This is a genomic window from Streptomyces sp. NPDC086519, from assembly GCF_040686075.1.
Classification (GTDB): domain Bacteria; phylum Actinomycetota; class Actinomycetes; order Streptomycetales; family Streptomycetaceae; genus Streptomyces; species Streptomyces shenzhenensis.
This window is the reverse complement of sequence record NZ_JBFBJL010000023.1, coordinates 57672-154707: the sequence shown is the minus strand read 5'-3', so window position 1 is coordinate 154707 and position 97036 is coordinate 57672. Positions and strand designations below refer to the sequence as shown.

At 72.0% G+C, this 97036-nt stretch carries 82 protein-coding genes and 2 pseudogenes (1 of these 84 running past the window's edge); 45 read left to right on the top strand and 39 right to left on the bottom strand.

Translation table 11 applies throughout. The annotated features are described in order from the left end of the window. From AB0P24_RS23005 to AB0P24_RS22990, 4 genes are all read right to left on the bottom strand, one after another. Positions 1-676: Gfo/Idh/MocA family oxidoreductase (locus tag AB0P24_RS23005; RefSeq protein ID WP_365796822.1), on the bottom strand; the 676-nt coding region annotated here is incomplete at its 3' end. A 47-nt stretch (positions 677-723) separates the two neighbouring features. Then, complete coding sequence (gene tgmB, locus AB0P24_RS23000) at positions 724-1707, bottom strand: ATP-grasp ribosomal peptide maturase (protein WP_365796820.1); 984 nt, start codon at positions 1705-1707, stop codon at positions 724-726. Between the two features lie 15 nt (positions 1708-1722). Further along, positions 1723-1914: a putative ATP-grasp-modified RiPP gene (tgmA, locus tag AB0P24_RS22995; RefSeq protein WP_365796818.1), complete on the bottom strand. Its 192-nt coding sequence runs from the start codon at positions 1912-1914 to the stop codon at positions 1723-1725. 166 nt (positions 1915-2080) lie between these two features. Next, on the bottom strand, positions 2081-2974 hold the full coding sequence (locus AB0P24_RS22990) for a fructosamine kinase family protein (protein WP_365796836.1): 894 nt from the start codon (positions 2972-2974) through the stop codon (positions 2081-2083). Between the two features lie 213 nt (positions 2975-3187). Here AB0P24_RS22990 and AB0P24_RS22985 point away from each other — a divergent pair, with 213 nt between their 5' ends. From AB0P24_RS22985 to AB0P24_RS22975, 3 genes are all read left to right on the top strand, one after another. Next, positions 3188-4576 (top strand): glycoside hydrolase family 43 protein, encoded by a 1389-nt coding sequence (locus AB0P24_RS22985; RefSeq protein ID WP_365796816.1) that lies wholly within the window; start codon positions 3188-3190, stop codon positions 4574-4576. Between the two features lie 235 nt (positions 4577-4811). Further along, positions 4812-5228: a hypothetical protein gene (locus AB0P24_RS22980; RefSeq protein ID WP_365796814.1), complete on the top strand. Its 417-nt coding sequence runs from the start codon at positions 4812-4814 to the stop codon at positions 5226-5228. 111 nt (positions 5229-5339) lie between these two features. Next, entirely contained in the window at positions 5340-6014 is a 675-nt protein-coding gene (locus AB0P24_RS22975; RefSeq protein ID WP_365796812.1) for a class F sortase, read from the top strand. A 21-nt stretch (positions 6015-6035) separates the two neighbouring features. Here AB0P24_RS22975 and AB0P24_RS22970 read toward each other — a convergent pair whose 3' ends face one another. The 4 genes from AB0P24_RS22970 to AB0P24_RS22955 form a co-directional block, all read right to left on the bottom strand. Continuing rightward, positions 6036-7043: a LacI family DNA-binding transcriptional regulator gene (locus AB0P24_RS22970; RefSeq protein WP_365796810.1), complete on the bottom strand. Its 1008-nt coding sequence runs from the start codon at positions 7041-7043 to the stop codon at positions 6036-6038. Positions 7044-7045: 2 nt separating this feature from the next. Next, positions 7046-8344, bottom strand: coding sequence for an alpha-galactosidase (locus tag AB0P24_RS22965; protein WP_365796808.1), 1299 nt, complete (start codon positions 8342-8344; stop codon positions 7046-7048). 17 nt (positions 8345-8361) lie between these two features. Further along, the gene (locus AB0P24_RS22960; protein WP_365796806.1) at positions 8362-9885 is read right to left on the bottom strand and encodes an alpha-L-arabinofuranosidase C-terminal domain-containing protein; all 1524 of its coding nucleotides are present in this window, start codon (positions 9883-9885) and stop codon (positions 8362-8364) included. 178 nt (positions 9886-10063) lie between these two features. Further along, positions 10064-11509 carry a glyceraldehyde-3-phosphate dehydrogenase gene (locus AB0P24_RS22955; RefSeq protein ID WP_365796804.1) on the bottom strand — a complete coding sequence of 482 codons (1446 nt, stop codon included), beginning with the start codon at positions 11507-11509 and terminating at the stop codon, positions 10064-10066. Positions 11510-11888: 379 nt separating this feature from the next. On the opposite strand from AB0P24_RS22955, the gene AB0P24_RS22950 reads away from it, so the two are divergent. The 5 genes from AB0P24_RS22950 (at position 11889) to AB0P24_RS22930 (ending at position 17274) form a co-directional block, all read left to right on the top strand. Further along, entirely contained in the window at positions 11889-13085 is a 1197-nt protein-coding gene (locus tag AB0P24_RS22950) for a DUF1343 domain-containing protein (protein ID WP_365796802.1), read from the top strand. Positions 13086-13164: 79 nt separating this feature from the next. Beyond that, entirely contained in the window at positions 13165-14154 is a 990-nt protein-coding gene (locus tag AB0P24_RS22945) for a GNAT family N-acetyltransferase (RefSeq protein ID WP_365796800.1), read from the top strand. Further along, positions 14151-15452: an ABC transporter substrate-binding protein gene (locus AB0P24_RS22940; RefSeq protein WP_365796798.1), complete on the top strand. Its 1302-nt coding sequence runs from the start codon at positions 14151-14153 to the stop codon at positions 15450-15452. The genes AB0P24_RS22945 and AB0P24_RS22940 overlap by 4 nt, the downstream gene beginning before the upstream one ends. Then, positions 15446-16408, top strand: a complete 963-nt coding sequence (locus AB0P24_RS22935; RefSeq protein WP_365796796.1) for a sugar ABC transporter permease — start codon at positions 15446-15448, stop codon at positions 16406-16408. The genes AB0P24_RS22940 and AB0P24_RS22935 overlap by 7 nt, the downstream gene beginning before the upstream one ends. Then, positions 16405-17274: a carbohydrate ABC transporter permease gene (locus AB0P24_RS22930; RefSeq protein ID WP_365796794.1), complete on the top strand. Its 870-nt coding sequence runs from the start codon at positions 16405-16407 to the stop codon at positions 17272-17274. The genes AB0P24_RS22935 and AB0P24_RS22930 overlap by 4 nt, the downstream gene beginning before the upstream one ends. Before the next feature lie 198 nt (positions 17275-17472). Here AB0P24_RS22930 and AB0P24_RS22925 read toward each other — a convergent pair whose 3' ends face one another. Further along, positions 17473-18078, bottom strand: a complete 606-nt coding sequence (locus AB0P24_RS22925; RefSeq protein WP_365796792.1) for a GPP34 family phosphoprotein — start codon at positions 18076-18078, stop codon at positions 17473-17475. Between the two features lie 260 nt (positions 18079-18338). Here AB0P24_RS22925 and AB0P24_RS22920 point away from each other — a divergent pair, with 260 nt between their 5' ends. Then, on the top strand, positions 18339-19211 hold the full coding sequence (locus AB0P24_RS22920) for a PaaX family transcriptional regulator C-terminal domain-containing protein (protein ID WP_365796790.1): 873 nt from the start codon (positions 18339-18341) through the stop codon (positions 19209-19211). On the opposite strand, the gene AB0P24_RS22915 is transcribed toward AB0P24_RS22920, so the two are convergent. Then, positions 19201-19614: a RidA family protein gene (locus tag AB0P24_RS22915; RefSeq protein WP_234538451.1), complete on the bottom strand. Its 414-nt coding sequence runs from the start codon at positions 19612-19614 to the stop codon at positions 19201-19203. The genes AB0P24_RS22920 and AB0P24_RS22915 overlap by 11 nt on opposite strands. Before the next feature lie 139 nt (positions 19615-19753). On the opposite strand from AB0P24_RS22915, the gene AB0P24_RS22910 reads away from it, so the two are divergent. The 5 genes from AB0P24_RS22910 to AB0P24_RS22890 all read left to right on the top strand — a co-directional run bounded on the left by AB0P24_RS22910 (position 19754) and on the right by AB0P24_RS22890 (position 26288). After that, positions 19754-20236 (top strand): cupin domain-containing protein, encoded by a 483-nt coding sequence (locus AB0P24_RS22910; RefSeq protein WP_365796787.1) that lies wholly within the window; start codon positions 19754-19756, stop codon positions 20234-20236. Beyond that, positions 20233-21159, top strand: coding sequence for an acyl-CoA thioesterase domain-containing protein (locus AB0P24_RS22905; RefSeq protein WP_365796785.1), 927 nt, complete (start codon positions 20233-20235; stop codon positions 21157-21159). The genes AB0P24_RS22910 and AB0P24_RS22905 overlap by 4 nt, the downstream gene beginning before the upstream one ends. Positions 21160-21204: 45 nt before the next feature. Beyond that, positions 21205-22857, top strand: a complete 1653-nt coding sequence (locus AB0P24_RS22900; protein ID WP_365796783.1) for an AMP-binding protein — start codon at positions 21205-21207, stop codon at positions 22855-22857. Positions 22858-22868: 11 nt separating this feature from the next. Continuing rightward, the gene (locus AB0P24_RS22895) at positions 22869-25253 is read left to right on the top strand and encodes a bifunctional salicylyl-CoA 5-hydroxylase/oxidoreductase (RefSeq protein ID WP_365796781.1); all 2385 of its coding nucleotides are present in this window, start codon (positions 22869-22871) and stop codon (positions 25251-25253) included. Between the two features lie 510 nt (positions 25254-25763). Beyond that, the gene (locus AB0P24_RS22890) at positions 25764-26288 is read left to right on the top strand and encodes a transglycosylase SLT domain-containing protein (protein WP_365796779.1); all 525 of its coding nucleotides are present in this window, start codon (positions 25764-25766) and stop codon (positions 26286-26288) included. A gap of 34 nt (positions 26289-26322) precedes the next feature. Here the strand turns inward: AB0P24_RS22890 and AB0P24_RS22885 are convergent, their stop codons facing one another. Further along, positions 26323-27774: a cytosine permease gene (locus AB0P24_RS22885; RefSeq protein ID WP_365796777.1), complete on the bottom strand. Its 1452-nt coding sequence runs from the start codon at positions 27772-27774 to the stop codon at positions 26323-26325. Positions 27775-28106: 332 nt separating this feature from the next. Here AB0P24_RS22885 and AB0P24_RS22880 point away from each other — a divergent pair, with 332 nt between their 5' ends. Both AB0P24_RS22880 and AB0P24_RS22875 read left to right on the top strand, forming a co-directional pair. After that, positions 28107-28841 (top strand): serine hydrolase, encoded by a 735-nt coding sequence (locus AB0P24_RS22880; RefSeq protein ID WP_365796834.1) that lies wholly within the window; start codon positions 28107-28109, stop codon positions 28839-28841. 51 nt (positions 28842-28892) lie between these two features. Further along, on the top strand, positions 28893-30107 hold the full coding sequence (locus AB0P24_RS22875; protein WP_365796775.1) for an AI-2E family transporter: 1215 nt from the start codon (positions 28893-28895) through the stop codon (positions 30105-30107). Positions 30108-30121: 14 nt separating this feature from the next. On the opposite strand, the gene AB0P24_RS22870 is transcribed toward AB0P24_RS22875, so the two are convergent. Together AB0P24_RS22870 and AB0P24_RS22865 are read right to left on the bottom strand one after the other, a co-directional pair. Then, positions 30122-32392 (bottom strand): nitrate- and nitrite sensing domain-containing protein, encoded by a 2271-nt coding sequence (locus tag AB0P24_RS22870; protein ID WP_365796832.1) that lies wholly within the window; start codon positions 32390-32392, stop codon positions 30122-30124. Between the two features lie 526 nt (positions 32393-32918). Then, positions 32919-34256: a jacalin-like lectin gene (locus AB0P24_RS22865; RefSeq protein WP_365796773.1), complete on the bottom strand. Its 1338-nt coding sequence runs from the start codon at positions 34254-34256 to the stop codon at positions 32919-32921. Between the two features lie 500 nt (positions 34257-34756). Between AB0P24_RS22865 and AB0P24_RS22860 the strand changes: the two genes are divergently transcribed. Further along, positions 34757-35305 carry a lamin tail domain-containing protein gene (locus AB0P24_RS22860; RefSeq protein ID WP_365796771.1) on the top strand — a complete coding sequence of 183 codons (549 nt, stop codon included), beginning with the start codon at positions 34757-34759 and terminating at the stop codon, positions 35303-35305. 74 nt (positions 35306-35379) lie between these two features. Here AB0P24_RS22860 and AB0P24_RS22855 read toward each other — a convergent pair whose 3' ends face one another. Further along, positions 35380-36336 carry a ScbA/BarX family gamma-butyrolactone biosynthesis protein gene (locus AB0P24_RS22855; protein ID WP_365796769.1) on the bottom strand — a complete coding sequence of 319 codons (957 nt, stop codon included), beginning with the start codon at positions 36334-36336 and terminating at the stop codon, positions 35380-35382. A gap of 396 nt (positions 36337-36732) precedes the next feature. Here AB0P24_RS22855 and AB0P24_RS22850 point away from each other — a divergent pair, with 396 nt between their 5' ends. The 4 genes from AB0P24_RS22850 to AB0P24_RS22835 all read left to right on the top strand — a co-directional run bounded on the left by AB0P24_RS22850 (position 36733) and on the right by AB0P24_RS22835 (position 39942). Further along, the gene (locus AB0P24_RS22850; RefSeq protein ID WP_365796767.1) at positions 36733-37464 is read left to right on the top strand and encodes an HAD family phosphatase; all 732 of its coding nucleotides are present in this window, start codon (positions 36733-36735) and stop codon (positions 37462-37464) included. After that, complete coding sequence (locus tag AB0P24_RS22845) at positions 37461-38234, top strand: glucose 1-dehydrogenase (RefSeq protein ID WP_365796765.1); 774 nt, start codon at positions 37461-37463, stop codon at positions 38232-38234. The genes AB0P24_RS22850 and AB0P24_RS22845 overlap by 4 nt, the downstream gene beginning before the upstream one ends. A gap of 163 nt (positions 38235-38397) precedes the next feature. Then, positions 38398-39063, top strand: a complete 666-nt coding sequence (locus AB0P24_RS22840; protein WP_234538472.1) for a ScbR family autoregulator-binding transcription factor — start codon at positions 38398-38400, stop codon at positions 39061-39063. A 222-nt stretch (positions 39064-39285) separates the two neighbouring features. Further along, positions 39286-39942, top strand: coding sequence for a ScbR family autoregulator-binding transcription factor (locus AB0P24_RS22835; RefSeq protein WP_365796762.1), 657 nt, complete (start codon positions 39286-39288; stop codon positions 39940-39942). Between the two features lie 633 nt (positions 39943-40575). Here the strand turns inward: AB0P24_RS22835 and AB0P24_RS22830 are convergent. Next, positions 40576-40911, bottom strand: coding sequence for a hypothetical protein (locus AB0P24_RS22830; RefSeq protein WP_365796760.1), 336 nt, complete (start codon positions 40909-40911; stop codon positions 40576-40578). 504 nt (positions 40912-41415) lie between these two features. Here AB0P24_RS22830 and AB0P24_RS22825 point away from each other — a divergent pair. After that, complete coding sequence (locus AB0P24_RS22825) at positions 41416-42267, top strand: AfsR/SARP family transcriptional regulator (protein WP_365796758.1); 852 nt, start codon at positions 41416-41418, stop codon at positions 42265-42267. A 13-nt stretch (positions 42268-42280) separates the two neighbouring features. On the opposite strand, the gene AB0P24_RS22820 is transcribed toward AB0P24_RS22825, so the two are convergent. Together AB0P24_RS22820 and AB0P24_RS22815 are read right to left on the bottom strand one after the other, a co-directional pair. Next, positions 42281-44215, bottom strand: coding sequence for a cellulase family glycosylhydrolase (locus AB0P24_RS22820; RefSeq protein ID WP_365796756.1), 1935 nt, complete (start codon positions 44213-44215; stop codon positions 42281-42283). A gap of 56 nt (positions 44216-44271) precedes the next feature. Further along, on the bottom strand, positions 44272-44976 hold the full coding sequence (locus AB0P24_RS22815) for an alpha/beta fold hydrolase (protein WP_365796754.1): 705 nt from the start codon (positions 44974-44976) through the stop codon (positions 44272-44274). A 158-nt stretch (positions 44977-45134) separates the two neighbouring features. On the opposite strand from AB0P24_RS22815, the gene AB0P24_RS22810 reads away from it, so the two are divergent. Then, on the top strand, positions 45135-45824 hold the full coding sequence (locus AB0P24_RS22810) for a DUF6215 domain-containing protein (protein WP_365796752.1): 690 nt from the start codon (positions 45135-45137) through the stop codon (positions 45822-45824). Between the two features lie 91 nt (positions 45825-45915). Here AB0P24_RS22810 and AB0P24_RS22805 read toward each other — a convergent pair whose 3' ends face one another. From AB0P24_RS22805 to AB0P24_RS22790, 4 genes are all read right to left on the bottom strand, one after another. Further along, positions 45916-46518: a hypothetical protein gene (locus tag AB0P24_RS22805; protein WP_365796750.1), complete on the bottom strand. Its 603-nt coding sequence runs from the start codon at positions 46516-46518 to the stop codon at positions 45916-45918. Between the two features lie 501 nt (positions 46519-47019). Beyond that, positions 47020-49050 (bottom strand): NAD(+) synthase, encoded by a 2031-nt coding sequence (locus AB0P24_RS22800; protein ID WP_365796748.1) that lies wholly within the window; start codon positions 49048-49050, stop codon positions 47020-47022. 741 nt (positions 49051-49791) lie between these two features. Then, a complete protein-coding gene (locus tag AB0P24_RS22795) occupies positions 49792-50271 on the bottom strand; it encodes a hypothetical protein (RefSeq protein ID WP_365796746.1) in 480 nt (159 codons plus the stop codon). Positions 50272-50426: 155 nt separating this feature from the next. Beyond that, positions 50427-51419, bottom strand: coding sequence for a phospholipase D-like domain-containing protein (locus tag AB0P24_RS22790; RefSeq protein ID WP_365796744.1), 993 nt, complete (start codon positions 51417-51419; stop codon positions 50427-50429). A gap of 322 nt (positions 51420-51741) precedes the next feature. Here AB0P24_RS22790 and AB0P24_RS22785 point away from each other — a divergent pair, with 322 nt between their 5' ends. From AB0P24_RS22785 to AB0P24_RS22775, 3 genes are all read left to right on the top strand, one after another. Next, positions 51742-54126, top strand: coding sequence for an excinuclease ABC subunit UvrA (locus AB0P24_RS22785; RefSeq protein ID WP_365796742.1), 2385 nt, complete (start codon positions 51742-51744; stop codon positions 54124-54126). 137 nt (positions 54127-54263) lie between these two features. Next, positions 54264-54677, top strand: a complete 414-nt coding sequence (locus AB0P24_RS22780) for a DUF6069 family protein (protein ID WP_365796740.1) — start codon at positions 54264-54266, stop codon at positions 54675-54677. 291 nt (positions 54678-54968) lie between these two features. Further along, the gene (locus tag AB0P24_RS22775) at positions 54969-55475 is read left to right on the top strand and encodes a MarR family winged helix-turn-helix transcriptional regulator (RefSeq protein WP_365796738.1); all 507 of its coding nucleotides are present in this window, start codon (positions 54969-54971) and stop codon (positions 55473-55475) included. A gap of 66 nt (positions 55476-55541) precedes the next feature. Here the strand turns inward: AB0P24_RS22775 and AB0P24_RS22770 are convergent, their stop codons facing one another. The 3 genes from AB0P24_RS22770 to AB0P24_RS22760 form a co-directional block, all read right to left on the bottom strand. Further along, a complete protein-coding gene (locus tag AB0P24_RS22770) occupies positions 55542-55973 on the bottom strand; it encodes a universal stress protein (protein WP_365796830.1) in 432 nt (143 codons plus the stop codon). A gap of 213 nt (positions 55974-56186) precedes the next feature. Beyond that, a complete protein-coding gene (locus tag AB0P24_RS22765; RefSeq protein WP_365796736.1) occupies positions 56187-57044 on the bottom strand; it encodes a DMT family transporter in 858 nt (285 codons plus the stop codon). A gap of 100 nt (positions 57045-57144) precedes the next feature. Further along, entirely contained in the window at positions 57145-58062 is a 918-nt protein-coding gene (locus tag AB0P24_RS22760; protein WP_365796734.1) for an NADP-dependent oxidoreductase, read from the bottom strand. Between the two features lie 959 nt (positions 58063-59021). On the opposite strand from AB0P24_RS22760, the gene AB0P24_RS22755 reads away from it, so the two are divergent. From AB0P24_RS22755 to AB0P24_RS22745, 3 genes are all read left to right on the top strand, one after another. Further along, positions 59022-59735: an alpha/beta hydrolase gene (locus AB0P24_RS22755; protein ID WP_365796732.1), complete on the top strand. Its 714-nt coding sequence runs from the start codon at positions 59022-59024 to the stop codon at positions 59733-59735. 121 nt (positions 59736-59856) lie between these two features. Continuing rightward, a complete protein-coding gene (locus AB0P24_RS22750) occupies positions 59857-60687 on the top strand; it encodes an alpha/beta hydrolase (RefSeq protein ID WP_365796730.1) in 831 nt (276 codons plus the stop codon). 328 nt (positions 60688-61015) lie between these two features. After that, positions 61016-62260, top strand: a complete 1245-nt coding sequence (locus AB0P24_RS22745; RefSeq protein ID WP_365796728.1) for an MFS transporter — start codon at positions 61016-61018, stop codon at positions 62258-62260. Positions 62261-62368: 108 nt separating this feature from the next. On the opposite strand, the gene AB0P24_RS22740 is transcribed toward AB0P24_RS22745, so the two are convergent. Further along, positions 62369-63283 carry an SDR family oxidoreductase gene (locus AB0P24_RS22740; protein ID WP_365796726.1) on the bottom strand — a complete coding sequence of 305 codons (915 nt, stop codon included), beginning with the start codon at positions 63281-63283 and terminating at the stop codon, positions 62369-62371. 83 nt (positions 63284-63366) lie between these two features. Between AB0P24_RS22740 and AB0P24_RS22735 the strand changes: the two genes are divergently transcribed. After that, a complete protein-coding gene (locus AB0P24_RS22735; RefSeq protein ID WP_365796724.1) occupies positions 63367-63930 on the top strand; it encodes a helix-turn-helix domain-containing protein in 564 nt (187 codons plus the stop codon). Between the two features lie 352 nt (positions 63931-64282). Here AB0P24_RS22735 and AB0P24_RS22730 read toward each other — a convergent pair whose 3' ends face one another. After that, positions 64283-65239 (bottom strand): NAD(P)-binding domain-containing protein, encoded by a 957-nt coding sequence (locus AB0P24_RS22730; RefSeq protein WP_365796722.1) that lies wholly within the window; start codon positions 65237-65239, stop codon positions 64283-64285. Next, positions 65236-65997 carry a helix-turn-helix domain-containing protein gene (locus AB0P24_RS22725; RefSeq protein WP_365796720.1) on the bottom strand — a complete coding sequence of 254 codons (762 nt, stop codon included), beginning with the start codon at positions 65995-65997 and terminating at the stop codon, positions 65236-65238. The genes AB0P24_RS22730 and AB0P24_RS22725 overlap by 4 nt, the downstream gene beginning before the upstream one ends. Positions 65998-66172: 175 nt before the next feature. On the opposite strand from AB0P24_RS22725, the gene AB0P24_RS22720 reads away from it, so the two are divergent. After that, complete coding sequence (locus AB0P24_RS22720) at positions 66173-67486, top strand: amidohydrolase family protein (protein WP_365796718.1); 1314 nt, start codon at positions 66173-66175, stop codon at positions 67484-67486. Then, positions 67483-68574: a membrane dipeptidase gene (locus AB0P24_RS22715; RefSeq protein ID WP_365796716.1), complete on the top strand. Its 1092-nt coding sequence runs from the start codon at positions 67483-67485 to the stop codon at positions 68572-68574. Before AB0P24_RS22720 ends, AB0P24_RS22715 begins: the two co-directional genes overlap by 4 nt. Before the next feature lie 375 nt (positions 68575-68949). Here AB0P24_RS22715 and AB0P24_RS22710 read toward each other — a convergent pair. Beyond that, positions 68950-69151, bottom strand: a pseudogene (locus tag AB0P24_RS22710) (transposase); the annotation flags it as partial. Between the two features lie 99 nt (positions 69152-69250). On the opposite strand from AB0P24_RS22710, the gene AB0P24_RS22705 reads away from it, so the two are divergent. Continuing rightward, positions 69251-69919 carry a Type 1 glutamine amidotransferase-like domain-containing protein gene (locus AB0P24_RS22705; protein WP_365796714.1) on the top strand — a complete coding sequence of 223 codons (669 nt, stop codon included), beginning with the start codon at positions 69251-69253 and terminating at the stop codon, positions 69917-69919. Between the two features lie 281 nt (positions 69920-70200). Here the strand turns inward: AB0P24_RS22705 and AB0P24_RS22700 are convergent, their stop codons facing one another. Next, positions 70201-71397, bottom strand: coding sequence for an MFS transporter (locus tag AB0P24_RS22700; RefSeq protein ID WP_365796712.1), 1197 nt, complete (start codon positions 71395-71397; stop codon positions 70201-70203). A 106-nt stretch (positions 71398-71503) separates the two neighbouring features. Here AB0P24_RS22700 and AB0P24_RS22695 point away from each other — a divergent pair, with 106 nt between their 5' ends. The 6 genes and pseudogenes from AB0P24_RS22695 to AB0P24_RS22670 all read left to right on the top strand — a co-directional run bounded on the left by AB0P24_RS22695 (position 71504) and on the right by AB0P24_RS22670 (position 79619). Next, positions 71504-72085: a TetR family transcriptional regulator gene (locus tag AB0P24_RS22695; protein ID WP_365796710.1), complete on the top strand. Its 582-nt coding sequence runs from the start codon at positions 71504-71506 to the stop codon at positions 72083-72085. Between the two features lie 299 nt (positions 72086-72384). Further along, positions 72385-72855, top strand: coding sequence for a LamG-like jellyroll fold domain-containing protein (locus AB0P24_RS22690; protein ID WP_365796708.1), 471 nt, complete (start codon positions 72385-72387; stop codon positions 72853-72855). A gap of 52 nt (positions 72856-72907) precedes the next feature. Continuing rightward, positions 72908-76324, top strand: a complete 3417-nt coding sequence (locus tag AB0P24_RS22685) for a glycosylhydrolase-like jelly roll fold domain-containing protein (RefSeq protein WP_365796706.1) — start codon at positions 72908-72910, stop codon at positions 76322-76324. 558 nt (positions 76325-76882) lie between these two features. Continuing rightward, positions 76883-77152: pseudogene (locus AB0P24_RS22680) on the top strand (hypothetical protein); the annotation flags it as partial. Positions 77153-77232: 80 nt separating this feature from the next. Then, positions 77233-77400: a hypothetical protein gene (locus AB0P24_RS22675; RefSeq protein ID WP_365796838.1), complete on the top strand. Its 168-nt coding sequence runs from the start codon at positions 77233-77235 to the stop codon at positions 77398-77400. A 218-nt stretch (positions 77401-77618) separates the two neighbouring features. Continuing rightward, entirely contained in the window at positions 77619-79619 is a 2001-nt protein-coding gene (locus AB0P24_RS22670; protein WP_365796704.1) for an NAD-binding lipoprotein, read from the top strand. A gap of 363 nt (positions 79620-79982) precedes the next feature. Here AB0P24_RS22670 and AB0P24_RS22665 read toward each other — a convergent pair whose 3' ends face one another. Then, entirely contained in the window at positions 79983-83003 is a 3021-nt protein-coding gene (locus AB0P24_RS22665; RefSeq protein ID WP_365796702.1) for a glycosyl hydrolase, read from the bottom strand. Positions 83004-83376: 373 nt separating this feature from the next. Then, on the bottom strand, positions 83377-85149 hold the full coding sequence (locus tag AB0P24_RS22660; protein WP_365796700.1) for an ABC transporter ATP-binding protein: 1773 nt from the start codon (positions 85147-85149) through the stop codon (positions 83377-83379). Positions 85150-85436: 287 nt separating this feature from the next. Between AB0P24_RS22660 and AB0P24_RS22655 the strand changes: the two genes are divergently transcribed. Further along, entirely contained in the window at positions 85437-85706 is a 270-nt protein-coding gene (locus tag AB0P24_RS22655; protein WP_365796698.1) for a DUF2630 family protein, read from the top strand. Positions 85707-85766: 60 nt separating this feature from the next. Next, positions 85767-86708 carry an amidohydrolase family protein gene (locus tag AB0P24_RS22650; protein WP_365796696.1) on the top strand — a complete coding sequence of 314 codons (942 nt, stop codon included), beginning with the start codon at positions 85767-85769 and terminating at the stop codon, positions 86706-86708. A gap of 18 nt (positions 86709-86726) precedes the next feature. Here the strand turns inward: AB0P24_RS22650 and AB0P24_RS22645 are convergent, their stop codons facing one another. Both AB0P24_RS22645 and AB0P24_RS22640 read right to left on the bottom strand, forming a co-directional pair. Continuing rightward, a complete protein-coding gene (locus tag AB0P24_RS22645) occupies positions 86727-86978 on the bottom strand; it encodes a hypothetical protein (RefSeq protein WP_365796694.1) in 252 nt (83 codons plus the stop codon). Positions 86979-87182: 204 nt separating this feature from the next. Beyond that, entirely contained in the window at positions 87183-87845 is a 663-nt protein-coding gene (locus AB0P24_RS22640; protein ID WP_365796692.1) for a TetR/AcrR family transcriptional regulator, read from the bottom strand. Positions 87846-87927: 82 nt separating this feature from the next. Between AB0P24_RS22640 and AB0P24_RS22635 the strand changes: the two genes are divergently transcribed. Both AB0P24_RS22635 and AB0P24_RS22630 read left to right on the top strand, forming a co-directional pair. After that, positions 87928-88725 carry a sugar phosphate isomerase/epimerase gene (locus AB0P24_RS22635; protein ID WP_365796690.1) on the top strand — a complete coding sequence of 266 codons (798 nt, stop codon included), beginning with the start codon at positions 87928-87930 and terminating at the stop codon, positions 88723-88725. Next, entirely contained in the window at positions 88725-89843 is a 1119-nt protein-coding gene (locus AB0P24_RS22630) for a Gfo/Idh/MocA family oxidoreductase (protein WP_365796688.1), read from the top strand. Before AB0P24_RS22635 ends, AB0P24_RS22630 begins: the two co-directional genes overlap by 1 nt. A gap of 27 nt (positions 89844-89870) precedes the next feature. On the opposite strand, the gene AB0P24_RS22625 is transcribed toward AB0P24_RS22630, so the two are convergent. Continuing rightward, positions 89871-90044 carry a hypothetical protein gene (locus AB0P24_RS22625; RefSeq protein WP_181806154.1) on the bottom strand — a complete coding sequence of 58 codons (174 nt, stop codon included), beginning with the start codon at positions 90042-90044 and terminating at the stop codon, positions 89871-89873. Between the two features lie 200 nt (positions 90045-90244). Between AB0P24_RS22625 and AB0P24_RS22620 the strand changes: the two genes are divergently transcribed. After that, the gene (locus AB0P24_RS22620; RefSeq protein WP_365796828.1) at positions 90245-91123 is read left to right on the top strand and encodes an oxygenase MpaB family protein; all 879 of its coding nucleotides are present in this window, start codon (positions 90245-90247) and stop codon (positions 91121-91123) included. A gap of 118 nt (positions 91124-91241) precedes the next feature. On the opposite strand, the gene AB0P24_RS22615 is transcribed toward AB0P24_RS22620, so the two are convergent. From AB0P24_RS22615 to AB0P24_RS22595, 5 genes are read right to left on the bottom strand one after another with little or no spacing between them, the layout of a single operon-like run. Then, on the bottom strand, positions 91242-91724 hold the full coding sequence (locus AB0P24_RS22615; RefSeq protein ID WP_365796685.1) for an MSMEG_6728 family protein: 483 nt from the start codon (positions 91722-91724) through the stop codon (positions 91242-91244). Further along, positions 91724-92878, bottom strand: a complete 1155-nt coding sequence (locus tag AB0P24_RS22610; RefSeq protein WP_365796683.1) for a DUF5914 domain-containing protein — start codon at positions 92876-92878, stop codon at positions 91724-91726. The genes AB0P24_RS22615 and AB0P24_RS22610 overlap by 1 nt, the downstream gene beginning before the upstream one ends. Next, positions 92875-93879: a phytoene/squalene synthase family protein gene (locus AB0P24_RS22605; protein WP_365796681.1), complete on the bottom strand. Its 1005-nt coding sequence runs from the start codon at positions 93877-93879 to the stop codon at positions 92875-92877. The genes AB0P24_RS22610 and AB0P24_RS22605 overlap by 4 nt, the downstream gene beginning before the upstream one ends. Continuing rightward, complete coding sequence (gene crtI, locus AB0P24_RS22600) at positions 93876-95408, bottom strand: phytoene desaturase family protein (RefSeq protein WP_365796679.1); 1533 nt, start codon at positions 95406-95408, stop codon at positions 93876-93878. Before crtI ends, AB0P24_RS22605 begins: the two co-directional genes overlap by 4 nt. After that, complete coding sequence (locus tag AB0P24_RS22595) at positions 95405-95764, bottom strand: hypothetical protein (RefSeq protein WP_365796677.1); 360 nt, start codon at positions 95762-95764, stop codon at positions 95405-95407. The genes crtI and AB0P24_RS22595 overlap by 4 nt, the downstream gene beginning before the upstream one ends. Before the next feature lie 548 nt (positions 95765-96312). Between AB0P24_RS22595 and AB0P24_RS22590 the strand changes: the two genes are divergently transcribed. Beyond that, positions 96313-97036 carry the 5' portion of a lycopene cyclase family protein gene (locus tag AB0P24_RS22590; protein WP_365796675.1) on the top strand. Its footprint extends 467 nt past the window's final position, so the window shows 724 of its 1191 coding nt (coding positions 1-724); it begins with the start codon at positions 96313-96315; the stop codon falls past the right edge of the window.

Below are 97036 nucleotides of genomic sequence, written 5' to 3'. Positions count from 1 at the left end.
GTACTGCGGCAGGACGAGGACGTGCCGGAAGCGGGAGGGCAGGGTGCCGAGGTCGAGGGTGAGCCCGTCGAAGAGGTTGAGCCGGCCGAGGGGCCACGGCGGCCGACACCCGCCGGACATCGCCCAGGACCGGCAGCAGCACGGACAGGGCGTGCGGACCCACGTCCCACAGCGCGCCCTTCTCCCGCCGCCACGGCGAGTCGGCGAACGGGCTCTCTCCGGTGAACAAGGAACCCAGCCAGTGCGCCCGGGCCGTGAACCACCCCGCCGTCGCCGCCTGTTCACCGATCCACGCCTCCGGTTCCCGCTGGAACCGGGTGGTGAAGAACACCACGGAGGCGACCCCGGCCCGCTCGGCCGCCTCCGTCACCGCCCGCCCCTCGGCGACGCCGAGCGCGAGCGGCTTGTCCAGCAGCAGATGCCGGCCGGCCGCCGCGGCCCGCACCGCCAGTTCCGCCTGGACGACCGGCGGCAGCGCCACGGCCACCGCGTCCACATCGCCGAGCAGCGCGTCCACGTCGGCGTAGGTTCGGACGCCGTACTCCCCGGCCAGTTCCGCGGCGGCCTCGGGGCGGCGGCCCCACACCCCGACGAAGTCCAGCGAACCGTGCCCCGCCAGCGCGGGGGCGTACGCCGCCCGCGCCCAGGGCCCGGTGCCCAGCAGTCCGATGCGCATCTCCCGTTCCTTTCTCCCCGCCCGGCTCCACATCGTCGCCCGGCCCGTCAAGACGTCGCACTCCGCCCGCCGCCGGCATAGGACCGGCACCGGTCGGTGCCGTGCGCCAGCCATCCGGCGATGGCCTCGGCGATCGGCTGACCGGTGTCCATCTCGACGAACCCGAACTGGCCCGACTGGTTGCACTCCAGGAACCACCAGATGCCGTCCGCGTCCTCCGCGAAGTCGAAGGCACCGTAAGCCAGCCCGGCATCCTTCATGTACGTGCGGACGGCCTCGGCCACACGCGGCGGCACCTCCGCCTCCCGCCAGGGAGAGTCGGACGGCGTGAACCGGACGTCCACGTCGTCGGGGTGGGCGTCCGGGCTCACCGGCTTGCGGGCCGCCAGCAGCCGCTCGCCGACCACCGTCAGCCGGATGTCGGCCCGCTTGGCGACCCGCCGCTGCAACAGCGTCGGGCCGAACGCCACCGCCGCGAAGTCGGTGTCCGGCGCCACCCGGCTGGTCGGCACCGCCCGCGGCGGCTCCTGCGGATGCGCGCCCGACACCGGCTTGACCACGAGGTCCGGGAACCGCTCCGCGAACTCCCGGGCCGCCTGCGGAAAGGTGGTGATCAGCGTCGCGGGCACGGCGAGCCCGCTGCGCTGGGCCAGCCGCAGCTGCCACGGCTTGTGGCGGGCCTGGCGGGCCGCGTCCGGATGGTTCATCCAGCGCGCCTCGGTCCCGCGCAGCATGCCGTACAGCGCCTGCGCGGACTCCTCGGTCAGCCAGGCCGACGGCTGCGCGGCCCGGGCGGCCGCCGCCCCCGGCCTGCGCACCCAGATGGAGCGCAGGCCGTTGACGCTCACCAGGCGACCGTTCACGGACAGATGTCCGCGGCTGACGCCCTGCACGAACTCGCCCGACAGGGCCACACCGCTGGTCAGATCGGCAGGATCGAGGCGGACGACGGGCACTCCGGCCTCGTGCAGCCGGAGGACCACCATGTCCGCCGTCACGTCCTCGTCACTGGTCAGGATGAGCACGGTCATCGTGAAGGTCCGCGATCAGTCGTCGAAGTGCGTCTTGGAGCCCGCCGTGGAAGTCGTGGTTCCCAGGGCTCTGAGCGTTGCGTGATCGGTGGCTGCGATCCGGCCATCGTGGAGAACGTTCAACTGCAGTCCGGAGTCATACGCGTACGGAGTGGTGACGTCCAACTGCACTGCGGGGCGTGCGTAGTTGAGCGTGAACGGTTGCATGGTCTCTCCCTGTTTCGTTCTTCCATGCACTTATACGATTCGAACGCGTGGTTGGTTTCCTTACTCTGCGTAATCTCAGCCCGAATTAAGAGCTTGTTAAGGGAGAAACGGCGAATCGCTCTCGCACGTGGCCGATTTCACATTCCCGCCCCGGTGAGTGGTGGCATCACATGTCCGTGTAATTCCGGGATGTCGCCAAAGCCCGTTCGGCATAACTCCGTCCGAAGAGCGCGGCATGCACCAGCAGGGGGAACAACTGATGCAGGCCGATCCGTTCCGCCCAGCCGTCGGCCAGCGGAGCCGCCTCCTGATAACTCTTCACGATCCGGTCCAGATACGGGCAGCCGAAGAGGCGGAGCATCGCGAGGTCGGTCTCCCGGTGCCCGCCGTGCGCGGCCGGGTCGATCAGCCGGACCCTGCCGTCGGCGCCCCACAGGACATTGCCGCTCCACAGGTCGCCGTGCAGCCGGGCGGGCGGTTCGGGCGGCCCCGCGAGTTCCGGCAGCCGCTCGCAGACCCGCTCGACCACGGCGGCCTCGCCGGGACGCAGACACCCCTGGTCGACGGCTTCGCGCAGATAGGGCAGCACCCGGTGCTCGGCGTACCAGTGCGGCCAGTCGGTGCCGGGTTCGTTGCGCATCGGGGCGAGACCGATCCAGGCGTCGCGCGGGCCGTCCGGCGAGGCGGCCCCGAAAGCCGGGGCGCCCGCCGCGTGCAGGGCGGCCAGCGCGCGCCCGAAACGGGTCGCCGCCTCGGGGTCCGGGCGCCCGGTGGGGACCAGTTCGGTCACCATCCACCGCTCGTCGTGCCCGAGCACCTCCGGCACCGGCACCGCCCGGGCGGCGGCCAGCCAGCGCAGCCCGGCCACCTCGGCCCGCACCGCCCCGGGGCCGTCGCCGCGCTTGACCATGACCGCGGGACCGCCCGCGAACGTCACCTCCGTCAGAGCGCCCGACCGCGCACGCTCGCCGGAAACCGGCCGCCCGGTGAGCCGGGCGGCCGCCGCACCCGGACCCTCGCCGCAGCCGACCACGCCCACCAGGATACGGGCGACAGCGATCACGAGCCGCGGCCCCGGGACGGACCGCTCACGCTCACCGTCACGGCTCCCGGGCTGCGTCCGGCGGCCCTCGCTCTCCCGGTGCACACAGTCAATTCTCAGTAACTCCCTTGTTACGCAAGCATTGACGCGCCCCACGCGTCCCCCTAGTTTCTGATCGGTCTTCCGAACCGCGTCCGAAATCCCGGACATCCCCCCTCGTCTGGAGCGCGCATGAACGGTACCCCCCTGTCCCGCCGTCACTTCCTCGGTGCGGCCGCGACCCTCCCCCTCGCCGCCACCGGTGCCCTCGCCCTCGGTGCCCAACCCGCGCACGCGGCCACCAACTCGGCCTACGTGATGTGCTACTTCACCGAGTCCCCCGACATGCTCGCCGCCAACTACGGCCTGCACCTGGCCGTCAGCACCGACGGCCTCCAGTGGACCCCGCTCAACCAGAACGACCCCGTCGCCACCCCCACCGCGGGCTCCCTCGGCCTGCGCGACCCCTTCATCCTGCGCAAGCAGGACGGCACCTTCGTGGTGCTCGCCACCGACCTGTACGGCACCGACTGGAGCTACGTCAGCCAGTACATCCACGTCTGGGACTCCACCGACCTGCGCACCTTCACCGGCTACCGGCGGATGAAGCTGCACGACATGAACACCCACGCCTGGGCGCCCGAGGCCTTCTGGGACGCCGGACGCGGCACGTACGGCGTCATCTACTCCGCCGTCGACAGCAGCGGCCACAACGTCATCATGATCAACTACACCGGCGACTTCGTCACCGCCGGCCAGCCCCAGGTCTTCTTCGACCCCGGCTACGACGTCATCGACGGCGACCTCGCGGTCGGCGTCAACGGCGTCAACTACCTGTACTTCAAGAAGAACTCGACGCTCGTCGGCGCCCGCTCCACCTCACTGGACCCAGGCAGTTTCACCGAGTTCAGCACGGCCGTCTCGCACAACGGCACCGAGGCCCCGGAACTGGTCAGGTCCCTCACCTCCGGCTCCACCTGGTACCTCTGGGGCGACACCTGGGACCCCAACGGCGTCTTCTACGCCTGGCAGACCAGCGACCTGTCCGCCGGCACCTGGACCGCCCTCGACCAGAGGACCTACACCCAGCCGCTCAACTCCAAGCACTGCGGCATCCAGCCCATCACCTCGGCCGAGTACAACAACCTCGTCGCCCAGTGGGGCACCCCCGCCTGGAACCGGCTGAAGTCCTACAACTACCCGGCCAGATACGTCCGGCACAGCAACTTCATCGGCCGGATCGACGCGTACGCCTTCGACCCGTACACCGACGGCATGTGGAAGCTGGTCCCCGGTCTCGCCGACAGCGCCGGCGTGTCCTTCCAGTCGGTGAACTACCCCACCCGCTACCTGCGCCACTACGACTACCAGCTGCGACTCGACGAGAACGACAGCACCACCACGTTCGCCCAGGACGCCACCTTCTACCGGACGGCCGGTCTCGCCGACTCCTCGTGGTCCTCGTTCCGCTCGTACAACTACCCGACGCGCTACATCCGCCACTCCGACTACGTACTGCGCATCGACCCCATCTCGACGAGCGCGGACCAGGCCGACGCCACCTTCCACGTCGGCTACTGACTCCCCGGTGGCCCCGTCCTGCGGCGACACGCCGACGGCGGGCCCACGACCGTCCGAATGGCGGTGCGCCCGCGTTCCGGATTGACCCAGCCGGGCGGTGTTGGGCGTGTCGGCACCACGGATGGGCGGTCTGGATGGTGCGCGCCGCGGGGCTGGCTGACGGTGGTTCATGTCGGGGCCGGGTCGTTACAGCTGATGGAGTATCGGCGCCCGGCCGCGGCGGAAGGACATCGAGATGCGTTCTGCCCGCATGATCCTCGCGGCGACGGCTGCCACCGCGGTCCTCGCGTTCTCCGCCCCCGTGGCCCAGGCCGCGGTCGCGGCGGACGGAGGCCGTGACGGCTCTTCCAACAGCAACAGCAACAGCAACAGCGACAGCAGGTTCGACCCGGAGACCTACAAGGGCCAGGACGACCAGGGAGGCAAGGGAGACCAGGGAGGCAAGCAGGACCAGGGAGGCAAGGGGAAGGACGAGGGCGGCTCGTCGTGGGGAGACGACCAGGAGAGCGACCGGCCGCACGGCGGCATGCACACCGGTGGCGGCGGCCTCGCCACGCCCGGTGTCACCGCCGGCGGGCTGGCCGTCCTCGGCGTGGCGGCCACCGGCGCCTACGCGCTGCGGCGCAGGAGAGTCACCGGGCCCGTGTCCTGATGGGCCTGCGCATTACGGAGGCCGCGGTGCCGTCGGCGCTCCGCACGCCGTCGGCACCGCGACCTCCGTAGCCCGCCCTCCCGCTGCCGTGCTCCAGAAAGGTGACCTCCGATGGCAGCTGGCCCCACCCCGAACCCCGACGGGCCGGACGGCCGAAGCGGCCCCGGCAGCCCCTCGCGCGGCGGACGGCTGCCCGTGTGGGGCATCGCCGTCCTGCTCCTGGCCGTGGCGCTGATCGGCGGACGCCCGGGCGGCTCCGACGCCAACGGCACCGGACGGCCCGTGGGTACGGACGCCGCCCCCTCGGCCGATCCGCGCCGGTCCGGCGCGGCGCTGCCGCGGTCCGCGCCCACCCGCCTGCTCATCCCGAAGATCGCCGTCGACGCCCCCTTCACCGTCCTCACCATGGGCTCCACGGGCCAGCTCGACCCCCCGCCGGCCGACAACACCAACCTCGTCGGCTGGTACTCCAGGGGCGCGGCGCCGGGCGAGGCGGGCACCGCGATCATCGCGGGCCACGTCGACACCACGACGGGGGCGGCGGTCTTCGCCAGGCTGGACGAACTGGAGCGCGGCGACCGCTTCACGGTGAGCCGGGCCGACGGCAGGGACGCGAACTTCGTGGTCGACGACGCCGACACCTTCGCCAAGGACGACTTCCCCAGCGACCGTGTCTACGCGGACACCCGCCGCCCCGAGGTACGCCTGATCACCTGCGCGGGCGACTACGACCACGACGCCAAGGACTACACCGAGAACCTGGTGGTCTTCGCCCACCTGGTCTGACAGCGCACCGGCGCCGCCGGGTCAGCCACCCGTGGACTCCCGCACCACCAGCCGGAACGGACCGGTGAACTCCTCCCGTTCCCGCTCCGGCCCGCCCCCGTCGATGCGGGCCGCCAGCAGGGCGACCGCGCGGTCGGCCATCAGGTCGTGGTCCGGGTCGACGGTGGACAGGGAGGGGACGAGGTACGCGCTCTCGTCGACGTTGTCGAAGCCGATCACCTTGACCTGGTCCGGCACCCGGACCCCGGCGTCGGCGAGCGCGCGCAGCACACCCATGGCCACGGTGTCCGTCACACAGAACACCCCGTCGAAGCCGGGGCCGTCCGCCATCCGCTCCCGGACGGCGCGGGCGGCCTCGCGCATGGTGAGGGACGCGGCGGTCACCACCAGCTCCGGGTCCGCCGGCAGCCCCGCTGCCGCGAGCGCCCGCAGATACCCGGCGTGCCGCAGGCTGGACACGTCGGCCTCGCCGCCCAGCCGCCCGCACACGATGGCGATCCGCCGGCAGCGCCGCTCGACGAGATGGCGTGTCGCGGCCTGTGAGGCGGCCTCGTTCGGCATGGCGACATGGTCGACGGGCCCGCCGAAGATCCGCTCGCCGAGGATCACCACCGGATGGTCGACGTCGAGCGCGCCGACATCGGCCGGCCCCATGCCGACCGTGCTGAGGATGAGGCCGTCGTAGAGCCGGTTGCGGGACAGGGACAGGGCCGCCAGCTCGTTCTCCCGGCGGGCGCCGGTCTGCTCGATGCTCACCCGCAGGCCGTGCCGGGCGGCCGCCGCGATGATCGAGGCGGCCAGCCGGCCGTAGTAGGGGCGGTTGATCTCGGGGACGGCCAGGCCGATGGTCCCGGTCCGGCCCTTGCGCAGGTTGCGGGCGGCCACGTTGACCCGGTAGCCGAGCCGGTCCATCGCCTCCAGGACACGGTCCCGGGTGGCCGGGCGGACGTTGGGGTGCCCGTTGATCACGTTGGAGACGGTCATCGCCGACACCCCGGCGGCCTTCGCCACGTCCTGGATCGTCGCCATACTCACTCCCGCCGGCTGTCGGCAAGACGATAGAGGGCGGCGCCGTGGGCGGGCAGCACGGCGGCCAGTCGCCGGCCGTCGTGCGCGGTGTCGGCGTGGGTCCACAGCTCCCGGACACGGTCGTGGGAGGTGGCTCCGACGGACCCCAGCGGCACCTCGAAGCGCCGCTCCTCGTCGGCCAGCGAGAACACCGCCGCGTACCGGGTGTGCCCGTCGGTGTCCTGGGCGGTCCACAGCACCAGGTCCCGCTCCCGCAGTACCTCCCGGTTGCCGGTGCTGTGCCACAGCACGTCGAGGGCCTCGTCGTTGGTGAGCAGCGCGATGGTCTTTGGCGCGGAGGTGGGCAGGTCGCCGCCCATCATCAGCGGGGAACGGGAGATCAGCCAGAGGGTGAGGAGGCTGACCTGTTCGGGGTGGGTGAGGGCGCACTGGCGGTCCGCGCCGCGCTCGGCGCGGATCCCGATGTGACCGAGCGGCAGCATGTCGGCGTCCGCCCAGCCCTGCTCGCCCTGCCAGGGTGCCCAGCGGGCCATCCGTGCGAACTGCGCCTCGACGTCCTCCCAGCGGTCCCACAGGTCGTCGCAGACCCGCCACATGGCCGCGTGCTCCCGCAGATGATCCAGACGGGCGAGGGACATGTCGGTGCCGGGGGACAGGCTCAGCTCGATGGCCCGCCCGCTGCGTCCGACGGCCCGCGCGTAGGCGGCGATGTCCCGCTCGTGGTACGGGAAGAGCATGTCGTCGGCCTTGACGAAGTCCACGCCCCAGGCGGCGAACTGGGCGACCTGGGCGTCGTAGTAGGCCTGGGCGCCGGGATGGTCGTGGTCCAGGCCGTAGTTGTCGGAGTTCCAGGGGCACACGGAGCCGGTGTCGGCCACGTCGGCGGCCGTGAACTCCGTTCCGAGCACGGGCAGTCGGGCCTCGACCGCGCGTCGCGGGATGCCCCGCATGATGTGCAGCCCGAACCGCAGGCCCATGGCGTGCACCCGGGCGGCCAGCGGTCCGAAGCCCGCCCCGCCCGCGGCGGAGGGGAACCTGTTGGGTGCGGGGAGCTGGCGGCCGTGGCCGTCGAGGACGAGCGGGGCATCGGGGTTGTAGCCGTGGGCGCGGGCGGTCGGCTCGTACCACTGGATGTCGACGACGACGGTGTCCCAGCCGTGCGGCAGCAGGTGCTCGCGCATGAACTCCGCGTTGGCGAGGACCTCCTCCTCGGTGACGGTCGTGCCGTAGCAGTCCCAGCTGTTCCAGCCCATCGGCGGACGCAGGTGGCGGGCGGGCAGCGGACGTGCGGGTCGGGTCATGTGCGTACTCCTGCGGGTCAGCGCCGGTCCAGGGGGGCCTGGACCGTGACGAACGAGTGGGGCGGGAGGGTGAGCCGCAGTCCGCCGCCGGTCACGGACACGCCGTCGAACGCCCTGGGGGAGACGGCCGTCGGCGCCTCGGGGGTGTTGTGGGCCTGGAGCCTGTCGGCCGTGAGGATCCGGGCGGCCGGCTCGCCGAGGGTGCCGCCCCGCAGGTCGAGGGTGACCTCGGCCGGTTCCTCGGCGTGCAGGTTGCTCAGCGAGATCAGGACGGTGCCGTCCTTGACACTGGCCGAGGCGGAGACCGTCTCCAGCTCCGCGTCCCCCACCCGGCGCCGGAGGCCGTCGCCGCGCAGGTGCACGGTGAGTGAGGTGGCGTCCTGGTGGCCCTTGTTCATCTCGAAGACGTGGTAGGTCGGGGTCAGGACCAGGGCGTCGCCGTCGGTGAGGAGCATGGCCTGGAGGACGTTGACGGTCTGGGCGATGTTGGCCATGTGCAGGCGGGCCGCGTGCTTGTGGAAGATGTCGAAGTGGGTGCTCGCCACCAGTGCGTCGCGCAGGGTGTTCTGCTGGAAGAGGAAGCCCGGGTCGGTGCCGGGTTCCACGTCCCACCAGGTGCCCCACTCGTCCAGGACGAGGCCGACGGTGCGTCCCGGGTCGTAGACGTCCATGACCGCGGAGTGGCCGGTGAGGATGCGGTCGATGCGGTGGGCCGACACCATCGTGCGGTAGTAGTCGTCCGTGCCGAAGCCGGTGGCGCTGCCCTTGGCCTCCCAGGGGCCGGAGAGCGTGTAGTAGTGGACGGAGATGCCCTGGAAGAAGTTCTTCGGGGTGGCCTCGCAGCCGAAGCAGCTGATCTGCTGCATCAGGGTCTCGGTCCACTTGTAGTCGGCGTCGGAGGCGCCCGAGGCGATCCGGTAGAGCTTGTTGTCGCCGTGGTCGCGGCAGTAGGTGGCGTACTGGCGGGCCAGGTCGGCGGAGTACTCGGCGCGCATGTTGCCGCCGCAGCCCCAGGTCTCGTTGCCGATGCCCCAGTACGTCACCCGCCACGGCTCCTCGCGGCCGTTCTCCTTGCGCAGCCTGACCATCGGGCTGTCGCCGTCCCGGGTGAGGTACTCCACCCACTCGCTCATCTCGCGGACGGTGCCCGAGCCGACGTTGCCGCTGATGTAGGGCTCGGCGCCGAGGAGTTCGCACAGGGCCATGAACTCGTGGGTGCCGAAGTGGTTGTTCTCCTCGACGTTGCCCCAGTGCGTGTTGACCATCCGGGGGCGCTGGTCGCGGGGGCCGATGCCGTCCCGCCAGTGGTACTCGTCGGCGAAGCAGCCGCCAGGCCAGCGCAGGTTGGGGATGTTCAGCGCGCGTAGGGCTGCCACCACGTCGAGGCGGATGCCGCCCTCGTTCGGGACCGGGGAGTCCTCACCGACCCAGAAACCGCCGTAGACGCAGCGGCCGAGGTGCTCGGCGAAGTGGCCGTAGAGATGACGGCTGATCGTCGGTCCCTCGATGTCGAGGTTGACGATCGCGGTGGCGGTGGGCACGTGGGCACTCCTGTCCGGAAGTGTTGTTCGAAATAGCGAACGTCGTTCGCGAGGTCGGCTGTGGCGGGGCGCCGTTTGTATCGATAAAAAGCTGCCATCGGGCCGTGATCGCGTCAAGAGCGCGGACAGCCCGGCTCCCTGCGGGCACAGGGGGCCGGGCTGCCTGAAGGCGGGGGTGTCAGACCGCCGTGGCCGGGAACGTCGGGTACTCGACGCCGGAGACGTACTGGACGACCCGGACCACCTGGCAGGAGTAGCCGAACTCGTTGTCGTACCAGAGGTAGAGGATCGCGTTGTCGCCCTCCACCTTCAGCGCGCCGGCGTCGACGATCGACGCGTGGCGCGAGCCGATGAAGTCGCTGGAGACCGCGTCCGGGGCGGTGATGAAGTCGATCTGCCGCTTCAGCGGCGAGGTCAGCGACACCTCACGGAGGTAGTCGAGGACCTCCTCGCGGGAGGCCTCGCGGGCCAGCTGGAGGTTGAGGATCGCGATCGACACGTCCGGCACCGGAACCCGGATCGAGCTGCCGGTGATCCGGGCCTTCAGGTCCGGCAGCGCCTTCGCCACGGCGGAGGCGGCGCCCGTCTCGGTGATGACCATGTTGAGCGGCGCGGACCGGCCCCGGCGCTCGGACTTGTGGTAGTTGTCCAGCAGGTTCTGGTCGTTGGTGAACGAGTGCACGGTCTCCACGTGCCCGCGCAGCACCCCGTACTCGTCGGCCATCGCCTTCAGCGGCGGCACGATCGCGTTGGTGGTGCAGGACGCGCAGGACAGGATCTGCTCGTCCGGTTTGACGGTGTCGTGGTTGACGCCGTGCACGATGTTCGGGACGTCGCCCTTGCCCGGCGCGGTCAGGACGACCTTCTCGATACCGGGGCGCAGATGCTTGGACAGGCCCTCGCGGTCCCGCCACTTGCCCGTGTTGTCGATGAGGATGGCGTTCCGGATGCCGTACTCCGTGTAGTCCACGGCACTCGGGTCGTCGGCGTAGATCACCTTGATCTCGTTGCCGTTGGCGAGGATCGTGCTGGTCTCCTCGTCCACGGTGATCGTGCCCTGGAACTGGCCGTGGATGGAGTCGCGGCGCAGCAGCGAGGCGCGCTTGACGATGTCCTCGCCGCCCGCGCCCCGCACCACGATGGCCCGCAGCCGCAGACCGTTGCCCGAGCCGGCCTTCTCGATGAGCAGCCGGGCGACCAGGCGGCCGATGCGGCCGAAGCCGTACAGCACGACGTCCCGCGGCTCCCGGCGGTCGATCTTGTTGGCGCCGGTGGCCCCGGCGACCGCCTCCGCGGTGAACGCCGTCACGCTCAGGCCCCGGTCATCGGCCTTGTAGGTCGCGGCGAGCATGCCGATGTCGATCTGGGAGGGACCGAGGTCGAGCGTGGTGAGCGCCTGCAGGAACGGCATCGTCTCGGTGACCGACAGCTCGGCACCGTCGATCTGGCGGGCGAAGCGGTGCGTCTTGAGGATGCTGACCACCGACTTGTTCACCAGGGAGCGGCTGTGGAGGAGGACCGTCACGTCCCGCTCCCGGTGCAGCTTCCCGATGAGCGGGATCATCGACTCAGCGATCTCCTCACGGTTCTTCCAGTTGATGAACGAGTCCTCGTTGGCAGTCACAGACCTGAATCTCTCGATCGAGCTGAGTGGCGCTCATATGGTAAACCGCCAGGTGAATGATCGATCAAGGGGGTCCGGGTGTGATGCGGGTCGCGAAGTCCTGAAGCGGGGGTGAGGACCGCAAGAACCCTCCGTGCCCGTCGCCGGTACTCCCCGGCGCCGGACCGGGAGCGGGCCGGGGGAGTACTCGCTCCCCGGTGTGCGGCTCAGGTGGCAAGTGAGGGAACAGCGAAGGCAGTTGATCACATGGTGGGCGCTCGTGAGCGGGTGACGCCAGGGGTGCGTGGGCCGTCGGCGATTCATTGCCGGAATTGCGAGACATAAGAGTAAATTCCTGACCGTTGCTTGGGAGAGGTGTCACCGGCGGACGGGGCAAGGGATGAGCACGGACGACCGCGTCACGGTGACGACCGGGATCGCCCGGCTGCACGCGGCGCCCGAACTCGCCGGGCCCGGCCGCTTCGGGCTGGTGACCAACCACACCGGTGTCCTGCCCGGCCTGCGTCCGGCCGCACCCGCGCTGCTCGCGGCCGGCGCGCCCCTGGCCGCCCTCTTCGGTCCCGAACACGGACTGCACGGGACCGGCCAGGCCGGCGAGAGCGAGTCCGCCCGGACCGACCCCGGCACCGGTCTGCCGGTCCACGACACCTACCGTCGCGAGGGCGAGCGACTGGACAAAATGCTGATCGGCAGCGGTGTCGACGCCCTGGTCTACGACCTGCAGGACATCGGGGCCCGCTGCTACACCTACGTGTGGACCATGTTCGACCTGATGGTCTCGGCCGCCCGCATCGGCATCCGCTTCGTGGTCGCCGACCGGCCCAATCCGCTCGGCGGACTCGTCAGCGAGGGCCCGCTGCTCGAACCCGCGTGGGCCGGCTTCGTCGGGCGCGCCCCGATCCCCCTCCGGCACGGCCTCACCTGCGGCGAACTCGCCCGGTGGCTGAACGCCTCGGCCGTGCCCCGGGCGGCGGGCCGCGCGGCTGGCCTGACGGTGATCGAGGCCCTCGGCTGGCGGCGCGCCATGGACGCCGCCGCCACCGGGCTGCCCTGGATCGCGCCCTCGCCGAACATCCCGACCGCCACCACCGCCGCCGTGTACCCGGGCACCTGCCTCTTCGAGGGCACCAACCTCTCGGAGGGCCGCGGCACCACCCAGCCCTTCGAGATCGTCGGCGCCCCGTACCTCGACGCCCGATTCGCCCCCGCGCTCGCCGAACTCGCCCTGCCCGGCGTGCACTTCCGCGACCTGTGGTTCGTACCGGCCTTCCACAAACACGCCGGACGGCGGCTGCGCGGGGTCCAGCTCCACCTCACCGACCGCGCGGCGTTCGCACCCGTGCGCACCGCCGTCGCGATGCTCGCCACGCTACGGCGGCTCTACCCGGACGACTTCGCCTGGCACACCGCGGACGGCGGCGCCGAGGGCACCGGCCACCGGCACTTCGTCGACCTGCTGTGGGGGTCCGACCGGCTGCGGCGCGCCGTCGACGCGGGCGACGACCCGCTGCCCCTGTGCGACCCGCCGTCCCCGCCCGGCCGCTGGGCCGGCGACGACGCGCTGCTCTACCCCTGAGACCCGCCGCGCACTGCCTCTCACACCCGCCGATGCCCCCTCGATTCCCGCCGCACCGCTCGGAAGGACACCCCCGTCGATGACCGATCTCACGACCCGCACGACGACGACCCGGGCCGGGATCCGCGGGTTTCGCGCGGGTGACGGACCGCAGGTCGTGGCGGCGTGGCGGCGCAGCGCCCCGGCCGACCCCATCACCCCCGACCGCTTCCGCTCCCTGGTGCTGTTCGACCCCAATTTCGACCCGGAGGGGCTGCGGGTCGCCGTGGACGGCGACCGGGTCGTCGGCGCCGCCTACGCGGTGCGCCGGCTGACCCCGATGGCCGGCACCGACCTGGAACCGGAGCAGGGCTGGATCCCGTTCTTCTTCGTCCACCCGGACGCCCGCGGGCGCGGCCTGGGCCGCCGGCTGCTGACCGAGGCCCTCGACTGGCTGCACGGCCATGGCCGTACCCGGGTGGACTTCTCCTCGTACACACCGAACTACGTCTTCCCCGGCCTGGACGCCGAGGCCTACCCGCAGGCGGCGGGCCTTCTCGACTCCCTCGGTTTCCGCACCCTGTACGAGGCGGCGGCGATGGACCGCGTCCTGGTCGGCTACCGGCTCCCGGACGACATCGTGCTCCGGGTGGACCGGCTCACCGGGCGGGGCTACCGGTTCGGCACCCCGGCCGACGACGATCTGGTGGACCTGTTCGCCCTCGCCGGGGGCCACTTCGGGCCGGACTGGGCGTGCACGATCCGGGCGTGTCTGACCGCGGGCACACCGCTCGACCGGATCGTCGTGGCCCGCGACCCGGGGGGCCGCATGGTCGGCTGGGCGATGCACGGCGCGTTCGACTCGGTGGACGAGCGGTTCGGCCCGATCGGCGTCCTGGAGGAGATGCGCGGCACCGGCCTCGGCGAAGTCCTGCTGCATCTGGTCCTGGAGCGGATGCGGGCGCTGCGGGCGCACTCCGCGTGGTTCCTGTGGACCGGCGCGCAGTCCCCGGCGGGCCACCTCTACCGCAAGAGCGGCTTCACCACGACCCGGGTGTTCCGGGTGCTGCGCCGGGAGGCCGCCCGGTGACACCGTCACCGAGCCGGCGTCACTTCGCCCTCGGGCTCTCCTCGGCGCTGCTCGCCGCCGGCTGCGCCGCCCCGCACCGGGGCACCGGACGGCCCGGCGACCCGATCGTGCTCACCCTGCTCTCCCACTACGCGAGCGGCGAGCTCAAGAAGGCTCTCCAGGGGCCGGTGGACGAGTGGAACGCCCTGCACGACCGGGTCAAGGTACGGACGAAGGCCGTCGAGTTCACCGACCTGCTGACCACCTTCATGGTCCGGCAGGCCGCGGGCCAGGGCACGGACATCCTGCACCCGTACTGCCTGTGGAACGGCCAGCTGGTGCGGGCCGGAGTGCTGCGGCCGGCGCCGCCCGAGCACGCCGAGGAGATCAGCCGCGGTTACGGCGCCGCCGCCGTCGGCTCCGCCTCGGTCGCGGGCAAGGTCTACGGCTACCCCACCGAGATGCAGACGTACGCCCTCTACTACAACAGGCGGCTGCTGCGCGCGGCAGGCGTCGACGGCCCGCCGCGCACCTGGCCGGAGCTGGAGGAGGCCGCGTACCGCATCGCTCGCCAGGACCGGTACGGCAACACCCTGGTCCAGGGGTTCGGCCTGTCGACCTTCGACGACTCCACGACCGTCGGCCAGACCCTCGCCCTGCTCAACGCCGCCGGCGGCCGGTTCGTCTCGGCGGACGGCAGGCGCACCGCCATCGACTCGCCGGCCGGCCGCGCCGTGTTCGACCTGGAACGCCGCCTCGTCGACAAGGGCGCCAGCGCCCCCGGCGTCAACGTCTACCAGGCCTTCGCCTCCGGGCAGGTGGCCATGGTGATCAGCGCCGGCTGGTGGACCGCGAACCTGAAAGCGCTGATGGGCACGGCCTACCGGGAGGTCGGCGTCGCGCCCGTGCCCCTCCCCGAGGCGGCCGGCAGGCGTGCCACGCTCTCCACCGGCTTCATGCTCGGCGTCAACACCGCCAGCGAACACCCGCGCGAGGCCTGGGAGTTCCTGCGCTGGCTCAACGCCGAGAAGGTGTGCGGCACGAGCCGGATGAGCGCCCTGCAGACGTCGGTCGGCTCCCTCACCGGCCGCGCCGACGACATGCGCACGCTTCTCGGCGCGGGCGGCGACCCCAACCTGCGCCCGTTCCTGGACGCGCTGGCGTACGCCGTACCCGAACCGAACGTGCCGGGCGCCCAGCAGGCCAAGTCGCTGCTGCGCAAGAACATCGAGGCCCTGTGGACCGGACAGCAGACGGTCGACGAAGCCCTGCGCTCCACCCGCCGCCAGGTCGACCAGGAGGTGTCGCGGTCATGGTGAACGCCACCCTGGCGCCGGAGCCGACCGAACGGGCGGCGCGCGACGGCTCCGCCGCTCCCGGAGTCCGCGTCCGCGCCCGCCGCCGACGCCGCCAGGCCCTCGTCGCCTACCTCTTCCTGGCGCCGACGCTGCTGTTCTACGCCGTCTTCCTCGCCCTGCCGCTCGGCTTCGCGGTGCTGCTGTCGACGTCCCGCTGGGCCGGGTTCGACCTCGGCGACATCGACCCTGTCGGCCTGGACAACTTCGCCGGCCTGTTCGCCGACGGCTCGGCGTTCCTGACACCGATCCTCACCAACACGCTGCTCTTCGCCCTGGGCACCGTGGTCCTCGCGCTCGCCGGGTCGGTGCTCGTCGCCACCTGCATCGACAAGCTGCGGTTCCAGGGCCTGTGGCGCACCCTGTACTTCCTGCCGATCGTCACGACCGTCGTCGCCGTCGGCAACGTCTGGAAGTACATGTACCAGCCGGGCGGCCTCGTCAACGGCGTCCTCAACGCCGTCGGGCTCGGTTCGGTGGCGTTCCTCCAGGACCCGGACACCGCGCTGCCCGCGGTGGTGGTCGTCCAGGCCTGGGCCTCCGTCGGCTCGGCGATCCTCGTCCTGACCGCCGGGCTGAAGTCCATCCCCGGGTCCTACTACGAGGCCGCCGCGCTCGACGGCGCCGGGTCCGTGACCGTCTTCTGGCGGATCACGCTGCCGCTGCTGCGGCCGTCCCTGCTGTTCGTGTGCGTCACCCAGTTCCTCACCGGCCTGCAGTCCTTCGCCCTGATCATCGTGATGACCAAGGGCGGACCTGGCGACGCGACCGACGTGGCCGCCCTTGAGATGTACCGGCAGGCCTTCTCCTACGGCGACTGGGGCACCGCGAGCGCCGCCGCCTTCGTGCTGTTCGTGGTGGTCCTCGCGGTCACGCTGGCGCAGTTGTGGCTCTTCCGGCGCAAGGGGGAGGACGCGTGATCCGACGCCGTTTCCCGTGGCTGTCGTATCTGCTGGTCGGCACCGGCGCGGTGCTCACCGTGGTGCCGTTCGCCGACATGCTGATGACGTCCTTCAAGGGGCCGGACGAGGCCGGCACGCTGCCCTACCGGTTCCTGCCCAGGGCCTTCGACCTGTCCAACTACCGGGCGGCGATCCACCAGCTCGATCTGCCGGTGCTCTTCCGCAACAGCGTCCTCGCCACGGGCATGATCACCGGTTCGGTGCTGCTCACGTCGTCGCTCGCGGGCTACGCGCTCGCCAAACTCCGGTTCCCCGGCCGGGACCTCGTCTTCCGGCTCGTGCTGTCCACGATGATGTTCCCGCCGTTCCTCTTCTTCATCCCGCACTTCCTGATCCTGGTGCACTGGCCGCTGGCGGGCGGCAACGACCTGCTGGGGCGCGGCGGCGCGGGACTGACCGTCAGCATCCTGGCGCTCGCCATGCCGTTCCTCGTCAGCAGCTTCGGGATCTTCCTGACCCGCCAGTTCATGGTCTCGATCCCGGACGAGGTCCTGGAGGCCGCGCGCATCGACGGCTGCGGCGAGTTCGCCGTGTGGTGGCGGATCGTCGTCCCGCAGACCAAGCCGGTCCTGGTCACCCTCGGCCTGCTCACCTTCGTCGACGCCTGGAACGAGTACATCTGGGCCCTGCTCGTCTCGACCGCCAACCCGGCCGTGATGACCCTGCCCGTCGGCATCCAGTTCCTCCAGGACTACGTCGACCCGACCCGGACGCTGCCCATCGTCATGGCCGGCCTGGTGCTGAGCGTCCTGCCGGTGCTGGTCCTCTTCCTGCTGCTGCAGAAGCACTACATCAGGGGCGTGCTGCTCAGCGGCCTCAAGTGAGAGACGGCACCCTTCGCCCAGCAGGGTCCGGGCCTTGGTGCGCGCGTCGACCGCGGGCAGGGCCGTGAGGAGGGTGCCGGTCAGCCCCGGCCGGGCGCGCGGCGCCGTCCGGCGGCTGCGCGAGCAGACGGCCGCCGGGGCACCGGCCGCCCACCGGCCGGCGACGGGAGTGGGCGGGTCAGTCGCGGGCGGCGGCCGTCACAGGCCGCGCCACACGTTGTCGAAGGCCGCGTTCTCGATCTCGCGGCGCTGCCGTACCGCGGCGAGCTCCGTAACGGCGTCGTTGACCGCGGTCACCACCGTCACGGTCGCGTCCGGGGCCGCACCCGTGAGGTCCTTCGCCGCCTCCTCCGGGATCCCGACGGCGGCCGCGAGGGCGGCGAGCACGGGCTCGCCGGACGTCCAGCGTTCGTGTGCCCGGACGCGCTCGGGCGAGTCGGCCGGCTCGGTCCGCCCGGTGGGCAGCGGCAGCCAGCGCCGCCGCTGCCGGGCGACCGTCCCGTCCGCCTCCAGGGCGTCGAGATAGGCCGCGCCCAGGCCGCGCCCCCGCCGCCACAGCCAGTCCTCGACCGACTCGTACGGCGTCTGGCGCCGCAGTGCCGCCACCGCCTCGTCGAGGAGCCGGTCACCCGCCCCGCCCGCCGCGGCGGGCACGATGAGGTCGCCGTCGAGCGTGGCCGCCCCGGCGTCGATGAGATCGACCAGCTCGGCTCCCGCGAGCGCCAGCGAGAGGTCGCCCTGTGCGACGGGCCGGGCGGCGGCGTCGTACACGGTGACGAGGAACAGGTCCCGGGGTGTGGTCATGTCGGACTCCCCAACAGAGACGACGGAGGCGCCAGAGGCATCTGGGGCACCGGAGGTAACAGACCTATCAGAGGTACCAGAGAGAACAGCGGCGCAGGTGAATACGATGCCCGGGTCGGGCGCCTCGCAGTCTCCCGCGCTCGGCCGGACCGCTCGTCCGTGCCGCCCGGGGCGGCGGCCGGCACCGCCGGTGCGGCCTTCGCACGCGCGATAGGCTGCTACGCGATCAGAAGGGTGACATCGGCCGGAGGTGGGTGGGCATGACAGCACACGTCGAGCCGCCGTCCGCCGTCGGCGCGGGCGGCCGGGACAGCCGGCTGGGCCCGCTGATCATCACCCTCTTCGCGCTGTACGCGCGCGGCGAGCGCAACTGGCTCTCGGTCGCCTCCGTGATACGCCTGATGGCCGACCTCGGTGTGGAGGGACAGGCCGTGCGCTCGGCCGTCTCCCGGCTGAAGCGGCGCGGGGTGCTGCGCGGCGAGCGCCACGAGGGCGCCGCCGGGTACGCCGTCTGTGACGGCACGCTGGAGGTGCTCGAAGACGGCGACACGCGCATATTCGAGCGGAACCGGGCCACCGCGGGCGACGGCTGGCTCGTCGTCGTGTTCTCCGTGCCCGAGTCCGAACGCGACAAGCGCCACGCCCTGCGCACCGCCCTGACCCGCCTCGGCTTCGGCACCGCGGCCCCCGGCGTGTGGGTGGCGCCCGGCATCCTGGCCGACGAGACCCGCCGCACTCTGCAGCGCCTCGGACTGACGCCGTACGTGGACATCTTCACCGGCGACCACTTCGCTTACGGCGACCTGTCGGCGAAGGTCCGCACGTGGTGGGACCTGGATGAACTCACCGCGCTCTACGCGGGCTTCCTGGAGCGGTACCGGCCGGTGAGCGAGCGCGCGGCGGCGGCCGCGATCCCTGCCCGGGAGGCGTTCGGGATCTACCTGCCGATGCTCACCGAGTGGCGCCGGCTGCCGTACCGCGACCCCGGGCTGCCGCTGTCCCTGCTGCCGCCGGACTGGATGGGCGAAACCGCCGGCGCGCTCTTCGAGGAGCTCGACAAGACACTGCGCGAGCCCGCCCGCGCCCATGCCCTGGCGGTCATACACGCCCCTCAGGGCACCCTCAGGGCCTGATCAGGCGCTCCTGCGGGATCACGGCCACGCCGAGGATCTCGATCATCGCCTCCGGCTGCCAGAGCGCGGTGCAGCCGATGCCCGCCATCGCCGGGTACACCGGCCCCGCCAGTTCCCGCCACACCCTGCCGATCTCCTTGCCGTGGGCCTGGTAGTCGGGAATGTCGGTGAGGTAGATCGTCACGCTCACCAGATCCCGCGGCTCACCCCCGGCCGCCCGCAGCGTGGTCAGCAGATTGCCGAACGCCTGGCGGAACTGCTCGACGATGCCCCCCGGAACGATCTTCATATCGGCGTCGAGCGCGGTCTGGCCGCCCAGGTGGAGCGTGTTCCCGGCGAGGGTGCCGTGCGAGTAGCCGCTCGGGGCGGGCAGGGCGGGCGGGTTCACGGCGACGGGAGTCATGAGGCCTCCGGTTCGGTGGGGTCCGGCGCCGGCCGCACGGCCGGTCGTATTGACAATAAATGACGACCGTGAAAAATACGAGATAGAGCGCGCGGTCCGGCCCGGACCCCGGCGAGCCCACGGAAACGGAGTCGATTCCATGGAGCCTGACCTCGGCAAGTACCGGCTTGAGGGCGACAACGCGATGTACCGGCTGCCCAGCGGCCTCGTCGCCCCGGTCGTGACACGGGCCGGCCAGGAAGACGTCAACACCGCCGACTCCGGCGGCGCCGTCCGCGTGTCGGGCGTCAGCGCCCGGCACACCCCGGCGCGCCGCCTGTGGTACGGCAAGGTCAGCAACGAGCCCGGCTACCGCTCGGTCTCCCACCACCACGGCGAGGCCGAGACGGGCGGCTACGTCCTGTCGGGCCGGGCCCGGATCTACTTCGGCGAGAAGTTCGAGGACTACTTCGACATGGAGGAGGGCGACTGGGTCTTCGTGCCGCCCTTCATGCCGCACGTCGAGTGCAACCTCTCCCGGACCGAACCGCTGGTGTGGATGACCACCCGGACCCCGGAGAACATCGTGGTGAACCTGCCCGACGTGGCCGACACCGAGCTGCGCGACTGGCTGAGCCGATGACCGCCGCCGCGACCGGCTCGGCCGCCCCGGCGGCCCCGACCTCCGCGATCGTCACCGCGGCCCTCACTCTGAAGCCCGCCCCGCCCGACCACTTCGACCTCGCCTTCACCGCCACCACCCAGCCCTGCCCCTGGCCCAAGGCCTACGGCGGCGACCTGGTCGCCCAGGCCGCCGCCGCGGCGATGCGCTCGGTGACCGACGGGAAGACGCTGCACTCCATGCACAGCTACTTCCTGCGCCCGGCCGACATCGGTGCCGAGGTCCGCTACGAGGTGGAGGTGCTGCGCGACGGCCGCGGATACAGCACCCGCCAGGTGCGCGGCTACCAGAACGGCAAGGTGCTCTACGTCTGCCTCGCCAACTTCGCCGCGGGGGAGCCCGGTGCGGCCTTCCACGCCGAGCTCGTCGCCGACGTACCCGACCCCGAGACCCTGCCCGGTGCGGCGCAGTACCTCACCGGCCGCACCGGCGGCACCATGACCGCCGAGTCCAAGGCCTACTGGAGCGGCGGCCGCGGTTTCGACATGCGCCACGTACCCGGCCCCGTCTACCTCACCGTCGACGGCGACCGGGCGCCCCACCAGGCCGTCTGGCTGCGGCCGTTCGACGCGCTGCGCCCCGTCGAGGGGCTCACGGACGCCCAGCGCGACCTCGCCGCCCTCGCCTACGTCTGCGACTACACCATCCTCGAACCCGTCCTGCGGGTCCTCGGCCTCGCCTGGGCCGACCCCGGCCTGGTCACCGCCAGCCTCGACCACGCGATGTGGTTCCACCGTCCCGCGCCGGCCGGCGACTGGCTCCTCTACGCCCAGGAGGCGGTGGCCGCCGACGCGGGCCGGGGACTGGGCAGCGGCCGCTTCTTCACCCGCGACCACCGCCACCTGGCCACCGTGGTCCAGGAGGGCATGATCCGCCCCGCCTGAGCCGTCCGCCGCACGCCACCGGCGGGCTCCCGGAAGGAACGTCAGTTGGATCTTCCGCTCTCACCCACCTCGCACCTGGACACCTTCGCCCGGGACCACCTCCCGCCCGCCGGACTGTGGCCCGCCATCGAGTTCACCACTCCCGAACTGACCTACCCGGACCGCCTCAACGCGGCCGGCGACCTCATCGACACGGCCGTCGAGCGCCACGGCCCCGGCCGCCCCGCCCTGCGCACCCCGGCCGGGGAGCTGTGGACCTACGGCGAACTGCGCACCCGTGCCAACCAGATCGCCCAGGTCCTCACCGCGGACCTGGACCTGGTGCCGGGACAGCGCGTGCTGCTGCGCGCGCCCAACACCCCCTGGACGGTGGCCTGCTGGCTCGGTGTCCTGAAGGCCGGCGGGGTGGTGGTCACCACCATGGCCGCGCTGCGCGCCCGGGAGATCGTCCCGATCGCCGAACGCACCCGGCCCGCGCTCGCCCTCGTGGACCACCGCGTCACCGACGAGCTCCGCAGCGCACTGCCCGGCCTGCGGGTGGTCGAGTACGGCGGGACCGGCGAGGCCGACCTGGTGGCCCGGTGCGCAGCGAAATCAGGCGAGTTCACCAACGTCGAAACCGCCGCCGACGACGTGGCGCTCCTCTGCCCGACCTCCGGCAGCACCGGGGTCCCGAAGATCACCATGCACTTCCACCGGGACATCCTGTCCATCGACAACACCTTCGGGCGGCACGTCCTGCGGCTGCGGCCGGACGACGTGGTCGCCTGCACCGCGCCGTTCGCCTTCACCTTCGGCCTCGGCATGCTCGTCGTCTTCCCGCTGCGGGCCGGCGCCTGCGCCCTGCTCACGGAAACGGCGACACCGCCGCAGCTCGCCGACCTCGTCGAGGAACACGGCGTCACCGTCCTCGCCACCGCGCCCACCGCCTACCGGGCGATCGTGCGCGACGGCAAGGAACGCCGGCTGGGCGGTCTGCGCGTCGGGGTGTCGGCCGGAGAACACATACCGCTCGCCACGTGGGAGGAGCTGCGCGACCGGACAGGGCTGAAGGTGATCGACGGCATCGGCGCGACCGAACTGCTGCACATCTTCATCTCGGCCGCCGGCGACGACATCAGGCCCGGCGCCACCGGCCGGCCGGTGCCCGGCTACCGGGCCGCGATCCTCGGTCCCGACGGCGAGGAACTCGGCCCGGGGGAACCCGGACGGCTCGGCGTCATCGGCCCGGTGGGCTGCCGCTATCTCGACGACAAGCGGCAGCAGGACTACGTCGTGGGCGGCTGGAACGTCACCGGAGACATCTTCCACCGCGACGAGGACGGCTACTTCCACTACCACGCGCGCAGCGACAACATGATCGTCTCCTCCGGGTACAACATCGGGGGTCCCGAGGTGGAGGCCGCCGTCGACACCCACCCGGACGTCGTCGAATCGGCGGTCGTGGCCCGGCCCGACGCGGACCGCGGCTCGGTCGTGTGCGCCTTCGTCGTGCTGCGCGAGGGCGTCACCGGGGACGCGGCGAAGGCCAAGGAGATCCAGGACCACGTCAAACAGGTCCTGGCGCCCTACAAGTACCCGCGCGACGTGCGCTTCCGTGCCGCCCTGCCGCGCAACACGAGCGGCAAGCTCCAGCGCTTCGCCCTCCGCAGGATCATCGAACAGGAGCAGGCCGCCGAGCCGGTCGCCGAGCAGTGAGAGGAACTCCGGTGAAAATCGCGATCATCGGCGGTGGCCCGGGCGGGCTCTACCTCGCGGCGTTGATGAAGCAGCTGGACCCCGCCCACGAGATCACCGTGTGGGAGCGCAACGCCCCCGACGACACGTTCGGCTTCGGCGTGGTCTTCTCCGACGAGACGCTCGGCGGCATCGAGAACGCCGACACCGTCCTCGCCGAGGCCATGGCCCGCCGCTTCGCCCGCTGGACGGACATCGACATCCACTACCGGGGCGAGAGCCACACCGTCGGCGGCCAGGGCTTCGCCGCGATGAGCCGCAAGGAGCTCCTGCGCCTCCTGCAGGAGCGCTGCCGTGAACTGGACGTCACCCTGCACTTCTCCACCTTCGCACCCGAGGCGGCCGCGCTGCGCGCGTCGTACGACCTCGTCGTCGGCGCGGACGGCGTCAACTCCGGTGTGCGCACGGCCTGCGCGGACGTGTTCGGCCCGTCGCTGGAGCGGCGGCACAGCAAGTACATGTGGCTGGGTACGGACCGGGTCTTCGAGGCCTTCCAGTTCTTCGTCAAGGAGACCGAGTGGGGGGTGGTGCAGGTCCACGGCTACCCCTACTCCGACGCCGGCTCGACGTTCATCGTGGAGATGCACGAGGACGTCTGGCGCCGGGCGGGCTTCGACGTCACCGAGGACACGGTGTTCGCGCCGGGCGCCTCCGACGAGCAGGCCGTGGCCCGGATCCGTGAGCTGTTCGCCGCCGAACTCGACGGGCACCAGGTGTTCGCCAACAACTCCAGGTGGCTGAACTTCACCACCGTGCGCAACCAGCGGTGGCATCACGAGAACCTCGTGCTGATCGGCGACGCCGCCCACACCGCCCACTTCTCCATCGGCTCCGGGACCAAACTGGCCATGGAGGACGCCCTCGCCCTGGCCGCCTGCCTGCACGAACACCCGGACAGCGAAAGCGCGTTGAGCGCGTACGAGAGCGAGCGGCGCCCGGTGGTGGAGTCCACCCAGCGGGCGGCGCAGGCCTCACTGGAGTGGTTCGAGAACATCGGCATGTACGCCCGCCAGGAACCCACCCAGTTCTGCTTCAACCTCCTCACCCGCTCCCGCCGCATCACCTACGACAACCTGCGCACCCGCGACGCCCGGTTCGCCGACCGGGTCGACACCGCCTTCGCCACGGCGCAGGGGCTGGGCGGCACGGCCCCCGCCATGTTCCAGCCGTTCCGCATCGGCGCACTGGAACTGAAGAACCGGGTGGTCGTCTCCCCGATGGACATGTACTCCGCAGTCGACGGCGTCCCCGGGGACTTCCACCTCGTCCACCTCGGCTCCAGGGCCCTGGGCGGGGCCGGCCTGGTGATGACGGAGATGGTCTGCGTCTCGCCCGAGGGCCGGATCACCCCCGGCTGCACCGGCCTGTGGAACGACGCACAGCGGGACTCCTGGACCCGGGTCGTGGACTTCGTGCACACGAACAGCACCGCCCGCATCGGCCTCCAGCTCGGCCACTCCGGCCGCAAGGGCTCCACCCGCCTGATGTGGGAGGGCATGGACGATCCGCTCCCGGACGGGAACTGGGAGACCGTCGGCCCCTCCCCGCTGCCGTACGGCCCCGGCTCACCCGCACCGCGCGCACTCACCCGCGCCGGTCTGGACCGGATCACGGCCGAGTTCGTGGCGGCGGCCCGGCGCGGCGCGGACGCCGGCTTCGACCTGCTCGAACTCCACTGCGCCCACGGCTACCTGCTCTCCTCGTTCCTCTCGCCGATCTCCAACCACCGCACGGACGAGTACGGCGGATCGCTGGAGAACCGGCTGCGCTACCCCCTGGAGGTCTTCGACGCCGTCCGCGCCGTCTGGCCGGCCGACCGCCCCGTGATCGTGCGGATCTCCGCCACCGACTGGATGCCGGACGGCAACACCGAGCACGACGCCGTCGCGATCGCCCGCGCCTTCGTCGCCCACGGCGCGGATGGCATCGACGTCTCCACCGGCCAGGTCACCAAGGACGAGCGGCCCGCCTACGGCCGCTCGTACCAGACCCCCTTCGCCGACCGCATCCGGCACGAGGTCGCCGCCGCCACCGGGGCGGCCGTCATCGCCGTCGGCGCCATCGCCTCCTACGACGACGTCAACTCCATCCTCCTCGCCGGCCGCGCCGACCTGTGCGCCCTGGGCCGTACCCACCTGTACGACCCGCACTGGACCCTGCACGCGGCAGCCGAGCAGGAGTACACGGGAGCGGCCGCCGAGTGGCCCGCGCAGTTCCGGGCCGGCCGCCGCAAGCCGCCCACCGCCCGCACCGACGCGGTCCGCCCCCGACTGTCGCTGCTGCGGGCCGAGGAGGCGGAAGTGAGCGTCCATCTGCGGTGGAAGCCGGCGGCGGAGGATCTGCCGGCGGTGCGCTGACGTCCGACCGCGCAGGCGGACCGGTCAGGAGACCCGCGGAAGGGCTTGGTCACGTAGTCGCCGGCGCCGGTGGCGAGATCGTCGAGCCGGTGCTCCGGCGCGTCCCGGGCGATCGGCATCAGCACGCTCTCGCGGCGCGCCCTACGTGAGCCGTGGAGCGCGCCGATCTCGCGGCGCGGGCCCCGCGAAGGGGCCTGGATGCGTGACACCCCCCATAGGAGCCACGTCACATCCTACCCGGCTTCGTAGGAACGGAGCGCCCTGAAGTGGTCGTAAGAGTTATATACCGGGCATTACAACCATTCGCTCCTAAGTCGGGTAGTACGTCACATCGTTGCGATCCGTTCCCGGCGCCGCTAACCATTGCTGTCGTCGCCGGGAGACGGGCGACGGGCCGAGCGGATCCCCGCCGGGCCCGCCCACTCCCGCCGGTAGTACGGGGCTCCGCCCCACGCCGCCGCGCACAGCGGCCGGCGCCGACGCCGTCCCCCACCGGAGAGTTTCCTTCACATGACCATGACCACCCGCACCCGCATCGCCCGCCTGCGCACCCTCGGCCTCGCCGGTCTCGCCACCACCGGTGCCGCGGCCGCCGCCCTCACCCTGATGCCGGCCAACGCGCAGGCCGCCGAAATGACGCAGGCGCACACCTCGGCCGCGGTCACGGCCTCCTCCGGCGACAGCAGCCGCGCCGCCTCCCGGCACACCGGCTCCGCCAACAACCTGGACGGCTGGATCAAGCAGTCCCTCCAGATCATGAAGTCCAAGGGCATCCCGGGCAGCTACGAGGGCCTCAAGCGCAACATCATGCGCGAGTCCGGCGGCAACCCGTCCGCGCAGAACAACTGGGACGTCAACGCCCAGAAGGGCACCCCCTCCAAGGGCCTGCTCCAGGTGATCGACCCCACGTTCAACGCGTACCACGTCGCCGGCACCGCCCACAGCGTCACCGACCCGGTGGCCAACATCACCGCGGCCGCCAACTACGCCGCCCACCGGTACGGTTCCATCGACAACGTCAACTCCGCGTACTGACGCCCATGGCGACTCGTCCGACCGGAGTCAGGTCCTACGGCTCACGGTGTTCGTGGGCCGCCTGCTCCAGGGCGGCGGCCTCCGCCTCGGCGACACGGGTCTCCGCCTCGACGTCGATCGAGCGGGTCAGCCACCAGTACAGCAGCGCCGACACGGGAAGCCCGACGAACAGGGAGATGTCCGCCCCGTCCAGCGCCTTGGCGACGGGGCCGACGAAGAGCGTGCCGACCGAGAAGAACGGGATCATGACCGCGAACCCGACCAGGTACGAGACGATCCCCTGCCAGCCCCAGCGGCCGTAGATGCCGTCCGGCTTGAAGATCTCGGCGATCGCGTAGTGGCCCCGGCGCACCACGTAGTAGTCCATCAGGTTCACGGACGTCCACGGGATGAACAGATACAGCACCAGCAGCAGGAAGTTGTTGAAGTTCGTCAGGAAGTCGGACGTCGCCGCCAGCGCGCCGATCAGGGAGAGCGCCGCGGTCACCACGAGGGTGACCAGGCGCACGCCCAGGGTCGGCCGCACCCGCTTGAACGAGTCGATGGCACTGATCAGCGTCAGGGAACCGCCGTACATGTTCAGCGCGGTGACGGAGATCAGGCCCAGCGCGGAGAAGAGCAGGACGATCGCGCCGAAACCGTCGAAGACCTTGTCGCCGGCGGCGTTGATCGACGGGATCGTGTCGAAGCTGTCGCCTGCCCAGGCCGCCAGCAGCGTCCCGAGCACCATCAGCCAGATGCCGCCGAGCGCCGAGCCGAAGTAGGTCCAGTAGAACGTCTTGCGGACCGTGACGTCCGGCGGCAGATAGCGCGAGTAGTCCGAGACGTAGATGGCCCAGCTGATCTGGTAGCCGGCGACCACGCCGAACTGCGCCAGGAACGGGGTCGCCTTGAAGGCGCCGAGGTCGAAGGAGCCCGCCGGGTAGTGCAGGGTGACCAGCACACCGACGGTGAAGATCCCGAACACGACCAGGAACGTGTAGGTCAGGAACCGCTCGGCCTTGTGGATGATGTCGTACCCCACCAGGGCCACGACCAGCGCGACCACGGTGACCACGACCACCCAGAGTTTCACACCGCCGTGGATCGTGGTGTCCAGGGCCTGACCGGCCAGGACGGTGTTGAACACGTTGAAGCCCGCGTACTGCACATAGGCGAACAGCCACACCAGCAGCGCCCCGACGTAGCCGAACTGCGGGCGGGACTGGATCATCTGCGGCAGTCCCAGCTGCGGCCCCTGCGCCGAGTGGAACGCCATGAAGAACGTGCCGATCAGGGTGCCCGCGACGATCGCCAGCAGCGACCAGATCAGGTTGCCGCCCTCCGTGATGCTGATCAGCCCCACGGCCAGGGTGGCGATCTGCGCGTTGGACATGAACCACAGCGGTCCCAGATGCCACAGCTTGCCGTGCCGCTCGTCCAGCGGCACGTAGTCGATGGACCGGATCTCCAGGCCGCCCACCCGTGGTTCCACCTCTGCGCTCATGGCACCTCCAGGGCCCGGCCCGTCACTTTGACCACATCCTTCCCCCGTGCGGACGCGAATAAGGCATCCGGAATTCCAGTTCCGGCCAGCGGAAAGTTCGCGGCCCGCACGACGCCGCCGCTCCGGCCGCAGATGACCTGTTGCCCTGCTCACAATCGGCCCCGAACCGGTCGCAGCGTGGCGGCGGTCATGTCGCGAGCGGCGCGTTTTGTCTACGTTCGCAGTCCTGTGTCCCTCCCACCCGAACTGAGAAGGCCCCCGCCATGCTCAACCGAACCCTGTCCGTCGTGGCCACGGTGGTGACCCTGTTCGCCGGAGCCGCGCCGGCGGCCATGGCAGCCGGCGCCGGGTCCGGACCCGCCGACTTCCGCACCGCCGTCCAGGCGCAGGGCAACGCCCGGGTGACCGCCGCCGTCCTCGATCTGGACGGCACCGGCAGGGAACCCGCCGTCTACGGCGACGACACGCCGTACGACACGGCGAGCATCGTCAAGGTCGACCTCCTCGCCGCCATGCTGCTGCACGCCCGGGACCACCGGCGCGACCTCACCGCCCGGGAGAGCGAGCAGGCCGAGGTGATGATCCGCGACAGCGACAACACCGCGGCCAATGCCCTGTGGCGGGCCGTCGGCGAGGCCCCCGGCCTGGATTCGGCCAACAGGCGGCTCGGACTGACCTCGACGCAGGGCGGCCCCGGCGGCCTCTGGGGGCTCACCCGGACCACCGCGGCCGATCAGATACGACTGCTGCGCGCGATCTTCGGCACCGGTCCCACGCCCCTCGACGCGGCGTCCCGCGGCCGGATCGCCACCCTGATGACCGAGATCGCCGACGGCCAGTCCTGGGGCGTCTCGGCCGCCGCCGACGCCGGGTGGGCGCTGAAGAACGGCTGGCTCATGCGCACCACGACCGGTCTGTGGGACATCAACAGCATCGGACGCGTCACGGCCGGCGGGCACCACTACCTCGTGGCGGTCCTCTCCGACGGCAACGTGTCCATGCCGGACGGCGTGAACCTGGTGGAGCGAGCCGTCCGCACCGCCGTCTCCCGGTCGGCGGCCCGCTGACCCCCTTGGCCCACTGCCGCCCGCCCGTCGCCCCGAATGCCCCTAACGTGCATGAGAGGGCGACGTCGGCCGGTAACGGGAGGCACGGTGGTGGGTGCGGGCGGGCCTTGGGCCGGGCGGGGCCGCGCGCGGCGGGCCCGGGGCACGGCACCGGACAGCCGGACCGCACGCGCGATCCGGATTCCGAAGCGGGCCCGCGACCCGCGGGCCTCCGCCTCCGTCAGCGCGGTCGTCGTGCCCGGCCTGCGGGTCGCCGCCGCCTACGCCTGGCGGCTCATCGTGGTCGGCATCGCCGTCTACGGCGTCTTCGTCATCCTCGGCCGGTTCCAGCTGATCGCCGCCGCCGTGTTCCTGGCCCTGGTCATCACCTCGGTGCTGCGTCCCCCCGCCGACCTGCTGGCCCGACGGCTTCCCAGGCCGCTGTCCGTGGCGGTGATCCTGCTCGGCAGCATCTGTCTGTTCCTCGGCCTGCTGGCCCTGGTGGGCAACGCCGTCGCGCAGGAGTCGGCGACACTGACCGACGAGTTCCGCGGCGGCATCCACCGCATCGAGATCTGGCTGCAGCGGCCGCCCTTCCGGCTCGGCCCGGGCGCCCTGTCACACCTCCAGCAGCAGATCCTCACCTACATCCAGACCCACCGCTCCAACCTGGCGAGCAGAGCGCTCAGCGGCGTCGGCACCGTCGTCGAACTGGTCACCGGCGGCGTGCTCGCGCTGTTCACCTCGGTCTTCTTCATCCACTCCGGTGAACGGCTGTGGGCCTGGACCAGCCTCGAACTGCTGCCCGCCGGTGCCCGCAGCGCCTGGGACCGGGCCGGGCGCGCGGCCTGGCGGACGTTCGCCGGATACACCCGGGGCATCATCATCGTGGCCGCCACCAACGCCCTCCTCGTGGGCATCGCCCTGCTCGTGCTGCGGGTGCCGCTCGCGCTGCCGCTCACCCTGCTGGAGTTCTTCGCCGCTTTCATCCCGCTGGTGGGCTCACCGGTCGCGCTCGGCGTGGCCACGGTGGTGGCGCTGGCCGGGCGCGGCCCGCTCACGGCCGCCGCCGTCCTCGCGCTCATCGTCGTCGTCGGCCAGCTGGAGGGGCATCTGCTCCATCCGCTGGTGATGAGCTGGGCGGTGCGGCTGCACCCCCTCGTCGTCGCCGTGTCCGTCATCGCGGGCAGCATCGTCGCGGGGGTGATCGGCGCCGTCGTGGCCGTGCCGTTCATCTCCGTCGTCTGGTCGGTGGTGCGGGCCCTGCGCCCGGCGCCGCCGCCCTGACCGCGGGCCGGGGCTCAGCCGTCCTTGGCGGGGCGACGGCCGCGCTTCGACGTGCGACGGGAACGGCCGGACGACGGGGGCGACGCGGCCGCACCGGAGGGGGCGGGGACGTCGGACGCCCCGGGAGCGGGGGAGGCGGCGGGGGCGCCGGACGGTGTCGCAGGGCGGGGTGCCGGGATGCCGTCGTCCCACGCCTCGTGCGCGCCGAACGGGTCGGCGGGCACGTCGGCGTCCGCGAGCAGGAGGGCCGCCGAACGGGACGTGGCACGAGCCCTGAAGGCCGCCAGGGCCAGCGTGTCGGCATCCGACTCGGTGCCACTGCGCCAGGTGATGGTGCCCGGAAGCATGACCAGGGAGGTGGTACCGGACTCCCCGGCGGCGGGCCGCAACTGGACCCGGATGCCGTGCCGGTCGGCGAGCCTGCCCACCACGAACAGGCCCATGTGCTGGTAGACGTCGGCGTCGGCGGTCGGCGGATTCGCCAGTTTGTGGTTGATCAGCGCGAAGTCCTCGGGCCGCAGACCGATGCCCTCGTCATGGATCTCGACCATGGTCCGGGTGTCCGGCAGCCGCGTCGCCGTGACCCGGACCGTCGAGCGCGGCGAGGAGAACGAGGTGGCGTTCTCCAGGAGCTCGGCGAGCAGATGCACCAGGTCGGTGACGGCACGGCCGTGGATCTCGGTCTCCGGGATGCCCGTCAGCTCGATCCGCTCGTACTGCTCCACCTCGGAGGCCGCCGCCCGGATGACGTCGACCAGGGGGAGCGGGTGGTCCCACTGCTGGGTGGGGCGCTCGCCGCCGAGCACCAGCAGGTTCTCGCCGTTGCGGCGCACCCGCGTGGCCAGGTGGTCCAGCCGGAACAGGTTCGACAGCTGCTCGGGGTCGGCCTCGCGCTCCTCCAGCTGGGTGATCAGGGCGAGCTGCCGCTCGATCAACGACTGGTTGCGGCGGGAGAGGTTGGTGAAGATCGTGTTGACGTTGCCGCGCAGCGCGGCCTGTTCCGCGGCGAGCCGGACCGCCTCCCGGTGCACATGGTCGAAGGCGCGGGCGACCTCGCCGATCTCGTCGGTGGTGGTGATCGGGATCGGCGTGACCTTGGTGTCCACCTGACCGGGCACGGCCTGGGAGAGCTGGGTGATCACCGCCGGCAGCCGCTGCTCGGCGATCTGTATGGCCGAGGCGCTGAGCCGGCGCATGCCCCGGCTCATGGAGCGGGCCACCCACGCGGCGAGCAGGAGGGCGACCAGTACGGCGCCGAGCGCGAAGGAGCCGTTGACGATCGCGTCCTGCTTGGCGTCCGCGGCGATGTTGCGGGCGTTGGCGAGGGCCGTGTCGGTGAGATGGACCTCTATGCCGCGGTAGGCGTCGAAGGCGAGCGCGGACGCCGCGAAGAACGACTCGGGCGTGATGCCCTGGGCGGCCAGTTGCCCGGCCGGTGTCCCGGCGGCGATTTCCTTGATCATCTTCGGCAGGGTCGGCGGTGCCACGAAGGCCTGCCCGGCCGCCTTGGCCTCTTCGGCGGCCTTGGCCGTCTGCTGCGCGCCCTTCTTCTCCGCGTCCGCCAGCGCCGTCCGCAGCCGGGTCATGTCCCCGGCGGTACCGGCGCCCGCGTACTCCTGGAGGCCGACCTGCTCCAGGTAGGCGTAGGAGCTGAACGAGCCGAGCTGGGTCTGCAGTTCGCCGTCGGCGAGCGCGTCGCGGTTCTCGACCAGCAGATGCGTGCCGATGGAGCGCACCAGGGACTCGGCCGCCTGGGTCAGGGAGATGGCGTAGAGGGTGCGGCCGAAGCTCGCCTGGTTGTTGCTGCCGAAGCCCAGCTCGTTCGAGATCTCCATCAGCGGGTGCTGGACGGCGTGGTAGCTCTCCTCCGTCTGCACCCCGGACGCCCTGGCCGTGAACGCGTCGGCCCGCACCGCCGGCAGCAGCTTCTCGCCCGCCCGCACCAGTTCGATCCGCCGGGTCAGGCCCGCGGTCTTCGGCGCCCGGGCCACCAACGCGTCGAACGCCTTCGCGTCGGCGTCGGTGACCTTGCGCGCCGCCGCCACGGCGGGCGCGTTCCGTTCGCCCTTCAGGAGGGGGATGACCGACACGTCGCGCTCGTTGATCGCGTCACTGGCGTAGGCGTTCGCCGCCTGCACCAGCTCCGCCACATGGACCGCGTCGTTGGCGTCCCGCAGCGTGTCGATCGAGTTCTTCACCCGCAGGCCGCCGAGGCCGAGGGCGACGAGCACGGGGATGAGCAGAATGGCCTGGAGGCGTCTTGCGACGCGCCAGTTGCCGGTCATAGGTCTGGACTTGGACAAGTGCGTCCCTTTTCACAACAGGGATGGTGTGCAGGGCTGCGCACAGCCCGACGTTCTGTGGCCAATTTCTAACACCCGGCGATCAGGGTCGGCTGCCGTTTGGGTGAAGCGGTTTCCTGGGAATGGTACAAATCTCAATCAAAGCCATCGGTGGTCAATGCACGGATGGTGAGCCAGGTGGCCTGATCCCCTCGGCAGGTCTCCTCAGGGCTTCGAGCCGGTCAGGGACGCGTTCGCGAGCAACTTCGAGTTGCTCGGGGACCGGGGACCGGGGACCGGGGTGCGGCGGTTGCGGCGCCCTACGGCGACATGAGTGTCGCCGTAGGGGGAGAGACCGCCGGCCGCGGGCGCCGGGCAGGAGCCTCCGGGCGGGCCGGTGGCGTCGATGCGGAGGTCCAGGAGACGGCCGTGCGGCCATCGTCGCCGTCGCCGATGCCGATGCGCGGGTAGCCCCCCGTCCGGTCGGCCGGCGGACCGCTCGTGGCGTCCGCCGGGCGGCCGGGCGCGGTCAGCGCTTGGTGTAGATGAAGCCGACCTTGTCGAGCTCGTCACCGGAGCGGCCGTGGAAGCCGGCGATCTGCCAGCCCGACGGGGCGGTGCGGGTCACGCAGTCCGAGGTCGTCGCACCACCGGCGAGGGTGTTGCCCAGGTTGGTGGTGAACTTGGCGTAGAAGATGCGGGTGGTGTTGTTGTACTTGTCCTCGCACACATACGCCGTCGTCACGTACTCGTTGCTGCCCAGCGTCAGCGAGGACGCCGTGCCGCCGGTGCCGCCGTGGGCCAGCGTCGTGCCGTCGGCGAGCGTGATGCCGACCTGGTCGACCCGTGAGCCGGAGCGCAGCGAGATGCTGGTGGCGCGGGCGCCGGCGGCCACCTTGTCGATGTCCTGGTAGTAGTCGCCGTGCGGACCGCCGAACTGGTCGCTCAGCTGGAAGTTCGGGTTCTCGGACCAGGAGAAGCCGACCGTGATCGGGTCGTGGTCGGAGAGCATCAGCCCGGCGTCCGTGAGGAACTTGGCGTGCTCGTTGTTGTACGAGGTCGCGTTGAGGCTGACGAGCTTGCTGCTGCGGTACAGCACCTTGTCGACGACCTCGCAGGTGTTGGGCACGGTCGCCCCGGACTGGTCGCAGACCAGCGCGTCGCTGCCCTTGGCCGGCGCGCTGCCGCCGCGGATCAGCTGCACCCAGGCGTCGGTGAGCCCGTTGTTCGCGGCGAACTCGGCGATGGTGTCGGCGGTGCGGGTGTAGCGGGTGTTGGTGTCACCCATCACCACGACGGCGTTGCCGGCCGAGTGGGTGCTGATGAAGTCGGTCAGCTGGCTGAGGTTGTCGGCCCGGGAGGCCTCGTCGCCGTCGTTCGTGCCCGCGTTGGTGTGCAGGTTGTAGAAGTCGACGTAGACGCCCTCGGCGAGCCGCTCGCGCATGAAGGTGAACCCCTTCGGCGTGAGGCAGTCGCCCGAGTCGACCTGGCAGGAGTTCCAGCCGACGCGCTGGAAGTCGTCCCCGTCCCAGGCGTAGTCGGAGACGGTGTTCAGTCCGCTGCCGATGCCCGCGCCGCCGCTGGTCGCGGTGCGGTAGGGATGGGTGTCCGTGGAGTAGAGGTAGGCGTGATAGTTGAAGTCCTCCTGGACGTTGACGATGTCGTACGGCGCGATGCGCCTGCCGATCTCCGTGGTGCTGGTGTCGCGCGGCGTGGACGCGCTCGACAGGCCTTCCGGAAGCCCGGCGACGTTGTACGTGAGCACGCTGAACGTGCCCGAGGCGGCCGCCGCGGCCGGGGTTGCGGTGGCCGTGAGCCCGCCGAGAGCGGCGACCGCGGCCGCCAGACAGGCAACGAGTCTGCGCATGGAGGTGTCTCCTACGGGAGTTGTGCGCCGAGGGATGTGAGCATGCCAATGAGGCATGGGAAAACGTAGCGGCAAACGCTTTCTTCCGACCCCCCCTTGTTACTAACCAGTTTGGAAATTCCCCGTGACGCCCAGAAGATCGACTTCTGTCCCGGCGGGCCCGGCCGGGCGGTGACTGTTACTCACTTTCGGGTGAGCCGCGCCTTGTCGAGGAAGCGGCCGGCGGGACGGAAGGGACTCCGCAGGCCCGTTACTGCGGGGGCGTGGAGCCTGATATGGCATCAAACGCGCCCATTCACCTAATAAATGGACGTTACAACCGAGAGTCATGGGAAAGCGAAGGATCCGTAATGGGCGCCGTGTGCGTCGCGGAGGCCGCGCGGCCGGGGCGCAGGGTGTGGATGCGCGGCCGCCCGGCCGCCGCCTCGCCCCACTCGTGGCCTGCGGCCTCGTACCGCATGGCTGCTGGGGTGTGCTCGAATCCCGTGAAGGGAGACCACGTGTCCGTTTCCGTATCCGCGTCCGCCCGCCGTCTCGGTTCCGCCGCCGCCGTGGCGGCCGCTCTGCTGGGTGTCACGGCCCTGCCGGCCGCGGCGTCCGCTCCGTACCCCGGGGTGTCGCACCGTGACGCGGTCGTCATCAGTGCCGTGCGGCACGACGTGCAGGGCCGGGCGGCCTTCTCCGGCCGTGCCCTGAACCGGGAGTGGGCGGACGTCACCAACACCTCCCGCCGGGACGTGAACCTCAGCGGCTGGACGCTGTCGGACGCCGACGGCCACAGCTACGTCTTCCGCCACTACCGGCTGGCGGGCGGCGCCACGGTCCGCGTCCACACCGGGGAGGGCCGGGACACCCTGACGGACCTGTACCAGGACCGCCGTTCCTCCGTGTGGAACCACGACGCCGACACCGCCACCCTGCGCAACGACCGCGGCCGCTACGTGGACTCCGCCTCCTGGGGCCTGCACCACCGGCGCGACGTCGACGACCGGCACGCCCTGGGGCATCGTGACGCCGACGGCCGGCACTCCTTCGGCCACCGTCGCTGACACGTCATGCATCCGCCGCCAGGCCCGTTCGCGGGAGCCTGGCGGCGGATGCGCGCCAGGGCCGCACCCCCGTATCAGCCCTGGACGACCGGCCCGCTCACCGTGGACGTGAAGACGACCTCGCCGTCCTGCACGCCGACGACGTCGACGGTCGCCGTGCCGTCGCCCCGGGCCGTCACCCCCGTGACGTCGATCCAGCAGGGACTGTCGAGTTCGACGTAGCGGTTGAACGACGTGGACGTGCTCGCCGGGAGCAGCTGGCGGGGCGCCAGCCGGGCGCAGGCGGCCTGCCGCGCGCCCTCCATCAGGACCATGCCGGGCAGGTGGTCGCCGCCGTGGTCGAACAGGATCGGGTGGTCCAGGTCCGGGGTGAGCAGCCAGCGGTCCGGCGCGTTTGTGGCCGTCAGCACCACGTCGGCGGAAGAGGTGCGGCCCACGGCCGCCGGTGGCATCGGGTCGGCCGCGACGGCGGGGCCTGCCGAAGTCGCCGGCTTCCCGGGCCGGTTGGCGCGCAGCCGGGCGTAGACCGGCGGTGTGACGACGGAGTACCGCCCCTCCCCGTGGGCCACGGTCAGTCCGTCCCGGCGCAGGACGAACCCGATGCTCATCCGGCGTGCGGAGGACCGGCCGCGCGGCGCGAAGTCCGGGCAGGCCACGTCGAGTTCGAAGTCGGTGGGGCGGGAGGCGATCCGCAGCCGGTCCAGATCGCTGTGGCAGCTGAGCGACCACAGCACGAAGTGATGGCCGAGCGGAACTCCGTGTTCCGCGTGCGTCACGAACATGCCGGCCTGCCGAAACGTCTCTGCGGCCTGGAGCGGGTCATGACTCGAACCGTCGGCGCTGTTGAAGAACGTGTGGGCGCGGGGCCACTGCCCGGTGAGGGAGAACCGCAGTCCGTCGGCCTGGGCGGTACAGCCGGTGAGGAACACCTCGGCGAGGGACGCGCGGTGGACGTACTCCTTGGGGACCGTGGTGGTCAGCCGAGGCAGTACGGGCAGACCGACTCCGATCTCGCTGGCGGACAGACTCATCGATGACCCCCCGTCGGAAAGCTCTTCGTTGGCTTGAAGCTCTGTTCGACGCCTATAAGATACGGACCTACCGGTTTTCTCGGGTCGGCCACTAGGTAAAGGATTCACCAAGCGTGGTTCGACTCGATCCATGCATGACTCCGCTCGGTAGTGGTTTGGCCAAATATTTTTGCGCTCAACCACGCCGAAGGCACGGCGAAAAACGGACTAAGTGGCAGATGTCGACGGCGTGTTGTCGACGCGCCCGACGTCTGGATCACCTGCCCGGAAACCTGTCCGACGGTTTCTTTTGGCCAAGTTCCGCGCGCTCCGGCCCGCCTGACGTGGTGCCTGGAACCACCCTGCCTCGACAGCCCCCTGCATGATGGTCGGACGGCCTGCGAGAGGGAGACCCCGATGGAACCACTGCGCACCCTGCGCCTCGCCGCCGTCAACATCGACGGCGTCCTGCTCAACGACAGCTTCAGCCCCGTCCTGTACCGCCTCGTCCTCAAGTACGGCGGCGCGTACACCCGGGAGCTGGAGCAGCGGCTCTTCTCGCAGTCCCGGCTCGCGGCCGCGAAGGTGCTGCTGGAGGAGACCGGCGCCGAGGTGGGCGAGCAGGAGGTCATCGCCGACTACTTCGCCGAGCGCGAGCACCACCTGCGCGACCACCCCGTCCGCACCCTCGACGGCGCCGAGGAACTCCTGCACCGACTGCGCGCCCTGGGCCTGGACGTCATCTGCTATGGCGGCCTCGACGAGGACCACTTCCGCCGCCATCTCGGCGCCTGGGAGCACCTGTTCACCGCCCCGCGCTACATCTGCACCAACGACATCCGGCCCGGCATCCGGGAGATCGTCCGGGACCGCTTCGGCCTCGACTACCACCAGGCCCTCTTCATCGACGACGTCGCCCGCTTCGCCGGCCACGCCAAGGAGCTGGACGTGCCCTTCGTCGGCCACCCCAGCACCTTCGAACACGGCTTCCAGCGCGAGCTGATGCGCGAACTCGGGGTCCGGCACCTGGTCGGCGGCCTCGCCGAGATCGACGAGGAGCGCCTGCGCACCCTCGACCGCGAGGCCGGGCTCGGCACCGTCTGGCAGGACGCCGACGCCCTCACCGGTACGCGGGAGGCGACCAGGTGACCGAGTGGGAGGGGGCCGCACTGGCGGGCCGGGTCGTGCTCGTCACCGGCGCCAGCAGCGGCATCGGTGCTGCCGCGGCCCGGGTGTTCGCCCGGCAGGGCGCCACCGTCGTCCTCGCCGCCCGCCGCGAGGACAAGCTGCGCGAGCTCGCCGGTGAACTGCGGGCCCGGGGCACCGAGGCGAGTCATCGCACCCTGGACGTGCGCGACACCGAAGAGGTGCGGCGGACCGTCGAGTTCACCGTCGAGCGGTACGGTCGCCTCGACGCCGCATTCAACAACGCGGGCGTCGCCCTCGCGAAGACCCCGATGCACCTCATCGACGACACCGACTACGACCGGGTCACCGAGACCAACGTGCGGGGGGTCTGGAACTGCCTGAGGCACGAGATCGCCGCCATGCTGGCGAACGGGGGCGGCTCGATCGTCAACACCAGCAGCGTGGGCGGTCTGGTCGCCTCCTCCACGGCCGCTCCCTACATCGCCTCCAAGCACGCGGTGATCGGACTCACCAAGGCCGCCGCCGTCGAGTACGCCCCGCACCACATCCGCGTGAACGCCATCGCCCCCGGCCTGACCCGCTCCGAGATGATCGACGACTGGTTCGCCAGGTCGCCCGAGAACGAGGCGCGCGCCTACCGCTCCGCCCCGCAGGCCCGCGCCGCCGACCCGGAGGAGGTCGCGGAGGCCGCCGCCTGGCTGTGCAGTGACAAGGCGAGCTTCGTCACGGGTGCCACACTTACCGTGGACGGCGGACGCACCGCCTGGTGAACTGCCCGCAGGTCCCGCACCGGAGCCGGAGCGCCGGCGCGGGACCTGCCGGGCACCGGCGGCGGGAGCGACCGGGAATCGGCGCTGTGCGGCCGAAATACCGACCCCCGATTGGGGTAAGGTACGTCACGTCCGGTTTTGTTTTGACCGAGGAGGGGTCCCCATGGCGCGTCAGGAGCGTGCGATTCGGACCCGACGCGCTGTTGTCGAGGCCGCCGCGGCGGTCTTCGCCGAGCGCGGATACACGGCGGCGACGATCGCCGAGATCCTTGAGCGGGCCGGAGTCACCAAGGGCGCTCTGTACTTCCACTTCGACTCCAAGGAAGCCCTCGCGCGGGGCGTCATCAACGCCCAGATCAGCGACGACTACTGGGTGCCGCGCGAGCTGAAGCTCCAGGAGTGGGTGGACATCGGCATGACGCTGGCCCACCGGATCCCCAAGGAGGTCATTCTCCTCGCCGGCATACGGCTCTCCGCCGACCTCCAGGGACGCTCCCTGTTCGGCAGCGCCTGGCCCGCCTGGACCCAACTGGTGACGGACAAGCTCGTGGAGGCCAAGGAGCGTGGTGAGGTGCTGCCGCACGTCACGCCGCGCGAGACCGCCGAGTGCTTCCTCGGGGCCTGGATCGGGACCCAGTTCATGTCCGAGGTGGTCTCCGACTGGACCGACCTCAACGACCGCATCTCGGTCCTCTACAACCACGTACTGCCGGCCATAGCCACTCCCGCGGCGCTGATCCTTCTGGACACCGCGCCCGACCGGGGTGCCCGGGTCGTGGAGGAAGCCGAGCGCCACCGGCAGGAAGCGCTCGTGGCCGCCGAGGCCTGACCAGCCTCGAACCAAACCACCCGCCTGGTTTGTCACCCGCAGACACCGGAAGCCGTGCTCTCGCGCGGCGCGCGAGGACCGCCCGCGCCATGCAGCCGAGCACAGCCATCGGCAAACCTACCAATCATGCTGTTTGTTAAGGTTCTCGGATCAAAATATTGCAGGCCCAGGGGGAATCGGACCGTCCAATTCCGGATTCGCCCGGATCAACAGGGGGACGCGATGGTCAAGCAGCTCCGGGCGGCCCGAACCCGTCAGGCCCTCGTACTCGCCGCCGCCGAGATCTTCGCCGCCGACGGATACGCGCTGTCCTCGCTGCCCGCGATCAGCAGGCGGGCGGGAGTGAGCGCCGGAGCGCTGCACTTCCACTTTCCCAGCAAGGACGCCCTCGCGCTCGAGGTGGAGAGCGCGGCCCGGCGGACCGTCGAGCAACTGGTCGCGGACCGGCGGCCGGCGGCCGCCTCCGCACTGCACCTGCTGGTCACGGTCACCCGGGAGGTCCTGGTCGCGATCGCCGCCGACGTCGTGGTTCGGGCCGGCTTCAAACTGAGCGTCGATCCCTCCCGCAAGAACGGCATGGGTTTCGGCTGCTGGTGGCGTGCCTGGGTGTGCGAAGAACTGCTGCGGGCGCAGCACGCGGGGGAACTGGCCGACGGGGTGTCGCCGGACCGGGTGGCCGCGGTGATAGTCGCCGCGACGGTCGGCTTCGAGGTACTCGGCGCGCAGGACCGCGACCGGATCGCCCCCTGGCACGTCGAGGAGTTCTGGTCCCTGGTGCTTCCCCAACTCGCGGCGCGCGGGGATCTGTTCGCGGGCGTGGCGCTCCCCGACTCCTGGCCCAGGGCCAAGGGCGCCCAGACCGACCGGAGTTCGGTGTGACAAACCGTCCGTGCCGTTTTTGACCCGGGGCCCATTGGCCGCCCCGCACCACCCCGGCGGCGGACGACAGGGGGGAGGAGACGGGCATCGGCGTACTCGGCGCTCTCGACGCGCGGGAGAACGGCGTCCCCGGCATCCCGACCGCGCCCAAACCGCGTCAGGTACGCGCCGTGCTCCCGCTCCACGCCGGCCAGGCGGTGGGCGTCGCAACGCTGACCGAGGAACTGTGAGGGTGACGGCCACCGCGCAGCGCGCTCCCCACCCTGCAGACGTACATCATGCACCTGCGCGCCCTCATCGCCTCGGGGCACGAGAGGCCGGTGCCGGTGCCGGTGCCGGTGCCGACGCGGGCACGCGCACCGCCAAGCAGGTGCCGCGGACCGTACCCGGCGGCTATCTGCTCGACAGCGGCCAAGGCACCAGCGATATACGGGAGTTCGAGCGACTCGCCGACACCGGATACCGCACCAGGGAGGCCGGGGACCAGCGTGAGGCCGCCCGGCTGCTGCGTGCCGCGCTCGGCCGCCGGGATCGGCTGACGGGCCCGCCGGACCGGGCGGCGGGATCCTCAGGCGGCCACGACGTGCCGGGCGGTGCGGCGGGCGGCGAACCCGGTGCCCGCCACGAACCGCATCATCGGCCCGAACACCGGCGCCCGAGCGAACCGGTGGAGTACAGACCGGGCATCGACGACTCGAACGTCCCCCGCAGCGCCGGCGCCTTCGAACCGGGCACGCGCGCCACGGCGCGCCGCACCGTCGGAGACGGGAAGGGCAGGGCGTCCAGATCCAGCCGGTAGCCGGTGGCCGCCGGCACATGGTCGACGGCGACGGACTCGTGCTCGCCCCAGGGAGCGACGACGCCCAGCCGCACCTGCGGCCCGCGGACCAGGGCACCCGCGACCCGGCGCGAGGTGTGCACCGGTACGACACCCTCCACCCGGTCCCGCAGCCACCAGCCACCAGCCACCAGCCACCAGCCACCAGCCACCGGCCGCCCGAGGGCCCGAGTGCCCGCCGGAACAGCAGCAGCCGGGCCGCCGCCGGCGGCCGGCGCACGCTGCCGGGTGACGCGCAGACACCGGCCAGGATCCAGCCCGTGCCGAGCGGCGAGGCCGGCTTGGCCACCCGCTGCGTCCTCGCCGTCCCCGCAGCCACCCGCGGGCGGAACACCCGAACCGGGTTACGGCCAAATAACCGACCGGATGGTCTTTTTTGAGTGGCTTCCCGGACTGAGATCCCGCCGGATTCGCTGACCGGTTCCAGTGGACGGGAAGACCGTGAACCACCCGCCGGTCGCCGAAATATCATGCCTGTACTGCTATTTCGGTGATGGTTGGGGATGAGGTGCGGTCCCTCGGCCGTTCTCCGGTGGTTCGTTAGCACCGCTCTAGCCGGCAGTCTGTTGACAGACCGCTTGTGCTGTTTTCTACTGACTGGCGGAGTGTCAGATGAGAGGATCAGGGAGACGCGTGTGGACATCGGGCTGCTGGGCGCACTGAACGTGACCGAGAACGGGGTCTCCATCGCCCCGACCGCACCGAAACCCCGCCAGGTGCTGGCCCTGCTGGCGCTGCGCGCCGACCAGGTCGTGTCCGTCCCGACCCTGATCGAGGAACTCTGGGCGGGCACTCCACCGCGCAGTGCCCGCACCACCCTGCAGACCTATGTGCTCCAGCTCAGGGAGCTCATCGCGACGGCGCTGCGCCGGGGCACGGGTCCGGGGCCCGCGGACACCCGGTCCGCGAAGGACGTGCTGGCGACCCTGCCGGGGGGTTATCTTCTCGCCGCCCAAGGCGGCGGCAGCGACATCCGGGAGTTCGAGCGGCTGAGCGAACAGGGCTGCCGCGCCATGGACGACGGGAACTTCGCGGGCGCCTCCGACGCCCTGCGCCAGGCGCTGGACCTGTGGAGCGGGCCGCCCTTCGCCGACGTACCCACCGGGGCCCACCTGGGCATGGAGGCGCGGCGGCTGGAGGAGAGCCGGCTCTGCGCCCTGGACCTGCGCGTCGAGGCCGACCTCCGGCTCGGGCGGCACCGCGAACTGCTCCCCGAGCTCACCGTCCTGACCAGCCGTTACCCCTCCCACGAGAACCTGCACGCGCAGTTCATGCTCGCCCTCTACCGCTCGGGCCGGCGCGGCGAGGCACTCCTCGTCTACCAGCGGCTGCGCACCCTCCTCGTCAGGGACCTGGGACTGGAGCCGTCGGCGCGCCTGCGCCGCCTGCAGCAGTCCATCCTCACGGCCACCGCCGACGACCCCGGCACCCCACCGCACCACGACGACCTGGCCGCACCGGTGGTGACCGCGGCGGCGGGCCGGTGACCGGCGGATCCGCTCAGGACGGCAACGGGACACACAGCACGGCGGCGGGCCCCTGCGCGCTGCCCACGCGGGTGGTGAAGGCGATGCCCGCGATGTCCTCGCCGGCGGCACACTGGCCCTTGTAGGCGCCGTACGCGAAGTCGTCACCCGCCCCGTCGGCGGGCCGGTTGTCGGACCGGTCGAACCACACCGTCCGGCCACCGATGCCCGACGCGGCGCGTGCCGACGGCGCGCACAGCGCCGCCGACACCCGCTCCCCGCGACGGCTGTAGCCGATGACGAACTGACCGGCAGGGCACTGCAGTTTGGTGTACCCGGAGGCCCAGTCGCCGCCCGCCGGGACGTACCGCTCGTCCGTGACCACCGTCCGGGCGTCGCCCGGGGCGCGCAGGTCGCCGGCGGTCGCGTCGGTGCACAGACCGCGTCCGCCGGAGTGCGCGAGACCGATCAGCCGCAGCCCGTCCGGGCAGACCGCCTTGTACGCGCCCGAGTCCCAGTCGCCGCCCGCCCGCACCCGCAGGGACTCGACCTGGTCGCCGTGGTCGGTGGCGAGCATGCGCCAGGTCGTCCCCGGCTCGACATACCCGGTGAGGCCGGGAGAGGTCATCAGGTGATCCCAGGCGGTGGCCCGCCAGTCGCCTGTGTCGAGGATGCCGGACCGGTGCCCGGCGGTGTCGTAGCGCAGCAGCGCCCAGTCGTCGTGGCCCTCCCAGCCGACCAGTGGCCAGTAGGCGAAGTCGGTGTCGTGGTCGGCGAAGTAGTCGGTGATGTTCCCGAACCAGGTGCGGGCCGCGGTGCCCGTCTCGTTCGCGCCGATGCCGAACTCGCTGACCCACACGGGCGCGGTGTAGTGCCTGCCCTCGGTGGTGACGAAGAACGCCTCGTCGGCCAGGGCCTGGTACAGCTCGTCGCGGGTCAGGTCCTGGTAGCGCGGGTCACTGGTCTCGCCGATGCCGGTGGCGCCGCTGTGCCTGGGGCCGGTGTAGCCGTAGAAGTGGGCCGAGTAGACCAGTTTGTGGGCGTCGACGAGGGTGTTCGAGAGGGTGCGGACGGGGGTGAGCACGGGGCGGCCGTGGGGGAGTCCGTCGACCGGCAGGCCGGTCCAGTTGATGCCCTCGATGACGATGAGGAGGTTCGGGTTCGCCTCGGTGAGGATGCGGTCGGCGGCGAACTGGGCCGCCGCGTACCAGTCGTGGCCGTCGCCCAAACCCCAGTTGGGGTCGTCGAGCACGTCCCGGCGCACCTCGTTGTAGAGATCGGCGCCCACGACACGGGAGTTCGCGGCGTAGCGGCGGGCCATGAAGACCCAGTCGTCGGCCCACTGCTGGGTCGACTGGCCGCTGTTCCAGCGCTCGTTGCCGTCGACGCCGCAGCACCAACGGGAGGTGTTGGTGTGGTTGTTGAGGATGACGGCGAAGCCCGCGCCGGTGAGGGCGGTCACAACGGCGTCGTAGACCTCCAGCGGTGTCTTTCCGCGCAACTGCGGATTGGCGGTGACCGCGGCGTCCGGCACCGGAGTCGTCGCATGGATCATCTCGTTCGAGAACGGCAGGCGGATGCTGTTGATGCCCAGTGCCTGGAAGTCCGAGAGGAGCTGGGCGAGGGGTGCGCGGTCCAGGCCCAGGGGGATGCCGTAGGAGTCCTGGCCCGCGTGGTGGTTCGCGGGGTCGGTGATGCTGCCGCTGCCCGTCCAGGAGCCCTGCGCGCCGTCCCAGTTGGCGGCCTTGAGGCGGAAGCGGTTGCCGGCGGCGTCGACGATGTAGCGGCCGCGGGTGGACAGCGGAGGCTGCCAGGCGCCGGTGGCCGACGCGGCCGGTGCCGGCGCTGCGGACTGCGCGGACTGCGCGGACTGCGGACCGGCGGTGGCCGGGGCGGCGCCGAACAGAGCGAGAACCAGGAGAGGTGCTGTCAGGTACGTGACAATCCGGAACGATCGTACGATCGGCATCGGCAGTCCTCTGGGTGGATGTCCCGTGGGGGCGAGGCACCCTATCAGGGCGCGGGTCAGCGCAGAAGTGGCTCCGGCGACGCGCAGGCCTCGGCCGTCCACCCGTCGAGGTCGCGTGCGGGGCTCAGCAACTGCCTGACGGCGGCGGCGGAGGCGCGGTGCCAGTCGCGGCTGCGCCGGAGCATCGCGTGATCGCCGCCCCTGAGCAGCACCATCCCGGCCTCCGCGCCGGCCCTGCGGGCCTGCCGTACATACGCGGCCGAGTCGGCGGGCCCGGTGATCCGGTCGCGGTCCCCGTGCAGGACGAGGATCCGCGTGGCGGCGAGACCGTCCACGGGGTCGCCTGGCGGGCACCACGGAGCCAGCGCCAGCACACCGCACACCGAGGGATCGGCCGCCGCGCGCAACGCCGCCCGGCCGCCCATCGAGTGGCCCACCAGCACCACCGACGCGTCGCCGGCCAGGGCGCGCAGCTCGTCGAGGGCGCGCAGGGTGTCCTGGAGCGGGTCGGCGGCGTCGTTCCAGCCCTGGTAGCGGTAGCGCACCTGGCCGATCAGCACGTCGTGGGGCGAGGAGACCGAGGCCGCGGCGCTGAGGAAGGGGCGCATGCGCAGCGCGGCCGGCTGCCAGGCACGCGTCGGACGGCGTCCGTTCTCCTGCCCGCCGTGCAGGACGAGCACCGCCGCGCGTGTCCGCTCCCGCGGCCTGCGACGCACCACCAGGGCGCCGCCGCCCGCCTCGACGACCCGTCCGTCGACCACCGCGTCCCCCTCTCCTCGCCGGTGTCCAGCGTGCTCTCGCCATCAAACACTCCCGGAGGAATCCCCTGCCGCCAAGGGGCGGCTGCGGCGTGTGCCTTACCCGTGAACATCGGTTAGGCTCCACCGCGCACAGGGGACGCACAGCGGGGGTGGGGGACATGACGGAGGGCTTCGCCGAGCCCGAAAAGGACCGCAGACCGGGGCTTCAGGCGGTCGCGGCGGTGGCCTTGTTCGCGGTCGTCGTGGGCGCCGTGTGGGCGCAGAAGGAGTTCGTCCACCCGAAGGACACGGCCGGTGAACCGGCGGCCTGTTCGAAGCCGGACGACCACCTGCCGGCCCGCTACGTCTCCGGCGCCCGGTTGTGCAGGGCGCTCAACCGCCCGGACCTGCCGGCTCTGCTGGGGACCGCGCACGAGTACGTGGAGACCGCCGACGGCAACGGGGAGTGGCTCACTCTCGCCGGCGGCAAGAAGATCGCCGAACCCGAGGCGACGGTCACCCTGAAGACGTACTCCGTGAAACTGACGGAGTCGTACGACGACATGACCGTCTCCGAAGCGGGCGGTCTGCTGAACGACGCCCGCAGGACGACCGTCCTCGGCCACCCCGCCGTCGTCTACTCCAGCCCGACCATCTCCATCGGTTTCGACCTGGGCGGCGGCAAGGCGACCACGGGCCCCGGCGGCACCGCGCGCTGCGTCCTGGTCGCCAAGCACGGGAAGGACGACGGCAAGGGCACGTTCGAAGTCGCGCTCTGGCGGCAGGACGACGTACCGCCGGACGACACAGCTCTGGTGCGGGTCGCGGAACAGGTCCTGCCCACCGTCCCGGGCTGGAACGAGGCCTGACGCCTTGGGGAGGGCTCGGGTACGCCGTCGGGCCGCCCGGATCTCCGCGCGGCCCGACCGCGGGGGACCGCCCCGGCGCCGGGTCAGTTCCTCACGGCGCGACGGTCGTCGTGGCGGCGAGGGGGTCCGCGGAGGGGAGCGCGGGCACGCCGCCGACAACTCCGGTGACCACTTCGAGAACCGGGTCCAGCAGGCCGGTGACGGCACTCAGCACACCCCCGAGGTCGAGCGAGGTCAGCGAGCTGAGCAGGCTGTCGGTGGCGGACCCGATGTCGTTCGGCAGGTCCGAGACGGGGTCGGCCGTGCGAGGCGCGGCCCGGCGCGCACGGTCGGCCGAGCCGGCGTCCAGATGCCGCAGCCGCTCCTGGAGCCTGTTGCTCCACGCCCGCACCGCCTTGGCGTAGGTGGCGGCCCGCGCCGGGTCGATCCGGGTGCCCTGCCCCGTGGTGAGGTCGGGCAGCGTGTCCAGGAGAGGCGCGAGGGTGCGGTCGTGCCGCTTCGGGTCCGTCGCGTGGACGCGGTCGAGGAGCGAGGCGAGGCCGGTGCCGGACCGCGGAGCCGTCTGCGCGACACGGGGCCCCGTCGCTTCTCGGCCGCCCTCGGCGGCTGCGGCGGAGGCGGCCGCCGGGCCGAGGACCAGGGCGGCACAGACCAAGGGGGAGACGAGGAGGCCGCGGGAGACCAGGGCGCGCATGGGTTTCCTTTCGAGAACTGCTGTCTTGCGCCCACCGTGGGAAACGGGGCGAGATCCCGCAACCGGTCACCGGCCGCACGAGGCGCCGGCCGCGCCGGGGAGAAGGCCCTGACCAGGTGGTTCGCCCGCCGCCCGGCTCCGTTCGAGTGCCGGGCGGACGGTCGCCCGTCAGGGGGCGTCCGGCAACGCCGAGTTGTTGGCGCGGTCTCGCAGATGCGGGTGTGCCATGCCGTGCTGTGCCCTGCCGAAGGGACCACCGCACCGCTGGACGCGGCCGCCGCCGAGCTGCGCGAACCGCTGAGCCAGGCCAGACCCTAACGGCCGAGGGAAACCTCATCCACGTCGGCTGCGCCACCGCCCCGCCATCGCCACCGCCACGGCCACGGCCGAGGGCAAGGTACCGGACGAGTGCGGGAAGCCGATCGCCCGCGCGACCACCACCTGCCCCGTCATGCGTCCAGCCGGCGACTGACGGCCGGCCGGACGCGCGCGGCCAGGCGGCTACTGCGGGACGCGGGCCAGATCGTGCAGCCAGGCCTGCGCCGAACTGTCCGACGGAGCACGCCAGTCACCGCGCGGGGAGAGCGAGCCGCCCGCCGACACCTTCGGCCCGTTCGGCATCGCCGAGCGCTTGAACTGGGCGAAGGCGAAGAAGCGGCGGCAGAAGTAGTCGAGCCAGTGCCGGATCTCAGCCAGGTCGTACGCCTTGCGTTCGGCCTCGGGAAAACCGGGCGGCCAGGCGCCCGCGTCCCGGTCGTGCCAGGCGTGCCAGGCCAGGAAGGCGATCTTCGACGGCCGGAACCCGTGCCGCAGCACCTGGTAGAGGGTGAAGTCGTGCAGCGCGTACGGGCCGATCTTGGACTCGGTGGACTGCAACTCCTCACCCGGCACCAGCTCCGGGCTGATCTCCGTGTCGAGGATCGCCGCAAGGGTCCGGCCGGTCTCCGCGTCGAACTGCTCGCTGCTGATGACCCAGCGGATCAGGTGCTGGATCAGCGTCTTCGGCACCCCGGAGTTGACGTTGTAGTGGCTCATCTGGTCGCCGACGCCGTACGTCGACCAGCCCAGCGCCAGCTCCGACAGGTCTCCGGTGCCGAGGACGATGCCACCGCGCTGGTTGGCCAGCCGGAACAGGTAGTCGGTACGCAGACCGGCCTGGACGTTCTCGAAGGTGACGTCGTAGACCGGCTCGCCGGCGGCGAACGGGTGGCCCATCTCCTGGAGCATCAGCCGCGCGGTCGGCGTGATGTCCAGCTCCGCCGCGGTCACGCCGAGCGAGTCCATCAGACGGTGCGCGTTGCCCTTGGTGTGCTCGCCGGTGGCGAAGCCCGGCAGGGTGAAGGCCAGGATGTCGCTGCGCGGGCGGCCCGCGCGGTCCATGGCACGGGCGGCGACGATCAGCGCGTGCGTGGAGTCGAGGCCGCCGGACACCCCGATGACCACCTTCGGCCCGCCGATCGCGGCCAGCCGCTGCTGGAGCGCGGCGACCTGGATGTTGTACGCCTCGTAGCAGTCCTGGGCGAGCCGCTGCGGGTCGGCCGGGACGAAGGGGAAGCGCTCGACGCGGCGGCGCAGGCCGAGGTCGGCCGTCGGCGGGTCGAGCCGGAAGGGGACGGTCCGGAAGCCGCCGGTGCGTGCCGCGTGGGTACGGCGGTTGTCGTCGAACGAACCCGTCCGGGCCCGCTCCTGCCGCAGCAGGTCCAGGTCCACGTCGGCCACCGCGTACTGGTCGCCCAGCGGGAACCGGTCCGTCTCGGCGAGCAGGGCGCCGTTCTCGTAGATCATGGTCTGGCCGTCCCAGGACAGGTCCGTCGACGACTCGCCGAGCCCGGCCGCCGCGTAGACGTACGCGGCGAGACAGCGCTGCGACGCGGAGCGGCACAGCAGCTTGCGGTCCTCCGCCCGGCCGACCGTGATCGGGCTGCCCGACAGGTTGACCAGCACGGTCGCGCCCGCCAGTGCCGCCTCCGCGCTGGGCGGCACCGGCACCCACATGTCCTCGCAGATCTCGGCGTGCAGCACGAGTCCGGGGACGTCTTCCGCCTCGAACAGCAGGTCCACCCCGAACGGCACGTTCTCGCCGCCGATCCGGATGGTGCCGCCCCGCTCGTCGTCGCCCGCGGCGATCTGGCGGCGCTCGTAGAACTCCCGGTAGTTCGGCGGGTACGACTTGGGCACGACCCCCAGGATCCGGCCGCGGTGCACCACCACCGCGCAGTTGTAGACCCGGTTGCGGTGCCGCAGCGGCGCGCCGACGACGAGGACCGGCAGCAGCCCGGCCGAGCCGGCCGCCACCGTCGCCACGGCCTCCACCACCTGGTCGAGCACCGCGTCCTGGAGCAGCAGGTCCTCGATCGAGTAACCGGTCAGGCCGAGTTCCGGGAAGACCGCCACCGCGACGCCCTCCTCGGCGCAGCGACGGGCCTGCCGCAGGACCGCCTCGGCGTTGGCGCGCGGGTCGGCGATGACGGTGTGGCCCGTGCACGAGGCGATGCGCGCGAAGCCATGCTCATAGATCGACCAGAAGTTCAACGGGGTTCCTCGGGAGAGACGGACACGGTGCGGATACCGGACAGGGAGTGTCGCCGTACACGGGTAGCCTCTCCTGCGGCGATCCGGCGAACCTCCTGCCCCAAGCAGCATAGATCGCCCGCTGATCTCGGCTGACCAGGGATTCCGCGCAGCCGCGCGGCAACGGGCCGCCGCGCGGCCGGGTCACCGGGGCGTGGTCTCCGGCAGGGCCGCGGCCATCAGGCGGGTTGGGGCCTCGGTCTCGGCCGCGACGCGGTGGACCGTCGTCTCCGCCTCCTGGGCCGGGCGGCGCGCAGGTGCCGGACGGGCAGCCGCGGATCGGTGCGGATGATGCCCAGCCACCCGCCGACCAGCCGCAGCCGGGTGACGACGGCGTCGTCGGGACCCGCACGCGAAGTGGTCGGCCCGGGCGGTGGGTGACCCGCTCGCTCCGGGGCGGATAAGGCCGCGCCCCGCCCAACCACCCGTTCCCGATGCCGAACGGGCCCTGACGCACAGTCCGGAGACGACGGAGCAACTCGCCCGTCGCCGCGGAGTTCTCCTCGCACCTGACTCCGAAGCCGGCGAGGGCTTCCGCCTCCTGCCGGTTCGTCCCGACTTCCTGCGCGGTCACATGGGCGTCGTCGCATCCGGTCTTCACCACGTACTTCACGCGCGTGTTCGGTTACGTGACGGGCACAACCGATCAGAGCCGACAGTGGCCGTCGCGTCGCGTCGTGCCGCGTCGTGCCGGGCTCAGGGCTAGCGCTCCAGCGCCCCCAGCAGGACACCAGCCCGTGCGACGAAGTCCTCGATCAACGCGCTGGCGCGGTCCCTGCGCGCACGCACATCGGCGTGCTCGCGGGCCGCGAGTACGGCCGAAGCCTCGTTGATCACGGCTCCGGCGAGTTGATCGAGCTCTGCGTCGGCGGTGACCATTCTCAGCCGGTAGCAGGCCTCCCAAGCCGCCGTTCGGATGCCGTAGAACTCGTCGGCGATCTCGAACGGCTCGTGTCCGTCGGGGCTCTCCTGACGGCGAAACCAGCGGTCGTTCGCGGCACGGCGCAGTCTGGTCGCCGCGGCGGCGAACGTGCTGCATGCCTCCAGCCGATCCTGCCGGAGACGGGCGGAGCGATCAGCTCGGTCAGCCCGCTCGGTGGCCCTGATCTGGAAGAGATGCGTCAGCAGAGCTCCCGCGAGTGTTCCCACAACGGCGACAACACTGGTGATGATGGCGTCCACGACCACTCAGGACACCACGCCCCTGCCCGCACCAGCTGCCATTCCGGGAAGAGATGACCGCCGGCCTTCAAAGACACGCGCCGGCGCGACGACGGGAAACCCCCGCCCCGGCCGTACCGAAGCGCGGCCGGGGCGGGGTCGGTGGACGCGGACCGCTACGCCGCGGTGCCGCCCGAGTAGTCGCTGTTGAAGGTGGTCTCGACGGTCGTGGCCACCGACTGCGCGACCCCCGTGCCCGTGAGGATGATGCCCAGCTCACGGTTGTTGGAGAGGGAGTTGCTGCTGATGTTCATGGAGCCGGCCTCCACCTCCTGGGTGGACAGCCCGTAGTCGGCGACCATGGCCTTGGCGTGGATGTAGAAGCCGTTGGGGTCGGAGTAGCCCACGACCGTGCCGCCGGCGGCCTCGACCGCGGAGACCTCGCTGGAGTAGTTGCCCGGTGTCTCCAGGACGACCCGCACCTTCACGCCCGCCTTGGCCCGGGCGACGATGGCGTTGACCACCGTGCTGTCGCTGAACTCCAGTTCCTCGACGTCGAGCGTCTTGGTGGCGGCGTTGATCACGGTCAGCAGGCGGCTGCGCGAGTCGGTGGGGGACCAGAGCAGGTGGTCGCCGTCGGTGGGGGTGATCGAGGTGCCGGCGTAGTCGGCGTTGAAGACCTTCTCGATCGCCGCGACGTCCCGGGTGTCGTCGGTGAAGACGCCGTAGTCCCGGCCGGTCGCATAGTACTGGGAGGTCAGGTTGCCCGTCAGGACCAGCGACTTGGTGCCGTCGACCGTGATGGTCTTCTGGTGCGTGTAGACGAAGCTGGACGGCGACCACGCCACGCCCACCCCCGCGTTGGTGAGGGAGGTGTAGGCGGAGCTGTTGGCGCTCTTGTGCGCCTGGTCCAGGACGACCCGTACGGTGACGCCCTTGTTCTCCAGGGCTATGAGGTCGTTGACGGCCGTGGTGTCCTCCAGCTCGTACATCGTCATGTCGAGCGAGCTGGTGGCCGAGTTGATGAAGTCGTAGATCGTGGGCTCGCTGCTGCTGAGCGAGAAGGCGAACGCGGAGTAGCTCGCGGCGTTCGCGGGGACCGCGGTGGCGACCACGGCCGTGCCGGCAGCCAGGGCGACACCCGCGCGAACGAGAAGCTTCGACAGCATGTGCGTGACTCCTAGTCGAGTAGACGCTCACGTGGGGGGTGGGTGAGCGTGAGCATGACACCACGCGCGTAGACTGCCGAGGAAGGGGAGCCGGGTGAACTCACCGTTACCTGCGGGGCCTCCCGGCGGACATAGCGGACTCGGCGCAGGTGGGGGCCTGTTCATGGGCGTCCCGCGAGAACGCAAAATCTTCGTAGCCGAGCGCGCGGGAGCAGGCCGGCGGCCAGACCGGTCAGGAATGGAGAAGCGTCACTCCTCCTCCCCGGCTAGCGTGGCGGCGATCGACGCGGACCCCGCGCAGCAGACGGAGACGGGTTTGAACATGGCCGAAGAGACCGGGACGACGACGCACACGCCGCACGTGGCAGACAGCCATGGCCTGATTCGCGTGCACGGCGCACGGGAGAACAACCTCAAGGACGTGAGCATCGAGATCCCGAAGCGTCGGCTGACGGTCTTCACCGGAGTCTCCGGCTCGGGCAAGAGCTCGCTGGTGTTCGACACCATCGCCGCCGAGTCGCAGCGGCTGATCAACGAGACCTACCCCGCCTTCGTCCAGGGCTTCATGCCCAACCTGGCCCGCCCCGATGTCGACGTCCTCGACGGACTGACCACCGCGATCATCGTCGACCAGCACCGGATGGGCGGCGACCCGCGCTCCACCGTCGGCACCGCCACCGACGCCGACGCCATGCTGCGCATCCTCTTCAGCCGCCTCGGCAAGCCGTACATCGGCTCGCCCAAGGCGTTCTCCTTCAACATCGCCTCGATCAGCGGGGCGGGCGCCGTCACCGTCGAACGCGCGGGCCAGAAGGTGAAGGAGCGCCGCAGCTTCAGCATCACCGGCGGCATGTGCCCGCGCTGCGAGGGCCGCGGCGCCGTCACCGACCTCGACCTCTCCCAGCTCTACGACGAGACCCTGTCCCTCAACGAGGGCGCGATCACCGTCCCCGGCTACAAGGGCGGGGGCTGGAACTCCCGCCTCTACATCGAGTCCGGCTTCTTCGACCCGGACAAACCGATCAGCAAGTTCACCGAGAAGGAGCTGCGGGACTTCCTGCACCGGGAGCCGACCCGGATGAAGATCGCGGGCATCAACATGACCTACGAAGGTCTGATCCCGCGCATCCAGAAGTCGATGCTCTCCAAGGACAAGGAGTCGATGCAGCCGCACATCCGCGAGTTCGTGGAGCGTGCGGTCACCTTCGCCGCCTGCCCCGACTGCGACGGCACCCGGCTGAGCGAGGGTGCCCGCTCCTCGAAGATCGACGGGATCAGCATCGCCGACGCCTGCGCGATGCAGATCAGCGACCTGGCGGCCTGGGTCAAGGGCCTCGACGAACCCTCGGTCGCCCCGCTTCTCACCACGCTCGCGCACACTCTTGACTCGTTCGTGGAGATCGGCCTCGGCTATCTCTCGCTCAACCGGCCGGCCGGCACCCTGTCCGGCGGCGAGGCGCAGCGCACCAAGATGATCCGCCACCTCGGCTCCTCGCTCACCGACGTCACCTACGTCTTCGACGAGCCCACCACGGGCCTGCACCCGCACGACATCCAGCGGATGAACGGCCTGCTGCTGCGGCTGCGCGACAAGGGCAACACCGTGCTCGTCGTGGAGCACAAGCCGGAGGTCATCGCCATCGCCGACCACGTCGTCGACCTGGGCCCCGGCGCCGGGGCGGCCGGCGGCGAGGTCTGCTTCCAGGGCACCGTCGAGGGCCTGCGCACCGGCGGCACCATCACCGGCCGCCACTTCGGCGACCGGGCCGCCCTCAAGGACACCCTCCGCAAGCCCACCGGCACGCTGGAGATCCGCGGCGCGTCCACCCACAACCTGCGGGGTGTCGACGTCGACATCCCGCTCGGCGTCCTGGCCGTCGTGACCGGTGTCGCGGGCTCCGGCAAGAGCTCCCTGGTGCACGGCTCGATCCCGGCCGGCGCCGGGGTGGTCTCCGTGGACCAGGGCGCCATCCGCGGCTCCCGGCGCAGCAACCCGGCGACGTACACCGGACTGCTCGACCCGATCCGCAAGGCCTTCGCCAAGCAGAACGGCGTCAAGCCCACCCTGTTCAGCTCCAACTCCGAAGGCGCCTGCCCCACCTGCAACGGCGCCGGCGTGATCTACACCGACCTGGCGATGATGGCGGGTGTCGCCACCACCTGCGAGGAGTGCGACGGGAAGCGGTTCGAGGCGTCGGTCCTCGGCTACCGCCTCGGCGGCCGTGACATCAGCGAGGTGCTGGCGATGCCGGTGACCGAGGCCGAGGAGTTCTTCGCCGCGGGCGAGGCGCACACGCCGGCGGCCCATCGCATCCTCCAGCGGCTCAAGGACGTCGGCCTCGGCTACCTCACCATCGGGCAGCCGCTCACCACCCTGTCCGGCGGCGAGCGCCAGCGCCTCAAGCTGGCCACGCACATGGCCGACAAGGGCGGTGTCTACGTCCTCGACGAGCCGACCGCGGGCCTGCACCTCGCCGACGTCGAGCAACTGCTCGGTCTGCTGGACCGACTGGTCGACTCCGGCAAGTCGGTCATCGTCGTCGAGCACCACCAGGCGGTCATGGCCCACGCCGACTGGATCATCGACCTCGGCCCCGGCGCCGGCCACGACGGCGGCCGGATCGTCTTCGAGGGCACCCCGGCCGACCTCGTCGCCTCCCGTGCCACCCTCACCGCCGAGCACCTCGCGGAGTACGTCGGCGCGTGAGAGCCCGGCACTTGGTAGGTGACTGACAGGATCCAAAGCTTGAAACCTCAAATGGGTCGGACGACACTGACATCTGTTTGATCCTTCAAACACTCGCGTCCCGAGTGTCCGTGCAGTCGTCCCCCTCTGGAGTTGTCGTGTCCGTTACCTCTGATCCGGTCGCCGTCCGCCGTGGTCCGCTCTTCGTGGTGGGAGCTGTCCTGGCCGCGATCGTGGTGGCCTCGATCGCCGACACGGTGATCTCTCTGATCGCCCTCGCCGCCGGGGCGCCGGACGACTTCCAGCCGCTGAAGGCCGGGTCGTACATCTTCCTGACGGCGGTCGGGATCGTGATCGGCGCCCTGGGCTGGACCCTCGTGCGCAAGCTGTCGCAGGACCCCCAGGCGCTGACGCGCTGGCTGGTGCCCGCGGTCGTGGTGGTGTCGTTCGTCCCCGACATCCTGCTTTTCGGCGCCGGGGGTGCGATCGGCGTCGGTGCGCTGCTGCTGATGCATGTCGCCGTCGCGGTGATCGCGGTGTTCACCTACCGCAAGGTGCTGCCCCTGTCGTAGCGGGGGGCGCCGACGGCCGGACGGGGGGGTGCGGGCGGGGGCCGCGCGGCTCCCGCCCGCGGCTCGTCCGGGGTGTACGAGGGGCCCCGCGGCCGGTTGTGGCGTACGGCGGCCGGACCGACCGCAAGTGCGTCCGTGCGATCCGCGGTCTCCGTCACCGTCACGCCCGGCGCTCGCACGTCGGCGGCGGCGCGCCCCGTACCGGCCGCGTCGGCCACGGCCGCTCCTGGAAGGGCAAGCGGACGGGCGCCGGGGTTTGAAAGTTCAAACGTGTGTCGTTAGGGTGCGCGCATGACTACGACGCCACGCTGGCTGAACCCCGAGGAACGGCGGGCGTGGCTCGCCTACGTCCAGTTCTCCACGCACCTGTCCGACCATCTCAACCGCCAGCTGCGGCGCGACGCGGGGATGACCCACGCGGACTACACCCTGCTCGCCCATCTCTCCTCGGCCGGCAACCACAGTCTGACCATGTCCGAGCTGGCCGAACGCCTGAAGATCACCCGAAGTCGCCTCACCCACGCCGTGACCCGCCTCCAGGAGGCCGGTTATGTCGACCGGCGCGAGGATCCCGCGAGCCGCCGCCACCAGCTGGCCGTCCTGACCCCGGCCGGCCTGGGCCTCCTGGAGCGCGAGGCCCCGGGCCACGTCGAGGCGGTCCGCCGCGCCGTCTTCGACGCACTCACCCCCGAGCAGGTGACCCAGTTCGCCGTGATCGGCGAGGCGATCAACGCCGCCCTCCAGCGGATGGACGCCGACGGCGGCGAACAGGGAGCACTGCCCTGGCGGCGGCGATAGCACACCGCCGGGCCCGCCGCGGACGGGAGGCCCGGCTCGGCGGGCCCGGCGGCGATGACCTGTCGGTCAGGCCTTGGTGTCGCCCTCCGGGGCGAGCAGGACCGGCGTGTTGGTGTGGTGTGCGACGGCGTCGCTGACCCGCGGGTCGAACAGCGCCTCGACAGCGCCGCGGTGGTGCGGGCTCAGCACGATGAGATCGGCGCCGAACTCCGTCGCAGTTTCCGAGATCGCGTCCGCGACCTGCGTCGTGAGCCCCCGGACAAGCGTCCCCTCGGCCTTGATGCCCTGCTCGCGCAGACCCGCCAGCGCCTCGTCCAGAACGGCCTTCGCCTCGGTGTCGTCCTCCAGCGGGACGATCGCGGCCACGGAGACGGCGGACGCGATGACGTGTACGACGCGGACCTCGGCGTTGGTCAACTGCGCCAGCTCACCGGCCAGTCGTACGGCGGAGCGGCGGGCGGGGCTGGGATCGACGGCTACCAGGATGCGCTGAAACACGGACACTCTTGTTCCCCTCTCGGGGGAGTGGAAGGGCTACTCGGTGATCAGGGACGCCGGATCACGGCGTGTCGGGTCGGCGCGTCCGGCGCCGAACGAGTTCTTCCACCCCACCCCGTGATCATCTCACCACCCCCGGGACCGGCGCTCGGCGGGTCCTTGTAACACCCACTGAACTGCTGGAAACCGGACGGTATCGGCCTTGGGACGGCCTCACCCCGTGACGTCCTTGAGGCGCGGTACGACCCGGGTCAACCGGACCACGCTCCACAGGATCAGAGTGGCCCCGATCGCCTCGGGCAGCAGCCACCAGCCGGTACGGACCGACTCGTCGAACAGGATGACGCCCAGCGTCAGACTCACCGCCGCGTCGCCGATCGTCAGTGCCGGCTGGGAGGCGACCAGCGGACCGGCCTGCAGCGCGTTCTCCAGGAACATCAGGGCCGCGATCCCGGTGAGCGCACAGCCGTAGGTCTGCCAGGTGGTGAGGAAGGCGAGCAGGCCCGCGTCGGCGAGGCGGTCGGTGGCCGACTTCATGAACGCGGCGGCCAGCGCGTTGCCGATCGCGGCGCCCGTGGCCAGGGCCGCCGCGCGGAACAACGCCGACGAGGAGGACCGTACGAGCAGCACGGTGACCGCGATGGCGCCCAGGGTGAAGGCGAGGACCGGGATCCAGCGCGTCATCGAGGCCTGCTGCCGGCCGCCGTGCGGCGCCGCCGAGGCCAGCAGCAGGGCGAGACCGGCCACCACGCCCGCGATCGCCCACCATCCCGCCGGATTCGGCCGGCGGTGCAGCAACGGCATGGCGATCAGCAGGGCGAACGGCAGCTCCAGCATGAACAGGGGCTGCACCAGCGCCATCGGGCCGTTGAGCAGGGCGAGTGCCTGGAAGACCGCCGCTCCCGTGACTCCGGCGATCCCGATGGCCCAGGCGGGCCGCCGTGCCAGCGCGAGCAACAGGCGCAGTCCGGTGCGGCCCGGCAGGGTGGACGCGGCCTTGCGCTGGAAGGCGGTGCCCGCCGCATTGCTGACGGCACCCAGGGCGGCGAAGACCACGGCGAGCACCATCATGGGTCCAGCATGCCCCGAGCCGCCCGACCGCTGCGCCGTGACGCCCGCTGCCGCCGGGTGAATGCGCAGTTCACCGCCGCTTCCGGCGCCGTGCCGATCGCTACGGCCTGAGGACTATCTTGCCTTGGACATGCCGCCCTTCGAGGTCACGGAACGCGTCCTGCACGCGTTCCAGCGGATAGGTACCGGCGATCGGCACGTCCAGTTCCCCGCGTGCGGCGAGCCGGGCGAGCTCGCCGAGTACGACCGCGCACGCCGCCGAGCCCTCCCCGTAGGTCCGCGCGCCCACTTCGCCCGCCGCCGACCAGTCGCGGATGGTGTTGATCCGCTCCGGCCGGACCCCGAGTTCCACGGCCATCTCCACATAGCCGTCCCCGAAGGTGTCGATGAACGCGTCGACGCTCCCGCCCGCGGCCTGCCGGACCCGCTCGGCCGCGCCCGCCCCGTAGGCGACCGGCACGATTCCGTGGTCCGCGAGCCAGGCGTGGTTCCGCTCGCTCGCCAGCCCGATGACGGTGGCGCCGCGCCGCCGCGCGAGCTGTACGGCGAGCGACCCGACCCCGCCGGCCGCGCCGGACACCACGAGGGTCTCGCCCGGCTGGGGGTCCACCGCGAACACCGTGGCGTAGGCGGTGGTCCCGGCCACGTACAGCGACCCCGCCACGTCCCAGGCGAGCCCCTTCGGGCGGGAGACCAGGTTCACGTCCTCCACCACGACGAGTTCCGCATGGCTCGCCCGGTTGTGGGTGAAGCCGAGAACCTCGTCCCCCACCGCGAAACCACGTACCTCGGGACCGGCCTCGACCACGACACCGGCCAGATCGCTCCCCTGCCCGGAGGGAAACGCCGCCGGCCATCGCTTGTGCCGGGCCCCCTCGCGGATCATCACCTCACCGGGCTGGATCCCGGCGGCCCGGACCTCGACCAGTACCTGCCCGGGGCCCGGCGTCGGCCGCGCCACCTCCTCGACCCGCAGCACCTCGATCCCGCCGTAGCGATGGAACCGGACCGCTCTCATCGGGCCATCACCGTCCCGGGGACGGGACGGCCGTGTGATGTTGTCATCATGCGCCCATGCTGGCAGCTCTGCTGCGGGGGCGGTGGTCCTTTTCTGGCGGGGCAGGTCCGCTCCCCCTGGGGTGGGCCGGACCGGGCAGGACGGCGGCCTCCTCCGCATACGGGGCGGTGCGTCAGGGGCGACCGGTGAACTCCGCGCCGGCGCGCCGGAGAACGGTGCCCGCTGCGGTCAGTCACTGGCCCGGCGTGAGTACGCAGGGGTGGAGGGTGCCGACGGCCGGGAGCGGGGTGGGGGAGCCGGTGTCGTAGCGGTCCACGGTCAGGTGGTCGGGCTTCTTGCGGGCGGCGGGGATACAGAAGTTCAGGACGCGGGCTCGTCACGAACAGCGGGTGGAAGCGGGCGGGTTGTGGCGCGGTCAGCGGCGACCGGGGCAGGGGGCGGTTCCTGATCGATGCCTGAGCCGCAGCGGAGTCGGATTCAGCGTCCACTGGCCGTGAGGCCGTCCCGGCGCGCGGAATGACGGGGGATCAGTGGCCGTGCCGCCTGAGCGGTGAACACCGGTGAGGTGCGCCCCGGCGGCCCTGTGGAAGGCCGCGAGCAGGCGATTGCTGTCCCTGGCACGGGTCGGTCGCGAGTACGCGCTCCAGGGCGGGTCGGACCTGCGCACCCGCCTCCGGCATCTGGCACTCGGCACTGGGCCCGCCTCCCTGGACCTGCGGGCCAGGGAGGGCTACGAGGTCGGCAGTCGGCGGGACCACGGACGGCACGGCCCCTTGACGCCCACCGCGCTGACCGCGGCGATTGCGGCTACGGTCGATGACGCGACGGTTTCGCGCATGCCGCGCGAGCGCTCTCGTGTCAGTCGTCGTGCACTCAGAGGCAAGACGCCGCGACATGAGTCCGTATTTTCGAATTGATGAAAGGGGCTCACCGCCCGTAGCCCAGCCGAGGACCTCACCATGACCCGACCGACCATCGTTCTCGTCCATGGAGCGTTCGCCGACGCCTCCTCCTACGCCCCCGTCACCACCCGGTTGCTGAAGCGGGGGTTCAAGGTCGTCGCTCCTGGTGTGCCCAACCGCAGCCTGCTGGGCGACGCCGCATACGTGGCGTCCGTCGTGCGCAACGTCGGTGGCCCGGTGGTGCTCGTCGGCCACTCCTACGGCGGTGCCGTGATCACGATGGCCGGGACCGAGGAGAACGTGAAGGCCCTGGTGTACCTTTCGGGGTACGCGCTGGAGGAGGGCGAGAGCCTGGGCGAACTCCAGGGCGGCTTCCCCGACTCGAAGCTGGGCGCCGCTCTTGTCTTCACGCCGTCGCCACTGGCGGACTACGACGAGAAGAACCCCGACGTCACCGTCGACGTGGAGAAGTTCCCCGAGGTCGTGGCCGCCGACGTGGACCCGGATCTCGCCGCCGTGCTGGCGTCGTCACAGCGCCCCCTGGCGGGTCTGGCGTTCGCCGAGAAGGCAACCGCCGCGGCCTGGAGGACCAAGCCCGCGTGGGCGGTCGTCTCCAGCTCCGACACCACCATCAATCCCGAGGTGGAACGCTTCGGTTATCGCCGTGCCGGAATCGACTTCGTCGAGATCGACGCCTCGCACATGGTCATGCTCTCTCACCCCGACGAGGTTGTGGACATCATCCTCCAGGCCGTCGAAGCAACCGAGTGAAGCTCGAGGCGGCTCGTGCGGGGGCCACCCGAGAGCCGTCTGACGGGCGAGAACGTTCTCGCACAGGCCCGACAGCGGGTCGACGCACAACCGAACATCCGAACAAGTAGAGGAACCAGTAATGAGCACAGTCACCACGCCGGACGGCACCGTCATCTTCTACAAGGACTGGGGCCCGCGGGACGCCCAGCCGATCGTCTTCCACCACGGCTGGCCGCTCAGCTCGGACGACTGGGACTCCCAGCTGCTGTTCTTCCTCTCCAAGGGCTACCGCGTCATCGCCCACGACCGCCGCGGGCACGGGCGCTCCAGCCAGCCCGCGACCGGCCACGACATGGACACCTACGTCGCCGACGTCAACGTGCTGACCGACGCCCTGGACCTCCAGGGAGCGGTGCACATCGGGCACTCCACCGGCGGCGGCGAGGTCGCGCGCTACGTGGCGCAGGCCAAGCCCGGCCGGGTCGCCAAGGCGGTACTCGTCGCGGCCGTCCCCCCGGTCATGGTGAAGAAGGACAGCAACCCCGAAGGCACCCCGATCGAGGTCTTCGACGGGTTCCGTGCGGCGGTCGCCGCCAACCGGGCCCAGTTCTTCATCGATGTCCCGGCAGGACCTTTCTACGGCTTCAACCGGCCCGGCGCCGAGGTGTCCCAGGGACTCATCGACCGGTGGTGGTGGCAGGGCATGATGGGCGCGACGAACGCCCACTACGAATGCATCAAGGCCTTCTCGGAGACCGACTTCACCGAGGACCTGAAGAAGATCGACGTCCCCGTCCTCGTGATGCACGGGACGGACGACCAGGTCGTGCCGTACGCCGACTCGGGCCCGAAGTCCGTTGAGCTGCTCAAGAACGGCACGCTCAAGAGCTACGAGGGCTACCCCCACGGCATGCTGTCGACGCACCCCGAGGTCCTCAACGCCGACATCCTCGCCTTCGTGGAGGGTTAAGGCGGCCGCCCGCCTCTGCCGGGCGACAGCGAGAACCTGATCAGCGACACACCGTCCCCCGGTAACGCCCATGCGGGCCGTTACCGGGGGACGGTGGCGTTCGCGGCCGGTCGTGGGCGGTCGGTTCCGTCCTGTCCGGGGTGACACACGTCACCGCGTTGTGAGCGGCGATCCGGGAATGCGCGCCCGCGACATCCCGCTGCAACGTTCTCGGGGGGTGCTGGGCAAGGGTGCTCGGTGCGGTCGGCCCTGGAGGGGGGAAAGCCCCTCGGAGCGCGTCCTCGTCCCCCGTCCCCGGACCATCGTCCTCGAAAGGCCCCCGCTCACCATGCCCTTGGCTCTGCTGGCCCTCGCCGTCGTCACGTTCGGCATCGGCACCACCGAGTTCGCCACCATGGGGCTGCTGCCTCAGATCGCGGACGGCGTCGGAGTGTCGGTGCCGCACGCCGGCAACCTCGTGTCGGCCTACGCTCTCGGCGTTGTCGTGGGCGCCCCCGTACTGACCGGCATCGGCGCGCGCGTGCCCCACAAGCGGCTGCTGCTCCTGCTGACCGGGGTGTTCGTGGTCGGCAACACGGCGTCCGCGCTCGCACCGGACTACGGCCTGCTCTTCGCCGCCCGCTTCCTGGCCGGACTGCCGCACGGCGCACTGTTCGGCGTGGGTGCGGTCGTCGCCTCCAGGCTGGTGGCCCCGGACCGTGCCGCACGCGCCGTCTCCCGGGTCTTCCTGGGCCTGACCGTCGCGAACATCGTCGGCGTCCCCGCGGGTACGGCCCTCGGCCAGCATCTGGGCTGGCGGTACGCCTACTGCGCGGTCGCCGTCATCGGCCTGGTCGCACTCGCCGCGCTCGCCCTTCTCGTGCCCCACCAGCCGCGCGGCCCGCAGGCGGGCATCCGCCAGGAGCTGCGGGCGATGGGTAACCGGCAGGTCTTCATCGGACTGGCCACCGCTGTCGTCGGCTTCGGTGGCTTCTTCGCCGTCTACAGCTACCTCGTTCCGATGCTGACCCACCTGACCGGCATCTCCGACGCCTCCACCACCCTGGTCCTCGCCCTCTACGGCGTCGGCATGACCGTCGGCACCCTGGCGGCCGGCCCCCTCACCGACCGCGCTCTGCGCCCGACGCTCTACGCCGGGATCGTGCTGCTGGCGGCCGCGCTGGTCACCTTCTACTTCACTGTGCACAGCACGGTCCCGGCCCTGGTGACGGTCACCTTCATCGGCGCGATGGGCGCGCTCATCACCACGCCCGTCCAGATGCTCCTGATGATCAACGCGAAGGACGCCCCCACGATGGCGGCGGCCTCCAACCACTCCGCGTTCAACCTGGCCAACGCGGCCGGCGCCTGGCTCGGCGGCCTCGTCATCTCGGCGGGCTGGGGCTGGGCCGCCCCCAACCTGGTCGGCGCCGCGCTCGCCCTGGCCGGCCTCGCCCTGGCCGTCACCGGCGGCATCCTGGACCGGGGCGACCGCCCCTCGAAGGTGGTCACCTCCCAGGGCACCCCGGACACCGCATTGGCGGCAGGGCAAGTGTCCCCCGTGGCAGGGACGACCGACCGGAACCAGGGCTGAGGTCGGCCTCCGCTTCGCCGCGTCGCTCGCAGGGACGAGCGACGGGGCCGGCGCCGGACATCGGACGCGGACACGCGCGGGCGCCGGGCGCCGGTTCAGCCCCGTCGGTCAGGCGGCCGGGCCGAAGTAGTGGCCCTTGTCCAGGTCCTCCACCAGGCCCGGGTGTGACGGACGCCAGTCCAGCAGCTCACGGGTGGCCGCGCTGGAGGCCGGGCCGTCCAGGTCGACGATGCCGTCGAGCCAGCCGAAGTGCCCGGCCGCGTCGGCGGGCGCCACGGAGACGACCGGCAGCCCCAGGTGGCGGCCGATCACCTCGGCGACGTCCCGGATCGCGACGCCCTCCTCGCCCGCTCCGTGCAGTACCGAGCCGGCCGGAGCCTTCTCCACGGCCAGCCGGAACAGCTGTCCGACGTCGAGCCGGTGCGCGGCGGGCCAGCGGTTGGCGCCGTCGCCGACGTACCCGGAGACACCCCGCTCCCGGGCGATGCCGATCAGCGCCGCCATGAACCCCTTGTCCCCCTCGCCGTGACAGGTGGGGGCGAGCCGCACCACGGAGGAGCGCACACCGCGCGAGGCCAGTTGCAGTGCTGCCAGGGCGGTGGCGTGGCGCAGCGAGAACGCCGAGTCGTCGATCGCGGGCATGTCCTGCTCGGTGGCCGTCCGCCCGGGGGCGATGCCGAGCAGGCCAGAGGCGAGCACGAAGGGCCGGCCGGAACCGGCCAGCACCTCGCCGAACGCGTCCACGGCACGGCGGTCCGCCTCGGCGGCCGCGCGGAAATCACCGCTGAAGGCGATGTCGTGCTTGAAGGCGAGGTGGATCACCCCGTCCGACGAGGCGGCGGCGTCGCGCAGGACATCCAGGTCGTCGACGGTGCCGCGCACCACGTCCGCCCCCGCCGTGGTGAGCGCGGCAGCGGAGGCCTCCGACCGGGCGAGCCCGACCACCTGATGGCCGGCGTCGAGAAGTTCGGGAACGACGGCGGAGCCGAGCCAGCCGGACGCGCCGGTCACGAAAACACGCATGGGGAACCCCTGACTGTTGATGACAGCGACTGACATCGACCCTAGCACTGATGGCAGTCACTGTCATCGCGTAGGATTCCGCCATGGGCAGATGGGAGCCGAACGCGCGCAAGCGCCTGGCGGAAGCGGCGTTGCAGCTCTACAGCGAGCAGGGGTACGAGCAGACGACCGTGGCGCAGATCGCCCGGCAGGCGGGCCTCACCGAACGCACGTTCTTCCGGCACTACGCCGACAAGCGCGAGGTCCTCTTCGAGGGCTCCCCGCTCCAGGAGCTGATCGTGACCGCCGTCGCGACGGCCCCGCCGTCGGCGCCGCTGGTCGACGTACTCGGCGCCGGACTCGACGCGGCCTCGGCGATGTTCGCCGGGCGTCGCGAACAGGTCCGGCGCCGACAGTCGGTGGTGGCCGCCCACCCGGAGCTCCAGGAACGCGAGCTGATCAAGCTCGCCTCGCTCGCGAGCGCCCTCGCGGACGCCCTCCGGGACCGCGGCGTGCCGGAGCCGACCGCGACTCTGGCGGCGGAGGCCGGGGTGGCCGTGTTCAGGGTCGGCTTCGAGCGGTGGATCACGGCGGCGGAGGAGACCGACATGGCACCGCTGATGCGCGATCTGCTGGAGGAACTCGGCAAGGTGACGGCCAGGGGCTGACGGCCGTCCGGTCCGGCGCTCCGGCCGATGCCGCCGGGGGAGTCCGGGGTTCCTCGTGCCCCGTGGCTGATGTGCGACAACCCCTGGCCCGCGTTGCCGCCGTGTCAGACCGCGTTGTGCGGCGAACCCCGGGTTCGGTGACGCCCGCGGTGCCCGAGGCCGTTCGGGCGGCCGCGGTATCGCCGCCCGCGCAGCGACGAAGGTGAGCGTGTCGGAGCCGGGCCCATGGCGGCGGATCCGGCCCGGCTGTCGCGCGGCCGGACCGGCGTGGACTCCGTGCGCCGCAGAGGGGCGTCGGCCGGGTCGGCCAGGACGACCGCGGCGGGACCGCGCCGATCGCCTTCGGCGGTCGTCACAGGTCCACGCGCACCCCCAACCCCCGTGCCCGTGCCGTGTCGTAGGCGACCCGGACCGCCGCGACGTCCAGGGCGGCGTGTCCGGTGGACTTGAAGACCGTGAGGGCCTCGGGGGCACCGCTCCGCCCCGGATGGTCGCCGGCGAGGACGGAGCCGAGCAGGGTGACGGGCCGTCCCGGCGCCAGGTCCTGGAGTTCGTGGGCGCCCGCCGGCGGCGGGGAGGTGGCCGCGCCGGTCCACTCGGCGAACAGGGCCGCGTCCCGGACCGTGCCGGGATCCAGTTCGGGCCCCTGCGAGCCGCCGACCGAGGAGACATGGACACCGGGGGAGAGCCACTCCCGGCGGATCACGGGAGCGTCGGCGCCGGTGCAGCAGAACACCACGTCGGCCGTGCGTACCGCGTCCTCGATGCCCGTGGCGACCCGCGCGCCCGGGAACAGCGCGGCCGCCTCGCCCGCCCGCACCGGGTCACGGCCGGCCACGGTGACCTCCGCCGCCGGCCGGACGGCGGCGAGCAGCGCCAACTGTGCTCGCGCCTGAGCCCCCGTCCCCACCACCGCCACCCTTCCGAGACCGGGCCGGGCGGCCAGGGCCAACGCGCTGTGCGTGGCGGACGCCGCCGTCCGGATCCCGGTCAGCGACTCGGCGTCCACCAGCGCGAGAGCCCGCCCGTCGTGCTCGTCGAACAGCACCACGAGCCCCCGGTGGAAACTCCGTCCGGGGTGCGCCGGATCGGCGGTCACGGTCACCAGCTTCGCGGCCGGCCCGAACCCGGCGACGTACCCGGGCATCGCGCCGAGCAGGCCTGCCGGGGTCAGGGCGGCGATCCGCGGCGGGACGGAGACCTCGCCACGGGCGACGGCGACGAGCGCCCGGCCCACCGCGTCGAGCACGGTGGCCGGCTCCAGCGCGGCGGCCGTCTGCCGGCGGTCCAGTATCAGAACGCCGCTCACCGGCCCGGCTCCGCCCCGTCGGCGGTCAGCGCGGCCGCCAGTTCGTCGGCCGCCGCACGCAACTCCCTTTCCACGGCGGCCAGCTTTGGGCCGTCGAACTCGGTCTTCGGCCCCACGACGGTCAGTGCGCACACCGGTGCCCCCGGCGCGGGCACCACCGCCCGGCTGACAGAGGCGACCAGCTTGTCGTTACGGCCGTGCTCCACGGCGACACCGGTCCGTGCCACCTCGGCCAGCTCCCGCGTGATGTCGGCGTCGTCCTCGGACAGCCTGCCCAACCAGCGCGTCCGTGCCTCCGGTTCGAGCGCTGCGACCAGGGCCAGCGGCCCGGCGAACCGTCGTACCGGCAGCAGCTCGCCCCGCAAGTGACTGATCATGGCGAGCCGTTCGGGTCTGACCACGTCGATCACCCTGCCGCCGCCCTCCTCCAGGACCTGGAGGTTGACCATCATCGACGTCGCGGCGGACAACCGCTCCAACACCGGACGGGCCAGCGCGGTCAGCGAGTTGCCCGCGGCCGACGCGGACATCCGCAGCACGGCGGCGCCGGGCAGATAGCGGTCTCCGGCCCGCAGCACCCAGCCCCGGCGGACCAGGTCCAGCAGGATCCGGTACGCGGTGGCGCGGTGCAGTCCGACCTCGGCGGCGAGATCGGTCAGCCGCACCGGGTGCGGCGCGCGCGAGACGGCCTCGACCAGGTCGAGGGCCTTGTCCACGGCCGACCGGGGCGGCCCCGGGGCGACGGGTGCGTCGGGCATGACGGCAGCTCTTCCCTCTCGGCCCCGGTGCCGCGACGACCGCGGCCCGGTGCGTCCTGGCCGGTACGGGCCCTTGCGGCGGTCCACCGGCTGCAGAGTACAGTGACGTGGATTTTCATCACACGATACAGCTGTTACATAGTGCGTAACAAAGCCCAGTGGACCGAAGGTGACCATGACCGACCTGCCCCCAGGCGCCCCGACCCCCTGGGCCGCTCCGCCCGCCGGAACCGTCACGGTCTACCGCGGCGCCACGCTCTTCGACGGCACCGGTGCCCCGCTCCGGCCGAACACCACGATCGTCACCGACGGCGCCCGCCTGCACACCGTCATCGGCGACGGCGACCCGCTGCCCCCGCACGCCGCCGACGCACCCCGCGTCGACCTCGCCGGCCGCTTCGTCGTCCCCGGCCTCGTCGACACCCATCAGCACCTGGCCACCCCGCCCGACCGTCCGGTCGCCGAGGCCGTGCTCCGCCGGCTGGTGCACAGCGGGGTCACCGCCGTCCGTGACATGGCCGACGACCTGCGCCACATCGGCGACCTCGCCAGGGCCACCCTGGTCGGCGAGATCCCGGGACCCGACATCCGCTACGCCGCCCTCATGGCCGGGCCCTCCTTCTTCGACGACCCCCGCACCCACGAGGTCTCCCGCGGCGCCGTACCCGGCGCCGTCCCCTGGATGCAGGCCGTCACCCCCGACACCGACCTGCCGATCGCCGTCGCCCTCGCCCGCGGCACCCACGCCGCCGCGATCAAGGTCTACGCCGACCTGGACGCCGCGACCGTCGCCGCCGTCACCGCCGAGGCACACCGCCAGGGCATCGCCGTCTGGGCGCACGCCACCGTCTTCCCGGCAACGCCCGGCGAGGTCGTCGCGGCGGGCGTCGACAGCGTCTCCCACGTCACCCTGCTCGCCTTCGAGGACCCCACCGAGCCGCTGAGCAGCTACAAGACCAAACCACGAGTCGACCACGACCGTTTCGCCGCCGGCGACGCCCCGGAACTGGCCGCCCTCTTCGCCGAGATGCGCCGCCGCGGCACGGTCCTGGACGCCACCGCCTCCATGTGGACCAGCGGCGAACTCCGGGGCGACACCGCCGAGTCCGCCGAACGGGCCGCCCGCAACGCCGAGTTGGCCGCCGTGCTCACCGCCCAGGCGCACCGCGCCGGAGTCGACGTGTGCACCGGCACCGACCACGAGACCGCCCCCGACGACCCCTTCCCCGCGCTCTACGGCGAACTCGCCTTCCTCGCCGACCGCTGCGGCATACCCGCCGCCGAGGTCCTGCGCTCGGCCACCCTCGTCGGTGCCCGCGCCGCCGGTACCGAGACGGACATGGGCAGCGTCGAACCCGGCAAGCTCGCCAACTTCGCCGTCCTGGACGAGAACCCCCTCCACGACATCGGCAACCTGCGCACCATCACGTTCACCGTCAGACGCGGACGCCGATTCGACCGCGCCGAGTTCGAGAAGGACACCCCGTGACCGACACCGCCGCAGACCGCCCCGTGATCGTCAACGCCCTGGGCCAACTCGACAACCCCAACGCCCCGGCCGCCCGGGCCGCCGCCACCCGGCTCAACCCGTCCAGCGACCAACTCGCCGTCGACGCCCGCGCGATCGCCGATGCCCACGCCTGCGGCCTGACCGCCGTGAACATCACCCTCGGCTACACCATGGGCGACCTGCCGCCGTACGAGCACACGCTCGAGGAGATCGCCGTGTGGGACCGGATCATCGAGGCGCACTCCGCCGACCTCCTCAAGGTCCGCACCACCGCCGACATCCACCGCGCCCACCGAGAGGGGCGGATCGGGGTCGTCTACGGCTTCCAGAACGCGGTCGCCGTCGGAGAGGACCCCGCCCTCGTCGACACCCGGGTCGCGGCCTTCGCGGACGCCGGCGTACGCGTCGTCCAACTCACCTACAACCAGGCCAACCACCTCGGCGACGGCTCCATGGCCCTCGCCAACCGCGGCCTGACCCCCTTCGGCAGGCAGGTCGTCGAGGCTCTCAACGACCACCGCCTGATGGTCGACCTCTCCCACAGCGGTGAGCGCACCTGCCTGGAGGCGGCCCGGCACTCCCGGCAGCCCGTCTCCGTCAACCACACCGGCTGCCGTGCCCTGGCCGATCTGCCGCGCAACAAGACCGACGAGGAACTCCGCCTGGTCGCGGACCGCGGCGGGTTCGTCGGCATCTACTTCATGCCCTTCCTCAGCCTCACCGGGCAGCCCACCGCCGCCGACGTCGTGGACCACATCGCGCACGCGGTCGACGTCTGCGGGGAGGACCACGTCGGCATCGGCACCGACGGCACCGTCACCGCCGTCGACGACCTCGACGCCTACCGCGCCGCCCTCGCCGAACACGTGGCCGCCCGCCGGGCGGCCGGTGTGGGGGCGGCCGGTGAACGGGCCGACACCTACCCCTTCGTCGTCGACCTGCGCGGCGTCGACCAGTTCCGCGACCTGATCCGCCTCCTGGAGAAGCGCGGCTACCGCTCCGAGCGCATCGAGAAGATCCTCGGCCGCAACTTCCTCGACTACGCCGACCGGGTCTGGGCGGCCTGAGCCTGCCGTTCAACCCCTGGTGCGGTCCGGCCGGCGGATTCAACGCGTGGGCTTCACGACATGCCCAAGGGCGACGAGGCCGATCCCTACGGTGAGGAGCGAGGGCGAGTGAACGTTCCAGCTGACCAGCATCAGGAGGGCCCCTGCTCCCCAGAGTCTCGGTTGCCGCACTCGTTGCTGGAGCCAGTGGCCCGGCATGCGGCCGAGAAGCAGAGCGTGCACTCCGAGGACGGCCCACACGATGGCCAGGACGAACAGAGTCAAGGCCAGCACGCCAATGATGAACAACCCGTCCCCCTGATCCTGCTGCTGTCGCGTCATACGACGCTGCAATTCAATCTCAGGGGGAGGGAGTTCCCAGCTTTGGGGGAGCGGCGTTCCGCGCCGTGGTTCGGTGCCGGCCCTGTGGTGGGCAGGGCGGGCGTATGCCTCTCCGGTAGCGAGGACTCTGCCCACCTCGTGGCGAGTGTCTGCACGGCGGCTCTTCGAACCCGGTGGCCGGCCGGGCCCGGGACGGTTTCGGTGCACCGGCCGGGGAGCCGGTCTTCGCGCGCGGGTTCCTGAACTCTCCGCGGATGTTCCTGATCCATCCATGCCATGCCATGCCATGCCATGACGGTGTCGGTGGATCCTGCATTCGTTGCGCTGACCACGTGTGTCGTGCTTGGCTCGCCCGATGAACTTTCTGCTGACGGCGAGTGGCCTGCGCAACGAGACGCTGCGGGATGCGCTGCGGGACATGCTGGGCAGGCCGTTCGGATCGGCGAACGTCGTGTACGTTCCCACGGCATCAGTCGCCGAGTCCGGGGACCATGGGTGGTTCGTCGCGGACATGAACCGCCTGTACGGCCTCGGTTGGCGGGAGTTCGACGTCCTGGAGCTGAACGGCCTGCCCCGGCAGATGGTGCTCGACCGGCTGCTCCACGCGGACGTCATCTATGTCGGGGGCGGCAGCCACTACCACCTCGCGCGCAGCATCACCGGCAACGGCCTGGCCGACGGTTTCCTGGAGGCGCTGGAGAGCCGGGTCTATGTGGGGTTCAGCGCCGGATCAATGATCTTCAGCCGTCATCTCACCGGACACTCTGCCGACGTCATCGGGGACACCACGGACCTCCACGTGCTCGGCGCGACGACCGTGGAACCGCCGTTCGGCCTCTTCGACTGGTATCTCAAGCCCCACCTGTACTCACCGGATTTTCCCGAGCGGGACGACGCCTGGGCTGATCGCATCGCCGCGCGGGCGGACTTCCCGATCTACTTCATCGACGACGAGACGGCCGTTCGGGTCAGGGACGGCAAGGCGGATGTCATTTCTGAAGGCCGGTGGCGGTTCCACCCGTGACTCACTGCACGCCGTGGGGAGCCCCGGAGCGGGCGGCGCGGCGCCCAGGGGCCCAGGGGCCCACTGACGCGGAGTCGCCGGGGTGAGCACCCGTGTCAGGCGGCTTGCGCGAGGCAGTGGGGAGTTGCGTTGTGCCGTGCGGCGGGGCTTCCGGCGGTGAGCCGCCGGGTCATCAGCGTGACGGCCGCTCAGGTGATCAGTGACGCCCGCCCCGGAGAACCTCTCGCGCGGACGTCCGGTCACACCTTGGCTCCCGTCCGGCGGACTGACGGACACCGGTCTCAGGTGCCCGCCGGTTCCGGGTCGCCCGCCTCCCGGGGCGAGCGGGCGGCAGGTGCCGCGAAGACGGCCGCCACCACCAGCACGAGCACCAGGATCAGGGCGTTGCGCAGCCCGAAGCGCTCGCCGAGGTAACCGAGGGAGGGCGGGCCCACCAGGAAGGCGACATAGCCGACGGTCGCGGCGATCGCGACGCGGGCGGCGGAGTCGGCACCCGAATCGCCCGCCGCGGAGAGCGCGACGGGAAACCCGAGCGACGCGCCGAGGCCCCACAGGACGGCGGCCGCGGCAGCGACCACCTGGTTGTCGACGAAAATCACGAGGGCCAGTCCGGCGGCCCCGACGAGCGCGCTGCCGCACAGCGCCGCCGCCCGCCCGAACCGGTCGACGAACCGTCCGCCGACGAAGCGCCCCACGGTCATCGCGGCGGCGAACACCGCGTACACGGCCGAGCCCAGCGCCGCGTCGAAACCGTGGCCGTCCACCATGACCAGCGGCAGCCAGTCGTTCGCGGTGCCCTCGGCCATGGCGAGCGCGAGGATGACGCAGCCGATGAGCAGCAGCGCGGGATCCTTCCACACCGCGGCGCGCGGTGTGCCCGCCGCCCGCCGCCCGGCGGCGGTCTGCCGTCCGACCTCGGCCGGGACACGCCGGATGACCAGGGCGAGCGCGCCCAGCACCACCGCGGCGACGACGAGCAGATGAACGAGGACCGGGAAGCCGACAGCCGTCAGGCACATGCCGGCCACCGCCCCGAGCACGGTGCCCAGACTGAAGAAGCCGTGCATGGCGGGCAGCGTGGAACGGCCGAGCAGTCGCTCCACCTCGGCGCCCTCGACGTTCAGTGCCACCTCGCCGCCGCCCATGCCGAGACCGAACAGCCCGAGGCCCAGCGCGACACAGGGCCCCGAACCGACCGCGGCTCCCACCCCGACCACCGCGGCACCGGCGGCGACGGCCGAGGTGCCGGCCAGGATGACGAGCCGGGCACCCCAGCGTGCCACGACCGTGCCCGAGCACAGGATGCCGAGCATCGAGCCGACCGAGAGCCCGAACAGGATCAGTCCCATCTGTGCCGTGGAGGCGCCGAGCAGGTCGCGCACGTCCGGGGTCCGGGTGACCCAGGAGGAGATGGTCAGCCCGGGCGCGAAGAACAGCACGAAGACGGCGGTGCGACGCCGGGCGAGGTCAAGGGGCATGGGCGGTGGCTCCAGCTGGGTCCGTACACGAGTCTGTACGACCGTACACACTGACCTGTACGTCTGTACACACTCCGAAGTGGGCAAGCCGTGGCACATTGAGGGCGTGAGCGGCACACGACGCGAGATCCCGAACGATCCCGGACGCAAGGAGCGGATCCTCGATGCAGCCCTGGACGTGATCTCCGAGAGCGGCGTGCACAGAACCACCCATCGGAAGATCGCGGCGCGGGCGGACGTCCCGCTGGGCTCGCTCACCTACTACTTCGACGGGATGGCGGACCTGCTCGCCCAGGCCTTCGCCCGGCTGTCGGACACCATGTCCGGGCTCTACCGGCAGACGCTGCAGTCCGCCGCCTCCACGGCCGAGGCCGAGGCGGCCGTCGTCGAGCTGATCTGCGGTCCGGCCTACGCCACGGAGCGCGACATGACCCTCATCTTCGAGATGTACGCCTACGCCAACCACGACGAGGCGGTCTCCGCCACGACCCGCACCTGGCTGGAACGCAGCAGGGACAGTCTCGCCCTGCACTTCACGCCCGGAGTGTCACGCGCCTTGGACGCGCTGATCGAGGGCTGGCCGATGCACCGGGCCTTCGCCGACGAGCCCCTGGACCGCCGGCTGGTCACCGAAACGGTCCGCGCGATCGTCGCCGCCGAACCGCGCCTGTCCACGGACGCCACCTGACCTTCGGCGGTGGCGGCGGTCACCACGGCGCGGTCACGCCCGGCGGCCCCTCGATCTGAAGTGAATTGAACGTTTCAATTCTCCTTTTCGAGCCTGTGCTGTCGCCGCTTCTCGCTGCTTCTCGCCCAAGAGCGTCTGACTGACGTACTACTTACCTTCCTCACCTGGCAGTTCATGGTCTCTCGGGAAAGCGCATCGATCAACACCTGTGAGAAGTCTTGACGCTTGCCGTGGGCGACCCTAGCGTCAGCGCCTGCATTGTAAAACGATTCAATTACTGCCGAAGGGAGTTCCGTACGTTGCCCGCACCTCGCGACACCTCCGGCCCGTCCCGCCGCCAGATGCTGCTCACCGCCTCGGCCGCGGCGGCCGTCGCCTCGATCGGACCGGTACCGGCCGCCCACGCGGCGGACACCTGTCTCTTCCTGGCCGCCACCACCGGAGCGGGCCGGGCCCGGGCCGCGCTGAAGATCACGGGGATGGAGCGCGAGGACTTCATCGACGCCGCCGGACCGCTGCCGGTGGGCGGCTGGACGCACGTGGCGCTCACCCCGGGCGGTGGTACCGGTGTGCTCTGCCTCGACGGCGCCGAGACGGGCCGCAACTCCGCGACGGTCGCGAGCCCGCTGCTGCTCGGCGTGACCACCCGCTCGTACCTCGGCCGTTCCCAGAACACCAGCCACCCTTACCTGAAGGGCGCGGTACGCGACCTTCGTGTCCACAACCGGGCCCTCACGGCGGCCGAAGCGGCCCGCCTCGCCGCGGACTGAGCCCTCCCCGGCCCGCCTGCCACCCACACCTCGCTTTCCCAGGAGTACCCGCATGCCCGAAACCACCCCTGAAGTCCCGCTGTCCAGACGCGGTTTCGTCGCCGCCGCCGGTGTCGGCACCGCCCTCGCCACCGGCCTCACCGGCCTCGGCCTGGCCGTACCGCCGACCGCGTCCGCCGCGTCAGGACCGCCCGGTACCGCCCCGGCCCCCGCCGCTTTCACCACCCGCCGCTTCACCGATCCGCCCAAGGACAGCCGCCCCACCGTCTACTGGTACTGGAACGGACCCGTCACCCCCGACCTGGTCGACCGGCAACTGGCCGACCTGCGCGACAAGGGGATGCACGAGGTGATCCTCTTCTCCTTCGACAACGACGCCATGCGGCCCGTCTTCTTCACCGAGGAATGGTTCGACATCGTCGAGCACGTGCTGCGCACGGCCGAGGCCACCGGCATGCGCGTGTGGCTGTTCAACGACGACCACTTCCCGAGCGGCCGAGCCGGCGAGTTCATCGTGAAGGGCGGCACGGTCGGCTCCCGGACCTATGCACCGCGCCCCGACCTGCGGCTGAAGGCGCTGTGGCGGTCCTCCACGGTCGTCGAGGGCCCGGCCCGCGCCGACCTGCGCCGCAGCACCGGCGTGGGGGTGGAGGCGGGACACCTGGTCGCCGACGCGGCCGTGCTGGACGGTGCGGCCGTGCTGCGCGGCGGCGAACACTGGACCGACCTGACCGTCACGGCGAGCGCCAAGGCCGACCGCACCGCCGCAGGGCTCATCGTCCGTGCCTCCGCCGACGGGCTGGACGGCTACGCCGTCTCCTTCGACCAGACCGGGGTGGTCACCGTGGAGCGGCTGGCCCGCGGCACGGACCCCGTCGAACTGCTGCGCAGCACCCGCACCGACGGCTTCAACAAGACGAAGTACCACACACTCGTGGTGACCTTGAGCGGCGCGGTTCTGACCGTCACGCTCGACGGCCGTGCCAAGGGCACGGTCACGGACGGCGGTTGTCCGTCCGGCGGCGTCGGCGTGCGTGCGGTCGGCGACGAGCGCGGCCTGTGGGACAGCCTCACCGTCACCGCGTCCGACGGCACCACGCTGTACGCGACGGCGTTCGACGACGCGGCCGGCGCGGGCGACTTCCCCGCACGCGCGTCGCTCCCCGTCGAGGCCGCGGCCGCCGCCGCGCGCCCGGTGGGGGCCACGGACGCGGCCGAGGTCGTCGACCTGACCGACCGGCTCACGGCTGACGGCAACTGGCAGGTACCCGACGGCCGTTGGCAGATCGACCTGTTCGGCGGCGTCCCGCTGGCCGACGACACCCAGGGCTACAGCCGCAGTTACGTCGATCTCCTCGACGACGAACCCGTGCGGCTCTTCCTCGACGTCGTCCCCGGCGAATACCACCGCCGCTTCCACCGCTGGTTCGGGACCGTGATACCCGGCTTCTGGGACGACGAGCCGTTCTTCGCCTCCGCCGAGGCCCATTTCAAGCGGCTGCCGTGGTCACCGACGCTGGACCGGGCACTGCGCGACGTCGGGGTCGCGCCCGGCGTCGCCTACGCCGCCGCCTTCGACGACCTCGGCCGGGGCGGCCGTGTCGCGCGCGGCCGTTTCTGGCAGGCCGTCTCCAACCGCTTCGCACGCTACTTCCGCGCCCAGGGCGAGTGGTGCGAGCAGCGCGGTGTCGCCCTCATCACCAATCCGCTGTACGACGAGACCGCCCCCGCCAAGCGCATCCCCAGCACCGGCGACCTGCACAAGGCCAACCAGTGGGCACAGGTGCCCGGCGGTGACATCATCACCGCCGAGTACGTGGCCGGCCAGCAGACCATGCTGCCGCGCAACCCGGTCTCGGTCGCCCACCAGATGGGCCGGGAACGGACCCTGATGGAGATGTTCGGGAACATGGGCTGGCAGGTCACCCCCGGCTTCGTGCACGCCACCGTCGGCGCCCAGGCCGCCCGTGGCGTCAACCTGACGGTCCTGCACGCCCTGTGGACCGACGAGACCGTGGTCTACTTCCCGCCGCCCTTCGGTCCCCGCGCCCCCTGGTGGTGGTCGATGCGCCCACTCGCCGAGTGGATCGGCCGGGTCATGGAGGCCTGCCGCGGCACCTCCGCCGCGCGCACCGCGCTGCTCCAGCCGCAGCGGGCCGCCGAGCAGTGGACCGGTACGGACAAGCAGGGCGCGGTCGACGGCGCGCTGAGCGACGCCGCCTACGCCCTGGAGCGGGCCCAGGTCGACTTCGACCTCCTCCACGAGGGCGCCCTCACCGGCGACCCGGACCTGTTGGCCCACGCCCGGGTGAGCGCCGGGCGGCTCGCCGTCGGCGAGGCCCGCTACGACCTCGTCGTACTGCCCGAGACGCCGACCCTGGACACCGCGACCGTGCGCGCCCTGAACGCGTTCGTCCGGGCGGGCGGCACCGTGGTGGCGGTCGGCGCCCTGCCCACCGACGAGGCCGACACCGACGACCGCTCCCTCACCCGCGCCCTGAACGACCTGTTCCCCGACACCGCCCCCGGCAGCCGCACCCTCGGCGGGGGCCGTGCCGTGCGTGTCGCGGACGCCGGGAAACTGGGCGCCGCCGCGCAGGACGCCGGAGCGGCGGCGGCCGTCCTCGAACCCGCCCAGGACTCGATCCGCGCCCTGCGGGTCACCCGGGGCGACGACACCGCCTTCCTCTTCAACAACGAGAGCGGTACGGCCGTCGCGACCACCGCGGTCCTGCCCGCCGACGGCGTCCCGGAACTCTGGGACCCGGCGACCGGCCGGACCGGCCCCGCCCCGCTCTACCGGACCGGCACACGGGGCCTGCTGGTGCCGCTGGCCTTCGCACCGTACGAGACCCGGATCGTCGTCGTACGGGCCCACGGGGAGATCCCGCCGCACCTCACGGACTCGCCGGCCGACGTGCTGGCGGTCGAGCGGCACGGCCGTTCGCTGCGTGCCACGGTCGAGGTGGCGGAGCCCGGCAGCCACCCGCTCGGCGGCACCGACGCGGGCCGCACCTACCGGGGCACGGTCCATGCCGACGACCCGCTCACCCCGGTCCCGGTGACCGGCGACTGGACGCTCGCCCTGGAACGCGACGGCGACACCCCCGTCACCGGACCGCTCGGCAGCTGGACGGCCCACGCTCCGCTCTTCTCCGGCAGCGGCACCTACACCACGGATCTCGACGTGGACGAAGCCACCCTCGACGGGCGGCGCGTCCTGCTGGACCTCGGGGACGTCCGGGACGTGGCCGCGGTGACCGTCAACGGCACGGCGCTGCGCCCGCTGCTGTGGGCACCCTTCGTCACCGACGTCACCGGTCTGCTCGTCCCCGGCCGCAACCAGGTCGCCGTCCGGGTCGCCAACACCCTCTCCAACGAACGCAACAAGCCGCTGCCCTCCGGTCTGCTCGGCCCGGTCACCCTGCGTTTCAAGCGCCGGGTGACGGTCGACCTCGACCGCGTCTGACGTTCCGCCCCGTCAGGAAGGACCCCGCCATGCCTCGTGCCAGATCCCGCGCCGGCGGCCGGCGCCTCGCCGCTCCGCTGTCCGCCACACTGACCGCGCTGGTCACCGCCGTGTCCGCCACCGTACCGGCCGCCGCCGCGACCACCGGCACGCCCGCCCCGGTCCAGGTGCGCACCCAGCACCTCGACGAGGCGCTGGGCATCGACGACACGACCTCTGAGCTCAGCTGGGGGATCACCGCCCGGACCGCGGACACCCTCCAGAGCGCCTACCGCGTCCAGGCCGCCGGCTCACCCGACCGCCTGCGCTCCGGCCACCCCGACCTGTGGGACTCCGGGAAGGTGGTCTCCGACGTACCGCGGACCGCCTACGCGGGCCGCGCGCTCGGCTCCGCACCGCGTCTACTGGCGTGTCCAGCTGTGGTCCGGCGCAGACCGGGCCTCCGGCTGGAGCACCCCGGCCGTCTTCGAGACGGGCCTGACGAAGGCCGCCGACTGGCAGGCCCGGTGGATCACCCACCCCGAATGGCGGCTCGGCGAGAAGGAGATCGCGTTGTGCGTGCTGTCCTCGGCGGGCCGCGACGACCTCGTGTACCGGATCGCCACCCAGACCACCAGCCCCAGTTACGGCTACCAGGTGCTGGCCGGCAACACCTCGCTCGGGGAGTCCTGGGACGGTGGCCCCGGCCCGTCGCGGAACCACTTCATGCTCGGTGCGATCGACTCCTGGTTCACCGGCCGGATCGCCGGCATCGGGCAGTCCGCAGACTCGGTGGGCTACCGCGAACTCCTCGTCGACTCGGCGGTGGAGGGCGACCTGACCTCCGCGTCCGGCTCCTACCGCACCCCCTACGGCCTCGCCCGTACCGACTGGACCCGGACCGGGACGCCTTCCGCCTCACGGTGGACGTGCCCGCGGGCAGCACCGCCGAGATCCACGTGCCCGCAACCGGCGGGCGGGCCACCGCTCCCGCCGGGATCCGGCCGGTCCGCACCACCGCCACCGAGGCCGTGTACCGGGTCGGTTCCGGAGCCCGGACCTTCCGCTCGTCCCTGCCGGCCGGCGGCCCGTCCTGAGGACACGGCCGCCGCACCGCTCCGGCCGGTCCCGGACGACCGGGTCCGCGCACCCTGCGAACGGCCGCAACGCTCCCGCCCGTCATCCGGAGCCGCCCCGGGTTTCAGCTCCCCGACGCTGCCCGAAAGGATGAAGGTCCCGGTCGGACGGCGTGTCGCACCCTGAGCGCCCGGCACTCTTCACCTCGCCGGGGCAGGTGCGGGAGCAGGGGGCTGACATGGGACGAGCGCAGAAGCGGACTCCGTTACGGCACCGCGCGCGCTATCTGTTCGACAGGACACTCGCCCGCAGCACGGGGACACTGCTGGGCTGGCTGGCCCTGTGCTGTCTGGCGGTCGTCGTACCCGTCAGCACCCTGCTGGTGTGGACGGACCCCGACGCGCCGCACAGCCTCTCCGGCCGGCTCACCCAGGTGTGGCGCACCAGCGCCGAGACCCTCCGGCTCGGCGCGGTCGCGGGAACCCCGGCACGGATGCTCCTGTCCGTCCTGCTCGGCCTCATCGCCCTGCTGTGCGTGTCGACGGTCGTCGGCGTCGTCACCACCGGCCTCGGCGACCGGCTCACCGAACTGCGGCGCGGCCGCTCGCAGGTGCTGGAGCGCGATCACGACGTGGTGCTCGGCTGGACCGACCAGATCTTCACGGTGGTCTCCGAACTGATCGCCGGGCGGTCCGGCGGGGCACGGCACGTCATCACCGTGCTCGCCGACCGGGACCCCGCGCAGATGGACAGCGCGCTCACCGCCGCCCTGGGCGTCACCGACGGCGTCCGGCTGGTCTGCCGCACCGGCGCGCCGACCGACCCGGACGCGCTGGCCCTGGTCACGCCCGGGGCGGCCAGGGCGGTGGTGGTGCTGCCCGCGGACGACCTGGACGGCGATCTCACGGTCGTACGGACCCTGTTGGCGCTGCGGACCCTGCTCGGGGCCGACGACGCACGGCCCGCTCCGCGGGTGGTCGCCGCCGTGCACGACGGACGCTACGTACCCGCCGCGCGGCTGGCCGCCGGACCGCGCGGCACCGTCCTGGAGACCGACCGGACCGCGGCCCGGCTGCTCGTCCAGGCGGCACGCCGCCCAGGGATGCCGAGGGCCCTGCGCGACCTGCTCGACTTCTCCGGTGCCGAGTTCCATGTGACCGAGGTTCCGGACGCGGTGGGACTGTCCTTCGAGGAGGTGGCCCTGCGCCTGGAGACGTCCTGCGCCGTGGGACTGCTGCGCCCGGACGGCCGCCCGCTGCTCACGCCCGCGCCGCACACCGTGCTCGGGCCGGGGGACCGGCTGGTCACCGTCGCCCACGACGACCGCCCCGCTCCCCTCACGGAGCGCTGGGCCAGGATCGACACCTCGGCACTCGCACCGCCCGCGCCCCTGCCGGACCGGCCCACCCGGTTGCTGTTGCTGGGATGGAACCGCAGGGCGCCGATGATCGTGGACGCCCTGCGCGCGTCCGCACGGCCGGGCTCGGTCCTCGACGTGGTCACCGCCTCCCCGGAGCCCGCACACCTCGGCGACCCGTCCTCCCCGGACGGCTACCCGGCGCTCACCCTGACCCACCGCACCCGCGACCTGTCCGCCCCCGAGGCCCTGGACGGCCTCGATCTCGCCGCCTACGACAGCGTCGTCGCCCTGGGCTCGGACCGGGAGAGCGGACCCGAACGGCCCGACGAGCGCACCCTGCTGGCGCTGCTGACCCTGCGGTCGTGGGAGGAACGGACCGGCCGCACCCTGCCCGTGGTGGCCGAAGTGCGCGACCACCGAAGCCGTACGGTCGCCCCGCTCGGCCCGGCCTCCGACGTCGTCGTCCGCGGCCAGCTCACCGCCCTGCTCATGGCCCAGATCGTGCAGAACCCCGAACTGGCCGCCGTGTTCGAGGAGATCTTCGCCACCCGGGGCGGAGCACTCGCCCTGCACCCCGCCGCCCACTACGTGATGCCCGGCCACGAGGCCGCGTTCGCCACGGTCGTCGCGGCGGCGCTGGAACGCGACGAGTGCGCGATCGGATACCTCGCGCACGACCCGCACGCCACCCGGCCGTACGACGGCGTACTGCTCTGCCCCGGCAAGTCCGAACGGCGCGTGTGGAGCGGCGAGGACCAGGTCCTCGTGCTGACGACGGGTCCGGGCGTCGGCCCCGGCCCCGGTGTCGGCGCTTCCCGCGCCCTGCCCGCCCAGCGACCGGAACGCGGAAGACCGACGCGGCGCGGCGGCCCGGTCTGACGGGGCGAGCGGATGCGCTATCCTTGATCAAGAGCTGGTCGCCGTGAAGTCCCGGTGGCCGGTGTCGCGTTGGTGGTCCAAGGAAAGACGCCCCGCTTCCTGCGGGGAAATGCAGGTGCAAGGCCTGCCCGGCGCTCGACGAAAGGGCCCGTTCGGTTGCGGACGGGCCCTTCGCGTTGTCCGCGGGGAGCCGGCCGTGTCGCGGCCGGCTCCCCGCGGGGTTCAGAGGGCTGCCGGTCAGGCAGCGGTCCCCTCCGGGCGGGCGAAGCGGAGGAGACCGAGCGGCGCGAAGCGGGGATCGCGGGTACGCCGTCCGATCTCCTCGTCCCGCTGCGGCACCCTGTCCCGGTCCGTCGGGGTGGTTCAGGCGACCGTCAACTGGGCGTAGGGGACGAGCCGGACCGGGCCGACGAGCCCGTACGCCTGGCGCGTCGCCGTCCCGAACACGGCGGGGTTGCTGACCCGCAGCCGGTTGAACAGCGGGGTGGCGACCTCCACCTCGACCGTGTTGGAGCCGGGCCGGAGAAGACCGCCCAGGTCCACCACGGGGTTGAGGCGGTCGACGGGATCGAGCCGGGTGCCGTTGACGGTGACCCGGCAGGTGTCACTGACGCTGCCGAGCCGCAGCACGGCGCCCGTCGAGGAGGTCCAGGTCTCCGGCAGCGTCACGGTCGTGCGGTAGCGGCCGACACCGCCGACGTCGGCCAGTTCCGGGATCTGGGACCAGGGCAGCAGCGCGTCGAGGCTGAGGGTGTGCCCGACGATCTGGGTGCTGGTGGCGTCGGCGCCGGGCCGCCAGTCGTCGACGGTGAGGGTCCACTGGCCGAGGGTGAGCGGCGCGGGCACCTCGGGGATCTGCGTGGTGACCGTGCGGCCGTCGGACAGGGTGGTGGTGTAGGTGCCGCCTGAGGCCGCGCGCAGGGCCGGCGAACCGTCCGCGAACAGCACGCTGTCCGCGTCGGTGGCCACCACGTGCGGACGGGCCCCGGTGCGGTCCCCGAAAGCCGCGGGCCGCGCCAGCGCGACGACGAGCGTCTCGCCGGGCTGGAGCGCCACCCGGAACGTGAACGCGTCCCCGTCCTGGATGTACTCGGCGAGCCGGGTGACCCGCCCCGTCCAGGGATCCAGCAGGTAGGGGACCGTACCGGAACCCGCGCGCCGGGTGCTGTGCACCGTGACGTCGTGGTCGATGGCGGCGACCGCCGGCTTGACGGTCTCGGCGTGCTTGCCGTTGCAGAAGTAGTAGAAGTCGGCGTCGTCGGTCGCGCGGTGTGCGTTGAGGAGGGTGGAGGAGGTGCCGTAGGAGACGTCGGGGGTCACCCCGAGGTCCGCGAAGGCCGCGCCGACCAGGGTCTTGTCCGTGACCCGCCTCACGTTCGGCAGGGCCAGCAACTGCGCTGTGAGAGAACGGAGTTCGTCGGTCTCGCCGTCGTCCGGGAGGCCCGGGGTGAGGGCCTGGTCGAAGGCGCCGAACAGCACGGTGGGCAGCCCGGCCCGGGCGAACGTGAGCAGCCTGCGGGCGTCGGTGACGGCCAGCGTCGGGTTGGAGCCGTAGAAGAAGTCGCCTTCGAGGAACAGTGCCTTGTAGGCGGGCCCGTCCGGCGCGAGCCGCTTGCCGGACACCGTGGCCGAGGGCAGGTCGAGCAGCGGCCCGCTGAGGAACTGGTGGGTCCAGCCGAGCGGGACGCCGGTCGAGGTGAGCCAGGACGCGCCGATGCCGGTCGCGCTGTAGCCGGTCTGCCGGAAGACGGCGATGTCGGCGCGGACGGTGCCGGACTGGAGCACCTGGTGCACGCGGCCGAGGTAGCCGGCGATGTCCGGGACATGCTGCCAGGTGGGCTGGCGCGGGCCCCACGACTCGCCGTACCCCACCGTGCCGTTGTAGGGGCTGAACGCGGCGAACCCGGGCCACCCGACGCCCGGTGCGGTGGCGTAGGAGAAGCCGTGGATCACGGTCTGGTTGACACCCGCCGCGTACGCGCCGCCCATGGTGCGCAGGAACTTGTCCCAGGTGGTGTTGTAGGCACCGCCCGCGTACGCGCCCGCCTCACAGGACAGGATGCGGTGGCCGGCCATGTCACGGCCGCCGGCGAGGCAGCGGTAGTCGTCGAGGTTCTTGAACCCGAGCGACTCGCCCTCGGGGATGTCGAGGACGGCCGCCGAGGCGATGGCGTCGGTCTGGAGCCCGTACGGCTGCGAGCGCAGCTTCATGCCGTGGCCGTGCGCCCAGTCCCGCAGCTCGCCGAGATGGTGTTCGTTGAACAGGTTCGACACCGTCTCCCAGAAGTCGTGCCGGATCTCCTGGGTGAGCCGGGCCTCGAAGGCGAAGATCTGGTTGCCGTTGTCGAGGACGACGGCCGGCAGGTACGGCAGCAGGTCGCGCCCGGTGTGCCGGCGGAACGCGTCGGGCAGCGCGGGCGTCCACTGCAGGCCCTTGGTCTCCAGCTCGACGGAGTCCTCGAAGAAGGCGCCGCCCGCCGATCCGAGCAGTCTGAGCAGGGTGGGGTCGAGGATCTCGCGGTCCCAGTAGCGGGTGACGGCCGCGGTACCGGCCGCGCTGAAGTGGTCGACGACGTACGCGGCGGGGGAGGAGTGCGGGCCCGCCTCGGGCTGCTGACCCGAACCCCGCTGCCAGTAGGCCAGGATGACCCAGGTAGCCGAGTCCGGCGGCGTCCAGGTCAGTCTGGAGCCGGACACCAGGGCGGTCAGGTCGGTGACGCTGCCGGCGTCCAGGCCGGTCGCCTTGCCGCTGGAGTAGGCGGTGTTGACCCGGGCGGCCTGGACCGCGAGCAACTGCTGCACGGTCACTCCGGAGGCGGCCGGGTAGCCCGAGGCCGGCACCGGGCCGTCGTACCCGGCACCGCCCGTCAACGTCACCTTGCCGTAGACGAGTTCCTTGGCCGCCGCGGCGTCGTCGGGCGTGACGCCCGGCACGGCGACGGGCCAGCTCGGGCCGAGGGTGAGGTCCACGGTCAGTCCGCGCCGGGCCGCCTGGCGCAGCGCCGCCTTCACGCTGTCGCGCCAGGCGGCGCTGCCCCAGCCGCGGTGGGCGGTGTCCAGGACGGAGGTGTCGGTGATGCTGTGGTGCACGGCCGCGATCTCGGCCCCGCCGAATCCCGCGTCCGCCATCTGGTCGATCTCCCGCGCGATCTCGGCCGGGTCGACCAGCCCGTCCGGCCACCACCAGCGGAACTTCGGCCGAACGGCCCTGGCCGGCTGGGCGAACCAGTCGGCGGCGGGCGCGGCCCCGGTGGCGTCGGCACCACCGGGTGCGGCGAAGGCACCCGCCGCCGGTCCGAAGGCGGCGAGGGCGGCGGCCGACAGACCGGCCGCGAGCACCGATCGGCGGGTGGCCCCACCGCGCTGTGAGGAGGATTCGGGCATGGTTCAACCCCAAGTGGTTCCAAGGGCGGTTATGGACCCATCCTGGGTTGAATCGTTTCAATCCAGGTAGGCCCGGGAACCGTAATCTGGGCCTCGAACTGAGGTCAAGAGGTATGACAACGATTCAGCAGAGCAAAGGCTGACGCGGATTGCCGGAGCCCGCGGATCGTCCGGCCGCGCGGTGCGTCCCGCTTCCGCACGGCCCGCTCCGGCTCCAGCGGGGCCCCGTCGGATCGCTCGAATGCGGCACCGATGACGGCGGCGCGCAACTTGCTCTGACAGGCCGTCAGTTGCCGCCGTCGAACCGCATGTTGCCCTCACGGGCTGCCGCGCCCGGCGGGCGGACCGTCCGGGGCGTCGTGGAGCGGAGCCGTCAGGCCACCTGCCCACCGTGCAACGCGGTGTAGGCGCCACCGCGGCGCAGCAGTTCCTCGTGTGTGCCGATCTCGCGGATACGCCCGTCGTCCATCACCACGATGCGGTCGGCACCGCGCACGGTGGACAGCCGGTGGGCGACCACGAACGTGGTACGGCCGTGCAGCAGGCGGGTCAGCGCCTGCTGCACCAGCGCCTCGGAGCGGGTGTCCAGCGCCGAGGTGGCCTCGTCCAGTACCAGGACCCGCGGGTCCCGGATCAACGCCCGTGCGATGGCGAGGCGCTGACGCTGGCCACCGGAGAGCCGGGCGCCCCGCTCGCCGACCACGGTGTCCAGGCCGTGCGGCAACCGGTCCACGAACTCCAGCGCGTTGGCGTCCCGCAGTGCGGCACGCACCGTCTCCTGGTCTGCCTCGTCCTCCATGCCGTAGGCGACGTTCTCCCGGACCGTGCCGTCGAAGAGGATCGACTCCTGCGGCACGACCGAGACGAACCGTCGGTAGGTGCGCAGGTCGAGGCCGCTCATGTCGACGCCGTCCAGGAGCAGCCGGCCGGAGGTGGGCCGGATGAACCCGATGACGAGGTTGAGCACGGTGGACTTGCCGGCCCCCGAGGCACCCACCAGGGCGACCGTCTCGCCCGGCACGACATCGAGGCTGAACTCCGCAACGGCCGGGCGCCCGCCGTCCTCGTAGCCGAAACCGACCCGTTCGAACGTGACCGCCCCACGGACGGCGGTGACCTCCTCCCGGCCCTCGTTGTCCTCCAGTTCGGGTGCCTGGAGCACCTCGCCCACCGAACGCACCGACTCCAGGCCCTTGGTGATGACCGGTGCCAGACTCGTCAGCGTCGTGGTCGAGTTGGTGAGCGTGGTCAGGAACGCGCTCAGCATCACGACGTCGCCGGGCGTGACCCCCCACACGCCGTAGTACGACACCAGCGCGGCGGCCGCCAGGACGGCGACGCCGATCACGTTCAGCACCACCCAGGCCAGCGAGCCGAAGCGGCCGTTGACCAGGTCCAGGCGCATCCCGGAGGTGAGCAGCCGGCTCAGGGTGCCGTCCATCCGGCGCAGCGCCTTGCCCTCCAGGCCGTGGGCGCGGGTGACCGGGATGAGCCGCGTCATCTCGGTCACCCGCGAGGACAGCGTCTCCACCTCGTGCCGGAAGTGCTCGTTGTGGGTCCGAAGCCGCGCCCGCAGCCGGGCCACGAGCAGGGTCGCCGCCGGCACCACGACCAGGAAGACCGGCAGGAACTGCGGTGTGCGCACGCCGATGATGACCAGTCCTCCGGTCAGCACGGTCAGCGCGCCCAGCCCCTGCTCGGCGGTCTGCTGGACCATCTGCTCGACGGTCTCGACATCCCGTACGACCTTGGCCTGGAGCACGCCCGCGCTGACCCGGGAGTGGTAGCCGATGGACAACTGCTGCATCCGCGTGCACAGCGCGGAGCGCAGCGTGGTGCCCATCCTGCGGACGCTGCCGTAGAGGAGCCGTACGTACAGGACGTGCAGCGGGTAGTTGACGAGCAGGATCGCCATGATGACCGCCACGGCCGTCCACAGCCGGGAGACGGGGCCGTGCTGGACGACCGTGTCCACCACGGACGCGGTGATCAGGGGCAGGAGCCAGATGGGGCTGTGCTTGACGGTGAACACGCCGACCGCCGCCGCCAGCTTCCGGCGGTCCGCGCGGAGCAGATAGGCAAGTGTCCGGACCGGGTGTTCGCCCCGGTAGCGGTGGTCGAGCGGCCGTTCCGACGTCGAGGCCATCGGCGGTGATCCTCCCCTGTCCCTGTCCCTGACCCTGCCCGTGTCCCTGACCTGTAGCAATCGCTTTCTCCCGGTCCGCGGGCCACCGTACACCGGGCGGGTGACGCGGACGCGGGACTTTCGGCGGGGCCGGAAACCGGGACTCCCCCTCCGATGCGTTTGAGGCGCGGGTGAGAGAAGGTAGGGAGGGGGCAGGGGCGCACGGATGGGTGGACGCCCCGGTCGACACCGTCGTCCATCGCGTCGTTCGTCGCGTCGTTCGTCGCGTCATCCGGAGAGGGGCAGCCATGACAGGGTCCGAGGCCGAGGCCGAGGCCGAGAGGGAGATCCTCGGCCACATCACGGAAATGATCAGCCAGGAGAGGGATCTGCGTGATCGGCTGGCACGGAAGGAGATCGACGAGCCGACCGAGCATGCCCGCCTGGCGCATCTGGAGACCGAGCTGGACCGGTGCTGGGACCTGCTCCGGCAGCGCCGGGCCAGGATCGAGGCGGGGCAGGACCCCGGTGCGGCGAACGTCCGTCCCGCGTCAGAGGTGGAGGGCTACCTGTCCTGAGGACCGCGCTCGGCCGGAAGGGGCTGGACTCGTGGCGTGCCGGCACCGATCGTGGGCGGTATGAACGATCACCGAACGGTGCCGGCCGACGCTGCCCGGCACGCTCCCGCGAGCGACGGGGCCTTGGGGGAGGAGGCCGCCGAGGTCCGCCGTTTCCGGGAGCGGCTCGGCCTGCCGGCCCTGGTCGACGTCCACACGCACTTCATGCCCGAGCGGGTCCTGCACAAGGTCTGGAACTACTTCGACACGAACGGGCCGCTGATCGGCGGCCTCAAGTGGCCGATCACCTACCGGAAGGCGGAGGCGGAACGGGCCGCCCTCCTCCGGGAGTTCGGCGTCCGCGCCTTCACCTCGATGCTCTACCCGCACAAGCCCGGCATGGCGACCTGGCTGAACGCCTGGGCCGCCGACTTCGCCGGTCGTACCCCGGACTGTCTGCACACGGCGACCTTCTTCCCCGAGCCTGGCGTCGAGACGTACGTCCGCGAGGCCGTCGAGGAGGGCGCCCGGGTGTTCAAGGCGCACGTCCAGGTGGGCGGGTACGACCCGGCCGGCGAACTCCTGGATGCGACCTGGGGGTTGCTGGCCGACGCCGGGGTCCCCGTGGTGATCCACTGCGGCTCCGGTCCCGTGCCCGGCAAGCACACCGGCTCCGGGCCGATCGCCCGGGTGCTGGCGCGGCATCCGCGGCTGCGGCTGATCGTCGCGCATCTGGGGATGCCCGAGTACGAGGATTTCCTCGCCCTCGCCGAACGGCACGAGGAGGTGCGGCTGGACACCACGATGGCGTTCACCGACTTCACCGAGCGGTTCATGCCGTTCCCGCGCCGCGCCCTGCCCAGGATCGCCGCCCTGGGCGACCGCGTCCTGCTCGGCTCCGACTTCCCCAACATCCCCTATCCGTACGTGCATCAGTTGCACGTACTGGAACGCCTGGACCTGGGAGAGGAATGGCTGCGCGCGGTCTGCCACGACAACGCGGCCCGGCTGTTCCGGTTGTGACCTGGTGTCAGGTGCCGCTCAGGCCGGCCGATGCACGGGCGCGGCGACGACGACGCCCGCCTCCCGCTTCTCGAACGAGCTGACCGACTCCGTCAGGTCGGCCGGCCCGCCACTGTGGTCGATCAGTACGACGGGCTGCTGGAAGCCGTCCCGCTCGACGGGCGCGACGTCAGTGACGGCCTCACGGCTGACCAGGACGGCACGGCCGTCGTGAAAGGGGTCGCGGGGGAGTCGGCCGAGGTTGCGCACGCACGTCCTCGCCGACGGCATGCCAGATCCTCGGCGAGGACGTCCAGACGGGCCGGCAGGCAGACGCGGAGCCGGTCGCCCGTCTTCTCCTGCCGGGCCGAAAGGCCCTCGGCCGGCAGGCGCTCCGCCGGTCGAGGCAGCAGAGCGGCATGACCGGCGCCCCGAACGCCTCCGAGTCCAAGGGGGGCGGTCTTCGGCTGTCCACCGCCTCATGCACCTCCGCGCTCACTGCGCCTTCCCGAGGTGTTCCGGCGGGCCCTGGGGGAGTTCGACGCTGATGAAGCTGCGCAGCATCGTGCGCAGGTGAGCCGGCATGTCGATCTCGTCCGGGCTGAGCAGCCACTGGACCTGCAGGCCGTCGATGAACGCGATCAGATCCGCCGCCAGCCGCGGCGTGTCCACGTGCGGGCGCAGCAACCCGCGGCGCGCCAGGTCGTCGACGGCCGACTGCATCTCGCGACGCGTCCGTTCGTAGCGTGCGACGAAGTACGGGCGCGCGGGATGGTCCGCCGCGGTGGCCTCGCTGGACAGCACCGCGAACAGGCTCACGAGGAGGGGGTTGGCCTGGTTGTGCGCGACCAGCCTGATCATGCTGGCGAAGTACGCGAGGCCGTCGTGGCTGAGCGCGCCCGACTCGAAGAAGTGCTCGCCGTCCTGCCGGTCGCGTGCCTCCAGAACCGCCTCCAGCAGCGACTCCTTGGTCGGGAAGTGGTGCAGCAGCCCCGCGCGCGAGACACCGCAGGCGGCGGCCAACTGGACCATGCTCGCGTTGCGGTAGCCCACCTGCCCGAACGCGGCGACCGCGGCCTCGATGATCTGGGCGCGCCGGCGCTCCCCCTTGGGGTAGTTCCGTGGGGCCGCCTCCGGCCGCGCCGTATCCCTTGCCATGAACAAGATGCTAACGACCCCTAGAAACCAGCACCCCTGTCGGTATTCTGTTCCCGGCTGTCCGCCACGAGAGGAGTTCCCCTTGTCGACACCACAGTTGTCGGTTCAGCTCTACTCCGTACGCCAGGCCCTGGACGCCGACGAAGACGCCGTCCTGGGCCGGCTGGCCGTCCTGGGACTGACCAACGTCGAGGCCTTCGGCTTCGTGCACCGCGCGGGCGAACTCGCCGACGCGCTCGCCCGGCACGGCCTGTCCGCCCGGACCGGACACGCCGGTTTCCTGTCGCCCGACAGCGCGTCCGCGACCGACCTCGACGACACGTTCCGGGCCGCCCGGCGCCTGGGTGCGGAGATCCTCTTCGACCCGTTCGTGCCCGCCTCCCGGTGGGCCGACGAGCAGGAGATCGCGCGTACCGCCGCCCTCCTCAACGAAGCCGCCGAGCGCGCCGCCGACCACGGACTGCGGGTCGGCTACCACAACCACTCCCAGGAGTTCGTGCACACCGTCGGCGGAGTCAACGCCTTCGACCGCTTCGCGGACCTCCTGAACCCGGAAGTCGCCCTGGAGATCGACCTGTTCTGGGCCGCGGCCGGCGGCAACGACGTCGTCGCCCTCCTCAACCGGCTGGGCTCCCGGGTACGCGCCCTGCACGTGAAGGACGGACCCGTCATCGACGACCCGTTCACCTCGGGCGCCCCCTTCGACCCCGCCGACACCGGCCAGGTCCCGGCGGGCCGGGGACAGATCCCGCTGGCCGCCGCGCTGGACGCGGCACCGCACGCCGAGTACGCCGTCATCGAGTTCGACCACTACGACGGCGACATCTTCGAGGGCATCGCGACGGGCATCTCCTACCTGAAGGGAAAGGGCATCGCCTGATGACGGCACACAAGCCGGTCGGCGTCGGCGTCATAGGCGCCGGCAACATCAGCGACCAGTACCTGACCAGCCTCACGCGGTACCCCGACCTGCGCGTGGCCGTCGTGGGCGACCTCGACACCGCTCGCGCCGAGACCCAGGCCCGCACGTACGGCGTGGCGGAGTGGGGGACGGCCGCGGACGTCCTCGCCCACCCGGACACCGAGATCATCGTCAACCTGACCGTGCCCGCCGTGCACGCCGAGGTCAGTTCGGCGATCCTCGCCGCGGGCCGGCACGTCTGGTCCGAGAAGCCCCTCGCCGTGGACCGCGCCGACGCACGAGCCCTGCTCGACCAGGCCGCCGAGGCCGGCCTGCGGGTCGGAGTCGCCCCCGACACGATCCTCGGCCCCGGCCTCCAGACCGCCCTCCGCGCGATCGCCCGCGGCGACATCGGCACCCCGCTGTCCGCACAGACCGTCATGCAGTACGCCGGACCCGACCTGTGGCACCCGAACCCGGAGTTCCTGTTCGCCAAGGGCGCCGGCCCCCTCTTCGACATGGGGCCCTACTACCTCAGCGCCCTGGTCTGCCTGTTCGGTTCGGTCTCCCGGGTCGCCGCGCTCGGTTCGACCGCCCGCACGGTCCGTACGATACGCAGCGGGGAGCGCGCGGGCACCGAGTTCACCGTCGCCGTACCCACGCACGTCTCCGCGCTCACGCAGTTCGAGAGCGGCGGCGTCGGCCAGAGTGTGTTCAGTTTCGACTCCCCGCTGACCCGTACCGGGTTCGTCGAGATCACCGGCGCCGAGGGCACGCTGGTCCTGCCCGACCCCAACACCTTCGCCGGCGAGGTGCGGATCACGCGCGTGCCGCAGCGGGGCCGGGACCCGGAGTGGGAGACCGTCCCGACCGTCGGTGTCGAGGGCGGCCGCGGGCTGGGAGTCCTGGACATGGCACGGGCCATCCGGGGCGGGCACCCGCACATCGCCACCGGAGACCTCGGCTACCACGTCCTGGACACCATGACGGCCATCGAAGAGGCCGTCATCTCCGGCGAGACCGTCCACATCGGCAGCGCGGCCCCCGAGACACCGCTCGTCCCCGAGGACCGGGACCCCTACGAAGCCACCCTGTGACCGAGCCCCGGCGCGCGGGATCCACGATCAGCGCCGGCCGCGGTACCTCCAGCCCGTGCCGACGCCCGCCAGGTGCAGAGCCAGGGCCGTCAGCCCCAGCAGCATCACGTTCGTGGACGTGAAGACGTCGTTGGTGCCGATGTCCGCCGCATTGATCAGGAAGGCGATGAAGAACAACGCCGCTCCCACCAGGCCGAGCATGGTCAGTCTCCTTTCAGCAGCATGCATCCCGTCTGCCCGCGCATTCCCTGCACAAGCCCGAAGACCGGCGCACCGCCCTCTGAGCCCTCTGAGCGGCCCGGCCGCCGGCAGGGGGCCGGGGTGACAGGCCTGTCGGCCGGTGAAACCATGCAGGAGCCGAGGAAGGGTGGCCAGCCGTGGTGCCGGATGTCCGTGCGTCCATGGGCGCGATGATCTTCCGCCGGGTGGCGGGCCCCGACGGAGCGGCGGTCCGCGCCCGCATCCACGACACCCCCGGCCCGCGCTGGTTCGCTCCCGGGCGTCCGATCCGCGTCGTCCACGGCGACGCGTCGATGTTCGTCGGCGGACTCGGCGCCCTCCTCCTCCAGTCCCTGCACCCACTCGCGATGGCCGCCGTCGCCGCGCACTCCGGATACCGCGGGGACCCGTGGGGGCGGCTGCAACGCACCAGCGCCTTCCTGGCGGTGACCACCTACGGCGTGGCGGACGACGCCCGGGCTGCCGTGGAGCAGGTGCGGGGCATCCACGAAAAGGTGCGCGGGACCACGCCGGAGGGGGAGCCGTACCACGCGGCCGATCCCCGGCTGCTCGGCTGGGTGCACGCGGCCGAGACGGAGTGCTTCCTGCGCGCCCACGAGCGCTACGGTTCCGGCCCGCTGGACCGGGCCGGGTACGACGCCTATGTGGCCGACACCGCGCGGGTGGCCGAGGCACTGGGAGTCGACGATCCGCCACGCGACCGCCGCGCCCTGACCGCGCGGCTGGCCGCCTACCGGCCCGAGCTCAGGGCCACCCCCGAGGCCCGGGCCGCGGCACGCTTCCTGCTCCTCGAACCGCCGCTGCCCCTGCCGGTCCGTCCCCTGTACGGCGTCCTGGCCGCCAACGCCGTGACGCTGCTGCCCTCCTGGGCCCGGACACTGCTGCGGCTGCCGCGTCTCGCGGTCGTCGAGGACATCACGGTCCGCCCGGCCGGCCACCTGCTCACCCGCACGATCCGCTGGGCCATGAACCCACCACCGGGCGCATCGTCGTCGACGAGCAGCCCCCGGCTCGGGACGCGCACCGCGGACGGACGGTGACGGCCGCGCACGACCGCCGCCAGGAGACGGTCGTGGAGGCGGCGTCGGCCCCGTGCCCGGGGCCCCGGAGCATCGCGGCGAGCGGCATCTCGCGCCAGGACCGTCCTGGCGGTGCGGTTCACCGGCCGGTGGGGGTGTCCCCGCGATCCGACGGCGGCCACACGTACGGCAGGTCGTTGTGCACCCCGGGGAACAGAGGGGCGTACACGTCCTGGTCCTTGCGGACGAGCGCCGATCGGTGGCTCTCGTGGAACGCCTCGTCGCCGAGCCAGGGCGGCAGCTCCCCGGCGGCCGCCAGTTCCGCCTGGTCACGCACCCGGGCGCCCGGGCGGTACGCGGCGAACCCGGCGACCAGGGAGGCGGCGCAGCTGTCCTGGTGGCCCTTCTCCCGCCAGACCCGGCAGATCTCCAGGCCGTACCGCACGAGCGCCTCCTCGTATCCGGTCCACATCCGTACGGCCGGGTGGCGGCGCCATCCGTAACCGGGGACGGTCAGGCCGCGGAGGACCTGCAGGGCCTCGACGCGCTGCTTGCCCAACCGGCGCCGGTCCAGCAGCAGCGCCGTCCGCCGGAAGTCGGGGTCGGGCAGGAACGTCTGCATCAGTCGCCGGTTCGTTTCTTGCGCGGCACGGACGGCTTGGAGGCGGTCGGCGCGCCGGACTCGGCGCCGCGCGCCCGGCAGCGCGGGTCCTCGGGAGAGCCGTCCACCCTCTTCGCGTCCTTCGCGTCCTTCGCCAGCGCGGTCCCCGTTTCTCTCCCCCCGCGTTCCCTCAGCTCACGCAGCCGGACGGCGTAGGCGAGGTCGTCGTGCCAGAGGCGGCCCGCCGCGGTGCGCAGCAGCGGGCGCAGGGCCGGCGCCAGGGCGCGGGCCAGGGCGAATCCGGGCCGCTTCGACGTGGCGACGACGGCTTCCACCACGGCGGTGCGCGGCCGGCCCAGTTCGTCCGGGCCGAGTGGGGTGGCGTGCGTCTCCACCACGGACCCGGCTCCCGCGCCGTCGGTGATCCGCATGAGCACCGTGCGCGGCTCGGGCGCGGTGAACTCCGCCCGCACCGGCACGACGACCCGCCGGGCGAGGCGGAAGGAGACGTCGACGACGAAGGTGTCGTCGTCCTCGCCGTCGCCGGGTGCCCGGACGACGGCGAGGTCCACGAACGAATACGGATGGAACCACGCCCCGTGCCACGGGTCGAGGCGGTTCGCCACCACGTCCCTCGGCTCACACGCCCCCACACCCGTCCAGACCGCGTGCACGGATGCCGCGAGCGCGGGTCTGACCGGCACCATCGGCGCTCGCGTGGGCTCTTCACCGCCCACCGCGTCCAGCCTCACCCACACCAGCACACCGTCGTCGTGGACGGGCAACGGCTCCCAGCCGGCGTACCCGGATCCGTCGAGGGACAGACCGTGCCAGCGGCACACCAGGGTGCCGCAGCGCACCGGGCTGTCCGCCAGCGGCGCGCCCAGGTGGGGGCACTGCCCCGGGCCGCCGACCAGGCGTCCGCGCGCGTCGCGCCAGACGACGACCTCCGTGCCAGCGACGGCGCCCGACAGCGGGCGGGCCGGCGTGACGTCCGCGGTGGCGCCCAGCACGAACCAGTTGCCCGACGGGCGGACCAGGGCACGCCGGAGCGCGCCCGCGATGACGGCGGGCCGTGCCTGCCGCCAGGTGGGCGCCTGGCGTTCCCAGCGCGCGGGGCGGCGGCGCAGCCGCAACGGGTGGCGGGCCCTGCGCGGGTTCGGGTCGGGGCTCATCCGGGCTCCTCGGCGGGGATCGGGCGGGAACCGGCCGTGACGGCGGGGGCGGACCCGGCGTGGCGGCGCGCGGTAAGCCGGGCGGCCGCGAGCCGGGCGAGCCCGTCCGCGGCCACGGCCGCCCGCCGGCGCCGGGACACCACAGCACGCCGGTGCAGTACCGCGTACCCGTCGTCCGCGATGGCGTCGAGGATGCTCCCGTAGAGCACGAAGGCGGCCCGGATGCAGGGGCGCGCCACCGGGTCCAGCATGGCGAGGCCCGGTGCGGCCTGCCGGTAGACCGCCCGGGTCAGGTCCTCCCCGGCCCGCAGCGCGGCCGTGATGCGCCGGTCCGGGCACCCGGTGCTCCTGCTCCAGCGCAGCAGCTCCCGGTCGACGCCGTGCGCGGCGAGCAGGTCCGCGGGGAGGTACACCCGCCCGCGGTCCAGGTCCTCACCGACGTCGCGCAGGAAGTTGGTCAGCTGGAAGGCCACACCCAGCGCGGCCGCGTGCGGCGCCGCCTCGGCCCGGGGCACGACGGTGCCGAGCACGGGCAGCATCTGCAAGCCGATGACCGCGGCAGAACCGTGCATGTACTGCCGCAGTTCGTCATAGCTGGCGTACGCGCCGACGGTGAGATCGCTGCGCATCGAGGCCATGAAATCGGTGAAGTGGGCCGGGTCGATGGCGTAGCGGGCGGCGGTGTCGGCGACGGCGAGGACCACTGGTTCACCGTCCGGCGGAGAGCCGTCGAGCGCCTGCCGCAGCCGTGCCTCCAGCCGGTCCAGGGCTCCCGCGCGCTGCGCGGGCGTGGCCGGCCCGCCGAGGTCGTCGACGATGTCGTCGGCCCACCGGGCGAAGCCGTACAGCGCGTGCACGGCAGGCCTGCGCGCCGCGGGCAGCAGCCGGGTGGCCAGGAAGTAGGTGCGGCCGTGGCGGGCGTTGAGCCGCCGGCACCGCTCGTAGGCGTCGCGCAGGGCCGGGTCGGTGATGCCGGCCGCGTCGAGTTCGCGGCGGCTCATCGGCTCCCGCTCCGCACGGCAGGGGCATGCGCCGAACGGCGCCGCGGGGACGGTGATCCGGTGATCCGTGCCGCGGCCAGCCTGCCGGAGATCAGCACGGTCGGTACGCCCACACCGGGGGTGGTGCCACAGCCGGCCAGTACGACGTTGTCGAAGCCGCGCACCAGGTTGCGGGGGCGGAAAGGACCGGTCTGGGCGAAGGTGTGAGCGGCCGAGAACGGTGTGCCCGCGGCATGGCCCTGCGCGGCCCAGTCGGCGGGAGTCACCAGGCATTCCTCCTCGATGGCGGAGGCGATACCGGTCATTCCCCGGCGGTCGAGGGTGGCCAGGAGGCTGTCGCGGTACCGGGGAGCCAGCTCGGCCCAGTGCGCGCCGGGCATCCCGACCTCCGTGTTGGGGCAGGGGGCAAGGACGTAGTGCAGGTGCCGTCCCTCGGGGGCCAGACCTGGGTCGCCGGCGGTGGGCCGGGTGATCAGCAGGGACGGGTCGGTCATCAGGCGGCCGGTCCTGGTCAGTTCCTCGAAGGTGCGCTGCCACGCGGCGCCGAAGGACAGCGTGTGGTGGGCGAGGTGCGGCCAGGTGCGGGTGGTGCCGACGTGCAGGACGACGGCAGAGGGGGCGTAACGCAGCGGAACCGGGCGACGCGGCCGGCGGCCCAGCAGCCGGTGGGCGACCGGCAGGTCGGGGGTGAGGACGACCGCGTCGCACGGGATGCGCTCATGCGCCGTGCGGACCGCGGTCACCCGGTCCCCTCGCCGTTCCAGGTGCGTGACAGCGTGGCCGAAGCGCAGCTCGGCGCCGGCGTCGGCAGCGGCGGCGCCCATGGCGCGGGGCAGCGCGTGCATCCCGCCGCGCGGGAAGTACACGCCTGCCACGGTGTCCATGTACGCGATGACGGCGTAGGCGGCCAGGGCACGGGCCGGTGCCACACCGGCGTACAGGGCCTGGAAGGAGAACACCCGCCGCAGGCGCTCGTCGCTCAGGAACCGCGCGATGCGCGCGTCCAGCCGGCCGAAGCCGCCCAGGGCGACGAGCCGCGCGAGGTCCGGCGTCAGCAGACCCAGCGGGGAGTCGAAGTTGACGTCGATGAACCGACGCATCTGCACCACGTACAGCTCTTCGAGCCAGCTGCGCAGCCGGCGGTAGCCTGCCGCTTCCCGGGCTCCGCCGAACCGCTCGACCTCCGCCTCCATCGCGGCCTGGTCGGTGTGCACGTCCAGGGTGCTCCCGTCGGCGAAGCAGGCCCGGTAGGCGGGGTGCAGCGGGATGAGGTCGACGCGGTCGGCGAGGCGCTCACCGACCGCCGCGAAGGCCTCGTCGGCCAACTCAGGCATCGTCAGCACGGTCGGTCCGGTGTCGATGAGGTAGCCGCCGAGGTCGCGTCGTCCCGCCCGGCCGCCGGGCAGTGGGCCGCGCTCCACGACGGTCACGCGCCGGCCCGACCCCAGCAGGTGCAGGGCCGCCGACAGGCCGGACAGGCCCGCGCCCACCACCACGACGTGGTCCGTTCTGCCGCGCACCGTCCTCATCGCCGTCCCCGTCCGGTGCGCGGGAGTTCGCGCCCGCCGCCCGCCGCGCGGACATCCGGATCGAACCGGCGGCCCACTGCCCGCGGCGACTTCCGCGACCGCCCGGCGGGAGGCTCGCGCAGGACGGCGCCCGCCGGCGGCCGCACGCTGCGGACGCCGAAGCGCTCCGCCTGGTGTGCCACCGCCCCGGCGCGGCGCTCGTCGACGATCTGCTCCAGGCAGCGCCCGACGGCAGTCGGCAGGCCGGCGTCCACGTCCGCCGGGCGCGGGGCGTGCGGCCCCGGCCGGCCCTCGGCGGGGCTGAACGGTGGGCGCCGGGTCCCGTCCGGAACGTCGTGGGTCCTGCTGGTGGGCATCCCGCTTCCTCTCGTCGGTACGAACCGGCGCTGAAGGGCCTGTCCGGGGGGTCCGTCGCGCAAGGCGGTCCGGAATCCTGCCGCGATGCCGGGACCGCACGCGGACGGCGGCGGCGGGCGTCCGGCGCCGCACTCGCGGGACCCCGGGCCACCCGGGTGTCGCCCCGCGCGGCCGGACGCCCGGAGCCCGCCCGCGTTCCGTCCGCCCGCGGCGGGATTCACGCACCGCACGCGCCGATGCCTTCCCCGCCATGACCGGTCCGCCGCGCAGTGGCCCCTGAATGCCCCGGCCCGCCACCTGTTCGGCGGACGGCGGCGCGCGAGGGACCTTTCACGGCGCGCATCCGTCGGCGGGCGGGTCGGGGACGTGCCGTCACGGTGGGCCGGCCTGGCTTCGGCGTGTGCTTTCGGCTGTCGGCCACTGGGCCGGTGGGTGGCGCCGCGGGAGCGGGCCAGCGTGGCGCACGTCCGCCACTGGGGAGGGCGGGAATACTCCGCCGCAGCGCCCGCGCCGCGCGGACGGTGGAGGCGGAGCCGAGGAGGAGGCCGTGGGCGAGTCGGACATCATCATCATCGGTGGCGGCGCCGCGGGGCTTTCCCTGGCCCACCGGTTGCCGACGGACACGGCCCGGCGGCCCGCGGTGTCCGTCGTCCTGGTCGACGCGCCGGCCGGGCCGCTGCGGGCACCGCCGCGGACGTGGTGCTTCTGGGAGGCGGGCCCCGGCCGCTACGACTCCGCGGTGACCGCCTCCTGGGCGTGGCTGCGCGTCCACAGCCGGCACGGAACCGCCGTACGGCGCCACATCGCCCCGTTTCACTACAAGATGATCCGCTCCGGCGACTTCGAGGCACTGGTGGGACACGACCTGGCACGGCGGCCGAGGATCAGCCGGCTGCACGCCACCGTCCAGGACGTGGCCCTCGACCCCGACGGCACCGCGCGCGTCCTGGCCACGGACGCCTCCGGGGCCCGAGTCGGCATGACCGCCCGCTGGGTCTTCGACTCCCGCCCCCCGCATCGTCCGCCCACCGCACGCACCCGCCTGCTCCAGCACTTCCGCGGCTGGTTCGTCCGCACCCGGAGGCCGGTGTTCGACCCGGACGTGGCCGACCTGATGGACTTCCGCACACCGCAGCCGGCGCGCGGACTGTCCTTCGGATACGTCCTGCCCACCAGCCGGCACAGCGCGCTGGTCGAGTACACCGAGTTCGGCCCGGCCCCGCTGACCGCCGACGCCTACGACGCCGCGCTGGAGCACTACACCCGGCGCG

Coding starts and splice junctions, on each gene's coding strand:
- tgmB (WP_365796820.1), bottom strand. CDS start 1,707: ATGACCGTGCTCATCCTGACCAGTGACGAGGACGTGACGGCGGACATG.
- tgmA (WP_365796818.1), bottom strand. CDS start 1,914: ATGCAACCGTTCACGCTCAACTACGCACGCCCCGCAGTGCAGTTGGAC.
- AB0P24_RS22985 (WP_365796816.1), top strand. CDS start 3,188: ATGAACGGTACCCCCCTGTCCCGCCGTCACTTCCTCGGTGCGGCCGCG.
- AB0P24_RS22980 (WP_365796814.1), top strand. CDS start 4,812: ATGCGTTCTGCCCGCATGATCCTCGCGGCGACGGCTGCCACCGCGGTC.
- AB0P24_RS22975 (WP_365796812.1), top strand. CDS start 5,340: ATGGCAGCTGGCCCCACCCCGAACCCCGACGGGCCGGACGGCCGAAGC.
- AB0P24_RS22970 (WP_365796810.1), bottom strand. CDS start 7,043: ATGGCGACGATCCAGGACGTGGCGAAGGCCGCCGGGGTGTCGGCGATG.
- AB0P24_RS22965 (WP_365796808.1), bottom strand. CDS start 8,344: ATGACCCGACCCGCACGTCCGCTGCCCGCCCGCCACCTGCGTCCGCCG.
- AB0P24_RS22950 (WP_365796802.1), top strand. CDS start 11,889: ATGAGCACGGACGACCGCGTCACGGTGACGACCGGGATCGCCCGGCTG.
- AB0P24_RS22945 (WP_365796800.1), top strand. CDS start 13,165: ATGACCGATCTCACGACCCGCACGACGACGACCCGGGCCGGGATCCGC.
- AB0P24_RS22935 (WP_365796796.1), top strand. CDS start 15,446: ATGGTGAACGCCACCCTGGCGCCGGAGCCGACCGAACGGGCGGCGCGC.
- AB0P24_RS22925 (WP_365796792.1), bottom strand. CDS start 18,078: ATGACCACACCCCGGGACCTGTTCCTCGTCACCGTGTACGACGCCGCC.
- AB0P24_RS22920 (WP_365796790.1), top strand. CDS start 18,339: ATGACAGCACACGTCGAGCCGCCGTCCGCCGTCGGCGCGGGCGGCCGG.
- AB0P24_RS22915 (WP_234538451.1), bottom strand. CDS start 19,614: ATGACTCCCGTCGCCGTGAACCCGCCCGCCCTGCCCGCCCCGAGCGGC.
- AB0P24_RS22910 (WP_365796787.1), top strand. CDS start 19,754: ATGGAGCCTGACCTCGGCAAGTACCGGCTTGAGGGCGACAACGCGATG.
- AB0P24_RS22905 (WP_365796785.1), top strand. CDS start 20,233: ATGACCGCCGCCGCGACCGGCTCGGCCGCCCCGGCGGCCCCGACCTCC.
- AB0P24_RS22890 (WP_365796779.1), top strand. CDS start 25,764: ATGACCATGACCACCCGCACCCGCATCGCCCGCCTGCGCACCCTCGGC.
- AB0P24_RS22885 (WP_365796777.1), bottom strand. CDS start 27,774: ATGAGCGCAGAGGTGGAACCACGGGTGGGCGGCCTGGAGATCCGGTCC.
- AB0P24_RS22880 (WP_365796834.1), top strand. CDS start 28,107: ATGGCAGCCGGCGCCGGGTCCGGACCCGCCGACTTCCGCACCGCCGTC.
- AB0P24_RS22875 (WP_365796775.1), top strand. CDS start 28,893: ATGAGAGGGCGACGTCGGCCGGTAACGGGAGGCACGGTGGTGGGTGCG.
- AB0P24_RS22870 (WP_365796832.1), bottom strand. CDS start 32,392: ATGACCGGCAACTGGCGCGTCGCAAGACGCCTCCAGGCCATTCTGCTC.
- AB0P24_RS22865 (WP_365796773.1), bottom strand. CDS start 34,256: ATGCGCAGACTCGTTGCCTGTCTGGCGGCCGCGGTCGCCGCTCTCGGC.
- AB0P24_RS22855 (WP_365796769.1), bottom strand. CDS start 36,336: ATGAGTCTGTCCGCCAGCGAGATCGGAGTCGGTCTGCCCGTACTGCCT.
- AB0P24_RS22850 (WP_365796767.1), top strand. CDS start 36,733: ATGGAACCACTGCGCACCCTGCGCCTCGCCGCCGTCAACATCGACGGC.
- AB0P24_RS22840 (WP_234538472.1), top strand. CDS start 38,398: ATGGCGCGTCAGGAGCGTGCGATTCGGACCCGACGCGCTGTTGTCGAG.
- AB0P24_RS22835 (WP_365796762.1), top strand. CDS start 39,286: ATGGTCAAGCAGCTCCGGGCGGCCCGAACCCGTCAGGCCCTCGTACTC.
- AB0P24_RS22820 (WP_365796756.1), bottom strand. CDS start 44,215: ATGCCGATCGTACGATCGTTCCGGATTGTCACGTACCTGACAGCACCT.
- AB0P24_RS22810 (WP_365796752.1), top strand. CDS start 45,135: ATGACGGAGGGCTTCGCCGAGCCCGAAAAGGACCGCAGACCGGGGCTT.
- AB0P24_RS22805 (WP_365796750.1), bottom strand. CDS start 46,518: ATGCGCGCCCTGGTCTCCCGCGGCCTCCTCGTCTCCCCCTTGGTCTGT.
- AB0P24_RS22790 (WP_365796744.1), bottom strand. CDS start 51,419: ATGCTGTCGAAGCTTCTCGTTCGCGCGGGTGTCGCCCTGGCTGCCGGC.
- AB0P24_RS22785 (WP_365796742.1), top strand. CDS start 51,742: ATGGCCGAAGAGACCGGGACGACGACGCACACGCCGCACGTGGCAGAC.
- AB0P24_RS22775 (WP_365796738.1), top strand. CDS start 54,969: ATGACTACGACGCCACGCTGGCTGAACCCCGAGGAACGGCGGGCGTGG.
- AB0P24_RS22765 (WP_365796736.1), bottom strand. CDS start 57,044: ATGATGGTGCTCGCCGTGGTCTTCGCCGCCCTGGGTGCCGTCAGCAAT.
- AB0P24_RS22760 (WP_365796734.1), bottom strand. CDS start 58,062: ATGAGAGCGGTCCGGTTCCATCGCTACGGCGGGATCGAGGTGCTGCGG.
- AB0P24_RS22755 (WP_365796732.1), top strand. CDS start 59,022: ATGACCCGACCGACCATCGTTCTCGTCCATGGAGCGTTCGCCGACGCC.
- AB0P24_RS22750 (WP_365796730.1), top strand. CDS start 59,857: ATGAGCACAGTCACCACGCCGGACGGCACCGTCATCTTCTACAAGGAC.
- AB0P24_RS22745 (WP_365796728.1), top strand. CDS start 61,016: ATGCCCTTGGCTCTGCTGGCCCTCGCCGTCGTCACGTTCGGCATCGGC.
- AB0P24_RS22740 (WP_365796726.1), bottom strand. CDS start 63,283: ATGCGTGTTTTCGTGACCGGCGCGTCCGGCTGGCTCGGCTCCGCCGTC.
- AB0P24_RS22735 (WP_365796724.1), top strand. CDS start 63,367: ATGGGCAGATGGGAGCCGAACGCGCGCAAGCGCCTGGCGGAAGCGGCG.
- AB0P24_RS22725 (WP_365796720.1), bottom strand. CDS start 65,997: ATGCCCGACGCACCCGTCGCCCCGGGGCCGCCCCGGTCGGCCGTGGAC.
- AB0P24_RS22720 (WP_365796718.1), top strand. CDS start 66,173: ATGACCGACCTGCCCCCAGGCGCCCCGACCCCCTGGGCCGCTCCGCCC.
- AB0P24_RS22705 (WP_365796714.1), top strand. CDS start 69,251: ATGAACTTTCTGCTGACGGCGAGTGGCCTGCGCAACGAGACGCTGCGG.
- AB0P24_RS22700 (WP_365796712.1), bottom strand. CDS start 71,397: ATGCCCCTTGACCTCGCCCGGCGTCGCACCGCCGTCTTCGTGCTGTTC.
- AB0P24_RS22685 (WP_365796706.1), top strand. CDS start 72,908: ATGCCCGAAACCACCCCTGAAGTCCCGCTGTCCAGACGCGGTTTCGTC.
- AB0P24_RS22670 (WP_365796704.1), top strand. CDS start 77,619: ATGGGACGAGCGCAGAAGCGGACTCCGTTACGGCACCGCGCGCGCTAT.
- AB0P24_RS22665 (WP_365796702.1), bottom strand. CDS start 83,003: ATGCCCGAATCCTCCTCACAGCGCGGTGGGGCCACCCGCCGATCGGTG.
- AB0P24_RS22660 (WP_365796700.1), bottom strand. CDS start 85,149: ATGGCCTCGACGTCGGAACGGCCGCTCGACCACCGCTACCGGGGCGAA.
- AB0P24_RS22655 (WP_365796698.1), top strand. CDS start 85,437: ATGACAGGGTCCGAGGCCGAGGCCGAGGCCGAGAGGGAGATCCTCGGC.
- AB0P24_RS22650 (WP_365796696.1), top strand. CDS start 85,767: ATGAACGATCACCGAACGGTGCCGGCCGACGCTGCCCGGCACGCTCCC.
- AB0P24_RS22645 (WP_365796694.1), bottom strand. CDS start 86,978: ATGCCGTCGGCGAGGACGTGCGTGCGCAACCTCGGCCGACTCCCCCGC.
- AB0P24_RS22640 (WP_365796692.1), bottom strand. CDS start 87,845: ATGGCAAGGGATACGGCGCGGCCGGAGGCGGCCCCACGGAACTACCCC.
- AB0P24_RS22630 (WP_365796688.1), top strand. CDS start 88,725: ATGACGGCACACAAGCCGGTCGGCGTCGGCGTCATAGGCGCCGGCAAC.
- AB0P24_RS22625 (WP_181806154.1), bottom strand. CDS start 90,044: ATGCTCGGCCTGGTGGGAGCGGCGTTGTTCTTCATCGCCTTCCTGATC.
- AB0P24_RS22620 (WP_365796828.1), top strand. CDS start 90,245: ATGGGCGCGATGATCTTCCGCCGGGTGGCGGGCCCCGACGGAGCGGCG.
- AB0P24_RS22615 (WP_365796685.1), bottom strand. CDS start 91,724: ATGCAGACGTTCCTGCCCGACCCCGACTTCCGGCGGACGGCGCTGCTG.
- AB0P24_RS22610 (WP_365796683.1), bottom strand. CDS start 92,878: ATGAGCCCCGACCCGAACCCGCGCAGGGCCCGCCACCCGTTGCGGCTG.
- AB0P24_RS22605 (WP_365796681.1), bottom strand. CDS start 93,879: ATGAGCCGCCGCGAACTCGACGCGGCCGGCATCACCGACCCGGCCCTG.
- crtI (WP_365796679.1), bottom strand. CDS start 95,408: ATGAGGACGGTGCGCGGCAGAACGGACCACGTCGTGGTGGTGGGCGCG.
- AB0P24_RS22595 (WP_365796677.1), bottom strand. CDS start 95,764: ATGCCCACCAGCAGGACCCACGACGTTCCGGACGGGACCCGGCGCCCA.